Source organism: Clostridium sp. JNZ X4-2, assembly GCF_054889485.1.
On the sequence record NZ_CM142685.1, the window covers coordinates 1,555,769 to 1,671,111 of the forward strand.

At 34.7% G+C, this 115,343-nt stretch carries 111 protein-coding genes, 8 pseudogenes and 7 riboswitches (2 of these 126 running past the window's edge); of the genes and pseudogenes, 94 read left to right on the top strand and 25 right to left on the bottom strand.

The window, feature by feature from the left end:
• Positions 1-35, top strand: the 3' portion of a protein-coding gene (locus ACYUJ6_RS07495) for a uroporphyrinogen decarboxylase family protein (RefSeq protein WP_461845198.1). 838 nt of this gene lie to the left of the window's left edge; the window shows 35 of its 873 coding nt (coding positions 839-873); its start codon lies beyond the left edge, outside the window; its stop codon occupies positions 33-35.
• 106 nt (positions 36-141) lie between these two features.
• Here the strand turns inward: ACYUJ6_RS07495 and ACYUJ6_RS07500 are convergent, their stop codons facing one another.
• Positions 142-843, bottom strand: coding sequence for a YczE/YyaS/YitT family protein (locus tag ACYUJ6_RS07500; protein WP_461845199.1), 702 nt, complete (start codon positions 841-843; stop codon positions 142-144).
• A 254-nt stretch (positions 844-1,097) separates the two neighbouring features.
• Here ACYUJ6_RS07500 and ACYUJ6_RS07505 point away from each other — a divergent pair, with 254 nt between their 5' ends.
• The 8 genes and pseudogenes from ACYUJ6_RS07505 to ACYUJ6_RS07540 form a co-directional block, all read left to right on the top strand.
• Positions 1,098-1,634, top strand: a complete 537-nt coding sequence (locus ACYUJ6_RS07505; RefSeq protein WP_461845200.1) for a nitroreductase family protein — start codon at positions 1,098-1,100, stop codon at positions 1,632-1,634.
• Positions 1,630-1,803: pseudogene (locus ACYUJ6_RS07510) on the top strand (RNA polymerase sigma factor); the annotation flags it as partial. The gene ACYUJ6_RS07505 and the pseudogene ACYUJ6_RS07510, both read left to right, overlap by 5 nt.
• Positions 1,804-1,847: 44 nt before the next feature.
• Positions 1,848-2,204 carry a VOC family protein gene (locus ACYUJ6_RS07515; protein ID WP_461845201.1) on the top strand — a complete coding sequence of 119 codons (357 nt, stop codon included), beginning with the start codon at positions 1,848-1,850 and terminating at the stop codon, positions 2,202-2,204.
• Positions 2,205-2,481: 277 nt separating this feature from the next.
• Positions 2,482-3,672, top strand: a complete 1,191-nt coding sequence (locus ACYUJ6_RS07520) for an MFS transporter (RefSeq protein ID WP_461845202.1) — start codon at positions 2,482-2,484, stop codon at positions 3,670-3,672.
• A gap of 268 nt (positions 3,673-3,940) precedes the next feature.
• Entirely contained in the window at positions 3,941-4,072 is a 132-nt protein-coding gene (locus tag ACYUJ6_RS07525) for a hypothetical protein (protein WP_461845203.1), read from the top strand.
• Positions 4,073-4,100: 28 nt separating this feature from the next.
• A complete protein-coding gene (locus ACYUJ6_RS07530; protein ID WP_461845204.1) occupies positions 4,101-4,745 on the top strand; it encodes a lactate utilization protein in 645 nt (214 codons plus the stop codon).
• 87 nt (positions 4,746-4,832) lie between these two features.
• Positions 4,833-4,946, top strand: coding sequence for an NAD(P)H-dependent oxidoreductase (locus tag ACYUJ6_RS07535; RefSeq protein ID WP_461845205.1), 114 nt, complete (start codon positions 4,833-4,835; stop codon positions 4,944-4,946).
• A gap of 54 nt (positions 4,947-5,000) precedes the next feature.
• Positions 5,001-5,378: pseudogene (locus ACYUJ6_RS07540) on the top strand (pentapeptide repeat-containing protein); the annotation flags it as partial.
• A gap of 57 nt (positions 5,379-5,435) precedes the next feature.
• On the opposite strand, the gene ACYUJ6_RS07545 reads toward ACYUJ6_RS07540, so the two are convergent.
• Positions 5,436-5,999: a TetR/AcrR family transcriptional regulator gene (locus ACYUJ6_RS07545; protein WP_461845206.1), complete on the bottom strand. Its 564-nt coding sequence runs from the start codon at positions 5,997-5,999 to the stop codon at positions 5,436-5,438.
• A gap of 240 nt (positions 6,000-6,239) precedes the next feature.
• Here ACYUJ6_RS07545 and ACYUJ6_RS07550 point away from each other — a divergent pair, with 240 nt between their 5' ends.
• Complete coding sequence (locus ACYUJ6_RS07550; protein ID WP_461845207.1) at positions 6,240-6,608, top strand: TSUP family transporter; 369 nt, start codon at positions 6,240-6,242, stop codon at positions 6,606-6,608.
• A 432-nt stretch (positions 6,609-7,040) separates the two neighbouring features.
• Here the strand turns inward: ACYUJ6_RS07550 and tnpB are convergent, their stop codons facing one another.
• Complete coding sequence (gene tnpB / locus ACYUJ6_RS07555) at positions 7,041-8,147, bottom strand: IS200/IS605 family element RNA-guided endonuclease TnpB (RefSeq protein ID WP_461842427.1); 1,107 nt, start codon at positions 8,145-8,147, stop codon at positions 7,041-7,043.
• A gap of 95 nt (positions 8,148-8,242) precedes the next feature.
• Between tnpB and ACYUJ6_RS07560 the strand changes: the two genes are divergently transcribed.
• The 3 genes from ACYUJ6_RS07560 (at position 8,243) to ACYUJ6_RS07570 (ending at position 9,578) form a co-directional block, all read left to right on the top strand.
• Complete coding sequence (locus ACYUJ6_RS07560) at positions 8,243-8,416, top strand: hypothetical protein (protein WP_461843753.1); 174 nt, start codon at positions 8,243-8,245, stop codon at positions 8,414-8,416.
• Entirely contained in the window at positions 8,382-8,723 is a 342-nt protein-coding gene (gene tnpA, locus ACYUJ6_RS07565; protein WP_242977743.1) for an IS200/IS605 family transposase, read from the top strand. The genes ACYUJ6_RS07560 and tnpA overlap by 35 nt, the downstream gene beginning before the upstream one ends.
• Before the next feature lie 414 nt (positions 8,724-9,137).
• On the top strand, positions 9,138-9,578 hold the full coding sequence (locus tag ACYUJ6_RS07570) for a hypothetical protein (RefSeq protein WP_461845208.1): 441 nt from the start codon (positions 9,138-9,140) through the stop codon (positions 9,576-9,578).
• 448 nt (positions 9,579-10,026) lie between these two features.
• Here the strand turns inward: ACYUJ6_RS07570 and ACYUJ6_RS07575 are convergent, their stop codons facing one another.
• Positions 10,027-10,587 carry a DNA-3-methyladenine glycosylase I gene (locus tag ACYUJ6_RS07575; RefSeq protein WP_461845209.1) on the bottom strand — a complete coding sequence of 187 codons (561 nt, stop codon included), beginning with the start codon at positions 10,585-10,587 and terminating at the stop codon, positions 10,027-10,029.
• A gap of 266 nt (positions 10,588-10,853) precedes the next feature.
• The gene (locus ACYUJ6_RS07580; RefSeq protein ID WP_461845210.1) at positions 10,854-11,018 is read right to left on the bottom strand and encodes a hypothetical protein; all 165 of its coding nucleotides are present in this window, start codon (positions 11,016-11,018) and stop codon (positions 10,854-10,856) included.
• 231 nt (positions 11,019-11,249) lie between these two features.
• On the opposite strand from ACYUJ6_RS07580, the gene ACYUJ6_RS07585 reads away from it, so the two are divergent.
• The 9 genes from ACYUJ6_RS07585 (at position 11,250) to ACYUJ6_RS07625 (ending at position 18,677) form a co-directional block, all read left to right on the top strand.
• Positions 11,250-12,185: a helix-turn-helix transcriptional regulator gene (locus ACYUJ6_RS07585; protein WP_461845211.1), complete on the top strand. Its 936-nt coding sequence runs from the start codon at positions 11,250-11,252 to the stop codon at positions 12,183-12,185.
• 74 nt (positions 12,186-12,259) lie between these two features.
• Positions 12,260-12,517 carry a zinc ribbon domain-containing protein gene (locus tag ACYUJ6_RS07590; protein ID WP_461845212.1) on the top strand — a complete coding sequence of 86 codons (258 nt, stop codon included), beginning with the start codon at positions 12,260-12,262 and terminating at the stop codon, positions 12,515-12,517.
• Positions 12,517-12,981 carry a GyrI-like domain-containing protein gene (locus tag ACYUJ6_RS07595; protein WP_461845213.1) on the top strand — a complete coding sequence of 155 codons (465 nt, stop codon included), beginning with the start codon at positions 12,517-12,519 and terminating at the stop codon, positions 12,979-12,981. Before ACYUJ6_RS07590 ends, ACYUJ6_RS07595 begins: the two co-directional genes overlap by 1 nt.
• A 243-nt stretch (positions 12,982-13,224) precedes the next feature.
• On the top strand, positions 13,225-14,004 hold the full coding sequence (locus ACYUJ6_RS07600) for a PhzF family phenazine biosynthesis protein (protein ID WP_461845214.1): 780 nt from the start codon (positions 13,225-13,227) through the stop codon (positions 14,002-14,004).
• Between the two features lie 112 nt (positions 14,005-14,116).
• Positions 14,117-14,836 carry a LytR/AlgR family response regulator transcription factor gene (locus ACYUJ6_RS07605; protein WP_461845215.1) on the top strand — a complete coding sequence of 240 codons (720 nt, stop codon included), beginning with the start codon at positions 14,117-14,119 and terminating at the stop codon, positions 14,834-14,836.
• Positions 14,833-16,146 (top strand): sensor histidine kinase, encoded by a 1,314-nt coding sequence (locus tag ACYUJ6_RS07610; protein WP_461845216.1) that lies wholly within the window; start codon positions 14,833-14,835, stop codon positions 16,144-16,146. Before ACYUJ6_RS07605 ends, ACYUJ6_RS07610 begins: the two co-directional genes overlap by 4 nt.
• Positions 16,147-16,322: 176 nt before the next feature.
• Complete coding sequence (locus ACYUJ6_RS07615) at positions 16,323-17,210, top strand: ABC transporter ATP-binding protein (protein ID WP_461845217.1); 888 nt, start codon at positions 16,323-16,325, stop codon at positions 17,208-17,210.
• Complete coding sequence (locus ACYUJ6_RS07620; protein WP_461845218.1) at positions 17,197-17,883, top strand: ABC transporter permease subunit; 687 nt, start codon at positions 17,197-17,199, stop codon at positions 17,881-17,883. Before ACYUJ6_RS07615 ends, ACYUJ6_RS07620 begins: the two co-directional genes overlap by 14 nt.
• A complete protein-coding gene (locus ACYUJ6_RS07625) occupies positions 17,877-18,677 on the top strand; it encodes a hypothetical protein (protein WP_461845219.1) in 801 nt (266 codons plus the stop codon). The genes ACYUJ6_RS07620 and ACYUJ6_RS07625 overlap by 7 nt, the downstream gene beginning before the upstream one ends.
• A gap of 156 nt (positions 18,678-18,833) precedes the next feature.
• Here ACYUJ6_RS07625 and ACYUJ6_RS07630 read toward each other — a convergent pair whose 3' ends face one another.
• Positions 18,834-19,694: a DMT family transporter gene (locus ACYUJ6_RS07630; protein ID WP_461845220.1), complete on the bottom strand. Its 861-nt coding sequence runs from the start codon at positions 19,692-19,694 to the stop codon at positions 18,834-18,836.
• 345 nt (positions 19,695-20,039) lie between these two features.
• Here ACYUJ6_RS07630 and ACYUJ6_RS07635 point away from each other — a divergent pair, with 345 nt between their 5' ends.
• The 5 genes from ACYUJ6_RS07635 to ACYUJ6_RS07655 all read left to right on the top strand — a co-directional run bounded on the left by ACYUJ6_RS07635 (position 20,040) and on the right by ACYUJ6_RS07655 (position 27,011).
• On the top strand, positions 20,040-20,558 hold the full coding sequence (locus tag ACYUJ6_RS07635; protein ID WP_461845221.1) for a hypothetical protein: 519 nt from the start codon (positions 20,040-20,042) through the stop codon (positions 20,556-20,558).
• A 360-nt stretch (positions 20,559-20,918) separates the two neighbouring features.
• A riboswitch (cyclic di-GMP riboswitch) is annotated at positions 20,919-21,003 on the top strand.
• A gap of 47 nt (positions 21,004-21,050) precedes the next feature.
• Positions 21,051-21,800, top strand: coding sequence for a prepilin peptidase (locus ACYUJ6_RS07640; protein WP_461845222.1), 750 nt, complete (start codon positions 21,051-21,053; stop codon positions 21,798-21,800).
• A 109-nt stretch (positions 21,801-21,909) separates the two neighbouring features.
• Positions 21,910-22,007, top strand: a riboswitch (purine riboswitch).
• A gap of 68 nt (positions 22,008-22,075) precedes the next feature.
• Positions 22,076-23,782, top strand: a complete 1,707-nt coding sequence (ade, locus tag ACYUJ6_RS07645; RefSeq protein WP_461845223.1) for an adenine deaminase — start codon at positions 22,076-22,078, stop codon at positions 23,780-23,782.
• 243 nt (positions 23,783-24,025) lie between these two features.
• On the top strand, positions 24,026-25,633 hold the full coding sequence (ggt, locus tag ACYUJ6_RS07650) for a gamma-glutamyltransferase (protein ID WP_461845224.1): 1,608 nt from the start codon (positions 24,026-24,028) through the stop codon (positions 25,631-25,633).
• Between the two features lie 451 nt (positions 25,634-26,084).
• Positions 26,085-27,011: a bifunctional helix-turn-helix transcriptional regulator/GNAT family N-acetyltransferase gene (locus ACYUJ6_RS07655; RefSeq protein WP_461845225.1), complete on the top strand. Its 927-nt coding sequence runs from the start codon at positions 26,085-26,087 to the stop codon at positions 27,009-27,011.
• On the opposite strand, the gene ACYUJ6_RS07660 is transcribed toward ACYUJ6_RS07655, so the two are convergent.
• A complete protein-coding gene (locus ACYUJ6_RS07660; protein ID WP_461845226.1) occupies positions 27,012-27,326 on the bottom strand; it encodes an EamA family transporter in 315 nt (104 codons plus the stop codon). It abuts the gene before it with no gap.
• Positions 27,327-27,379: 53 nt separating this feature from the next.
• On the opposite strand from ACYUJ6_RS07660, the gene ACYUJ6_RS07665 reads away from it, so the two are divergent.
• A complete protein-coding gene (locus ACYUJ6_RS07665; protein WP_461845227.1) occupies positions 27,380-27,826 on the top strand; it encodes an RNA polymerase sigma factor in 447 nt (148 codons plus the stop codon).
• 233 nt (positions 27,827-28,059) lie between these two features.
• Here ACYUJ6_RS07665 and ACYUJ6_RS07670 read toward each other — a convergent pair whose 3' ends face one another.
• The 3 genes from ACYUJ6_RS07670 to ACYUJ6_RS07680 all read right to left on the bottom strand — a co-directional run bounded on the left by ACYUJ6_RS07670 (position 28,060) and on the right by ACYUJ6_RS07680 (position 29,314).
• Positions 28,060-28,293 carry a hypothetical protein gene (locus tag ACYUJ6_RS07670; RefSeq protein ID WP_461845228.1) on the bottom strand — a complete coding sequence of 78 codons (234 nt, stop codon included), beginning with the start codon at positions 28,291-28,293 and terminating at the stop codon, positions 28,060-28,062.
• 494 nt (positions 28,294-28,787) lie between these two features.
• Positions 28,788-28,958, bottom strand: a complete 171-nt coding sequence (locus ACYUJ6_RS07675; RefSeq protein WP_461845229.1) for a hypothetical protein — start codon at positions 28,956-28,958, stop codon at positions 28,788-28,790.
• Between the two features lie 17 nt (positions 28,959-28,975).
• Complete coding sequence (locus tag ACYUJ6_RS07680; RefSeq protein WP_461845230.1) at positions 28,976-29,314, bottom strand: hypothetical protein; 339 nt, start codon at positions 29,312-29,314, stop codon at positions 28,976-28,978.
• Positions 29,315-29,607: 293 nt separating this feature from the next.
• Here ACYUJ6_RS07680 and ACYUJ6_RS07685 point away from each other — a divergent pair, with 293 nt between their 5' ends.
• On the top strand, positions 29,608-31,071 hold the full coding sequence (locus tag ACYUJ6_RS07685) for an MDR family MFS transporter (protein ID WP_461845231.1): 1,464 nt from the start codon (positions 29,608-29,610) through the stop codon (positions 31,069-31,071).
• A 20-nt stretch (positions 31,072-31,091) separates the two neighbouring features.
• Here ACYUJ6_RS07685 and ACYUJ6_RS07690 read toward each other — a convergent pair.
• A pseudogene (locus tag ACYUJ6_RS07690) lies at positions 31,092-31,448 on the bottom strand (MFS transporter); the annotation flags it as partial.
• Here ACYUJ6_RS07690 and ACYUJ6_RS07695 point away from each other — a divergent pair.
• Positions 31,354-31,638 (top strand): TetR-like C-terminal domain-containing protein, encoded by a 285-nt coding sequence (locus ACYUJ6_RS07695; protein ID WP_461845232.1) that lies wholly within the window; start codon positions 31,354-31,356, stop codon positions 31,636-31,638. The pseudogene ACYUJ6_RS07690 and the gene ACYUJ6_RS07695 sit on opposite strands and share 95 nt — an antisense overlap.
• Positions 31,639-31,935: 297 nt before the next feature.
• Here the strand turns inward: ACYUJ6_RS07695 and ACYUJ6_RS07700 are convergent, their stop codons facing one another.
• Positions 31,936-32,349: a thiamine phosphate synthase gene (locus ACYUJ6_RS07700; RefSeq protein ID WP_461845470.1), complete on the bottom strand. Its 414-nt coding sequence runs from the start codon at positions 32,347-32,349 to the stop codon at positions 31,936-31,938.
• Between the two features lie 58 nt (positions 32,350-32,407).
• Positions 32,408-33,721: a phosphomethylpyrimidine synthase ThiC gene (thiC, locus tag ACYUJ6_RS07705; protein ID WP_461845233.1), complete on the bottom strand. Its 1,314-nt coding sequence runs from the start codon at positions 33,719-33,721 to the stop codon at positions 32,408-32,410.
• A gap of 79 nt (positions 33,722-33,800) precedes the next feature.
• Positions 33,801-33,910: riboswitch (TPP riboswitch) on the bottom strand.
• A gap of 51 nt (positions 33,911-33,961) precedes the next feature.
• Positions 33,962-34,061: riboswitch (TPP riboswitch) on the bottom strand.
• Positions 34,062-34,701: 640 nt separating this feature from the next.
• Here thiC and panB point away from each other — a divergent pair.
• The 15 genes and pseudogenes from panB (at position 34,702) to ACYUJ6_RS07780 (ending at position 48,240) form a co-directional block, all read left to right on the top strand.
• Positions 34,702-35,523 (top strand): 3-methyl-2-oxobutanoate hydroxymethyltransferase, encoded by an 822-nt coding sequence (gene panB / locus ACYUJ6_RS07710; protein WP_461845234.1) that lies wholly within the window; start codon positions 34,702-34,704, stop codon positions 35,521-35,523.
• A 65-nt stretch (positions 35,524-35,588) separates the two neighbouring features.
• Positions 35,589-37,064, top strand: a complete 1,476-nt coding sequence (locus ACYUJ6_RS07715) for a sodium:solute symporter family protein (protein ID WP_461845235.1) — start codon at positions 35,589-35,591, stop codon at positions 37,062-37,064.
• Between the two features lie 16 nt (positions 37,065-37,080).
• Positions 37,081-38,724 (top strand): amidohydrolase, encoded by a 1,644-nt coding sequence (locus ACYUJ6_RS07720; RefSeq protein WP_461845236.1) that lies wholly within the window; start codon positions 37,081-37,083, stop codon positions 38,722-38,724.
• Positions 38,725-39,163: 439 nt separating this feature from the next.
• Entirely contained in the window at positions 39,164-39,955 is a 792-nt protein-coding gene (locus ACYUJ6_RS07725; protein ID WP_461845237.1) for an HAD family hydrolase, read from the top strand.
• 97 nt (positions 39,956-40,052) lie between these two features.
• Complete coding sequence (locus tag ACYUJ6_RS07730) at positions 40,053-40,418, top strand: VOC family protein (RefSeq protein WP_461845238.1); 366 nt, start codon at positions 40,053-40,055, stop codon at positions 40,416-40,418.
• A gap of 691 nt (positions 40,419-41,109) precedes the next feature.
• Positions 41,110-41,964 (top strand): pantoate--beta-alanine ligase, encoded by an 855-nt coding sequence (gene panC / locus ACYUJ6_RS07735; protein WP_461845239.1) that lies wholly within the window; start codon positions 41,110-41,112, stop codon positions 41,962-41,964.
• A gap of 1 nt (position 41,965) precedes the next feature.
• Positions 41,966-42,139: pseudogene (locus ACYUJ6_RS07740) on the top strand (aspartate 1-decarboxylase); the annotation flags it as partial.
• Positions 42,140-42,150: 11 nt separating this feature from the next.
• Positions 42,151-42,357 (top strand): annotated as a pseudogene (locus ACYUJ6_RS07745) (PhzF family phenazine biosynthesis protein); the annotation flags it as partial.
• Positions 42,338-43,855, top strand: a pseudogene (locus tag ACYUJ6_RS07750) (IS1182 family transposase); the annotation flags it as partial. The pseudogenes ACYUJ6_RS07745 and ACYUJ6_RS07750, both read left to right, overlap by 20 nt.
• Before the next feature lie 254 nt (positions 43,856-44,109).
• Positions 44,110-44,235 (top strand): hypothetical protein, encoded by a 126-nt coding sequence (locus ACYUJ6_RS07755; protein WP_461845240.1) that lies wholly within the window; start codon positions 44,110-44,112, stop codon positions 44,233-44,235.
• 351 nt (positions 44,236-44,586) lie between these two features.
• On the top strand, positions 44,587-45,819 hold the full coding sequence (locus tag ACYUJ6_RS07760; RefSeq protein ID WP_461845241.1) for an ArnT family glycosyltransferase: 1,233 nt from the start codon (positions 44,587-44,589) through the stop codon (positions 45,817-45,819).
• 58 nt (positions 45,820-45,877) lie between these two features.
• The gene (locus ACYUJ6_RS07765; RefSeq protein ID WP_461845242.1) at positions 45,878-46,573 is read left to right on the top strand and encodes a response regulator transcription factor; all 696 of its coding nucleotides are present in this window, start codon (positions 45,878-45,880) and stop codon (positions 46,571-46,573) included.
• Complete coding sequence (locus ACYUJ6_RS07770; RefSeq protein ID WP_461845243.1) at positions 46,563-47,576, top strand: HAMP domain-containing sensor histidine kinase; 1,014 nt, start codon at positions 46,563-46,565, stop codon at positions 47,574-47,576. Before ACYUJ6_RS07765 ends, ACYUJ6_RS07770 begins: the two co-directional genes overlap by 11 nt.
• Before the next feature lie 26 nt (positions 47,577-47,602).
• The gene (locus ACYUJ6_RS07775) at positions 47,603-47,863 is read left to right on the top strand and encodes a DedA family protein (protein ID WP_461845244.1); all 261 of its coding nucleotides are present in this window, start codon (positions 47,603-47,605) and stop codon (positions 47,861-47,863) included.
• Positions 47,864-47,907: 44 nt separating this feature from the next.
• The gene (locus ACYUJ6_RS07780) at positions 47,908-48,240 is read left to right on the top strand and encodes a DedA family protein (RefSeq protein ID WP_461845245.1); all 333 of its coding nucleotides are present in this window, start codon (positions 47,908-47,910) and stop codon (positions 48,238-48,240) included.
• 258 nt (positions 48,241-48,498) lie between these two features.
• Here ACYUJ6_RS07780 and ACYUJ6_RS07785 read toward each other — a convergent pair whose 3' ends face one another.
• Positions 48,499-49,365, bottom strand: coding sequence for a beta/alpha barrel domain-containing protein (locus tag ACYUJ6_RS07785; protein ID WP_461845246.1), 867 nt, complete (start codon positions 49,363-49,365; stop codon positions 48,499-48,501).
• Between the two features lie 208 nt (positions 49,366-49,573).
• On the opposite strand from ACYUJ6_RS07785, the gene ACYUJ6_RS07790 reads away from it, so the two are divergent.
• The 4 genes from ACYUJ6_RS07790 (at position 49,574) to ACYUJ6_RS07805 (ending at position 51,656) form a co-directional block, all read left to right on the top strand.
• On the top strand, positions 49,574-49,948 hold the full coding sequence (locus ACYUJ6_RS07790; RefSeq protein ID WP_461845247.1) for a MerR family transcriptional regulator: 375 nt from the start codon (positions 49,574-49,576) through the stop codon (positions 49,946-49,948).
• Between the two features lie 130 nt (positions 49,949-50,078).
• The gene (locus ACYUJ6_RS07795) at positions 50,079-50,513 is read left to right on the top strand and encodes a hypothetical protein (RefSeq protein WP_461845248.1); all 435 of its coding nucleotides are present in this window, start codon (positions 50,079-50,081) and stop codon (positions 50,511-50,513) included.
• A gap of 23 nt (positions 50,514-50,536) precedes the next feature.
• The gene (locus tag ACYUJ6_RS07800) at positions 50,537-51,343 is read left to right on the top strand and encodes an MBL fold metallo-hydrolase (protein WP_461845249.1); all 807 of its coding nucleotides are present in this window, start codon (positions 50,537-50,539) and stop codon (positions 51,341-51,343) included.
• 76 nt (positions 51,344-51,419) lie between these two features.
• Positions 51,420-51,656 (top strand): DUF4179 domain-containing protein, encoded by a 237-nt coding sequence (locus ACYUJ6_RS07805; RefSeq protein ID WP_461845250.1) that lies wholly within the window; start codon positions 51,420-51,422, stop codon positions 51,654-51,656.
• Between the two features lie 192 nt (positions 51,657-51,848).
• Here the strand turns inward: ACYUJ6_RS07805 and ACYUJ6_RS07810 are convergent, their stop codons facing one another.
• The 3 genes from ACYUJ6_RS07810 to ACYUJ6_RS07820 form a co-directional block, all read right to left on the bottom strand.
• Positions 51,849-52,271 (bottom strand): hemerythrin domain-containing protein, encoded by a 423-nt coding sequence (locus ACYUJ6_RS07810; protein ID WP_461845251.1) that lies wholly within the window; start codon positions 52,269-52,271, stop codon positions 51,849-51,851.
• 312 nt (positions 52,272-52,583) lie between these two features.
• Positions 52,584-53,783: a M20 family metallopeptidase gene (locus ACYUJ6_RS07815; RefSeq protein ID WP_461845252.1), complete on the bottom strand. Its 1,200-nt coding sequence runs from the start codon at positions 53,781-53,783 to the stop codon at positions 52,584-52,586.
• 69 nt (positions 53,784-53,852) lie between these two features.
• Positions 53,853-53,957, bottom strand: a riboswitch (SAM riboswitch).
• 252 nt (positions 53,958-54,209) lie between these two features.
• Positions 54,210-55,583 carry an ISNCY family transposase gene (locus ACYUJ6_RS07820; RefSeq protein ID WP_461843530.1) on the bottom strand — a complete coding sequence of 458 codons (1,374 nt, stop codon included), beginning with the start codon at positions 55,581-55,583 and terminating at the stop codon, positions 54,210-54,212.
• 223 nt (positions 55,584-55,806) lie between these two features.
• Positions 55,807-55,908, top strand: a riboswitch (SAM riboswitch).
• A gap of 147 nt (positions 55,909-56,055) precedes the next feature.
• Here ACYUJ6_RS07820 and ACYUJ6_RS07825 point away from each other — a divergent pair.
• From ACYUJ6_RS07825 to ACYUJ6_RS07870, 10 genes are all read left to right on the top strand, one after another.
• A complete protein-coding gene (locus ACYUJ6_RS07825; protein ID WP_461845253.1) occupies positions 56,056-57,132 on the top strand; it encodes a methionine ABC transporter ATP-binding protein in 1,077 nt (358 codons plus the stop codon).
• A 43-nt stretch (positions 57,133-57,175) separates the two neighbouring features.
• Entirely contained in the window at positions 57,176-57,856 is a 681-nt protein-coding gene (locus tag ACYUJ6_RS07830; RefSeq protein WP_461845254.1) for a methionine ABC transporter permease, read from the top strand.
• A 25-nt stretch (positions 57,857-57,881) separates the two neighbouring features.
• Positions 57,882-58,712 (top strand): MetQ/NlpA family ABC transporter substrate-binding protein, encoded by an 831-nt coding sequence (locus tag ACYUJ6_RS07835; RefSeq protein ID WP_461845255.1) that lies wholly within the window; start codon positions 57,882-57,884, stop codon positions 58,710-58,712.
• Positions 58,713-58,883: 171 nt separating this feature from the next.
• Positions 58,884-60,062, top strand: coding sequence for a trans-sulfuration enzyme family protein (locus tag ACYUJ6_RS07840; protein ID WP_461845256.1), 1,179 nt, complete (start codon positions 58,884-58,886; stop codon positions 60,060-60,062).
• A gap of 182 nt (positions 60,063-60,244) precedes the next feature.
• Positions 60,245-60,330, top strand: a riboswitch (cyclic di-GMP riboswitch).
• A 175-nt stretch (positions 60,331-60,505) separates the two neighbouring features.
• Positions 60,506-62,263: a cell wall-binding repeat-containing protein gene (locus tag ACYUJ6_RS07845; protein ID WP_461845257.1), complete on the top strand. Its 1,758-nt coding sequence runs from the start codon at positions 60,506-60,508 to the stop codon at positions 62,261-62,263.
• Positions 62,264-62,503: 240 nt separating this feature from the next.
• Entirely contained in the window at positions 62,504-64,579 is a 2,076-nt protein-coding gene (locus tag ACYUJ6_RS07850; RefSeq protein ID WP_461845258.1) for a cell division protein FtsA, read from the top strand.
• 31 nt (positions 64,580-64,610) lie between these two features.
• The gene (locus tag ACYUJ6_RS07855) at positions 64,611-65,783 is read left to right on the top strand and encodes a M20 metallopeptidase family protein (RefSeq protein ID WP_461845259.1); all 1,173 of its coding nucleotides are present in this window, start codon (positions 64,611-64,613) and stop codon (positions 65,781-65,783) included.
• A gap of 225 nt (positions 65,784-66,008) precedes the next feature.
• A complete protein-coding gene (locus tag ACYUJ6_RS07860; protein ID WP_461845260.1) occupies positions 66,009-66,956 on the top strand; it encodes a 3'-5' exoribonuclease YhaM family protein in 948 nt (315 codons plus the stop codon).
• 170 nt (positions 66,957-67,126) lie between these two features.
• Positions 67,127-68,086 (top strand): RluA family pseudouridine synthase, encoded by a 960-nt coding sequence (locus ACYUJ6_RS07865; protein ID WP_461845261.1) that lies wholly within the window; start codon positions 67,127-67,129, stop codon positions 68,084-68,086.
• 71 nt (positions 68,087-68,157) lie between these two features.
• Positions 68,158-69,765, top strand: coding sequence for a putative polysaccharide biosynthesis protein (locus ACYUJ6_RS07870; RefSeq protein ID WP_461845262.1), 1,608 nt, complete (start codon positions 68,158-68,160; stop codon positions 69,763-69,765).
• Between the two features lie 8 nt (positions 69,766-69,773).
• Here ACYUJ6_RS07870 and spoVB read toward each other — a convergent pair whose 3' ends face one another.
• On the bottom strand, positions 69,774-71,105 hold the full coding sequence (gene spoVB / locus ACYUJ6_RS07875) for a stage V sporulation protein B (protein ID WP_461845263.1): 1,332 nt from the start codon (positions 71,103-71,105) through the stop codon (positions 69,774-69,776).
• Between the two features lie 333 nt (positions 71,106-71,438).
• On the opposite strand from spoVB, the gene ACYUJ6_RS07880 reads away from it, so the two are divergent.
• The 13 genes from ACYUJ6_RS07880 (at position 71,439) to ACYUJ6_RS07940 (ending at position 86,435) form a co-directional block, all read left to right on the top strand.
• Entirely contained in the window at positions 71,439-71,735 is a 297-nt protein-coding gene (locus tag ACYUJ6_RS07880; RefSeq protein WP_461845264.1) for a DUF6506 family protein, read from the top strand.
• A 62-nt stretch (positions 71,736-71,797) separates the two neighbouring features.
• Positions 71,798-72,664 carry a lipoyl synthase gene (gene lipA, locus ACYUJ6_RS07885; RefSeq protein WP_461845265.1) on the top strand — a complete coding sequence of 289 codons (867 nt, stop codon included), beginning with the start codon at positions 71,798-71,800 and terminating at the stop codon, positions 72,662-72,664.
• 354 nt (positions 72,665-73,018) lie between these two features.
• Complete coding sequence (locus ACYUJ6_RS07890) at positions 73,019-74,971, top strand: sigma-54-dependent Fis family transcriptional regulator (protein WP_461845266.1); 1,953 nt, start codon at positions 73,019-73,021, stop codon at positions 74,969-74,971.
• 426 nt (positions 74,972-75,397) lie between these two features.
• The gene (locus tag ACYUJ6_RS07895; protein ID WP_461845471.1) at positions 75,398-76,336 is read left to right on the top strand and encodes a thiamine pyrophosphate-dependent dehydrogenase E1 component subunit alpha; all 939 of its coding nucleotides are present in this window, start codon (positions 75,398-75,400) and stop codon (positions 76,334-76,336) included.
• Positions 76,337-76,338: 2 nt separating this feature from the next.
• Positions 76,339-77,310, top strand: coding sequence for an alpha-ketoacid dehydrogenase subunit beta (locus tag ACYUJ6_RS07900; protein ID WP_461845267.1), 972 nt, complete (start codon positions 76,339-76,341; stop codon positions 77,308-77,310).
• 82 nt (positions 77,311-77,392) lie between these two features.
• Complete coding sequence (locus tag ACYUJ6_RS07905) at positions 77,393-78,760, top strand: 2-oxo acid dehydrogenase subunit E2 (protein WP_461845268.1); 1,368 nt, start codon at positions 77,393-77,395, stop codon at positions 78,758-78,760.
• Between the two features lie 56 nt (positions 78,761-78,816).
• Positions 78,817-80,550, top strand: coding sequence for a dihydrolipoyl dehydrogenase (gene lpdA / locus ACYUJ6_RS07910; protein ID WP_461845269.1), 1,734 nt, complete (start codon positions 78,817-78,819; stop codon positions 80,548-80,550).
• Positions 80,551-80,641: 91 nt separating this feature from the next.
• A complete protein-coding gene (locus tag ACYUJ6_RS07915; protein WP_461845270.1) occupies positions 80,642-81,523 on the top strand; it encodes a nucleoside hydrolase in 882 nt (293 codons plus the stop codon).
• A 137-nt stretch (positions 81,524-81,660) separates the two neighbouring features.
• The gene (locus ACYUJ6_RS07920; protein WP_461845271.1) at positions 81,661-82,968 is read left to right on the top strand and encodes a hypothetical protein; all 1,308 of its coding nucleotides are present in this window, start codon (positions 81,661-81,663) and stop codon (positions 82,966-82,968) included.
• A gap of 38 nt (positions 82,969-83,006) precedes the next feature.
• Positions 83,007-83,723, top strand: coding sequence for a zinc dependent phospholipase C family protein (locus ACYUJ6_RS07925; protein WP_461845272.1), 717 nt, complete (start codon positions 83,007-83,009; stop codon positions 83,721-83,723).
• Positions 83,724-83,798: 75 nt separating this feature from the next.
• Positions 83,799-84,317 (top strand): class I SAM-dependent methyltransferase, encoded by a 519-nt coding sequence (locus ACYUJ6_RS07930; RefSeq protein WP_461845273.1) that lies wholly within the window; start codon positions 83,799-83,801, stop codon positions 84,315-84,317.
• A 78-nt stretch (positions 84,318-84,395) separates the two neighbouring features.
• Positions 84,396-86,096 carry a B12-binding domain-containing radical SAM protein gene (locus ACYUJ6_RS07935; RefSeq protein WP_461845274.1) on the top strand — a complete coding sequence of 567 codons (1,701 nt, stop codon included), beginning with the start codon at positions 84,396-84,398 and terminating at the stop codon, positions 86,094-86,096.
• Between the two features lie 33 nt (positions 86,097-86,129).
• Positions 86,130-86,435, top strand: a complete 306-nt coding sequence (locus ACYUJ6_RS07940) for a hypothetical protein (protein ID WP_461845275.1) — start codon at positions 86,130-86,132, stop codon at positions 86,433-86,435.
• Between the two features lie 146 nt (positions 86,436-86,581).
• Here the strand turns inward: ACYUJ6_RS07940 and def are convergent, their stop codons facing one another.
• On the bottom strand, positions 86,582-87,100 hold the full coding sequence (gene def, locus ACYUJ6_RS07945) for a peptide deformylase (RefSeq protein WP_461845276.1): 519 nt from the start codon (positions 87,098-87,100) through the stop codon (positions 86,582-86,584).
• A 419-nt stretch (positions 87,101-87,519) separates the two neighbouring features.
• Between def and ACYUJ6_RS07950 the strand changes: the two genes are divergently transcribed.
• From ACYUJ6_RS07950 to hypD, 6 genes are read left to right on the top strand one after another with little or no spacing between them, the layout of a single operon-like run.
• Positions 87,520-88,281, top strand: a complete 762-nt coding sequence (locus tag ACYUJ6_RS07950) for a nucleotide-binding protein (RefSeq protein ID WP_461845277.1) — start codon at positions 87,520-87,522, stop codon at positions 88,279-88,281.
• Positions 88,278-89,582 (top strand): nitrogenase component 1, encoded by a 1,305-nt coding sequence (locus tag ACYUJ6_RS07955; protein ID WP_461845278.1) that lies wholly within the window; start codon positions 88,278-88,280, stop codon positions 89,580-89,582. Before ACYUJ6_RS07950 ends, ACYUJ6_RS07955 begins: the two co-directional genes overlap by 4 nt.
• Positions 89,583-90,635, top strand: coding sequence for a nitrogenase component 1 (locus tag ACYUJ6_RS07960; protein ID WP_461845279.1), 1,053 nt, complete (start codon positions 89,583-89,585; stop codon positions 90,633-90,635).
• Positions 90,636-90,641: 6 nt separating this feature from the next.
• Positions 90,642-92,990 carry a carbamoyltransferase HypF gene (hypF, locus tag ACYUJ6_RS07965; RefSeq protein WP_461845280.1) on the top strand — a complete coding sequence of 783 codons (2,349 nt, stop codon included), beginning with the start codon at positions 90,642-90,644 and terminating at the stop codon, positions 92,988-92,990.
• Positions 92,991-93,004: 14 nt separating this feature from the next.
• Positions 93,005-93,211, top strand: coding sequence for a HypC/HybG/HupF family hydrogenase formation chaperone (locus ACYUJ6_RS07970; RefSeq protein WP_461845281.1), 207 nt, complete (start codon positions 93,005-93,007; stop codon positions 93,209-93,211).
• On the top strand, positions 93,211-94,272 hold the full coding sequence (hypD, locus tag ACYUJ6_RS07975; RefSeq protein ID WP_461845282.1) for a hydrogenase formation protein HypD: 1,062 nt from the start codon (positions 93,211-93,213) through the stop codon (positions 94,270-94,272). Before ACYUJ6_RS07970 ends, hypD begins: the two co-directional genes overlap by 1 nt.
• A gap of 88 nt (positions 94,273-94,360) precedes the next feature.
• Here the strand turns inward: hypD and ACYUJ6_RS07980 are convergent, their stop codons facing one another.
• Complete coding sequence (locus ACYUJ6_RS07980; RefSeq protein WP_461844432.1) at positions 94,361-95,605, bottom strand: IS110 family RNA-guided transposase; 1,245 nt, start codon at positions 95,603-95,605, stop codon at positions 94,361-94,363.
• A gap of 316 nt (positions 95,606-95,921) precedes the next feature.
• Between ACYUJ6_RS07980 and hypE the strand changes: the two genes are divergently transcribed.
• The 6 genes and pseudogenes from hypE to prdB all read left to right on the top strand — a co-directional run bounded on the left by hypE (position 95,922) and on the right by prdB (position 101,207).
• Positions 95,922-96,926 (top strand): hydrogenase expression/formation protein HypE, encoded by a 1,005-nt coding sequence (hypE, locus tag ACYUJ6_RS07985; RefSeq protein ID WP_461845283.1) that lies wholly within the window; start codon positions 95,922-95,924, stop codon positions 96,924-96,926.
• Between the two features lie 57 nt (positions 96,927-96,983).
• A complete protein-coding gene (locus tag ACYUJ6_RS07990; RefSeq protein WP_461845284.1) occupies positions 96,984-97,763 on the top strand; it encodes a nucleotide-binding protein in 780 nt (259 codons plus the stop codon).
• The gene (locus ACYUJ6_RS07995; protein WP_461845285.1) at positions 97,754-99,082 is read left to right on the top strand and encodes a nitrogenase component 1; all 1,329 of its coding nucleotides are present in this window, start codon (positions 97,754-97,756) and stop codon (positions 99,080-99,082) included. Before ACYUJ6_RS07990 ends, ACYUJ6_RS07995 begins: the two co-directional genes overlap by 10 nt.
• A complete protein-coding gene (locus ACYUJ6_RS08000; protein ID WP_461845286.1) occupies positions 99,079-100,209 on the top strand; it encodes a nitrogenase component 1 in 1,131 nt (376 codons plus the stop codon). The genes ACYUJ6_RS07995 and ACYUJ6_RS08000 overlap by 4 nt, the downstream gene beginning before the upstream one ends.
• Before the next feature lie 23 nt (positions 100,210-100,232).
• On the top strand, positions 100,233-100,469 hold the full coding sequence (locus ACYUJ6_RS08005) for a hypothetical protein (RefSeq protein WP_461845287.1): 237 nt from the start codon (positions 100,233-100,235) through the stop codon (positions 100,467-100,469).
• A 12-nt stretch (positions 100,470-100,481) separates the two neighbouring features.
• A pseudogene (prdB, locus tag ACYUJ6_RS08010) lies at positions 100,482-101,207 on the top strand (D-proline reductase (dithiol) protein PrdB).
• Positions 101,208-101,744: 537 nt separating this feature from the next.
• Here the strand turns inward: prdB and ACYUJ6_RS08015 are convergent.
• From ACYUJ6_RS08015 to ACYUJ6_RS08030, 4 genes and pseudogenes are all read right to left on the bottom strand, one after another.
• A pseudogene (locus ACYUJ6_RS08015) lies at positions 101,745-102,029 on the bottom strand (B12-binding domain-containing radical SAM protein); the annotation flags it as partial.
• 34 nt (positions 102,030-102,063) lie between these two features.
• Positions 102,064-102,273 (bottom strand): helix-turn-helix domain-containing protein, encoded by a 210-nt coding sequence (locus ACYUJ6_RS08020; RefSeq protein WP_461845288.1) that lies wholly within the window; start codon positions 102,271-102,273, stop codon positions 102,064-102,066.
• A 10-nt stretch (positions 102,274-102,283) separates the two neighbouring features.
• Positions 102,284-102,760, bottom strand: a complete 477-nt coding sequence (locus tag ACYUJ6_RS08025) for a DUF2975 domain-containing protein (RefSeq protein WP_461845289.1) — start codon at positions 102,758-102,760, stop codon at positions 102,284-102,286.
• 101 nt (positions 102,761-102,861) lie between these two features.
• Complete coding sequence (locus tag ACYUJ6_RS08030) at positions 102,862-103,203, bottom strand: YjdF family protein (protein ID WP_461845290.1); 342 nt, start codon at positions 103,201-103,203, stop codon at positions 102,862-102,864.
• A 94-nt stretch (positions 103,204-103,297) separates the two neighbouring features.
• Here ACYUJ6_RS08030 and ACYUJ6_RS08035 point away from each other — a divergent pair, with 94 nt between their 5' ends.
• Positions 103,298-103,564, top strand: coding sequence for a MarR family winged helix-turn-helix transcriptional regulator (locus tag ACYUJ6_RS08035; RefSeq protein WP_461845472.1), 267 nt, complete (start codon positions 103,298-103,300; stop codon positions 103,562-103,564).
• Positions 103,565-103,842: 278 nt separating this feature from the next.
• Positions 103,843-105,567, top strand: coding sequence for a dihydroxy-acid dehydratase (gene ilvD / locus ACYUJ6_RS08040; protein ID WP_461845291.1), 1,725 nt, complete (start codon positions 103,843-103,845; stop codon positions 105,565-105,567).
• 338 nt (positions 105,568-105,905) lie between these two features.
• On the opposite strand, the gene ACYUJ6_RS08045 is transcribed toward ilvD, so the two are convergent.
• Entirely contained in the window at positions 105,906-106,817 is a 912-nt protein-coding gene (locus ACYUJ6_RS08045; protein WP_461845292.1) for a LysR family transcriptional regulator, read from the bottom strand.
• A 426-nt stretch (positions 106,818-107,243) separates the two neighbouring features.
• On the opposite strand from ACYUJ6_RS08045, the gene ACYUJ6_RS08050 reads away from it, so the two are divergent.
• The 8 genes from ACYUJ6_RS08050 to helD form a co-directional block, all read left to right on the top strand.
• A complete protein-coding gene (locus ACYUJ6_RS08050) occupies positions 107,244-107,966 on the top strand; it encodes an N-acyl homoserine lactonase family protein (protein ID WP_461845293.1) in 723 nt (240 codons plus the stop codon).
• 86 nt (positions 107,967-108,052) lie between these two features.
• The gene (locus tag ACYUJ6_RS08055; protein ID WP_461845294.1) at positions 108,053-109,336 is read left to right on the top strand and encodes a nickel pincer cofactor-dependent isomerase, group 22; all 1,284 of its coding nucleotides are present in this window, start codon (positions 108,053-108,055) and stop codon (positions 109,334-109,336) included.
• Between the two features lie 153 nt (positions 109,337-109,489).
• Complete coding sequence (locus ACYUJ6_RS08060) at positions 109,490-110,743, top strand: NRAMP family divalent metal transporter (RefSeq protein ID WP_461845295.1); 1,254 nt, start codon at positions 109,490-109,492, stop codon at positions 110,741-110,743.
• Between the two features lie 43 nt (positions 110,744-110,786).
• Positions 110,787-111,665 (top strand): DUF6282 family protein, encoded by an 879-nt coding sequence (locus ACYUJ6_RS08065; protein WP_461845296.1) that lies wholly within the window; start codon positions 110,787-110,789, stop codon positions 111,663-111,665.
• A 362-nt stretch (positions 111,666-112,027) separates the two neighbouring features.
• A complete protein-coding gene (locus ACYUJ6_RS08070; protein ID WP_461845297.1) occupies positions 112,028-112,777 on the top strand; it encodes a hypothetical protein in 750 nt (249 codons plus the stop codon).
• Positions 112,770-113,279 (top strand): QueT transporter family protein, encoded by a 510-nt coding sequence (locus tag ACYUJ6_RS08075; RefSeq protein WP_461845298.1) that lies wholly within the window; start codon positions 112,770-112,772, stop codon positions 113,277-113,279. The genes ACYUJ6_RS08070 and ACYUJ6_RS08075 overlap by 8 nt, the downstream gene beginning before the upstream one ends.
• Before the next feature lie 72 nt (positions 113,280-113,351).
• Complete coding sequence (locus ACYUJ6_RS08080) at positions 113,352-113,840, top strand: ECF transporter S component (protein WP_461845299.1); 489 nt, start codon at positions 113,352-113,354, stop codon at positions 113,838-113,840.
• 254 nt (positions 113,841-114,094) lie between these two features.
• Positions 114,095-115,343: the 5' portion of an RNA polymerase recycling motor HelD gene (gene helD, locus ACYUJ6_RS08085; RefSeq protein ID WP_461845300.1), read on the top strand. The gene runs 1,055 nt beyond the window's last position; 1,249 of the gene's 2,304 nt are visible here — the first part of the coding sequence; it begins with the start codon at positions 114,095-114,097; its stop codon lies off the right edge, out of view.

Sequence of the window (115,343 nt, forward strand, 5' to 3'; positions counted from 1 at the left end):
AAAATTCAATTGTTTGGAAGCTTGATTTAATATGATACATCAGCTGCATACCTATCAGATGAATCTGGAGAATCACTGATATCAATATAGTATGGCAGAAAAGGGCTGCAGGAGAATGAAAAAGTGTTGTAAAACAATAAACTAAACAGATTTCCTGGATTCAATAATATCTACACTGTCTGCACCCTTGATGTTTTTATACAGGTCTATGAAATCCATGTGATGAGCTTTTTTAGAATCATATTTTCCTATTCTAAATGCAAGTTCTACTGAAGGTCCAATTCCAATTGCCGATACCAGAGTTCCAAATCCAACGGGACCTCCTAAAAAGAATCCTATTATCAGGACTGTAATTTCCATGGACCCTCTTATAATCCATACTGGCTTGTTTAACCTTTTTACAAGTCCTTCCATAAGCCCATCTCTGGGGCCGGCACCCAGTTCAACTCGTAAATAGAAATATGTAGATATACCCATAAGTATGATAGATGATATGAGCATTAGTATTTTTCCCATCATATTTTCCGGTGTTTTAAATATTCCGGTATTGTTGATTAAATCTACAAAAATTCCAATGAAAAACATATTAAATATACTTCCAATTCCGGGAATTACCCCTAGAAAAATTGACAGCAGTATAACGCAAAGACCTACTATTTGTGTGGCCTGTCCCAAGGAAAAAATGGAATGATTAACTATGCCCATATGAAAAACATCCCAGGAACTCATTCCAAGTTTTGAATAAAGTGCCAGAATTATTGCTATAGAACATAAAAAAAAGCCAAAAAATAAAGAGGGCATTTTAAATAATAATTCTATCCATATGCTTTTATAATATTTCATAATTTATCCCACCGTTTCTTTCCATTATGTAACTTATATTAGAAGTTTAATTAAGAATTGTCAATATGCTAATACTGCAAATTTTATCTTATTACAAAAACTGTTCTATAAAGAAGTCCAGAAATTATGAGTGATGCGGCATATATAACAAATTTTTTATTATGAGGAAAGAAGATGGAAGGAGATAAAATGAGATTAAAAGTTTTAGTGTATAATAATACATAATAAAGCTTATTATTGGAAGGAGAGCGGATATGAATAATTATTTTGATTTAATAAATAAGCGTGAAAGCTGCAGAAATTATCTGGATAAACAGGTTGAAAAAGAAAAGCTGACTGCCTGCATAGAAGCATGCAGAATAGCACCTTCAGCCTGTAATGAACAGCCCTGGAAATTTATAGTTGTAAATAACAGAGAACTGTCATCCAAGGTGGCAAAGTGTCTTCAGGATCTTGTCATGAATAAATTTACGGATAAGTGCCCGGCGTTTATAATTGTGATGGAAGACAAAGGGGATATCAAAGCCAGGGTTGGAGGAGCAATCAAAAATCAGGACTATTCTTCCATTGACATTGGCATTGCAACTGCCCAGCTGTGTCTTGCGGCTGTGGAACAGGGACTGTCTACCTGCATTATGGGCTGGTTCAATGAAAAGAAGCTTAAGAAATTACTGAAAATAGAAAGTTCTAACAGAATCAGGCTTGTACTATCCATTGGTTATTCTGCGGATAAAAAACCCCGAAGAAAAGTGCGAAAGAGTCTGGAAGAGATTTCACACTTTATAGATTAATGCAATAGTATGGATTTATTCTTTAGAATCCATACTACGAATAGCTTTTTCATTTGTTGATATGTTTGGGTTGTCGCTGGAGGAAGTATCGAGAATATTAGACATATCCAAGGGAGCAATAAAAGGACTTCTCTATCGGGCACATATGAATCTTGACTCTTTCTTTTATTGCATCTATATATGTGAAGATAAAATATATAGGAGGAATTTGTTATGAAAAATTACGATAATTTTTTTATGGGAGTAAACAATTTAGAAGAGGCTAAGGAATATTATGGAAGTATCCTGGGGCTGAAGTTGAAATTTGATTTTTCTATAAAAGGAATGGTGGCTTTTAATATTGGAAATGAAGAACCGGCAATTATTTTAAAAGATGAGAGTATTTTTAAAAATATGAAGCCCACCATTTGGTTTGAAGTTGAAAATGTTGAAATTGAATATGATAAATTAAAGAAAAAAGGTGTCCAATTTTTGTCTGAACCTTTTGAAATCATGACAGGCATGGCTGTTGAATTTGAAGATCCTTTTGGAAACAGACTGGGCATTACAGATTATACAAAGAAAATTTGAGATGTATATTTAATTAACTAGTGATATAATTGAATTATTATTAAATTTGCAGGAGTAAACTAGGTTAAGGAGTTGAAAAGAGGGAAAGTTCATGGGTGCTCCATCTAACCCCATATATTTTATTATATTGGTATTTTACTTATTATAGGTGGAATATTGTCTGCGAAATGGGCAGGGATATTTTATGAAAAAATAAAATAGAAACAAATATATAAGATATCACGATACGTAAATATGTGTTGTGATATCTGCATTTTATTATAAGAGGAGAATGGCAATGGAGCAATTAAATATAAAAGTACAAAAAAGAATTTTACTCGTAATAGTGGTAATGTTTTGGTTTTCACAATATGTGTACATGCCATATCAAACTCCATATTTACTTTCCGTAGGTGTGGCTGCCAATTTTATTGGAGTAGTTGTAGGTGCTTATGGACTTTCCCAGATGATACTTCGTATGCCTATAGGAGTAATGGCAGATATAAGGGGCAGACATAAGTTTTTCATTATAATAGGTAGCAGTTCTAGTGGATTAGCTTCACTTTTTAGAATATTTATGCCTAATGGTATTGGATTTCTTCTTGGAAGTTTGTTTTCAGGATTGGCATCAGCTATGTGGATTTCATTTATGGTTTTATATTCAAATTATTTCAAAAAAGATGAAATGCAAAAATCAATGGGAACAATTATTGCAGCAAACAATATGGGTGTTCTTGTAGGTTTTGCAGCAGGATCCCTGTTTTATGACAGATTTGGAATGAACATTTTATGCATACTGAGTGTTGCAGCGGCACTGCCTTCAACTATACTGGCATTTTTTATAAAGGAACCGGATATAAATTTCACACCTGTTCCAGTGAAAAAACTTATAACTGTGTATTTTGATAAAAGATTAATAGGATTTTCTCTGCTGACTCTGATTCAACAAGGTATTCTCATGTCTACTGTAATGTCTTTTACAAATCAGATTGTAAAGCAACTTGGAGCCTCCGGTTTTCAAATTGGAATGAACTCAATAATATACATAGTGGCGGCAGTGATTAGTTCTTATTTTTCCGCATCAAAACTGGCATTAAAACGAGGCCCTGAATTTTGGATTCCTCTTGTTCTTGTATGCATTTGCATTTATTGTTTAGTAGTTCCCAATTCATCTTCTATAACCTATATATATTTTGCACAGATTTTAATGGCAATGTCTACGGGAATTTTGTTTTCATTTTGTACAAGTGAGGCAATGAAAAATGTTGATCAAAATAAGAAATCTACTGCCATGGGGTATTTTCAGGCAATTTATGCAGTTGGTATGACGATAATTCCGGCTTTAACAGGAATAATTTCTCATAATTATAATATGATTACGGCATATTATTTTATGGGAGCTGTATCCATAATTGGATTTTTAGGAGCATTTTATTTTTATAAATTCAGAAATAATAAAGATGCTGTTTTAAAACCCAGTGATTCTTAATTGCCCTTTCTGAATTTTAAGGGAGATATTTTTTTGTATTCTCATTTTTTATGCACTATGTATTTGATAACTGGATAAAAATAAACTTCCATATCCAGTGCCTGATGTAAATATGCGGATGATGGACTTGTTCATTGCAAAACAAGTATATTTCTGAGTCATGCATTATAATTTATATACTGGCTGAATTAAAGCACTTTATAAGTATTCCTAATTGATATAAAATAACACTTTATTAAAAATATAATTTAATAGAGGAAGAACTTTTATGAAATTATACTTAAGTGAAAATATTGCAGAATCCGCCTACAAAAGATTAGCTGCAAAGGCAGAAATTGTTACGAACTTTGATTATCCTGAAGAATTGGATACAATAATGGTAAATAGTATGTTTTTATAACAAGATATTATAGAAAGAGGTGTACAATATGACAAATAAAAAAGAATACTATAAGAAGCTTGCAAATACAATTATCAAAAATCTTTCATATAAAGGGATGGAAGGTTTTTGGACCAATACAAAAGAAGAAGCTTTAGAAAAAGCTATGTCATTTTTATCTCATAAAGATAAAATAGCCTGGGGAGATTCTCAGACTTTAAAAGAAATTGGTTTTTTTGATGCAGTAAAATCAGGTAACTATTCTTATACTGATGTAGAAGATTTATTTGATGAAAAACTATCAGATAAACGAGATGAAATCTACAGTAAAATAGTAACAAGTGACTACTATTTTTTAAGTTCCAATGCTATTACAATAAATGGTGAACTTGTAAATATTGATGGTAGCGGCAACCGTTTAGCGGCAATGATGTACGGCCCCAAACATGTTGTTGTAGTTGTAGGAATGAATAAAGTATGTTACGATGTGGAAAGTGCTTATAAGAGAATTAAATTAATAGCATGTCCTCAAAATACTATTAGGCATAATTACAAAACTCCATGTTCTACTACCGGGAAGTGCGGCAATTGTGTAGGAATTAACTCTATATGTACTTATACGGTTATTACACGTATTGGGAGATTTCCAGGGAGAATAAAGGTAATCCTAGTTGGAGAAGAGTTGGGATATTAAAATCAAAATAAAATTTTGATTAATTGCTGAAAAAGCGGAGAAAGTATACTAGAAGTATTTGAAGTTAATTAAATGGAGGGGCAATTCATGAAAATATTAGCTACTAGCGGAAGCCTCAGGAAAAATAAAAACACAGCTATTCTTCTTAACAAAGTACTTGAAGGAGCAAAATTACATGGTGCTGATACAGAACTTATATGAGATAAATAATATGATACATATGTATGAAGATAGACGTAATAAAGAACTGAATCAGCTCATAGGATAAAGGTTAATATTTTGCTTAAAGATACCAGTGAAATTATACGCAGTAAAGCGCATAAAAGAAAAAATACTCTTTCGAAAAATCAGAATACTAATTCTCATAGATTAGATTATTTTGGTGCAGACTTGAGAAAAACCAATCTTATAGGTGCAGACTTGAGGGGAGCATGTCTTATTGCAGCAAAACTGAGAGGTGTGGATTTGAGCGGAGCTGATTTGATAGGAGCTGACTTGAGGGATACCGACCTTAGTGGGGCCAATCTCACAAATAGTATTTTTGTTACACAGGCTCAGCTCAATACAGCTAAGGGCGATTCTAATACAAAACTACCAAGAATATTGGTTCAACCAGCCTATTGGTTAAAGTGATTAATGGTTTTAATGATAAAAATTATAATTTGACAATAGGTGGCATCTTAGTATTGGCTATGGAAGTGGGGATAGATTTATATCCAGCATTGTTTTGAAGCTGTCATCTTTGTTGGCCATTTTATTTTCAAAGTATCCTGAGAGTTCCAGTAAAATAAATCCTAAAACTGCACTGCGGATGCTTCTTGAGAGCATAAGCAATTCTGGTTTTGGTTTGCCGGTAAAACTGAGAAGCTGTTCAAACATCCTGATGATTTTTAATGAAGATTGATAAATAATAGATTGATGTTCATATTGTGGAACTATTAAAATAACCATTGCCAGCTTAGGATGATTCAGGCTGTAATCACGAATTGTTGAACAAAATACTTTAATGGCATCCTTTCCGGATAATCCAAGTAAATTTTCATATAGGACAGCTTCCAGGCTATTAAAAAAAATACTGCCGATTGTTATTTTTAATTCATCCAGGTTTCTGAAGTAGTTGTATAAAGATGGCGGTTTAATATTCAGGGATTGTGATAATTTTTGGAAAGTTAATAAATTCAAACCTTCATTTTCAGCAATATTCATAGCTTTGTTCAGGACTTTTTCTTTTGAAAGTTCTCTTTTTTTTGTCATTTTTGTACACCTGCCAGTTCAATGATTTAAATTAAGAATATCATGTTTCTATTTAGTTTATAAATTAACTATAAAAGTATACAATCTAATTATATTAGTTTATGGAGAGAAGGCCAAATAATGAAAATTGAATTTAAAGGCCAGATTTTATTATCCTGATTTGTTGAGAGAAATTGAAAAACATTTTCTATGTAAAAGTTATGTGAAATTAAAGTATGAAAAAAAGGAAGTAGTTGAATAATGCTTATTTTATTATCGCTGGCAGGTTTGATTGTCGGAATTTTTGTTGTATCTATGGGAGGCGGCGGTGGTCCAATTGTATCAGGACTGCTTATTTTAGGACTTCCCATGATTAAAGCTGTAGGAACTTCTATTTATGTTTTGACAGGTACATCCGCTATTGGCCTGCTTATGCATTTAAGTATGGGCATTATTGACTGGAAGTATGTCATAATGCTTTTAATTGGTACATTGCTGGGTTCATACTTGGGGCCTAAAATTCTTGCAAAATTTAAGCAGGATGTTCTTAATAAATATTTGAAATTAACTATGGCTGTATTCTTAATTGCAATGGGCGGAAGACTGTTAATGACACAATTTATGGGCTAGTTTTATGTCCTCACTAGATTATAAATCTCTCAGCATTATTTAAGCTTTTAAATCCAAATTTTTCATAGAACCCACATTATGTATATTTTATCGATTATCACATCACGCAAATATGTAAAAATAAATTAATGTAAACTAAAAAAGCACTTTTTATAGGTGCTTTTTAATAGTATGTCATATAGTGTATTTAACCTAACATCATCTACTTAATATACCCTTTTAATAATTTTTAATTTATTATTTATTATTTTCAGCATAAAACTTTAGGGCTTTTCCAATAAATTTAGATGCACTATTTCCATATCTTTTATCTGTTGCTTTGGTGAACTTACCCCACCCACAAGGGGATGGGGCTTCCTGCTTCTTCGACCTCGCAACCTACTATCTCCACAGGCTTAATTCCGATAGTTCCTACCGTATTTATCTACAGGCTTATGCCACTGATATTTTTAGTTCTTTCAATCCTTGCTTTAGAATATTTTTACTTGCATTGGTATCCCTATCGTGTTTGCTATCGCATTTAGGACATATCCATTCCCTTATGTTTAAGTCCTTTACTTCTGCATTTTGATAGCCACATACCGAACATAATTGACTTGAAGGGTAGAAAGTATCTATTTTATGTACAGTTCTACCATACCATTCAGCCTTATATTCAAGTAGTCTTGTGAACTCCGACCAACTGCAATCACCTATTCTTTGTGCTAACTTTTCATTCTTCATCATGTTTTTTACATTCAAATCTTCAAGAATTATAATTTGATTTTCTTTTATAAGTTTCAAAGATTCCTTATGCAAAAAATCTGCTCTTTGATTGGCAATTTTCTCATGGATTTTTGCAAGTTTAACCCTTGCTTTATGATAATTCTTACTTCCTTTAGTTTTACTGCTTAATCTTCTTTGAACCTTAATCAAATTCTCATAAGACTTTTGAAGATATTTAGGATTTTCTATAGTTTCCTCATTGGACATAGCACAAAATGACTTTATACCTACATCAATGCCTATTGCATTAGAATTTTGAGGTAGTTTTTCACTTTCAATATTGGTGCAACAAATGGAAACAAAGCACTTATTCGAAGGGGTTCTACTTACCGTAACATTAAGTATTTTACCTTGAATTTCTCTATGTTTTTTAAACTCTATCCAACCAATTTTAGGTAGTTTAATTTTATTGCCTTCAATTTTGATGTTATCATTAACCATTTGAGTTCTATAACTTTGATTATGATTATGTTTACTCTTGAATTTAGGGAAGCCACTACCCTTAAAGAAATTCTTATATGCTTTATCCAAATCTCTCAAACTCTGTTGAAGTGATATTGCGTCTATTTCTTTAAGCCATTCATGTTGACTTTTAAGGCTTTTCATATCGTTGGCACACTCAACATAAGACATGGATTTCCCTTCACTTTTGTATAAGTCTATCTTCTTTTCAAGATAGTGATTATATACAAATCTACAAGAGCCAAAAGTCTTACTTAATATTATTTCTTGTTCTTTAGTTGGTACTAATCTAAACTTGAAAGCCTTTTCCACAATATCACTTCGTTTCTCATATAGTTCATGTAGTTATTATACAACATCATTGAAGCAGCGTCAACTATATGGTATAGTTTATATGAGGTGATAGCATGGCAAGAAAAAGCATTAATACAACTTTAGATGTTAATTTATATTCTAAAATTCAAATCCTTGCTCTTAAAGTAAGTGCTGAAAAACAAACTAAAATCAATGCTAATGACTTAATTGAGGAAGGAATGAAACTTATAATTGACAAGTACGAAGGTACTGAAAACAAAGCATAGCATTTACAATATTAATTACCACATTGTCTTTTGTCCTAAATATCGTCATAGCATTTTTAAGAATACTTTAGAGCAAGAACTCAAAAAAGTTTTTCAAATGATTTGCTTCAACTATGGTTATGAGTTATTAGAAATGGGAATAATGCCTGACCATTGTCATTTATTTATTTCTACACCTCCAACCATTGCACCAGTAGACATTGTTAAGACTTTGAAAAGTGTATCTGCACTGTATATTTTTAGAACCTTTCCAAATCTGAAACGACAAAGGTTTTGGGGTAGTGGATTATGGAGCAAAGGTTATTAGGTTGGTACAGCAGGTTCGGTATCGACTGAAACAATTCAAAGGTACATTCAAAATCAGAAGTTAGTGTAATGTTAAGTTAAGGGAGTATTGAACTCCCCTAACTTAAAGCCCTTACATCCTCGACCACAAGGTACGAGGTTTTACAGGCTAATTTATAAAAAAGGAAAAGAGAAATTGAATGAAGCCACTTTATTGTGGAAAAAAGCACAGTTTCAAATTGAGGGAAAAATAGGCATTGATAAATTTGAAGAACTCCTGAAAACACTGGCATTTATAAATGATCAATTTTAGAATTGACAAGTTTATATCCAAAGAAGATTAAATTTTTTCATTGTTAAATATATTGTGAAAATTTATATTGAATGATAAAATAAGATTAATGGGAATTTAATCCTGTAAGAGGGAGGAATTTGTTTGAAAAGATATAAGGCCTATTTATTATATTTAATTGGTATTTTACTCATTGTATATGCTATCGTGAGCATGGAGAATGCTATTATATCCTACAGGAACGCAAATTTTAAATACAATAATTTGTATATTATTATTTCTGTCATCCTGGCGGCAATGATAGGTGTGATTTTAGGATTGGAGAGGTTTGCGGAAGAAATTAAAAAGCCTGGCATTTGGAAAATAAATTGGGGTAAAGTAATTATAATATGCTTGCCTATGACAGCATTTTCTATATATCTGATATTGTATTTTGAAAATTTACTGCCTTATTTTATTGTACAGAATTTAGTGCTTATTTTAAGCACTAACAGTGTATTTACCTATTTGATATTCGGCATAATACTTGGACATGGGATAATTGGCAGCTTTTATAAAAGTGATGAATCAAAAAACCTGACATGACGTTGTCAGGTTTTTAAGGTTATATGGGCGATAGTACATTTGCGAAAAAGAACAGGCTCATATTAAATAAACCCGTCAAGCCTCTTAACAATGCTGGCGGGGTAAATAAGCCGTAAATATAATAATTTAGAAATAGTTAATGAATATGAAATTAAAACGTAATAAGTATGATTTATAATTGTAAGTGTTTTAGGGAAATAAAAAGTATTAATTACATTAGTGTTTGTGGTTGCAGAGCACTGTAAATTTAAATGCAACTACCATAAGGTTTTTTTATAAGATTTAACTTCTTACTATATTATAGTGTAAAATAGGCACCCGTTATTTGGGGTGCTTATTTTGCATGGAAAAAAGGCACTAATAATAGTGTATTTGAATATAATAATTGAGTAAATAATAAAATGAAAGATGATTAATATGAGATGTCCTTTCTATAAAATTCTATAGATTATTTATTTGCAGAATGGTGAGGGCATGTTATTATGTGGTCATTGACCATGCCAATTGCTTGCATAAATGAATAGATAATTATTGGTCCCGCAAATTTAAAGTTCCGTTTTTTTAAATCTTTACTGATTTGCTCTGATAAACTAGTCTTAGTAGGGATATCACTATCGCATTTCCAGTTGTTTATCAATGGTTTAAAATCGACGTAATTCCATAAGAAATTAGAAAAGCTTCCAAATTCTAATTGTATTTTAATGATTGCCAATGCATTGTTTTTTACAGATTTAAGTTTTGATAAATTTTTGATAACGTTGAACTGTTCTCTGATACTTTCTATTTTTTCATCACTTAACTTTGAACAATAGGCAATTTCAAAATTGTGAAAAGCTTTTTTATAGTCTTCTCTTTTTGAAAGTACTATATTCCATGATAATCCAGATTGAGCGCCTTCTAATGTAAGCATTTCAAATATGTATGAATCATCATGGCTTGGTACACACCATTCGTTGTCATGATACTGTAGCATCATTAGATTATTTCCAGGCCATAAACAAGCACTCATGAAAGTACCTCCTAATCATTTTTGATAAATAGATAAGAATTAATAATGTTCAGATGCTCAAATACTTAACATGGCATTAGTGTTGAGATGATCTCATCTACGTTTTTTATTATACCTATTATAACATGACAACAGTATGTCATGTTATAGTATCTTTTTTAAAAGAATTATTAAAGCTTTTGTCCAGTTTAAAATCAAGGGAGATACAAAAATATCTCCCGATATACATAAAATATTCATTTTTTTCTTATGATTAAAAACGAAAATCACTCTTCAACATGGGTATCTCTTCCGCAAATTTGATAGCCCTTTTCACTGCTGTAAGCTTTCCAATGTGTTTTTGATTCAAAATCACTACTGTTTATAGGCTGATTGTTTTTTGATTTTTTTTGCTTCTTATCTTTTATTTTATCTGGTATTGTTTTTGACATAAAAACACCTCCTTTTTATAGTTTTACTCAGATGTATTTTTTTTATTATTTATATTTAAGGATTCATTTCCATAAATTATGCCACATTGTACTGGGAACCATAACTTACATCTCAGAAGATTTGCATGGCCTGTTGTATATAAATTTTTACAATGGTATATTTCAGATAGAGGCTGTTTTTTTAAATATTAAAACAAAAAATCAACTTACCGGGAAGGAGGTTAAGAGCTTATGAAGATAAACAGATTATTGGAAATTGTGGTAATGCTTTTAAACAGGAAGAAAATATCTGCAGTGGAACTTGCTGAAAAATTCGAGGTATCTGTAAGAACAATTTACAGGGATGTTGAAGCAATCAATATGGCAGGAATTCCAATAGCTTCAAAACAGGGAAACAATGGTGGATTTTATATTTTAGACAATTATAAGATAAGTCATCAGTTCCTCACACTGGAAGATATGATGTCCATAGTGGGGACTTTGAAAAATATAAATGGAGTTCTTGATGACAAAAATGTGGAAATGGCTATGGAAAAAATTAAAAGCATTATACCCTGTAATAAAAAGGATACAGTTGACTTATACTTCAAACGAATATTTATAGACACACTGCCCTGGGGATTTAAAAGATCTGAAAATGAAAACATAAAATACAAGATTATATATGATGCACTGCAGTACAATAGATATATAAGTTTTAATTACAGAAATGCAAAAGGGGAATATATTTTCAGAAAAGTGGAACCTGTGACACTTGTATTTAAGGGATTTTCCTGGTATCTTTTTTCATTTTGCACATTGAGGAAAGATTATAGAATATTTAAGTTGTCCAGAATAGATGGGCTGAAGGTTTTAGATGAAGAAATTTGTAAATCCCGGATTTCTTATGGAGAGTATATAAAGGCTAATGATTCTAAAAAGGTTTCCACAAAGATTTCACTTAAATTTTCAGAGAAAGCAAAGTATAGAATACAGGATTATTTTGATGAAGATGAAATGACATTTCTTGAAGACGGCAGTATCATAGTAAATACAGAAGTTATAGAGGATAACTGGGTTTATTCCATGATATTGAGCTATGGTGAATATGTGGAAGTGCTTAAACCAGGGCGTATAAGGGAAATCATAAAGGAAAAGTGCAAAAAAGTAAGCAATATGTATAAATAAATTCAAACATGACATAATGATGTCAAAAGCCTCCTGTATAATGGGTCTATAAACATATGAAAGGAGAATGTATTATGGAACAGAAATATTGCCAGAGTTGTGGAATGCCTTTAAGTGAGGAGTTTTACGGCACAGAATCAAATGAAATGAAAAGTGATGAATACTGTATATATTGTTATGAAAATGGAGCCTTCAAGCAGCCGGACTTAACCATTGAAGAGATGATTGAAACTTGTATTCCCTTTATGAAAGAAAAAGGGATGGGGGAAGATGAAGCAAGATCACTTATGGAAAATTGTCTTCCTAATTTGAAGAGGTGGAAAAGGCACTGATGGATTTAAAAATAGTGGAAAAAGATAGGATAATGCTAGTTGGAAAAGAGATGAGAACCAGTAATGAAGATAAGAATTGCAGTATTGAAATTGAAAAACTGTGGAAGGGGTCTCTGGAACAAAAACTTGGAGATTCAATACAGAATAAAATCAACAGTGGTGAAATACTGGGATTGTATACAGACTATGAAAACAAGGAGTTTGGGACTTATTCCTTTATAGTTGGATATGAAGTTTCAGATGCAGCTGCAGTACCCGAAGGCATGGTATCAAAGGTGATACCGCCTTCAAAATATTATGTGATAACTGCAAAAGGCAAAATGCCCGAGAGCATTGGAAAAGCGTGGAAATATATATGGAACGCTGATATTCAAAGAACTTATACAGGAGATTTTGAACTTTATGACAAAAGATATGATGGCAGTGAAAATTCTGAGGTGGATATATATGTGGCTGTGAAATGATAACCTTAAAAAGTTGAGAAATGATAATTCTCAACTTTTTTTTCAGTGTGCCCCAGCATGGGTCCGTACTCATGGGTAAAAGTCCGAAAAAAAACGCCGCGGGATGGAGAAAAAATTGGCCCTAATTCAGATAGTATTTATCCAATTTTATGAACAGGTAAGGAAGATGTATCTTATTATGTTATAATTTAAATAATAATTTTTAAGATAAAGAAAAATTATATATTAGGGAGATGATTTTAAATGGAATATTATGTTGTTGATGCTTTTGCTGATGAAATATTTAAAGGAAACCCCGCTGGTGTATGCGTATTAGATAAATGGATAAATGATGATACAATGCAGAAAATTGCAGGGGAAAACAACCTGTCGGAAACAGCCTTTGTAGTTAAAAATGGAAATAACTATGATTTAAGATGGTTTACTCCGAAAGCAGAAATAGATTTATGTGGACATGCTACTTTGGGAACGGCTTATGTTATTTCTAATTACGTTGATGTTGGAATTGAAGAAATGTTGTTTAATACTGCCAGTGGAATACTTAAGGTTAAGCGCAGAGGTGATTTATATGAGATGGATCTTCCTCTGAGAGAACCAGAAAGGATAGAACTGTCAAAAGGTGTGATTTCGGAAATTATTGGTGTAGAACCAGTTGAATTGTATTTGTCAAGAGATTTGTTTGTTGTACTTAAAACAGAAGAACAAGTACAAAAATTGGCTCCGAATTTTTCTAGGATGAAAAAATTAGACAAAGGTTTGGGAGTTATTGTTACAGCCAGGGGCATTGATGTAGATTTTGTATCAAGATGTTTTTATCCAAAGCTGGGAGTAAATGAGGATCCTGTAACCGGGTCGGCGCACAGCAATTTAGTACCATTTTGGTGGAAAAGGTTGAATAAAAGTGTAATGATAGCTAAACAATTATCAGAAAGAGGCGGCACACTGTACTGTGAAATAGCTGGCAGGAGGGTTAAGGTAAGCGGAAAAGCCGTACCATATATGAAAGGAAGCATTATAATATAATTTTTTTGCAAATGTTATGAGGATGCTCAGTTTATTGCTCTAATTTCCTCTATGAGCATGTGATAGAATAAAAGTGTATTATATTATTTTTTATAACAGGACGTGAAAAGATATGCTGGAAATAATTATTTGTGATGACAATTCAGCTTACAGAGATAAAATAAAGCAAATTGTTGAAAATACTATTATAAGAGAAAGTATGGATCTTAAGATATCCTTGTGTACAAAAAATCCAGAAAAAATAATTGAATACATTAAAAAGTATCATATTACAGGGATTTACTTTTTAGATGTGGATTTGAAAAGCAGTATGAATGGTATAAAATTAGGCGAAAAAATAAGAAATTTAGATCCCAGGGGTTTTATAATATTTACCACTATTCATATGGAAATGAGTTACATGGTATTTAAATATAAAGTGGAAGCTATGGATTATGTAGCAAAAGACGAAAGTGATTTTAAACAAAGAGTAAATAGTTGTCTTATAAAGGCGTACAATACTTATTACAGTGATAATTTCAAAGAGAATTACATTTCAATAAATGAAGATTCCAGGATAATAAATGTAAGATTATGTGACATTCTGTTTATTGAAACCAGTGGTACGGCACATAAAATAAGGATACATGAGGAAAACAGGCAGATAGAATTTTACGGAAATCTAAAGAATATACAAAAAAAGCTTAACTTGAATTTCTACAGATGTCATAAATCCTATATTGTAAACAAAGACAAAATTAAAGAAATAGATATGAAAAACAATAGAATAATTATGATAAATGGAGAAGAATGTTATGTTTCCTTCAGATATAAAAAGGGACTTGTATCATGATAATAAAAAAATTTCCCATGAGCAGGCTTTTTACAGATCTTATTTTGCCACCGCTGCCTACAAGTATACTGTGCTGCATTTCAATATACATATTATTTAAAGATAAAGTTGATATAAAAGATATAACAAAATATTTTTTTATATCTTTTATAATTGGAGTAGTACTCCAAACCGGTTCATACTCCATTGTACTGCCTATTTTTATTATTATTGTTATTGTTGAGTTGAAAAACAGTAAAAATACAAACTGCACAATAGAAGCTCTTATTGTTATTTTTACCATATATTTTATAAGTGTTATGGTAAAAGGTTTTACCGGAGCAAAAGATAATCTGCTTTTAAAAGATTACATTATTGCATATGCATTGGTATTGGTTATGTCATTTTTTATATCAAAACTTAAACTTAAGCTGAAGTTCTCATCACTGAAAACAAGTGGTAAAATAATTTTAATTATGAGTACACCTATAGCTTTAAGTATTCTGCTCATATATCCATATGTAAATTCAGCGGATTACAGAATATTTCCTTTTGTAATAGACTGGTATATTCCAAGTGTTATTCCTCTCTTTTCTACTGTATTTATACTTGTGGTAATTTATAATTATGAAAAAAGTTTAAAAGTCCAGATAGGTTTAAAAAGAGAAATTCAGGAGAAATATGAAATAGAGGAATATGCAAGTATGGTGGAGGAAATGTATAGTCAGACCAGAATGTTCAAGCATGACTATATAAATATGCTTACACCTCTTAAAGAATATATAGATAATGGAGATGTTAAGGGACTTAAGGAATTTTTTTATGAGAATGTCATCCATATGGATCAAAATATAAAGTGGGACAACAGTAATATAGATAAACTGAAATATATTAAAATTTCCGGATTGAAGGCCCTGCTGTCAACAAAACTTATAAAGGCATTATCTATGAATGTGGAAATAAAAGTGGAAATAGTGGAGAATATTTTTAATATATCTATGAATACAATGGAACTGTGCAGAATAATTGGAATACTCATGGATAATGCTGTTGAATCAGCTGTAAAATGTGATGATCCAAAACTTTATTTCTGTATTTTAAGTAAAGGAGAGTATATTATTGCTGCAGTAAACAATAATTTTTGTGGTGAAAAACCTGAAGTTCATAAAATATATGAAAAAGGGTTTTCTACAAAAGGTGAAGGCAGAGGGTTGGGACTGTATACGTTAAAGAAAATTATTGATGAAAAGTATGACAATGTGTTTATAAATACATCTGTTGAAGGCAATATGTTCATACAGGAGCTTTGGATTAAAAATTTATTTTCATAAACGTGGACTTTTTCATCATAATAGTAAAGCAGAATGGTATTTATGAATGTATAAAAGTTGTTTAGGAAATGTGAAGATAAAATAGATGATAAGACTGGTAATATTTAATCAGAAACCTTTAAATTTAGGTTTCTGGTTTTTTATTTTATATAAAAATTTTAAAAGGGGAGAAAAAATTGAAGTCTATATTGGAAGTAAAGAATTTAAGTAAATATTATAAACATAAAATGGTTCTGAAAAACATTAATATGAAAGTATTCAAAGGGGACATATATGGATTTATAGGCCCCAATGGAGCAGGAAAGACCACTACAATAAAGATTATATTGGGACTTATTAAGCCATGGAAAGGTGAAATCCATATTGAGGGGAATAATACTTCCAACATAGGTGCCATGATAGATTATCCAAGCTTTTACAACAATTTATCCGGATACAGAAATCTGAAATTATATACAAATGTATTAAACCTTCCTGATGAAAGGATTATGGAAGTTTTGAAAATGGTGGATTTGACAGAATATAGGAATAAAAAGGCAGGTAATTATTCAATGGGAATGAAACAGAGACTTGCAGTAGCAAGGGCGTTTTTGACCAAGCCTCAAATTGCAATACTGGATGAACCAACCAATGGACTTGATCCGGAAGGAGTAAAGACAATGAGAGATTTAGTAAAAAAATTGGCCAGGGAAAATAATACAACATTCATATATTGCTCCCATATCTTAAATGAAGTTCAAAATTTGTGCAACAGAGTGGCTCTCATAAATAAAGGATGTATAGTAGCTGAAGATTCCATGGAAAGTTTATTGGACAACAGCAGGGAAAAGTACACTATAATTACAGTGGAAAAAGATAAGTTGAAGCATATCTTATGTCACGTGTCCTTAAAAATAAGGGATATTGAAAATGGAATTTGCGTGGAAATCAATAAAGGGGATTTTAAATTTATAAATAAGCTCATAGCTGATAATAATATTGAAGTTCAGGATATTTATAAAAAGAGCAGTTCCCTGGAGGATTATTTTATGAAAGAGGTAGTAGATCAATATGATAAAAAATGAATTTATAAAATTTTTTACTCCTTTTAAAATGTGTTTGTACGGAGGGGTTATAATTACATTTATCTTAATGGATGATGTTATATTTGCAGGTAGTTCCTTTATTGGTACAACTTATTATGATTTCTTGAAAAGCAATATGGAAATGCTGGTGTTTGTTATGCCAATAATATTGGCGCCTGTAGTTTCCGATATCTTTACTGGTGATTATGAAAGCGGATGCATGAAATTTTTTATTATCTTTAAAAATAGGAAAAGTGTATTTTTCAGCAAGATAATTGCATTGATTTTTATAACTGCTGCAATGATGGTTTTTACTTTTTCTCTTTTGTGCTTGATTTATATAATCGAAGACGGTGGACAAATAGATGTAGTACAGGTTTTGAAAATGGTTTCCATGTTTTTAGCAGCATTAATGCCTGTTTTACTTATATATGTAATGATTTCAATACTATGTAAAAACAGCAGTATTATATCACTGTTGGTTTTTCTAATCGTAATAATGTCGGATTTCATACCGAAAGTAGCGGGAGATGTAACTCCAAGAAGGTTCTTATGGCAATGTGTCATCAAAGGACAAATTGATGGGAATTCAATTATTTTGTTTTTGATTTATATATCAGTTTTTTTGTTTGTGGATTTAAAGCTTTTCGAAGGAAAGGAGATACTATGCTGACATTGAAGTTCTTGAAAAATGAAATCATAAAGATGATACACTCAAAAAAAGTTTATATACTGCTGCTGTTTGTAACCTTTATGGTGGCGGCTATATGTTATATGATTTATGTGGAAAAAATCAATATAATGAATGATGTCCCAAAGACAAGGCAATACAGCAGGCAGATTAGGATGGACATATTAAATATGAACAGTGTAATATTTTTAAAACAGTTCAGTACGGAATTTATATTCAGGACAGTTGTACCTTATTTTGTATTTTTTGTGGTGGTGTTTTCCGTAGGCATTTTTGGCGAAGATTTTTTTAGCGGAAACATGAAATACTTTGCAAGGCTGGATGAAAGCCATAATAATATTTTTAGAGCCAAAATACTTTGCCTGGTTGTGTACTCGGTTTTTATTGTATTTGTAAATATCTTTATAGGATTCATAATAAGTTCTATTATATTTAAGATAAGCTTTCAGGGCATTTGCAGAATACTTCTGATTTACTTAAGTGCTGTTATTCCTGTGACGTCTTTCGGACTTATAATAGGAATATTATCCATGTTTATAAAAAATAAAAATATCAGTATTACCATAGGTATTGCGGCTGCAATATTTTTAACTGTTTCCGACAGATTGACAGTTACAAGTAGTTTTTCTCCTATAGGAGTGCTGGGACTTATGGAAAAGGTGAGAGCTGATAATATATGTTTAAGCTCTTTGCTCAGGTCAAATGCTACATCAATTATTTATTTAGCAGCAGGCTATTTTATAGGAAAGAGAGTTTTTGAAAAAAGAGAATTTTAAATGCAATAACCGATTTCACCCGGGGATTTAATACTATTAAATTTAACTTGCAGTAGTTAACTATGAATCCATTGATATTTCAACTGCAGCCGTATCAAAATGGGAAAGTGGAAATTCATATCCCCATATAACACTTCTTCCATGAAATAATCCCATTTATTCTCCTATTTTTTCACTTAAAAATGTTGATCCCAAAATAAGAATACCTCCAATTATTTGAATTGGTATCATGGTTTCTCCCAGGAATATTGAGGAAATAAATAGGGCTGAAACAGGATCGATATAGCTTAAAATTGCTATGGATTGTCCACTTAGTTCTTTCACTGAAGAAAAATACAGTAAATAGGCAATACCTGTATGTACAATGCCTACTATAAGTATAAAAAGCCAAGCCTTGTGACTTATGGCAGCTGTATTGAGATTATTTTTATAAATTGTGCTTAATAAAAGTACCATAGCTGCCATTATAAGCTGAATTAATGTAGTTTCAAAACCGGATAAATTTTTAATGAACTTATTCATTAAAATTACGCTGGCATATAATACTGCTCCCAGAAGCCCATATATTATTCCTTTTAGATGATTATATGATCCTGCGGTATTGGAGCCTGTATTCAGTATTAAGAATAATCCTGCCATTGCTATAATAACACAGCTGATTTTGGTTGCTGTAAGCTTTTCTTTAAGAAATATGGGTGATAATAGTATTACAAATATGGGAGCAAAATAATAACTGAGTGTTGCATTGGGTATAGTAGTGTATTTATATGCCTGAAATAAGAAAATCCAGTTCAATCCCAAGGCCATACCAGACATTATAAGCAATAGAAGATTTGCTTTTATTGACCTAAAAGATATTTTTTCACTTTTAATAAAGAAGACACAAATTAAAAATAAACTTCCAATAGAAGCTCTGAAAAAAGCCAGTTCAGCAGATGGTAAATTTATATTTTTTACAAATACACCAATACTTCCAAATATGAGCATGGATATGATAATATTAAGTTTAGCATTCATATTGAAACCTCCCTAAAATTGCACCTGATGCCTAATGATGAATATATTACCTGGGCTGCCCATTGAATTTATTTCAATATAATCCCCCTTCTGTTGACATGGAGACAGCTGCAGCATATAAGATGATAATATCAAATATAAGTAGATAATTCAATTATGGGAAATCCATATGAAACAGAAATGAATAGGAATAAAAGAAGTTGATGAGGGGGAGAGGTTCTTAAAGATATTGCCCTGGATTATATTTATAGTATTATAGTGATATAATAGTAAGTGAATTAAATTAGCAAATGGATGATTGTTTGCAATTTAATATTAAAATATATATAAACGAGGAGAGATGATATGGGTATCACAGTTAAAAATACCATAAAGAAATTTAAGCCAGAAATATCTGATTATGTAACTAAGAAATTATCAAAGCTGGATTCTAAATGTTATCTGCAGAGAAAACAATCTGATTATAAATTCAATATACATCAGAAAGAAAACAAGAAGCTGAATTTGCCCACAGCTGAAGGAAAACCTTGTATGAGAGCCTATGTATATGGAAATCTTATGTTTACCGAGGACAATGTTTATTTGTCGGACAGATGTATAAGCAATTCAGAGGCATTGGAACATGAAAGCTATAGGGCTATTTATGAAACTCAATATAATAAATTTATAAAACAACTGGAAAGCATGGACAATGAGGAAGACAAACAAAGGTTTAAAGAGGAAAATATGATTGTAAATGATGAAGATGATATGAAAGGAATAAAAATTACAGATGAAAATGTTGATGAAATAGTGAATAGTATACTTGATAATTTACTGCCATTTTCTCCTGAATATATTAAAATGTTTTTGGAATACAAATAGTTCTGGCAGAATATAAGCAGGTGTTAATAAAATTAGTCATTCTAACAGGATGCCTTTTTTTATTGCAAAACTTTAATGCATTATAATAATATAAAATCATGATATTATTGTGGATAACATATATAATTATAATCTAAATTAAAATTAGAAAGAAGGGTAAAATTCGACGAAAATTATACAAGTTTTTCAGAAGAATTAACCCATATATTTAATAAGCATTACAATAATGTCAGGCTGTTATTTGCACAAGAAATTTGCACTTATATCGGAGAAATATTTAATTTTAAAAAATGATTGCAAATCTTAAAACAAGTACTTACATATTAGTAAAAATTATGTTATTATTAAAATAATCTGATATTACTATAGGGAAAACAATGAAATGCACATTTTATTTGGGCATCAGGTGTGTATAGAGTTAGTGATGCAACCGGCTCTATGCTTATATTCATAAGTGTAGGGTTTTGTTTTACCTAAAAATGGAGAGTGTATATGGATATTTATTATGCTGTTATTATCTTTGTTTTTGGAGCTGTTATAGGGAGTTTCCTGAATGTGTGCATATACAGGATACCCAGGGGAGAGTCCACCGCATATCCTTCTTCCCACTGTACAAACTGTGGGAAGAAAATAAAGTGGCATGATCTGATACCTATAATAAGCTATTTTGTTTTAAAGGGAAAATGCAGATATTGTGGTGAAAAAATATCTATAAGATATCCTCTTATAGAATTTGCAACAGCTCTTTTATATTTAATGCTTTATATTAAAATTGGAATAGGTATTGATTTTATAAAATATGCCATGTTTATGAGCATTTTAATTGTTGTGGGAATGATAGATTTTGATACTACAGATGTTTATTTTAAGACAACAGCAGCTGGTTTTGCTGCTGCCCTTATATTTATGGCAGTGTATTGGAATATGGGTTTTGAAATAAGAAGCTTCATATTTGGAGGAGTATTCAGCGGGATATTTTTTGCAATTATCATACTTATAACAAAAGGCGGAATGGGATGGGGAGACATGGAAATCTGCGTTTTTTGCGGATTGTTCCTGGGGTTTAAACTGACTTTGGTGATGATGTTTTTATCCTTTGTTTTAGGTGCAGCTGTGGGAATAATTCTTATCCTGTCAGGCAAAAAATCAAGGAAGGATTACATACCCTTTGGACCTTTTATTTCACTGGCTTCAATTATAACCGTATTTTTAGGTGAAACCATATTAAATCTTTACCTGTAAAAATTTATAGTTTTATTTTGATTTAGTAAAATACGGTATTTTATATGACTGTTATTCCAAATAAACCGACTATTCTAAATTGACAAAAAAATTTAACATAGTATAATTAGATAAAAGTTAATAGATCACTTGTATAAGCTCATAATGAGGTTGAGCGTTTCTACCAGCTACCGTAAATAGTTGATTATAAGTATATTTAGAAATAGGTATAATATAATTATTTTTCGGCAGCTGGCTTTTTTGTACCTTTTTCTAAATGGTAAAGGAGAGTATTAATGAAAGATAAGAGAAAAAAACAAAGGGCTGCAATTGGAAAGGAAAAAGCAGATATTGTATTAAAAGGAGGCAATATAGTTAATGTATTTACCGAAGAGATAATAGAGAATGATGTGGCTATTGTAGAAGATACCATTGTGGGAATTGGAAAGTATGAGGGAAAAAGAGAGATTGATTGTACAGGCAAATATATTGTCCCAGGGTTTATTGATGCTCACATGCATATGGAATCCACCATGGTTATGCCTCAGGAGCTGTCAAAGGTGATCCTCAAATGGGGAACTACTACATTGATTGCAGATCCTCATGAATTGGTTAATGTAAAAGGTGAAAAGGCATTGGATTTTTTAATGGATGCAACAGAGCATGTACCATTGAATATATATATAATGATACCCTCATCTGTACCGGCTACAAAATTTGATACCAATGGAGCAGGCAAATTTCTTGCGGAAAATATGAAAAAGTATAAAGATAACCCAAGAGTTCTTGGACTGGGGGAAGTTATGTGTTTTCATGATGTAATAGAGAATAAAAAGGAAATAATGGATAAGATCGCTTTATTTGAAGACAAGATTATAGATGGACACGCACCGGGAATAACAGGAAAAGAAGTACAATCCTATCGCCTGGCAGGTATTGACAACGATCATGAATGTGTTGCCTTTAATGAGGTAGTGGAGAAAATGAGAGCTGGGTTTTACATTTTGATTAGAGAAGGCAGCGGAGCTAAAAACTTAGAGGCTATTGTAAAGGGAATTCTTCGTGAAAAACTTCCTTTTGAACAATGTATGTTTTGTACTGATGACAAACATTTGGATGACATTGAAAGAGAAGGGCACATCAGTTACAATGTAAAAAAAGCTATTGAACTGGGAGTACCTCCTGTTAAAGCAGTTAAAATGGCCACTTATTATCCTGCCAGATTTTACAGGCTTAAAAATCATGGAGCTGTTGCTGCGGGTTATAGGGCGGATATTGTAGTTCTAAAGGATCTAAAACAGATAAAAATAGACTTTGTTCTAAAATCTGGACATATTATAGATGACAATTACCTATCTTTATTTCAATATGAAGTTAAAGAGACAGAGATGTTGAATACAGTTATTTTTAAACCTATAACTGAAGAAAAATTAGTATTAAAAAGGGGAAAGAAAAATCATGTAATGGAAATTGTAAAAGAACAATTGACAACGGAACATCTTTTTGAAGAAATTCCTGGCAAGGGAGATGTCTTTATACCAAATAGGGAATATACCAAACTCTGTGTGGTGGAGCGCCATGGAAAAACTGACCATGTAGCTGTAGCTCCATTAAAGGGATTTGGAATAGAAAATGGAGCAATTGCAACTACAGTATCCCATGATTCTCATAATATTATAGCTGCAGGTGATAATGATAGAGATATTATGATGGCAGTGAATTATTTAAGAAAATTGCAGGGAGGATATGTCATTGCCTCCAATGGAAAAGTAATTGAAAGCCTTCCTCTTCCTATTGGAGGGTTAATTAGCAATTTATCAAGCAGTGAAGTGCAAAAAAACACAAAAAAGATGATTGACATTGCCAGAAAAATGGGAGTAAATTCTGGAATCGATCCTTTTATCACATTGTCTTTTATGGCACTTCCCGTTATTCCCAAAATTCGTCTTACAGATAAAGGGCTGCTTGATGTGGAGAAAATTCAACTGATAAAGCAGGATTAGCAGTTAGATTTGTATTTCAAAGCTTTACATTTTTAATTTTCAGAAGTATTTTTTATTATACATCATAAATATTATGTAAATTAAAAACAAATGTAAACAAAAAACCCTGAACAATAATCCAAGGTTTCTAAAAGCGGAATAATACTTTATAATAGAGATATTAAATTTTATTTTTTATACATTGTATGCAGTTATAAAATTAAAGTTGCAAATTAAATATAAAAATGTTTTGGAGGAGATATTATGACATTCAATACCTTATATAATCCATATAAAACAACAAGACAGGCCTCTTATGGGAAAAATGGAATGGTAGCCACATCTCAGTCTTTTGCAGCAGAAGCCGGATTTGACATTTTAAAAAATGGAGGAAATGCAGTAGACGCTGCCATTGCTGCAGCAGCTGCCTTAACAGTATGTGAGCCAACTTCCAATGGGATTGGAGGAGATGCTTTTGCAATAGTGTACCATAATGGAAAACTTTATGGATTAAATTCCAGCGGACCATCGCCAAAAGGTATATCCATAGATATTTTAAAAAATAAGGGGTATAAGGAGATGCCGAGGTTTGGCTGGGCTCCTGTAAATGTTCCGGGGATTCCTGCTGCCTGGTCGGAACTTTGGAAAAAATTTGGAAGACTTCCCTTTGAAAAGCTTTTAGAACCTGCTGTAAGATATGCAGAAAGCGGGTATCCCGTCACACCTACTGTGGGATGTCTTTGGGAAAAATCATACAGGGAATTTAAACAAAATTTAAAGGACAATAAATTTAAATATTGGTTTCAAACTTTTGCACCTAGGGGAAGAGCGCCTAAAACAGGAGAAATAGTAACCTTAAAGGACCATGCAGAAACATTGAAAATTATAGCTGAAACTGTAGGGGAAGCCTTTTACAGGGGAGAGCTGGCCGAAAAGATAGACAAGTTTTCAAGGGATACCGGCGGATACATAAGAAAAGAAGATTTGGAAAAATACAGGCCTCAGTGGGTAAAGCCCATAAGCATTAATTACAGGGGATACGATGTATATGAAATACCTCCCAATGGTCAGGGTATAACTGCTTTAATGGCATTGAACATATTAAAGGGATTTGAATTTAGGGAAAGGGATTCTGCAGACAGATACCATAAGCAGATGGAAGCAGTAAAATTGGCTTTTGAAGATTCCTTAAAATATGTTACTGATGCAGAAAAGATGAAAATCAATTTAGAGGATTTATTATCGGAATCTTATGCAGAAGAAAGACGAAAGAAAATAGGAGAAACTGCTTTTATGCCTCAAGTGGATAAAAGTATGAAGGGAGGTACCGTTTACCTTGCCACTGCAGATGGTGAGGGAAACATGGTATCTTATATACAGAGCAACTACATGGGATTTGGTTCAGGATTAGTTGTGCCAGGGACAGGCATTGCCCTGCACAACAGGGGAAATAGTTTTTCATTTAATTCTGAACATATAAACGCCCTGGAGCCTGAAAAGAAACCTTATCATACCATAATTCCCGGATTTCTAATGAAAAATAATAACCCAGTGGGTCCCTTTGGAGTTATGGGAGCATTTATGCAGCCTCAGGGACATGTTCAGGTTTTGATGAATTCTATTGATTTTGGACTAAATCCCCAGGCGGCATTGGATGCACCCAGGTGGCTCTGGACTTATGGAAGGGATATAAGCCTTGAACAGCAGTTTCCTTCTTATTTGGCAGCAGAGCTGTATGCAAGGGGTCATAATGTAAATTATGACATTGATACCGGTGTATTTGGAAGAGGACAGATAATATGGAAAAATGAAAATGGAGTTTTGGTTGGTGGAACAGACTGGAGAAGTGATGGCACTGTATATTCCTGGTAGGGATAATATAGACAGTGGAAAACTCTCATCCTATTTGTAATTATTATTGAACATATTAATAAAGCATTTACGAAATTGAAGGTTATAAGTTAACTCAGGATGGACATATACATAGAGCTGATACTATCCATTATCTATGATAAAGACCTCATCTGAAAAAGGTGAGGCCTTTTAACTCTATTCAAATTATCTATAATATGAATCAAGTTAACGAGAAAATAGTGTTGCTTTTTAATTGTTCTCCATTGCTTTTTCGATACCTGAACTATTGAAAATGGTATAAATGCTGGCAATTCTGGTAACTTGCTTTATATTTTCAAATGTTGATATTAAAAGATTCTTAAAGCTAAAAAAATATAAATAGATATAAGGCTAAAACTATTTGACTAAGTCAACCAGTTTGCTTATAATTATTTTTATGAGAATAAATAAACTAGTTTGGAGTGATTTTATGAAAAGCAGAAACTTAAACACAATATCAGAGGTAAGAATTTTTAGTCGATTTTATACAAATATATTGGGACTTTTAAATCAAGGTATACTAGATAGTTCATATTCATTAACAGAAGCTCGTATACTTTTTGAGATTAATAAAACTAAAGAGTGTACTGCCAATATTTTAATTGATAAATTAAATATTGACAAGGGATATTTAAGCAGGATATTAAATCGCTTTAAATCGGATGAATTGATTACTAAGGAAAAATGCTCTGGGGATGGGCGCTTGAATTTCCTTGAATTGACAGAAAACGGTAGGAATGTCCTATCAAATCTTTCAAAAAGATCTGATAAACAAATTTCTAACCTAATAGATCACTTAGATGAAAGTGAAAAGAAAAGTTTAATTAATTCAATGGAATGTATTATGAAATTACTGTCTTATGGTAAAAGAGCTTTCAATATTAGATCATACAGGGAAACTGATATAAAATATATTATTGAAAAACATAGAGAGTTATATGAAGAGGAATTTGGATTTGGTAACATATTTGGAGATTATGTTGAAAAATATTTAATTGAATTTCATAAAAATCATAATCCAGATTTAGAAAATATATGGATTGCAGAAAAAAATAATGAATTTGTAGGTGTAATAGCTATAGCTGCAGATAAAACAGATCCTTATTTGGCACAGCTTAGATGGTTCCTAATTGCCACAAATGAAAGAAATAATGGATTAGGTCATATGCTCCTGGATACGGCAATTAATTTTTGTAAAGAGAAGAATTATAAGCATATTTTTTTATGGACTGCTGATGTACTCAAAACAGCCCGTTATCTTTATGGAAATTATGGATTTAAGCTAACTGAATCAGCTGATAATACTACGTGGACTGACCATTTAATTAAAGAAGAACGTTGGGACCTATATATATAATCATTTGCCTTTTATATTAAATAAGATGATGCTAAAAATAATAATGGTTCTACCAATGAAAGTGCCTATATTTGGAATCTCTTTCAGCATTATAAATCCTAATACTGTGGAAAGCAGCGATGTAACCAACATGAAATTGGTTACTTCGCTTGCCTTTTCTGCCAGAAGCATAGCCTTTCCCCAGAGAAAATAGGCCATTGCACTGGGCATTGCGCCAAGATATAGAACTGATAGAATTTGACCCGGTCCGGCAGTCATCATCTGAACTGCTCCTTGAAATGAGAAAACTGCCAGCAGGATGGTACTGCAGACCATACTGTATGTAACAATTTCTAAAGCCGTATAACCATCCCAGTACGGCAGAGGACTTGTGTCAGGAAACTTTTACGAAGGCATGGCAAAAAATTGATACATTAAAAAATCCCAATGCAATTAAGGCCTGGTTGAGAAAAATATGTTTTAATAATTTCCTGGTGAATGAAAGGAAAAAAGGTAACAGTGTACAAAGGCCCTTTAATGATGAAATTCAAGAACTTGAAAAAGAAGGGGAGTTTTATATAAATTCATGTCCAAGACCTGAAGATCAAGTAATTGTAAGGGAATCAGTCATTAAAATGCAAAATGGATGTTTTCTGGCAATGGTTAGATATCTGACGTTGAATAAGAGAATAACTTTTTCTCTTATTGATATGTTTGGATTATCTCTCCAAGAGGTATCACAAATATTGAATATATCAAAGAGTGCCGTGAAGGGACTTCTCTATCGTGTTCATATGAATCTTGATTTTTTTTTCAGGATCATTGCAGTATTTTAGATGTAGAGAATCCATGCAGATGTGAAGCATGGATTGAATTTTACAGCAGGAGGCAGACGCTGCAAGATAAGGTACAAACAGTTAAGACATTGAATTACAAAAAATCAGGTTATGTTTTTAATAAATATACATTCAATAAAATAAATGTGGAATGAAAGGCGAGTTAGGCTTGCTGAATTAATATAATCAGTAAAAAATACACAGACAGAATTACTATCCATATACTATAATTGCTATTTTAAGTCTTTGATTTGTTTTTTAAGATCTTTAATTTGGTCCTGTTTTTCCCTTAAAGATTCAAGGCTTTCTTGTTGTGCTGCAATGACAAGTATGTCAGCTGCAACGGCAGTTAAAAAATTACCCAATACATTATTGTCATCAGCTGATTTTCCTTCCGTAAGTTGAAATGCCACCAAATTTGCTAAGAGGGATAATTCTTCAGGTGTTATTGAGCCAAAAGTTGACATTATAATTCACCTCAAAATTAGTATATTAAAGCATTTAAATATAGGTACATTTAATTTAAAGAAAAGACCAGGGATAAACTTCCCTGGAAAAGTAATATAGAAACTAATAATGGATACTTATTTCATGATGTTTACAAATAGTGTATTAATATATCAGCAGCATTTAAACAGGTAATGCAGCATTTTATATTTTTACATTTACTTCTGACTTAAAATACCACTTTGAAAATGTTATCAATATTGGAATTGAGATATTGCTGAATAGAGTAATTAGTGTATAATAGGAACTCATTGATATATTTTTTAGAAGTATAATTCCAACAACGGCTTGGATCATATTACTGTAAGAAGTCTCCATATAAATTTATGCTTTTTATCATTTTTGGTTTGCCTAGGGCTATTTTTCAAATAACTTTCTTCCACTATAACCTGTATCAAGGATATTTTAGAAAACAGGGAAAGAAAAAATATAAGAGATACAAGTAAGCTAGTGACTATGGGGTATAAAAAATAAAAAATAATGTATCATTGTGTTTGTAGGCAGTAAGTCCGCCGCATTTATCACATAAAATGGAAGCATCAATTTTTCCACCGCACATAACTTTAAAAGTTTCAAAAAGTCCTGAAAAATTGTACTTTCCAGGGAAACCACAATTTGAAATCAATTTATTTTCCTCCATAATTATAAATTTTTAAAGGTTTCCAAAGTTTCTTCACACCATTTTATTTTTGCTTCTTCAATATATTTTCCCAAGGTAACAGTTGATTTCCAAAGAGCTAGATTTTTCTTATTTGATTTTAATTCAACGGCTTCAAAGGCATCTTTAATTCTAGAATATTGTTTTAGAGCGTTTTCACAGTTTTCTTTCATTGCTTCTATTTTTCCCAATATATTGTTTAAAGGTATATTTCCTGAAAGAAATATTTTTAGAAGAAATTCTGAACGATTAGGTGAATCTTCAACTGGAAGCATAAGCCAGTTTTCAAGTTCGGTTTTGTCTCTATCAGTAATTGAATACACATTTCGGCTTGAATTTCCACGTGCTTATTCAACCTTTTTTGTTACAAGACCTCCCTCCTCATATATCACTATGATATATTATGTTACAGTGATATATAAGATCAACTAGATTTAATTAAAAAAGGTGGCTATTCATATGCTCATTTTCTATGATATACTCTATATGTAGTAGATAATGCCATCTCATTAAATATGTGGGAAGTCAATAGAATGGCTGAGGATTTCGAAAAAAATAATTGGTTCGTGTAATGATTTGACAAATCTAAAATTTATGAGAGAGGACACTAACATATATGAATTTTAAAAGAACAAATCTAATTATATCGCTTATGTTGGCCATGTTTTTAGCGGCGGTTGAGGGAACGATTGTCACCATGGCTACACCTACTATTGCAAAGGATTTGCATGGGTTTGAAATTATCAGCATGGTTTTTTCAGTATATTTATTAACTTCTGCAATATCTACACCTATCTATGGCAAACTTGCAGATTTGTACGGCAGAAAAAATATCCTTTCAATGGGGATCATCATATTTTTGCTTGGAAGTTTTTTGTGTGGATTGTCACAGAGTATGGCCATGTTAATTACATTTCGTGCTGTTCAGGGGCTGGGTGCTGGTTCGATATTCACCGTCTCATATACCATCATTGGAGACGCTTTTAATATTGAGGAAAGATCCAAGATTCAAGGTGGGCTGAATACAGTATGGGGAATTGCAAGTCTTGCGGGTCCGTTTTTAGGAGGATTTTTAATTGATACGTTGTCCTGGCACTGGATATTTTTTATTAATATTCCCTTTGGACTGCTGTCGATCATTCTGCTGCAGGGATCTTTAAAGGAAACTTATGAGAAGAAAAAACACTGCATCGATTATATTGGAACTATTACTTTATCGCTGGCTATGATTGTATTTTTAAGTATTTTTTTATTCAATCAGAACTCAGTTTCCAATCCTCATATATTTACAGTAATTGCAGTATTAATAACAGGCATATTGCTGGTGATATTCTATAAGGTGGAAAAAAAGGCAAAGGAGCCAATAATGCCTTTCGATATATTTACAAAGACAAGTATCATTGTAAACCTGATATCCTTTCTGGTTTATGCCATACTAATGGGCGTAGACGTTTACCTGCCCATATTCCTGCAAAACATTCAGGGATATCGTCCAATTGCGGCAGGCTTGGCGATGATGCCGATGTCGGTTTCCTGGCTTATTACTTCACTTATCCTGGGGAAACTCCTGAGCAAATATGGAGAAAAGGATGTAACAGTGGCGTCCAATGTCCTTTTATTGATCAGCACATTATTGCTGTCTACTTTAAGTATAGATTCCCACATACTGCTGGTGATACTATATGGTTTCATCATTGGTATAGGATTTAGCGGAGCTAGCACAACCTTGACCATTGTCATCCAGGATTCCGTGAACTATAACAAAAGGGGAGTTGCTGTTGCAGCCAATACATTGCTCAGGACACTGGGACAAACCATTGGCATCAGTGTCTTTGGGAATATCTTCAACCTATATATAACAAAATATTTTGTTGGGCAAGGAATAAAAGGCATAAATCCAAGCAACCTATATCAATCTTCTGAATATCATACTGCTCTCTCTGCAGAGCAAATAAAACTTTCATTAAACAGTTCCATGCATATTCTGTTTATTGCTTTTATTTTCATCTCCTGTTTGTCTTTGGTTTTATCAATTGTAATGCCTAAAATAAGAGGAGAGAATAAGGTCAAAGAAGGTTAAGCTAAGCCGGGATAGTTCACATTAAGTCCTCCCATTGCCAGCCCTAATAAAAATCGAAGACCCATCAGCTGCCAGGGGTTTTTTACAAAGGCCTGCGGTATAAAGATTATTCCTGCCACTACAAGTGCAACTAATATAATTTTCTGTGCTACGATCTTATCAGAAAGTTTTCCCAGTCTTGGAGCCGCAATTATATTTGCTAATCCTGATGCTGAGAATGTTATTCCAGCTAACAGAGCAACATGGCTTGTATTATGAGATAACTGAGCAATGTACACTGTTATGATTGGTTCTACAGAATATAATGCTAGAGTTACTATAAAAGAGATCACAAACATTATTATAGTTAAACTTTTATTTGGAACAATACTCCATAGGCGCAATTTGACTCATTCCTATACTGGTTACAAACATTCCAAACCAACTAAAAGCAGGGTTTTAAGGAGTTTGCTGCATGGTTTTATCTCCTTGAATTTTCTCGGATATTTCCAAAATCCAGTAAGTTCAGAAGACAGTTTTCAACTGATGATAGATGATTTTATTTTGTCAGTTTCAAGAAATTATTAGATAGTGGTTTTTATTTAATTTTTGCAAGACGTATCAACTGTTGATGGGCCTTTTTTATCTTTTTTTGAAAGAATATAATATTTTCCAGGAAATACTTGTTGAATGTTAAAAATAATCATATAATAATTACTAAACTATCAATTCAACTTTGCCCAGTAATGAAAATAAAGGAAAGGGTTTGGAGCTAAAACCATTTACAGCTCCACCTTCCGGATGTAATGGGTGTTGGAAATATAATGTATAAACAGTATTGTATATAGAAACAGCTTATCAGTTCAATACGCCAAGCTGTTTCCATTATATCCATTCCATGTGCTTTTTCAAATTCTGTGTTGTAAGATATGGATCATCCGAGCACATTACAGGAGACATTACTGCAGCACCACAGACGTCAGTACTGAGTAGTTTGTCTATATTGCCTTCATTTATGCCGCCGATGGCTATAACAGGTATTGAAACATTACTCAGTACATCTTTTAAAAATGAAATTCCTCTGGGTTTTAAGCCTTTTTTACAATCCGTTTTGAAAACATGTCCTGCCAGAAGATAATCTGCCCCTTTTTTTTCTGCATTTATCGCTTCTAAAGTACTGTGAACAGACACTCCCAAAATGCCATTGAAATTGAGATATCCTTTCATATAATCCGTATAACTTGTGTGAAATCTTCCCGAATTTACCTTTAAAGCAGTTTCCATACTGCCGTTTATTATACTACATCATAAAAAGTCATTTTTACACCTCCTTTTAAAAGTAATTTAAATTGATATTTTAGTCTTCATCCCTCAAAATGTTTATATTTTTGCCCTCTATGACCTTGTTCATGTTTCTTACGGCGCACATCTTCCCACACATGGTACATGTCTTTTTATCTTCAGGCATTGAGCTTTCCCTGTATTTTCTGGCTTTTTCAGGGTCTATTGCTATGTGAAACATCTTTTCCCAGTCAAGCTCTCTTCTAGCTTCAGCCATTTTGTTATCCCAATCTCTTGTATTTTTTATTCCTTTTGCAATATCTGCAGCATGGGCAGCTATTTTGGCAGCTATAATTCCATCTTTCATGTCCTGCAGGTCAGGAAGCCTGAGGTGTTCAGCAGGAGTTACATAGCAGAGAAAATTCGCTCCATAAGTTGCTGCAATGGCGCCGCCTATGGCACTTGTTATATGGTCATATCCAGGTGCCACATCTGTTACTATGGGACCCAGTACATAAAAAGGAGCATCATGGCACAATTTTTTTTCAAGCTTCATGTTGGTTTCTATTTCATTAAGTGCCATATGACCGGGGCCCTCTATCATAACCTGTACATTTCTTTTCCAGGCTCTTTTTGCCAGTTCCCCCAGGGTCATAAGTTCTTTTATCTGACTTGGATCCGTAGAATCATCTATACATCCGGGTCTGCATGCATCTCCCAGGCTTATGGTTACGTCATATTTTTCGCATATGTCAAGAATTTTATCAAAATATTCATAGAAGGGATTTTCCCTGTTGTTCAGATTCATCCAGGCATACAGCAGACTGCCTCCTCTTGAGACAAAATTCATAAGCCTTGGATTTCTCTTGAATATCTGTGCGGTTTCCATGTTTATACCGGCATGGATGGTCATAAAGTCAACTCCGTCCTTAGCGTGGGTTTCTATAACTCCAAGGAGTTCTTCAGCAGTTATATCTTTTAATTCCTTATCATAAAAACCAACTGCATCGTACATTGGAACGGTACCTATCATGACAGGGGACATAGCTATTAACTTGTTTCTAAATTCCTGGGTTTTTCCAAAGCAGCTGAGATCCATAATGGCTTCGGCTTTCATGTCTATTGCTTTTTTTACCTTGTCAAGCTCCAGGGTAACATTGCAGCAGTCCTCTGAAATGCCCAGGTTGACATTTACCTTTGTCTTCAGTCCTTTTCCCACCCCCTCTGCACTTAACTTTTTATGATTTTTATTGGCGGGAATGACAGTTTTGCCTTTGGATACAAGATGCATCAGATCTTTTATGTCCATATTTTCTTTTTTGGCTACTGTCCGCATCTCCTCCGTGACTATTTCTTTCCTGGCGGCATCCATCTGGGTTGAATAATTCATTTTATCGCTCTCCTTTTGATTTTTATATTAAAAAACGGGAAGCAAAATGCTTCCCGCAGAGTAAAAACTATAGATGTTTTTAATATAGCGCAAAATTTCCCTACGTTGGCATTATCCAAATCAGGTTATATGGGTAAAAGATATTATCTTACTCTCAGCCCATTGACATGGGCTCCCCTGTAACATTATATTTATTTTTTAAATAAAAAAGAGTGTTTATGAAAACACTCCTTGAATACATACTTTAAATGATTTGCTTCCCTACGGTAGTGTTAACTACGTCAAGTTCAAAGGGTCAGGTTTTACCTTCTCAACCAAATCGGTCCCCCCACAAACAATACTATTTACTTTTATATATATAATAACACTTATTCATATATATGTAAATGCTTTCAAAAAGTGTTTTACTTGTTTTGCACTTTTTAATCAATTCATCAGCTGACTTTGAACACAAGGAGGTCAAATCCTCTATATGAACTTTTTTTGAAGCAGAAGAGTGAGAAAAGATACTTGCCTGAGCTTCAAATTCTTCATCCTGAATCCTTCATCTCAATTCCAAGTAATTTTGTTACAGTGTATTTTTTGCATATTTTTTTGACTGCTTTTTCAATTGCTTTATCAAGAGTTTTAACCTCTTTTTATAAAGCCTTTATGCAGTTAAATGATGCAGCAATTGCAGTATTAAATGGGCTATATAGAGATTTATCAAGTCCATAAGAGTCCCATGCCGCCATTTCTAGAATTTTGGTGGCAGTTATATGAATATTTTTAAAAGAAAGTATTGAAATATTTAAAAAATTTTTATTTTTCAAGAAGGAATAATGAGTTCTTTATAGAATATATTAATATAAGATAAAATAGAATCTAGTTCTATAATGTGGAACTAGGATATCTCTCATATATAATTAAATTATTGTCGGTAAATTTATTTATATTATGAGGACAGGCCTAAATTATTATAAGATGAGGAGAGATAAAAAATGAAAAAGAAAATGACTGTATTGGATTTTCAAAAGTATAAGGATGAGGGAAAAAAGTTTACTTATGTCACGGCATATGATTACACTACAGCATCTATTGTAAACGATAGCGAGTCCGAAGTTATTCTTGTAGGGGATTCTCTTGGTATGGTTATGCTTGGTTATTCGGAAACTACAGGTGTTACAATGGATGATATGGTTCATCATATAAAACCAGTTGTAAAAGGTGCCCCGAATACTTTTGTTGTAGGTGACATGCCTTTTGGATCATATAATGTAAGCTGTGAACAGGCTATTATGAGTGCAAACAGGCTTATGAAAGAAACAGGCTGTGACTGTGTAAAGCTTGAAGGCGGAGTGGAAATGGCGGATAAAATTGAAGCTATTGTAAAAGCGGGAATACCTGTTATGGGGCATATAGGTCTGACTCCCCAGACTTCCAGTCAGCTTGGTGGTTTCAGGGTTCAGGGAGGAACTCCTGAGAGTGCCGTACAGCTGATTGAAGATGCAAAGGTAATAGAAAAAGCCGGTGCATTTTCTATGGTGGTTGAATGTGTTCCAAGTTGTGTTACAAAAGTTTTAAGTGAATCAATAAAAGTTCCAGTACTTGGAATAGGGGCTGGCCCTTACGTTGACTGCCAGGTGCTGGTTACCCAGGATCTTTTGGGGATGTATGGAGATTTTAAACCAAAATTCGTTAAACAATTTGCGCATATCAGGAAGAGTATGGTAGAGGGCTTGAATCAGTTTCATAAGGAAACCCTGGACGGAACTTTTCCTTCACCTGAATACAGCTTTAATGCCAAGGTAGAAGGCTATTAGATCTAAAAACTAATATTCAATTCATATTTATTCTGGATTATGAATTGAAAGGAGGAAATTAGTTAATGAATATTTATATTTTAGCCATCATATTGTATATTGCAGCGCTTATTTTAATAAGTTACGTTGCTTCCAAAAAGGTTAAGGGTGGAAGCGATTTTATGGTAGCCGGAAGAAAGCTTGGTCCCGGGTTGCTGTTTGCAACGCTTATCGGAGGGAATATTGGTGCCGGTTCTACAGTTGGTATCACCGGCCTTGCTTATACATCAGGTATTTCTGCTGTATGGTGGATGATAACTTCTGCCATTGGCAGTGTGGTTCTGGCTTATTTTGTAGGACCTAAGATCTGGGAGCTGTCCACCAAATATAATTTAATGACTTGCGGTGACTTCCTGGATAAAAGATATTCAAAGTATTTCAAAGGCGTATTTTCTACTATGATGTTTGTAGGCACTCTGGCTTTGTTTGCGGCACAATTAATGGGCGTTTCGTGGATATTAAATGTAACCGTCGGCATTCCTAAAACAACCGGAATTATCGTAGGAGCCATAGTTGTAACCGTATACTTTGCATTTGGAGGGCTTGTATCTTCAGCTTACGTTGGAGTGTTGAAATTAGTAGTAGTATTATCCGGATTTATCATTGCTGTGCCTTTTGCGTTGTCTCATGTGGGGGGCCTTGGCGGACTTCAGACTTTGGTTGCAGCCAATTTAAATAATGCGGCCAGTACCACAAAATATTTCAGTTTCTTCGGATTAGGGGCAACAGTGATAATAGGATACTTCTTCATGCTGACACCATCGTTCTTTGTATCTCCGGGTTTGATAGGCATAGTTTATGGTGCAAAAGACAAATCAACTATAAGAAAAGGGACGATGTACAATGCAATAGTACAGTTTTTATTCGCATTCATACCGGCAATAATCGGTATGTGTTCATTTGCAATGTTTCCCCATCTGGCTTCACAGGACTCAGCATTGCCTACTGCTATGATGAAACTGCTGCCTACAGGAATATCAGCTATAGCTCTTGCAGCAGTATTTGCTGCAGAAATCAGTACTGCAGATACAGTACTTTATATGCTCAACGGCTCATTTACAAATGATATCTATAAGACTTTCGTAAATCCAGATCTGTCGGATGAAGGAGTACTTAAGATGAGCAGATGCGTTACATTTGCAGGTGGAGTTATCGGAGTAATACTTGCACTATTTCTTCCTAATATAATAACGGCACTTACAATATTTTATACATTGATGTCGGTGTCACTGACGGCACCATTGCTTTTCGGTATTTTTTCAACAAGGCCAACCGCAGCTACGGCTTCGGTATCGGCGGTATCAGGTGTTGCCCTTACACTTATAATCACGTATATATTCCCTAAATTTAAATTGTTCAAAATATTGAATGCACAGACAACAGGGATCATTCTTTCACTGGTAATAATGGTCATCATGATGTATGTATTTCCGTCTAAAGCATTTAAAAAGGGCAAAAAACAGATAGAACTGGACAACATAGAAATTACTAAAGCAAATTAAAATTGGAGGGATCTAAATGAAATTTGATTATTCCTATGCTGACTACGCTTTCAAAAACGGAAAGGTAATTACAGTTAATGAAAGAGATGAAATGGTTGAGGCTGTGGCAGTGAAAGGTAATAAGATAGTTTATGCAGGAACTGATGAGGGATTGGAGAAAATAATAGACCAGGGCACAAAGGTCATAGATCTGAAGGGCCGTACCTTGATGCCTGGAATTATTGATTCTCATTACCATCCTATCCTTAATGGTTTGCTGGAAGCAAAAACAGATGCGGCAATGATCGATACTCGTAATTGCAGATCAGTTTCAGAAATACTGGATATAATTCGTCAGGCTGTGAAACTGAAAAAGCCGGGACAGTGGATATCTATGATGGGATATGAACCGCTGCTTTTGGAAGAGAAGCGTCCTCCGTCTTTAGAGGAATTGGATTCAGCGGCTCCGGACAACCCTCTTCACTGCATGCATGTGGGCGGACATATTTGCATGTATAATAGTAAGGCATTGGCTTATCTAAACGTATACAAACCGGATGATGCAAAAAAGTATCCTGATGGTGAAGTAGAAGTTGCAGATGGAAAATTAACCGGGCTGGTTCGTGGACATACACATTTTTGGCTGTGGGGTCAAGTAGATTATACTGAAGAAGCGCAAATCAGGGCAGCAATGATTTCCCACCAGCAGCTTTTGGAAGCCGGTATCACTTCAATTCATGATTGCGGGGAATGCGGACCCTCATCTTATCACACCATGCAGAAGCTCTGCCGAGATAAAATCTTTAGAGTACGTTCATACATGATGCTTCACAGTATTTTCGGAAAACCCTATTCTCTTGAGCAAAATGCACACTGGATGGATCTGGGGCTTATGTCAGGTTTAGGAGATGAACATTTTAAAATCGGTACCTGCAAATTCATGATTGACGGAGGCAGCGGAGCACCGTCATGTGCTACCAGAGAACCATACAGCCATGATCCTGAATTAAAAGGTGAAAGAGGCTGGGAGAGAGAAGAAGTTGCAGAGTATATCAAAAAAATAAATAATGCCGAATGTCAAGCTTCTGCTCATGCCATCGGAGATATGGCCGTAGAATTTATGGTGGAAGGGTATGAAAAAGCATTTGAAACTAATCCACGCCCTGACTTAAGGCATAGAATAGAACACTGCACATTAACTGATCAAGATTTGATTGATCGTATGGCAAAAATGAACATTTGTCCCAGTGTAAATGCCGGGTTAGTGGCAGCATTTGGTGCAAATTATGAAAAATTCTATGGAAAAAAAAGAATGAAATATTTCGGAGCTCTTAGGAGTATGCTGGATGCGGGGGTTATGTGCTCTTTACACAGTGATGCACCTTCAGGTCCTTATGGACTGAAGGCAATTGACGGTGCGGTAAACCGTTATGACAGAAATAAAAATATTCAGTGTGACAAAACACAGGCCGTCAGCGTTCTGGAGGCCATCAGATGCTCTACTTATAATGCAGCTTATGCTTCTTTCGAGGAGAAAATTAAGGGCAGCATTGAAGTAGGTAAATTAGCAGATATGATTATTTTATCTAGGGACATCCTATCCATTGATCCAATGGATATTTACAACCTGGATGTTGATATGACCATGATTGACGGCAAGATTGAGTATGTCAGAAGTTAATACTGAAACAGCTGTCAAGCTGAAGGGAATATAAAATTTTAGGCAGGAAAGGCTCCTATGAGTAATAGTGAATTTCCTGTCTTTTTAATTATGTCAAATTTGTTCAAAAGCAGGTCAATTTGATTAATATATATTGTCTGAATAATATATGTGATAATAACTACAAATGCAAAAATTAATCATATCATAAAAATAAAATTTAGTTCTGTTGATGAACTGCAAGGGAGATATGGAAAGGCAGTGGCAGAATTACTATGTTGATTTCCTGCAGGAACAGACAGAAAAAAGGATAAAAGACATAGAAAAAATGATTACATATATCTCTTGCCGATAAGCAGTGAAAAATAGACAAGATACAGGACATTGGATATAATATAAAAGATGATATAATTATTTTGTGGTTGAAAAAAGTATGTATGGGTAGATTGGAGCAATTAATATGAATAAAAAGATGATATTTTTTGATATTGACGGAACTATAATTGATGAAAGAACCCATCAGTGCACTAAGAGTACTATAGATGCAATTAAAAAGGCCCGTGAAAATGGCTGCCTCACTTTTATAAACACCGGCAGAACATTTTTTAATGTGGGCAGTGAAATACGAAATATTGGATTTAATGGTTATATTTGCGGCTGCGGAACTTATATAAATTATGAGGACAAACCTCTTTTTTATAAATCAATACCCCATGAAACTTGTGTTGAAATTGTACAAAAACTTCGTGAATGTAAGATAGATGCACTTCTTGAAGGCCTGAATTCCTTTTTCTTTGAAACAAATAGAGCTTCTACTGGCAAACTGGCTGAATTTAAAGAACTTTTTATTTCACAGGGAGTTGATGTTTCAAGAACCTGGGATGATCCGGAATTGGAATTTGATAAATTTGTAGTATGGATAAATGAAGACAGTGATTATAATGCTTTTTACTCTTATATAACCAGAGAATTTGATTACATCCACAGGGGAAATAACCTGGGGGAAATTGTACCGAAAGGTTATTCTAAAGCAACAGCCATTGAATTTCTCCGTCAGTATTTTGATATACCTCTGCAAAACTGCTATGCTATCGGTGACAGCACCAATGATCTGCCGATGCTTCAGTATGTCCCTAATAGTATTGCCATGGGAAACGGCACACCTGCTCTGTTTGATCAGGTGTCATTTGTTACAAAAGATATAGAAGACGAAGGGATAAAGTATGCATTGGAGCACTATGGAATTATATGAGTTAAAAATATATTTACTGGAAAAAGCTGAAGATGTCTTATATCCTGGGAAATTAAACCTATGTCTAAGCGTGCATAGATATTAAAGGAGTGATAATATGAACTTTTGCTGGATAACATTAAATGTGAAAAATATGCAGGAATCTTTAAAATTTTATAATGAACTGCTGGGAATTAAAATTTTTAGCAAGTTTAGTCCACATCCAGGGGTAGATATTGCTATGCTTGGAGAAAAGGATACGCCTAAAATTGAATTGATATGCAGTAAAGATAGTAATTCTCAAATTCAAAGCAGGGGAATTTCTATTGGATTTGAAGTGAAGTCACTGGATGAAGCTGTGAAATACATGAAAAGTAAAGGTATTGCTATCAAGAGAGGGCCTATTTCACCATCGCCGGGAATTAAATTCTTTTTTATAGATGATCCAAACGGGGTGGAGATCCAGATTGTTGAAAACAGATGATTTATCTCATAAAAAATTAAGTTCAAGAGAAAACATATGTTGACCGAAGGCTAATCATGTAATAAAATGTAAAAGTGGGCGGTATTTATTAAAAGCTGTACCAATATTATTTATATACATATATCTGCTTATATCATTTGAATAAGACAGTCAATAAAGGTCTCCCTGGTTTTGAATTAAACTTAGGAGTTTTGTATCACTTCTTAAATTTACAGGAAGAAAGGAGTGATTGGTTGATAATAGATTTATTGGAGTAGAAAAATCAGGCTTTTTTTAAGTGAATATTTTGTCCCAAGCAGCGTGAGTATTAAAGGCTATGATAGCAGAAACTACAAGTATGCATTAGAAGCTGAAGATACTAATGTGAAATTAGAGGGACTAATATTAAAAAATAGTGATACAACATTTATTAAAATTCTTGATGACATAATCTCAAGTATTTGGCAGAATATACAAAGATTTAATTCGAAAGATAAGGTTATATGTCACGTCAATAGCTTTTATCTTCAAAAATCTTTTCTAAATATAAACAATTTTGGTGTTTTCAGATATCAATTCATTCCATATTCTAATTTTCTAATAAATATTTCACCTATAAAAAATTTGAAAAATTAAATAATACGTATTTTTTATTGAAAGCTTCTTTAAATAAGTGAAGTTATATTAAAATTATGCTTTTTGGAGGAAAATAATGAAAACAGTAAAAACAATAAAAGAAGTCAGACAACAAGTCAGAGAATGGAAGAAAGAAGGATTATCTATAGGGCTTGTTCCTACAATGGGATGCCTTCATGAAGGACATAAAAGTCTCATAGACACAGCCATGAGAGAAAATGATAGAGTGATAGTCAGTGTTTTTGTCAATCCTATACAATTTGGACCTAACGAGGATTTTAAAACTTATCCAAGGGATATAGAACATGACAAAAAACTCTGTGAAAGTTCAGGAGCAAGCATGATATTTAATCCTGAGCCCTCAGAGATGTATTTTGGAGATAGATCTACCAATGTAGAAGTAGAGGGGTTAACGGAAGGATTATGTGGAGCTAAGCGCCCAGGACATTTCAGAGGAGTGTGTACTGTAGTTTCCAAATTATTTAATATAGTAATACCAGACAGAGCTTACTTCGGAGAAAAAGACGCCCAGCAGCTAGCTGTAGTTGAGAGAATGGTAAGGGACTTAAATTTTGATGTCCAGGTTGTAGGCTGTCCAATAATAAGAGAAGAGGATGGGTTGGCAAAAAGTTCAAGAAACACTTATCTTTCAAAGAAAGAAAGACAGGCGGCCTTAGTGTTGAATAAAAGTCTGAAAAAAGCCAAAAAACTATTGGAAGATGGTGAAAAAGATGCATTGTTGGTTAAACGTGTAATTGAGCAGGAAATAAACAAGCAGCCTTTAGCCAGGGTAGATTATATTGAAATTGCAGATAGTGAATCATTGAGACCGGTTAAAAAAGCAAATAAATCTTTATTGATAGCTATAGCAGTATTCATAGGAAAAACCAGGTTGATAGATAATTTTACATTTAGAACGGGAGAAAAATAAAATGATATTAAACATGTTAAAAAGTAAGATTCACAGAGCAGTAGTAACACAAGCTGAGTTAAATTATGTGGGAAGTATAACTATAGATAAATCTTTAATGCAGGCAGCTAATATTTTGGAAAATGAGAAAGTTCAAATTGTACAGAACTGTTCTAATCAAGGAGCTAAAATAAAGGAAGAAAATAAATGAAAATAAAAGTTTATACACTGAATGCGTTTGCAAAAACAAATGCAGGTGGTAATCCTGCGGGAGTTGTTTTAAATGCAGATTCTCTGCTGCCGGAACATATGCAGCGGATTGCAAAAAAGGTTGGTTTTTCAGAAACTGCATTTGTAAAGAAGTCCAATAATGCTGATTTTAAAGTTGAATTTTTTACACCTAACAAGTTTGTATTCGACTTACTCCCGTTTAAGGGAGAATCAGGCAACACCACGTCAGATGCTGAAGATTGTACTTTACTCTTACATGAATCACAATTACTCATCAAGAGCAATGGAGTTATCCTGCAGACGAGATGTGAACTTCATGTATCTTTTAGAAGGCTCACCAGCACCAGATCATTCTACCTTTGCAAGGTTTCGCAGTCTTCACCTTGCTCAATGCGCAGAAACAACTATGGCAGAAATGACAAATTTTCTTTATGAAATTGGAGAAATATCAGGAGACACTATATTTATTGACGGTACAAAGATAGAAGCATGTGCCAACAAGTATACTTTTGTTTGGAAAAAAGCAGTTTCAAAAAATTTGGAGAGATTACTCTCTAAATTAGCTGATTTTACAGCTGAATGCGAAGAAATGTATGGACTAAAGCTTGTATATCAAAACAAGGTAAAAATAAAGCATATAAAGAAACTGCGCAAAAAACTTTACGCCTTGAAGCAAAAAGAAAATATAGAATTTGTACATGGATGCGGTAAAAGGAAAACTCCAATTCAACATTCTATTGAAAAACTGGAGGAATACCTTAATAAGCTAAAAGAATACACACAGAAAATCCATACCTGTGGCAAGCGCAATAGTTATTCCAAGACAGATAAAGATGCAACTTTTATGAGAATGAAAGAAGACGCCATGAAAAATGGTCAGTTAAAGCCTGCTTACAATGTACAGCATGGAATTGATTCTGAATATATAGTGTGGCTTACTGTAGACCATCGGCCTACGGACACAACAACATTGATTCCATTTATAAAAAGCATGGAGAATTTTTTGTATTTTAAGTATTTTAAAATTGTTGCGGATGCAGGTTATGAGAGTGAAGAAAATTGTGTCTATATTAGAGAAAATATGCAGTTGTCATTTATTAAGCCAGCAAATTACGAGATATCCAAAACAAGAAAATATAAAAATGATGTAAGCCGAATAGATAATATGGCCTATGACGAATTTGGTGACTATTATACATGTAAGAATAATAAGAAACTAACAATAAATAAAATAGTAAAAAGAAAAAGCAAGACTGGTTATATAAGTGAGAAAACCATATATACATGTGAGGATTGCAGTAACTGTGAGCATAAGAGCAAATGCATAAAAGGGCATAACTGTAAAACACCATTAGAGGAGAGAACTAAAAATCTTGAGACTTCAAAGCTGTTCAACATGCTTCGCAAAGAAAACCTTGAGAGAATTGTAAGTGAAGAAGGCTGTGAGTTAAGAATGAATCGAAGTATTCAAGCCGAAGGCTCTTTTGGAGAGATAAAACAGGATATGGGTTTTCGCAGATTTTTGAGTAAAGGTAAGAATAATGTTTTGTCTGAAAGTATTCTATTAGCAATGGCACATAATATAAATAAACTGCATAATAAAATTCAGTCAGGTAGAACGGGAACTTATCTTTTTTCACTTAAAAAAGTGCTTAATTTTAAAATTTTTAAAATCCTTTGAATCAAAAAAAGCCGTAATAGCAAAGGCTTATTAAAGTACACCATTTTTTAATTATCAAGTTGATTGTGATTTAAAATATCATCAATTTTTCTATAAAGCACTAAAAAAACGCTGCCGCGTTAGCTTATTTCTTTGTGCTAATGCGACAGCCCCTTTGTTATGCTGTGTGCCCAGCACGGGCGCAATCTAAAGGGTGAAAGTACCCAGCACGGGCGGATAATATCAAATGAATAGTTTAAGACAAGGGGGTATCCGTGGCGACGCGGAATCTGAAGGAAGTCGGCGGCAAAACTATGGTAGACGGACAGAAACTACATATAAGGCATATGCCTGTGGATAAGGCTGCAACACAAATCAAAGCCTTAAATTATCCGAAATAGGTAATGTAAATGTAGCAAGATAGGCAGAGTGAAAGATTGCGTTCTTGCCTGAGGCGATCTGACGGGTACGTTATATAGATATGAAATTAGAAATAATAACCTATACAGTGATGTGTAGCTGAACTATCAGAAGCCAGCAGAGGTCGTAGTACCACACCAGTATGCATCTAAAGGAAGAAACAACGTCAATGAATACGGTAGTGATTTACTGGAGCAAATAAATACTATAATACGAAAACATCTGAAAAATGTCAGTGCAATCTTCAGAAAATCTTCATAGATTTTATAACTGATTCTTTAAAAGTTTTTTTTAAAATGGAATCTGATATGAAAATCAAAAGGAGGATTGTTATGGAGAAATATTATAGGAAAGCTGCTCTGTTCGGAATTTTAATGAGTATACTGTGGGTGCTTTTGGTAAATACACAGCCCTTTTCCGATTTTGCCTATTATGATGGACTAGCCAGACAGATAGCGGCTGGAGGACCTTGGGGTGACACCTACACTTCTGTGGGGTATCCCGTTGTGCTGGGGCTTGTATATAGAATTTTTGGCAGTAGCTTGGCAGCAGCGAAAATTTTCAATTTAGCACTTACATTCATAAACTATATACTTTTTTATAAAATATTAAAAAAAGCAGATTTGAGTGAAAAGAGGCGTAAATTTGCATATGGTCTATTTGTTGTTTTCCCCAGCAATATATTTTACAACAGTATTTTAGCAGGAGAAATACTGTTTACTGCCATATTGCTTTTAATAACATTTTTATATTTCTATGATGTCAAATATAAATACATGCTGATTGGTGTGCTGACAGCTGCGGGCGCCATGGTAAAACCATTTTTCCTGGGGGTTTTCTTCCTGATTTTTATAGTAGAACTGTGCTTCAAAATGAAGTTTGGGGTGGTATTAAAGCATTCACTTATCGTATTTACAATAAGTGCTGTAGTTATATCTCCATGGTTGTATAGAAATACCAGGCTCATGGGACAGTCTACTTTTATATCCAACAATGGGGGAATAGTGCTTTATATAAACAATAATTCTCAGAACAGATATGGCATGTGGATGGATGCAAGAGATGTGGACAATTCTATTGTAAAAAAGACTGAATATATAAATGCCAATGCTACGGATAAAAACAAAATGCTCTCCAGGGCAGCACGGAAATGGATAAAAGCACATCCAGCAGAATTTGTTCAGCTTGGGTTCAAACGGCTGTTTATTACCTATATCGGCTTCAGTGAAATAGACTATAGTTTCAATGGTGCAAATGTAAACCCAATTTTTAAATTCATATTTTCATTTTACGCCTACGCTGCAAGGTATATGGTATTTATTCCGGCTGTAGTTATGGTGCTTGTATATACTGTAAGGACAATCAGAGGATTTTCAGGTAAAAAATCTGTAGATGATTATTCAATATACAATCTTATCTGTTTTTATATGTTTGCCCTTGTATATTTTATTTCTGAAGGTCAGCCCCGTTATTCATTTCCCTGTACATTCATAATGATTTACTTTTTCTCATGTTTTGTGGAAAAATTTAATTTTATCAAATCTGCAAAAAGCGTAGAATTATAGAACATGTTATAATAAAATTATTGTTTTAATTGTAAATTGCAGTAAGGGGGACATTTGCATGAAGGGATACAGTGTATTGGTAGTAGATGATGACGAGGATATTCTGGATATAATAAAGATTTATCTCCAAAATGACAAATTTGAGGTGATCACTGCTTGTGATGGAGGGTCAGCAATAGAAAAGTTGAAAAAGCAAGCTGTGGATTTGATAATATTGGATATAATGATGCCGGGGCTGGATGGACTGCATACTTGTCTTGAAATTAGAAAGGAGAAAAAAATACCTATTATAATGCTTTCTGCAAAAGATGATCCCAGCAGTAAAATATTGGGCCTTGATATAGGTGCCGATGACTATGTGACAAAACCTTTTAATCCACTGGAACTGGTGGCCAGGGTAAGATCCCAAATCAGAAGATATTCAGAATTCAATGGGGAGAAACCTCATAACAAGGATAAGATTGTTATAGATGATCTTACAATAGATACTGAATCCCATGAGGTATTTGTTGGGGAGAATTTAGTAGAACTTACTCCCATTGAATTTTCTATTTTAAAGGTACTTGCGGAAAACAGGGGAAGGGTGCTCAGTACGGAAACTATATATGAAAATGTATGGAATGAAGCTTTTTACAATTCCAAGAATACGGTGGCAGTGCATATAAGGAATATAAGAGAAAAGATAGAGATAAACCCAGGAGAGCCCAAATATATAAAAGTGGTTTGGGGAGTAGGTTATAAAATTGATAAGTAAAATGAAAGAATTTTTCTTAAAAAGTATATCCAGAGAGCTTTTTATAATAATTATATTCAGCTTTACAGTATATGAAATATTCAAGCATATGCATATAATAGCATTTCCAATTGTGATCTCACTGGGGATTATTTATTTTTGGTCTTATAAAAAGGTTGAGTATATAAAATATATATGCAAGAGCATAGTAAAAATTTCCCAGAAAAATTTGAACTGTAAACTTGAAAAAATAGGCAGTGACGAACTGGGAATTTTGGCAGAGGAAATAAATAGGATGTCACTCAATCTGAAAAATATGATGGAGCGTGAAAAATCTCTTCAAAGGTTTAAAAATGAATTGATGACAAATCTGTCCCATGATTTGAGAACTCCTCTTACCTCTTTGATTGGCTATCTATATCTATTAAACGATAAAAACACTTCCGTAAAAAATAGGGAAATCTACAGTAAAAAGTCTCTGGAAAGGGCGGAAAAGCTCAAGCTGTTAATAGACAATCTGTTTCAGTATTCAAAGCTGGAAAGCGGTGAAGTAAAACCTAAATTGTGTAATGTGAACATAGTTGAAATTATGGAACAGATTATAGGGGAGATGTCCATTTTGGCGGAGAAATCGGGGATTGAATTTGTAAAAAAATATGATATGGAAGATCTGAAATTGAATGTGGACCCCTACTTCATAAGCAGAGCTTTTCAGAATATACTGTCCAATGCCATAAAATACAGTGTGAAAAACAGCAGTGTATATGTGAATATTACTTCAGATAAAAAAAATATAGTAGTAAGCTTTGAAAATGAACCTGTCCGGGAGTTGTCGGATGAACAAATAGGTAATATATTTCAAAGATTTTACATGGGGGATAAACCAAGAAATTCCCATGAAAATAATTCAGGATTGGGACTTGCCATAGTGAAGAATATTGTGGAGCTGCATAAAGGGAAAGTATGGGCGGAAAATAGGGACAATACCTTTATAATATATGTTAAATTGAGAAAGGATCTGTAAATATTTTTGCAGAGGAAGGTGTTATTATGCAGGATATGATTATTGAAATTATGAATCAGGCCGGATATATAGGTATATGTTTATTAATTACTCTGGAAAATATTTTTCCACCTATTCCATCAGAAATCATACTGTCTTTTGGCGGGTTTATGACAACATATACAAACATGAACATCATTGGTGTTATTGTGTTTGCAACAATTGGCTCTGTTTTGGGAGCAGTTGCTTTATATGCCATTGGATGCTTACTGACCCCTGAAAGACTTGAAAAATTGAAAAATTGTTGAACAGAAAATTATTTAAGATTTTGGGTTTTAAAAAAGGTGATATAATGAAAACAGTAAAATGGTTTGAAAAACACGGTAAAAAAGCAATATTGTTCGGACGGTGCATACCTATAATACGAAGTCTTATTTCCATTCCTGCGGGAATGGCTAAAATCAGTTTTTTTCTATTTTTACTTTATACTGTAATAGGAAGTACAGTGTGGAATATATTATTGGTTTCACTAGGTGCTTTTATGGGAAATTCCTGGCAAAAGGTACTCTATTGCTTTGAGGTGTATTCATCAATAATGGTGTTTATTTTAGGGGGAATATGCATAGTCTTCTGTATGGTATTCTTGAAAAAAAGAGTATTTAAAAAGGAAAAATTAGATATATAAATAAAGAATACTTAAAGAGGAAGGGAGGATTATAAATGTGAAACATAATGTAGATTTGGTTCTTTCCGAAAATAGTTGATATTAAAATATATTTGCTATTATTTTGTGCAATAGACTTGATTTATTTATGGGAAAATTTAAATTTTCAACTAATAGTGGAAAGAACCGTAGATTTAATAAAAAAGCCAGTTATTGGGAAAATAGTATTTAACATATGAACTTTATTTGTTTCACTGCAGATGTAAAACCAGACTGAGATTACTTGAATCCTTTGAGAATTTTAGGAAACCGGCCTGAAAATCCTGCAGCAATATCTTCTCCTTTTAATTCTTGAGGATCAGTCATAATTGGTCTTATATTTTCTTTTGCGATTTTATTTAGTATATTAAAATCAATTCCGGTTTTGATACCTAGTTTTTCACAAACCGCAATAAGTGCCTGTAGGTTTCCGTTTCCACCGCCTCCTCCCAATCCCTCTATTGTTCCATCCATAAATTCACATCCGGTTTTAATTCCGGCAATTGCATTGGATACTCCCAATCCCAGATTATTATGAGTATGGATCCCCATGGGAATTGCAGCAGCATTCTTTACTGCATTTATTTTGCTATAAATGTCTTGAGATGTCATGGCTCCAATTGAATCTCCAATGTAGACAAAATCAGCTTCAGCATTTTCAACCACCTTGGATTGTTCAGCTAATTCCTTTGCTGTACCCAAACTTGAAGCCATTAAAAATACTCCTGTTTCAAGTTTTAATTTTTTTGCCAGTTCTATAAAAGGAACTGCTTTTGCTCCCTGTGAATAGAGGACTGCAATTCTGATAACATCTAATCCTATAGCTGCTGCTTCTCTTAAATCTTCTAAAGTGCCTTTGCCTGGAGCAATAAGTGACATAAGTTTTGACTTCTTTACCTTGTCCCGTGCTGTTTTGATTAAAGCAAGTGTTACAGAATCACCTATTCCTGTACCAAGACCTACATCTAAAGCGTATAATCCAGTTTTGTCAAGCTCAGCGCATATATTTTCAATTTCTTTGACTGCAGGCTGTCTGCTAAGTGCATGACAACCATCTCTCAGCGTAGAGTCTATAAATTTTAATGTATCGTTAAATTGAGTTTTCATTGATTCATCTTCACCTTTCGTGCAAAACCGGTTTTCCTATTTTTTAATTTCCATATACGGTATGCTATTATTCTAATACTTCAAGTTAGCTTGAAGTCAAGAGCAAATATTGCAGTTTAAAATATATTTTCATTGCAATATAATAATATTAATTCTTTATCACTTTGGATTTTTATAAAGTGATAATATAATTCCGGGGTGATTTGAAGTGGAGTATTCAATTACTGAAGCGTCAAGAATGACATATATGACTTCTTCTGCTATAAGATATTATGAACAGCTGGGCATTTTGCCTGAGATTAAAAGGACTGAGGGAGGGCATCGATGTTTTATTGACAGCGATATAAAGAGATTAAATATAATAAACTGTCTTAAAAAAACAGGAATGTCCCTTAAAGATATTCAAAATTGTCTGTGCAAATGTGACAATAAGGTAAGTTCCATAGATGAGAGGCTAAAAATTTTTACTTTACACAAACAGCATATTTTAAATGAGATAAAAGAACTTAAAGCTTATTTGATTGAAGTTGATGAAAAAATTACAATATTACAAGAGAAAAAATCAAAAGCTGTTGATAATTAAAAATATATATTGAAAATGAGTATCAATTAAAATATAATTGAGTCATGATAGGACTGAGAGGATAAAGAAGAAAACTTTAAACAAAGGACGCAAAATACTTCAGGGACAGCTTTGGAAGGATATATTTTATGTGAGTCTTATTTTAATGTGTCTTGCAAAATCCTACTGTGAAGACAAGAATGATCTTAAATTAGTGGAAAGATATCTCAATACGGCAATTGATATTAAAAGGGCATTTTCACCTGAAGCCGAGGCTGTACTTGGACTTCATATAGAATATATGAATTTTGCAAATGTGTATTTAAAAATGGGAGAAAAGGAAAAGGCTTTCGGCATGCTTGAAAAATGGATAGAGTATATTGAGGTAAACAACCTAAACAAAAAAGAGAAAATTTCTTCTGCATGGTGTTTTGATGAGCTTTCGGGAAACAAGCCAGGGTTTACACTGGATATGTATGAAAATATGAGCAAGCTTCTTGAGGATGATATATTTGATCCAGTAAGGGAAGACGACAGATTCGTACAGATTTCAGATAGAGTGAATAAAATGAAAAAATATAGATGATTTCAAGAAGGGGAGATGCAGAAGTGAAATTAAAAGTTTTAGTGGATAATAATACATATATTGACCAATATTATTATGGTGAACCTGCTGTTTCATATTATATCGAAGACGAGGATACTATACTGTTATTTGATGTAGGTTATTCTGATATATTTCTCAGAAATTCCGCTTCACTAGGCATAGATTTGGAAAAAGTAAATACCATAGTTATTTCACATGGCCATAATGACCACACTGGAGGGTTAAAATATTATTTTGAGCAGCAGTATAAAAACAATATAAACATTATCGCACATTCAGATGCTTTTAGAGAAAAATTTGAAGGAAATTTGAAAATCTGTTCGCCCATTTTACAAGGAGAATTAGAAAAAAAGTGCAATTTAATACTTTCAAGAGAACCTAAGAAAGTCAGTGAGCATATAATTTTTTTAGGAGAAATACCTCAAACAAATGATTTTGAAAGAAGAAGACCTATTGGAAAACAAAAGATTGATGGAGTTTTGGCTAATGATTATCTGATGGATGATACAGCACTTGCATATAAAAGTAAAAATGGCCTTTATATTATTACCGGATGTTCTCATAGTGGAATATGCAATATAATAGAATATGCAAAAAAAATATGTAAAGATAATAGAGTATTGGGAGTTATAGGTGGATTTCACTTATTTGAAATAGATGATCAGGTTAATAAGACTGTTAATTATTTAAGACGAAACAATATAAAAGAGTTATATCCCTGCCACTGTACATCCTTTGCCGTTAAATCGGAGATAAATAAATTTTTACCTGTGAGAGAAGTTGGAGTAGGTCTGGGAATAAACTGGTAAAGAACTATGAAAAAGATCTATATAGAGTATCCATTGCCATACTGAAAAATGATGATGATGCTTTAGATGGAATTCAGTGAATAAACTTGCAGGGGTTAACTCTTTGTTTAATAAAGTAAAGTATAATGAATTTAAAAACTTATCTAAGTTGAGTAATGTGTTGGTCCAGATAAATAAAGGAGTTCATGATAAAGGGGTTACTATAGCAATAAAAGAAATAGCTTATGATGAAGCAGCTTTTTATGTAATTTCTGAAGTTAGTTTAGATAAGGATTTAACAAATAAAGATTATATGAAGGATTGGATGGATTAAAAGGAAGCTGGAACTTCAGAATTCCACTAGTAAAACAGAAAATACAGGATAAGATTCATATTTTCTGAAATTTGATACCAATTTTTCCCATGTGTATTTGAGGAAATTAAAAAACCTTTGCCCTATTTATAATAGGACGAAGGGAAAATCTGTGCTGCCATCTAGTTTTGTACTATTATAATAATATGGGTATCATAATATTTTTGTATCATTTAATAAAGGATACAGTTCTTTTTCTTCTCTTTCTATTCTATTTGATAAAATTTTAAAAATTTGTTCTGTATTTTCACAAAACTTATCAATGCTATTTTTAATTTTATTGGGGGTATTATATTTTGATTTATAATTATTATATAGTTCAGTAACTTCTTTCATTTCCTCGCTGTATTTTTCACCAAATATATTCAGTGATTTATTTGGACTGCTTGAAAGAGGGGGATACAAATATTTGTCTTCATTGAATAGATGTATTCTGAGTTTACCGCTTATAGTGTTTATGCTCCTGACAATTTCATTTAAATTTTCATCTACAGCATGATTTTTAATGTTCTGCAATACATAATCAATTAAATTCATTATTTCATTGTGCTGTCTTTCTAAATTTCCAGTATTCATAAATAGGACCTCCTTGAAATAACTTGTATTATTGTTTTTTATCTTTTCATATGTTTACATGTTAACATGTGGAATGTTTAACTTCTGTAACTTACGTTACAAAATTTATAGTGACAATGAAAAATAGAAATTTATTATTGCCACGGTGCCGGGAAGAAAAGGAGAAGAAATGAACAATAATGTTTATTGATTGCTTTCGGTTGTGCTGCATTCTTCAGATTATGACAAAGTTTACAGAGAAGGTATTCTAAACTAAAAATAGAAATTACTACAGGATATAATCCCATAGTAATTTCCAACCTGTGTACATTCTTAAGAATGTTGCCTATTGAATTCTTCCTTAATTGCAGTAAGCTTGTTTTTATCTGTCAGCAGAGTGAGCCCTGTGAGAGCTAGTGCTTTAATTCCAATTAAAAGGGCTTCATCACCCTGTTTTGATATTGCCGCCTCACGAAATTCAGGAGTATGTCCTACTAATTTGTCATCACCAATTTTTATATGTGGGTGGATAGTGGGAACCACATGACTTACATTACCTGCATCCGTGGAACCAAGACCTTCAGGTATTTTATTATCCAGATTAATTCCAAGTAATTTAAGATTCTCTGCAAATACTTCATCGAATTTACTGTTTAGTAGAAAATTATCTATTTTGTTTTGGAAGAAGCTTATGTTGACTTTAGCCCCGGTGATTAAAGCTGCCCCTTTGGCAATATTTATAACCTTTTCTGTGACCTCATCACAAGTGCTTCTTTCAGCAGCACGTATAAAGAATTTGGCCTTGGCATAATCGGGAACTATATTTGGTGCATACCCCCCGTCAGTTATAATGCCATGTATTCTCACATCACTTGTGACATGCTGTCTCAAGGCATTTATTCCATTGAATAATTGAATCACTCCATCCAGTGCATTTATACCTTTTTCGGGACAAGCTGCTGCGTGAGCTGCTTGTCCTATAAACTCAAATTGGATAGGATCGTTGGCCAGAGACTTGACTGTTTTATAATTATTATTTCCAGGATGGATCATCATACATGCATCTACGCCATGAAATAAATTATGCTTTACAAAGCTTGCTTTTGCACTGCCGTTTTCTCCGCCCTCTTCGGCAGGGGTGCCAAATACTAAAATTTCTCCGCCAATTTTATCTATGAGCTTTGACAGGGAAATAGCTGCTGCTGTACTTGCCGTACCTATGATGTTGTGACCGCAGGCATGGCCTAAATTAGGAAGAGCATCATATTCGGCTAAATAGCCTATAACGGCACCAGAATTTTTATTTGACTTTTTCCTGGCTATAAAGGAAGTCGGGTGTCCTGCCACAGCTTTTTCTATGGAAAAACCTTCTTTCTCCAAGGTGTTTATAAGCAATTTGGAAGAAAAAAATTCCTGGTTTCCTATTTCGGGATGATTGTGTATCAGGTGACTTATATTTATATAAGTGTCTTTCCTGTTTTCAATTTCATTGATTATTTCATGTTGAAAATTTTTAATAATGTCTATACTCATAATATTGACCTCCTCTTTAAATAAAAAAATCTTCTTTGAAATAAAGAAGAGATAATTTGTAGATTTCCCCTCTTATCTTTCAAGAATAAACTTGTTGGAATTGGCACAGTATCCTAAATAGGATCTGCTGCCGAGGTTTCAAAGGGCCATTCCCTCCACCTCTCTGGATAAGAATTTTATATATTTGATTGACTAATAAACATAATAGAACTTATAATTATTTTTGTCAATAATAAAAAATTAACATTACATATGTCAACCATTTTCGAAAATGTCCCAAAATAAGTGAAACATTAGCACCAATAATCAATTGGTGCTCTACTTATTTTAAGTCCTAATTTTAGGTACACTAAACATACCTACTGCTTGATATTTTTTTAAAAAAATGCAGAGGTCGTTTTTGAATCTATTTATTTTAAATTAACATTAGCAAGTCTTACTTGCCCTATGCGCTTGCTTTTCTAGATATGCTTGGAATGATGCTTGCTTCCAAGGGTGACTCATTGGTGGCAGGTAGCGCTTATGTTTTTTAGGGTTATCTTCTACAAAATCAAAATTCTTTGACTTAGTTTCATGAACCTGTAATTCTTCTAAACCATATATTTTATTGCCTACACTGACGTATAAACCATCATTAAAGGCTTTTATAACTAAGGCATCAGTACCTTTTCTAAAGTAAATAGGATGGTTGTTGGCATCAACAAGTTTATAATACTTATTATTGAATTTTACACAATGTCCACAATCAATCTTACGATCTGCTAAAACAGCAAGTGTTAAATTAATTTTATCAATAGATGGTTGTTTTTCAAACACAGATTTGGTATGATTGATTTCAAGAGCAAATTTGGTATTGAATTCTTTTATGTAGTGATTCAAGAATTCATTTGCCTGTTCCAGGCTTGTTACACCTGCTAGCTCAAGTTCTAAGGGTAATCGTGATTGTAATGTTTGGAATAGGCGTTCTACACGACCCTTTGCTTGAGGGACACTACTAGTTTTAATTTCAATACCTAATTGTTTGCAGGCATATCCAAATTGTGTAAAGGTATCCTCCTCTGTAGTTGGAGCTTTCTTTTGTTTGTATTCAAATACAGTTCTTCGATCAGTGAATAACATATATGGGATACCGTATTGTACAAGAATCTGATTCAATACATTGTAATATCCTTTCAGGGTTTCCTGTTCATCAAAGTACCCGCCAACAATAGCACCAGTTGAATCATCAATGGCTATGTGGAGCTGGGATTTAGTGTTTCCAAACCAAAGATGTAAAGATGCATCCATCTGGATCATTTCACCAAAGTAAGCACAACGTGGTCGGCGCGGATGAGCGTCTTCAATAGCAATAATGGATCTATCAATTTCTAACTTATCGTCTGTGGATAAATTGGAACTTTTTTGTTTCTCTAGTAATTCCATTTTCACCCTCATTTTCGTAACACGACAGGCTTTGGGAGATATGATATGTTCAGCCATAAGGATTGTGTTAATAGTGCTAGGAGCAATAGAAATGCCTTCATAAGCAGCTAAAAGCTCAGAGTAGTGTGTAAAGTTTGCTCCATGATATTTAGTTTGATATAAATCAATAATTTTACGTCTAGTCTCTTCTGAAAAGCAATTGATAGGCTTGCGGCCTTTATTCCCGTGGACAAAGAAATCCTTGCCCTTAGCACAATATCCATTTACCATTCTATTCACATGTCTAACAGAACAATCAAGACGAATAGCAGCAGCTTTCTTATTACCATTGGTTTCTACTAATTTTTTAATAATCTTATATTTAAAATCTTCTTTCATACTTAATTCTACCTTTCTAATTATGTCCACCTCATTTCTTATTGTCATGAGGTATATTCTAACATTATTTTTTATTTATTTGGGACATAATCGCAAATGGTATACTAAGACATTATCACAAATCAATCATAGTCAATAATAAAAAATTAACATTACATATTGACATAATAAAAATAAGTTGTATAATCTAATTTATAAAATAAATTCGTAAAAATCAAATATATCCTTATCAAGAGAAACTGAGGGACTGGCCCTTTGAAGTTTCAGCAACCACATATATGTGATGGTGCTAAATCCAGCAGAACATTGTTCTGAAAGATGAGGAAAGGCATAAAAACCCTTTCACGGGTTTTTTTTATGCCTCTCAACCTCTTCTTTGTATGAAGAGGTTTTTTATTTTATATATGAAATTACTGTAAAACTGCAATATATGGTTAAAAAAATTGACTGAAATTTTAAAGGAGGAAAAAGGATGATATGGCTAAAAAATATCAACAAGATTTATACGAGTAAAACTAATACAGTTGAAGCTTTAAAAAACATTAATCTTCACATTAAAGCTGGTGAAATTTTTGGAATTATAGGATATAGTGGAGCTGGAAAGAGTACTTTAATTCGTTGTATAAATTTATTGGAACAGCCAACTTCCGGAGAAGTAATTGTAAATGGAAAGAATTTAACCCGTTTATCTTCAAAAGAACTGAGAAAAAGTAGAGAAAAAATTGGAATGATATTTCAAAATTTTAACCTTATGAAAAACAGAACGGTATTTGAAAATGTGGCTTATCCTTTAAAGAGAAAGGGTTTGAGTAAAAAAGGCATAGAAAAAAAGGTGCTGGATCTTTTAAAACTGGTGGAACTAAGTGACAAAATAAATGTATACCCTTCACAGTTAAGCGGTGGACAAAAACAAAGAGTTGGAATTGCCAGGTCACTGGCAAATGACCCTGAAGTGCTTTTATGCGATGAAGCAACATCCGCTTTGGATCCACAAACAACTCGGGCAATTTTAAAACTTTTAAAAAACATCAATGAAAAATTAAAATTGACAATAGTAGTTATAACCCACCAAATGGAAGTTGTGAAGGATATATGCCAAAGGGTTGCAGTAATAGATTCCGGTAAAATAGTGGAGGAAGGAAATATTATAGATATATTTACAAATCCAAAAGTTAATATAACAAAGAAATTTATATCCTCATTATTTCACTATGAAAAAATCTACGATTTCCTTAAAGAGGGAAACTCTGTAGGTGAAATAGAAGAAATAACTGAAGAGGAGAGTATTGTTAAAATATCTTTTACCGGGCAAAAAACAGGTCAGGCTTTTATTTCAAAGATTTCCAGAAGGTTTAAAATAGATGCCAGTATATTGTTTGGAAATATAGAGATAATCCAAAATGTACCTATAGGAAACTTAATAGTAAAATTAAGAGGCAGCAACGAAGGAGTAGATAGTTCAATAAGGTATTTAGAGGAAAATAATATACATGTGGAGTATGTGAATATTAAAAAAGATGATTCAAAACTAAAAGTTGGAAATAATTAAATTTCAAACATGAAAATTAAAAAAATTATGAAGGTGATAAATAATGATTGAATTTTTAGGAAAGATAGCACCAAATTTGGTGAATCTATATCCTGAGATGATAAAAGCAATATTTGAAACTTTTTATATGGTAGCCATTTCAGGAATCATATCAACAGTAGTTGGAACAGTAATGGGAGTTACCCTGGTTGTTACAAAAGAAGAAGGCATACTGGAGAATAAGATTATTAACAGTATACTTGGTAAAATAATAAATATTTTCAGATCCATACCGTTTATTATTCTCCTGGCAGCTATAATTCCTCTTACAAGACTTTTAGTAGGTACTACCATAGGTACGAAAGGAGCACTGGTGCCGCTTATATTCGGGTGCACTCCTTTTATTGCCAGGCAAATAGAATCAGCACTGCTTGAGATAGATAAGGGGGTGATTGAAGCTGCACAATCAATGGGTTCAAGTCCTTTTGAAATAATTTTTAGAGTAATGCTTCTTGAAGGGCTGCCTGGTATTATCCATGCTCTTACAATAACAATTATAAGCCTTATTGGATTATCTGCCATGGCGGGTACTGTAGGGGGAGGCGGACTAGGAGATTTTGCCATACGCTATGGATATCAATATTTTCAGACAGATGTTATGGTGGCCACAATAATTGTACTTTTAGTTATTGTAAATCTTATTCAACTTGTAGGAGATATTTTATCAAAATTGACAGCACATTAATTTATAGACTAGGGAGGTCTTGAAAATGAAAAAAATTATAGGATTATTTTTAACAGTTATATTGTCTCTTGGAGTTTTGGCAGGCTGCGGTTCCAGCAATAGTGCTGGACAAACTACCAGCAATAAGAAACAGGTGGTGAAGATAGGCATAACGGGTGATGATCACAAGATTTGGGACAAAGTCAAACAAAACCTGGCAAAAGAAAATATTGATCTGCAGATTGTAAGCTTTGCAGATTATGTACGTCCTAATCTGGCACTTTCCGATGGAGAAATTGATTTGAATTCATTTCAGCATTATGCTTATCTGAATAAATTCAAAACAGAACACAAACTGAAGATCAGTGCTATAGGTGAAACTGTACTTGCACCCCTTGGAGTGTATTCAAATAAAATAAAATCCATTAAGGATGTTGCAGAAGGTGCAAAAATAGCTATTCCAAATGATCCAACAAATGAGGGCAGAGGATTGAACCTGCTTCAAAGTGCTGGCCTAATAAAATTAAAAGAAGGAATTGGCCTTTTGCCAAAACTTCAGGATGTAACTGAAAATCCAAAGAATATTCAATTTGTAGAACTTGTTGCTACCCAGATTCCAAGATCACTTCCAGATGTGGATGCAGCAATAATAAATAGTGGAGTAGCTATAGATGCCAAACTCAACCCGGTTAAGGATTCAATTTATCTGGAAGATGTATCTAATAAAAATGCAAAACCATATATAAATGTAATTGTGGCCAGAGACAAGGACAAAAACAATGCTGTTTACAAAAAAGTAGTTAAGGCTTATCAAACTGATGAAATAAAGAAACTTATAAAAGAAACTTATAAAGGATCAGAAATTCCTGTTTTTTAAGCTTGGTTAAAAATTGGAGATTTAAGATATGTTTGAAATTTAAAAATATTATTTTATGGAGAAATATTGTTTCATTAAGGCATTTACTTGTGAAGAGGATTTAGATAAAATAGATGTTATATAAATTACAATAGGTAAAAATAATATTAGCAGTATTTGGAGGAGTTTATTATGAATAAAAGTTTTGCTACAAAGCTAATTCACCTTGGAGAACAAAATCCGGAATCCATTTCTAAATCTAAGACTTTACCTATCTCTATGACTTCCGTATTTGCTTTTGATGATGTAGAAACATTGGATGAAGTTTATGAGGGAAAAGCCAAGGGATATGTGTATTCTAGAAACGGGAACCCGGTTCATGATGCATTAAAGGAAATAATGTGCAGTGTTGACGAGGGAGAAGATGCCCAGGTCTTTTCATCTGGAATGGCAGCTGTTTCCATGTCAATTTTATCTCTGGTAAAGTCAGGAGATCATATAATAGCAGACAATGTATTATACGGTGGAACTTATCAATTCCTTAAGAATGAATTGAGTAAATTCAATATAGACGTTACTTTTGTAGATACCATAAATGAGCCCATGGAAAAATATTTTAGGCCCAATACAAAATTGGTGTATGTGGAAACTATATCAAATCCACTGATGAAGGTAGCTGATTTAAGGGCAATATCTAATATGACTCACTCTCACAATGCAAAATTAATTGTGGACAATACTTTTGCCACTCCTATAGTATGCCAGCCTATAAAGTTGGGCGCTGATATAGTGGTATACAGTGCAACAAAGTATTTGTGCGGTCACAGTGATGTAACTGGCGGAATTGCAGTTTCAAATAAAGAACTTACCCAGAACATAAGAAATATAGGGGCGCTTTATGGTCCCATGATGAGTCCTTTTGATGCATGGCTTGTTATAAGAAGCCTTAGAACTTTGGAGATTAGAATGATACAGCACTCTCAAAATGCTATAAAATTGGCAGATTTTTTGGAGAGACATGGTAAAGTGAAAAAAGTTTATTATCCTGGACTAAAATCTTCACCTTCAAGGGAGATAGCCAGCAAAAATTTTATCAATGGCTTGTATGGAGGAATGCTCAGCATAGATGTAGTTAATGGAGAAAAGGGAGCTTATGAACTCATAAGGGCACTTGACACTATAAAATTTGTACCTAGTCTGGCAGGAGTTGCCACATCTGTTTCATATCCTGTAAAGACTTCTCATAGGGCGCTAAGTGATGAAGAACTGCACAAAGCGAATATATCTAAAAGCCTTGTGCGTATTTCTACAGGGCTGGAAAATGTAGATGATTTAATCTCTGAATTTGATAAGGCACTGAGTAAAATATAGATACTTGAAGTAATTTAATAGAATAATTTTTAACCGTCAGTATGAAATATGCTGACGGTTATTAAAATTATCAAGTTATTTTTAATAAAATCAATGCATTTGGTATTTTTTTACTTGTTCTTTAAAAAACATTATTATATAATAATTACATATTATAATAATATAAATTATATTAAAAATTTCATTATAAATAGCAAACTCTATGAAAGTAGAGGACGCAAAGCTGCGGATCTAAAGCTGTTTTAGCCATGATAGCCGGGTTGCTGATGTTTATGATTTTATAACTTATTATTTGAGCTATAGCACTGAAACATTGGTGTTATAGCTCTTTTTAATTTATATAATATTATTTTTTATAATGCAAAATACAGAAATTAATGTCAAAAACTAAAAATAATGAAGATATCTTAAATATGATACAAATGATGTTGGGAGGAATATATATGAAGATTTCAAAAAGTATACCCCTTATTGCTGCAGCAATCATGCTCATATTGTCAATGCCAATTATAAAAGCCAGTGCATCTGAGGTAACTCCTGAGGTAACTCGTTTAAGTGGACAAGACAGATATGAGACCTCTGCAAATATTTCAAAGAATAATTGGAAGGCTTCTGAAAATGTAGTTCTTTCCAGTGGTCAGGGAGATGATAAGTTTGCAGATGCATTAGCTGGAACAGCACTTGCCTATGAAATAAATTCTCCCATGCTTTTGACAAATACAGATTATATACCTGAAGTGATATCAAATGAAATAAAAAGACTTAATGCGAAAAATATTTATTTGCTTGGTGGAACTGGTGTAATAGACAGTAGCGTTGAAAGTGATTTAAAAAATCAAGGGTATAATGTTATTAGATTAAGTGGACAAAGCCGATATGAAACGGCAGCTAAAATTGGTGAGGAAGCTGGAAAATATAAATCAATTACAGGGGCATTTTTAACTACCGGATATAAGTTCCAGTATGCTATGGCTGCCTCTCCTTATGTAGGAAAAGAAAATGCTATCATATTATTTACGGATGGAAATTCATTAAATCCCATTACCAAAGACATTATAAATAAGCTTAATATAAATAAGGTAACTATAATGGGAGGAGATGATGTGGTTTCACCCAGTATAGACAACCAACTCAAAAATATGGGTGTTATTGTTGAAAGAATAGGCGGAAACATGCCGGAAGATTTTGCTGCTAATGTGCTGAGTTCCCTTGGCAAAGATATAACTGGACTGGCAGTGGCAAATGACAGGACTTTTGCAGACAGCCTTTCGGGCTCTGTAGTAGCAGCTGAAAATAATCTTGGGATGGCTTTGATTGATAATGAGTTCAATTATAATATAAGTAAAGATAAAGTAACTAAAATTTTAATTTACGGCGGATATATATCTGTGTCACAACAAATGGAAAACTATTTAAAAAATATTATGGGTATGGAAAACAGCAGTAATTCAGTCACAAATCATGATGTCACTCCTAATTTGTCCGGAAAAGCAAATAAACCTATTTTAAGTGATGAAAAAGATTGGTATGAAGCTGTTAAAGCTTCAATTTCAAATTGTCAGGATCAACTCACCTATGATAATATTCATTCTTCCACCATGCCGGAGGATATTGTAAAGATTGTACTGGAGCAAAACCCGGATATGGACTACGTCGAAAGCTATAATATTTCAAATAATGGAAGTATCCGTTTTAACTATAGATTTTCAAAAGATGAATTGACAGGTATAAAAAACAAGACCAATGAAAAGGCAGAGGCGGTTCTTTCTAATATAATTAAGCCAGATATGACACAGACAGATAAAGCAAAAGCAATACATGATTATATTGCAGTTAATGCAAAATATGATTATGACGGCTATATAAAAAATACGGAACCAGTTGAGGATTATACGGCATATGGAATTCTGGTCAATGGCACAGGTGTATGCCAGGGATATGCGGCAGCATTTAATTTGATGGCAAGGATGTCAGGTATAAAGTCCATAGCTGTACAGGGAACTGCCAATGGAGGAACCCATGTATGGAATATGGTTATGCTTGATGGCAAAATTGGATATATAGATACTACCTGGGACGATCCGATTCCAGATAGGGAAGGTCAAATTATATATGATTATTTTGATATAAGTGAAGATAAAATGGAAAAAGATCATTTATGGGATGAAGAAAATTTTACTGAAAATTATCTGGATTATTAATAACATTTCATTTACCTGTTATAAACTTCAAATATCAAAAGATAGTTGAAAACAAGATCTGCTTATAAAGGGCAGATTTTGTTTTATATAAGAAAGCTGCTTGTATACAGCAATTTTATAAGAAACCCCTATTATCATATTTTAGTAAAAATATGATATAATTATTTATAATATTTTTAGATGTAGAAGTATATTCTTACCAATAACACACCTTAAACTATAGAAAAAGAGGTAAATATTATGGATTTAAATGGATTAAACCCGCAGGATGTAATATTTGCATTAGATATAGGTACAAGATCGGTAATAGGTACTGCAGGAATAGTACAAGATAAAAAATTCAATGTAATATCAGAGCATTGCATGGAACATAAGGAAAGAGCCATGATAGATGGTCAGATACATGATGTGGGTCTTGTAGCAAATTCAGTAAACATGATAAAAAAGCAGATAGAAAAAGACTTGAATATGAAAATAGAAAATGTATCTATAGCAGCTGCAGGAAGATTTTTGAGAACTGTAACAGTGAAAGAGGAAATGAAAGTTGATTATGATAGGGAAATAAACAGAGATACTATAAGAAGTTTAGAGCTGACGGCGGTAAAATCTGCAGAAAAAAAAGTAAGCCAGGATACAAAAGGAAGGCTGTATTGTGTTGGATACAGTGTAAAAGGTTATTATCTAAATAATTATCTTATAAGCAATTTAATGTACCATAGGGGAGAAAAAATATCAGTAGAAATTATAGCTACATTTCTGCCCCGCTCTGTAGTGGACAGCTTATATTCTGTTATGGAGAAGGCGGGGCTTCAGGCAGTAAATCTGACTTTGGAGCCTATAGCAGCCATGGAAGCAGCTATTCCCCAGAATTTAAGGCTTTTGAATCTGGCTTTAGTTGATATTGGAGCGGGAACTTCAGATATAGCTATAAGCGATAAAGATACTATAAGTGCATATGACATGGTATCTCAGGCTGGAGATGAAGTTACCGAAATAATATCACAAAAATGCATGGTGGATTTTAATAAGGGGGAGGAAATAAAAAAGAAGTGCAGTGAAGTCAAAGAGATAATTTATACAGACGTTTTAGGGGTGGAAAACAAAATTTCATCTGAAGAAATACTAAAGCTCATAAGCCCTGCTGTAAAAAAAATAGCAGATGAAATTGGCAGCAGGATAATAGAACTGAATGGCGGAAAATCCACCAATGCAGTTTTCTTGGTGGGAGGAGGAGCACATACTCCCAGAATAAAGGAGTTTTTAGCTGAAAGATTGAATATACCTCTTAATAGAATTGCAATAAAGGATAGACAATCGGTTCAGGAGTGTATTTGTAAGGATAATTCTCTTGGAAGCGCAGGGGTAACGGTTTTGGGAATAGCCCTGATTTCCATAAGGAGATTAGGACATGGGTTTATAGATGTAATGTTAAATGGAAATGTAATAAGCTTATTTAATTCCCACAGTCACACGGTGATGGATGTAATGCTGCAGGCTGGTATAAACCCCAATAGCCTTATAGGTAAAAATGGTAAAAATATAAGGTTTATTGTAAATGGAATAAAAAGAGTAGCTTTTGGAACCCTGGCTTCCAATGCGGAAGTAACTATAAATAGTTTAAAAAAGAGTATGGATGATAAAGTCAAAGAGGGGGACAATATAGAAATAAAATATGCAGCTAATGGAAAAACAGCTTCTCCTAAAATTATAGATTATGTACAAAAAGTATATTCCACAAGCTTCTTTATAAATGATATAATAGAAAATTTAGAGCCCTTGGCATATATAAATGGAAATAGAATGAACATTGACAATTATATAAATGAAGGAGATAATGTGAACATAATATTTCCCAAAACTCTTGAGGATTATAAAAAATATTTTTCAGGTAAAAATGAGGAATTTATATACTATTTAAATGGAAAAAAGCTAGATGAAAATTATGTAATAAATGAAGGAGATAGAATTTACAGAGTGTCCAAAAATTCTGTGGAATCAAAAAAAGATGAGAAAATAGTAAAAAAAGGTTTGAGTTCAAAAGAAGCAGCTTTAGACGAAGAAGATAAAAAAATTGAACCTGGAGAAATGGAAAACAATAGCAGGAAACCTGATGCTGATGAAATAACCGTAGTGGCAAATGGAAAAAATATAGTACTTAAGGGAAAAAAAGATTATATATTTGTGGACATATTCAATCACATAGAGTTTGATTTAACTAAAGTAAAGGGAAAACTGTATTTGCACTTGAATGGCAGCAATGCAAGTTATTATGATGCCTTGTCAGAAGGGGATGTAATAGAGGTAGGCTGGGAATAAGTTTTCTATTTAATCGATTGGAGGGAAACATATGAGCAAGGATTTTTTAAAAGCTGCAGAATCCATGAAAAAGGAACTGGTTGATATAAGAAGGGATTTTCACATGCACCCTGAACTTGGGTATGAGGAGAAGAGAACTTCTGGTAAAGTAAAAGAGTTTCTGAAATCATTGGGTGTAGAATATAAGGAAACCGCAGGTACAGGAGTATGCGGAATAATAAGGGGAAAGGGAAACAGGACCATAGGAATAAGGGCAGATATGGATGCCCTGCCATTGCAGGATAAAAAAAATTCCAGTTATTCTTCACAAGTAAAAGGAAAGATGCATGCTTGTGGACATGATGCACATACTGCCATTTTACTTGGGGCGGCTAAGATTTTAAATGGCATGAAAGATGAACTCAGGGGAAATGTAAAATTATTTTTTGAACCGGCGGAAGAGACTACAGGGGGAGCAAAGGTGATGATAAAGGAAGGTGTGCTTAAAAACCCCGATGTAGATAGAATTATAGGGCTTCATGTAGAGGAAAACATAGAAGTTGGAAATATAGGCTTGAAATTCGGAGTGGTTAATGCAGCTTCTAATCCTTTTACAATAAAGATAAGGGGAATAGGGGCACATGGAGCAAGACCTAATATGGGAATTGATCCTGTAGTTATAACAAGCCATGTGATACTGGCACTTCAGGAGATTATAAGCAGAGAGCTTCCTCCTGTGGATCCAGCTGTGATTACCGTAGGTTCTATTCATGGTGGAACTGCCCAGAATATAATTCCAGGTGAAGTTGTAATATCCGGAATTATAAGAACTATGAAAACTGAACACAGGGCATATGTAAAGAAGAGACTTGCAGAAGTGACAAAGGGCATTGTAGGTTCCATGAGGGGACAATGTGAAATAGATATAGAGGAAAGTTATCCCTGTCTTTATAATGAAGATAATATAGCTCAGGATGTTTTAAAGGCAGCACAGCAGATAATAGGCAATGAACATGTAAAAATACTTCAAAGCCCAAGTATGGGTGTGGAGAGTTTTGCTTATTTTTCAATGGAAAAACCTTCTGCGTTTTATTATCTGGGATGCAGAAATGAGTCAAAAAATATAGTGCATCCAGCTCATGGAAATCTATTTGATATAGATGAAGACTGTTTGCCTATTGGAGTGGCAATACAGTGTAATGCAGCTTATAATTTTTTAAAATAATTTAATTATTCAGCAGCAGAAATATTTCTGATAACCCATACTTATAGATTTAAAATGCCTCTGGGGCCATCAAGTCAAGATGTTTAAAGGCTTGGTGGTTTTTTTATAAAGCTCAGGATATAAGTATTTTATTTGTTATCTGTTTAAATTATGGTAATATATTTGTTAGAGTTATGAAAAGGCAGTTTATCAAGTGATTCTTAATTATAGGGAGGAAAACATAAAATGAAAATAAAAGATCTGGAAGTTAATACTTCCTTAGATATTTTTTTACTTGTAAAAGAAATGGAAGAGGATATGACTAGAAATAATGATTCATATGTTAAGTTTTTATTAAGTGATGGTGAGAATGATATACATGGAATAATGTGGTCTACATCCGTAAAAAAGCTGGGTGAAGGGGTAGAGACTGGAAAAGTAATTAAAATAAGAGCTGCAGTTAGAAGTTATAAAGACAATTTACAGTTAAACATCACCAATTGCCGTCCCGCAACAGATAAAGACAATGTGAATATAAATACTTTTATCAAGGATGCACCCTTAAATTCAGAAGATATGTTTAATAGTTTTTTGCAGGAAGTTGAAAAATTCAGCAATAATGATTTGAAAAATATAGTTAAAAAACTTCTCATGGACAATAAAACAAAACTTATATATTATCCCGCAGCCAAAAAAGTGCATCATGCAGTTAGAGGAGGACTGTTGTATCATATGTACAGGATGTTTAAAAATGCACAGAGTATGGCTTGTGTATACAGCCAATATGTAAATAGGGAATTATTATTTTCCGGTGTTATACTGCATGATATAGGGAAAGTTAAAGAACTTAATTCCAACCAATTAGGCATAGTAGAAGATTATTCCAAAGAGGGCAAATTATTGGGCCATATTGTAGAAGGTGCAATAATGATTCATGATGCCGCAGATAAATTGGGAACTCCTTTGGAAATAGAACTGCTTTTAAAACATATGATAGTTTCCCATCATGGCCTGGAGGAAAACGGATCACCTAAAAGGCCCATGACTCTGGAGGCACAGATACTGCACTATTTAGATGAAATAGATGCAAGTGTATATCAATTTGAGGAAGCCTTGGGGAATACTTCTAAAGGAGAGTTTAGTGACAAACAATTTTTCTTGGGAAACATACAGCTGTATAGAAATGAATTATAATAATATAATAATTTATATATTGATCTAATCAATAATAGTAGTATATAATTAGATGTTGTCCGTATTAAATTGTCAATGAAAATAATATTATGAGGATAAATGTAGAATATTTTAGTATTAAGGTTATAAATTTAAGACTTAAATACATTAAAAGTAATGGAGAGATCATAATGAAAGTTGAAATTGGAAATAATGAAGCCGGTCAAAGACTGGATAAATTTTTAAGAAAATGGCTGGAGGATGTACCTTTAAGCGCTATATACAAGGCTATAAGAAAAGGTGATATTAAAGTAAACGGTAAAAAGGCTGCAGAAAAGTATTTTTTGCTTGAAGGCGATAGTATAGAAACTAAATATATAACTTCCTCACAAAAAAAACCAAAATTTAAGGAAGTGCAGAGTAATTTTTTAAAAATAACCTATGAAGATAAAAATATACTTTTAGTTGAAAAATGGCCTGGAGTCCTGGTACATTCAGATAAAAGTTCCAGTGGTTCAACTTTAACTGATTACGTTCTCTCATATTTATATGATAAAGGGGAATATGATCCTCAAGTTGAAATAACATTTACCCCTGCACCCTGCAACAGGCTGGACAGGAATACTTCCGGGATAGTCATATATGGTAAAAATTATGATTCGCTGAAATTGTTAAACGAAATGATAAAAAGCAGAAACATAAAAAAATATTACGAGGCTATGATAAAGGGAAAAATAAAAGAAGGATTATATGAGGGATACATATTAAAAGATATGAAAAATAATATGTCGGTTGTATATGATACCCCTAAAAAATATACTAAAAAAATATCCATGAAAGTAAAAGTGATTCAAACCTGCGGCACATATTCCCTTGTAGAATTGGAACTCATTACAGGAAGAAGTCATCAGCTGAGAGCGCATTTAGCACATCTGGGAAATCCCATAATTGGAGATGCAAAATATGGGACAGCTAAATTGAATAGTTTTTTTTACAATAAATATGGTTTGAAATATCAGTATTTATATGCCTACAAGCTGAATTTTAGAGATTGCCCTGAACATTTAAAATATATGAAAAACAAGACCATATCAGAGGGCCTTCCACCTGTATTTAAGAAGATTAAAAATGATGTATTTGATAAATTTTAACCAAGATACCGGATTACAAGTCATACCGGCACTTTAAAATACAAGTGCTTTGGAATAGGGAGTTTTGAATGATGAAAGAACAGTCAACTACTAGGGGTTTTGCCATACTCTCCGCGGCAGGGATGCTAGTGAAAGTATTATCTATAATATATATCCCGCTTTTGATGATGACAATTGGAGAAGAAGGATATGGACTTTATGGAGCATCCTATCAGGTGTATGCTTTTATTTACGTACTCACTAACTCAGGAATACCAGTAGCCATATCCAAACTTATATCCGAACTGAATGCAGTTGGAAATTACAGGGATGCAGTGAAGGGATTCAAAATAGCCAGATTTATGCTTATGGTCATAGGTATAATAATGGCAGCATTGTTGATGGCTTTTGCAGCTCCGTTAGCCAGGGTAATGGGTTATAACAAGATTTATTTATCCCTTTTAAGCTTGGCCCCAGCCATATTTTTTACTTCTGTGGCCTCAGCTTACAGGGGATATTTTCAAGGCAGCGGGAACATGACACCTACGGCGGTATCTCAAATTATAGAACAAATAGTAAATACCATATTTGGTATTATATTTGCTTCATATTTGATTAAATATGGAGTAGAAGTGGGATGTGTGGGAGGACCTATTGGAACTTCTCTTGGAGCATTAGCCTCTGCCAGCTTTCTTATGTTCTGTTATGAAAGAAACAGAAAACTTAAGTTTCCCAGAAACATGGTACTGCAGGACCAGGAGAGAATTGACACCAAAAAATTGATAAAAAAAATTATAAAATACGGGGTACCAATAACTATATGTGTGGGAATGACTTATGCCGGGAGTCTGGTGGATGTGTGGAACACTAAGAGCAGGCTTATGTCAGGTGGACTAAGTGATGTAAAAGCAACTATACTTTATGGATATTTGTCAAAATATCAGCAGCTTTTAAATGTACCTATAGCAATAATATCATCTCTTTCCATGGCCATACTTCCTGCCATATCCGCAGCAGTTGCTGTTAAAAACGGGCAAAAGGTAAAGGAAAATATAAACTATTCTTTCAGACTTTGCTTTTTAATTGCAATTCCCTGTGCGTTTGGATTGTCTGTTTTAAGCAGTCCCATATTTCAACTGCTTAAATTTGGAAATGGGGCTTATATTATGGCCTGGGGTTCAGTGGTACTTGTACTTATGTCTCTTATGCAGATACAAACTACTATTTTACAGAGCATAGGAAAGCTTTTTACTGCTACCTTGTATTCTGTAATAGGTATAGTTGTAAAGATATGTGTAAATTACATGCTGATTTCCATACCTAAGATCAATATATTAGGTGCCATAGTAGGCAGCACTTTGGGATTTATGATTCCTATAATATTGAACTACAGAATCATCAGAAAATCTTTAAATGTGAGAATAAGCATGTTGAGACATGCAGTTAAGCCTTTCATAGCATCAGCAGCAATGGGAATTACAGTGTGTGTGAATTATTTTGTCATACATTTTATATTGGAATTCATCAAAATTGCATACCTTCCCAATGCAATTTCAACCTTAGCATCTGTTATAGTTGGAATTATTACATATATGTATGTGATGGTTTTAATTGGAGGAATAAGCAGCAGGGATTTGCAATCCATGCCAAATAGGGCAGTCAGGATGATTCCCTCATTTATATTGAGCAAGGTAAAATAGGACAATTTCTATGGACTGCCATAGAAATTGTCCTTTACAAGTTCATGCATGTTTAGAACCAAAGTAGTTAGGGAGGTTACCATTAAACTTATACCGCATCCATATATATTTATTTGGGGTATTCCTGTGAGTATATATACCAATACTACATCCATCACTGAAGAAATTAGAGAATTTCTAAGTATTATTTTTTGTTTTCCTATGCCATTTAAAATACCAAAAGTTGATATGGATACGAATATTATTGGGGCAGATAATGCAGCAAATTTTATGTAAGGGTCCAAATCATATCTCTTATAAAATAATTCTCCTAAGTAATCGGACAATCCAATGCAGACTATCATAGTTAAAACCCCTAGAATCAATGAAATTTTTATAATTTGTGATATTCTTTTTTGTATAGCCCAATAATTTTTTTTGTTCAGTTTTTCCGACAGATCCGGTATAAGAACTATGGACATGGAAGTTATAATTGTAACGGGCAAAAATATTATATTTACGGCCATACCATTAAATTTACCTATCATGCTCAGTGCCATATTGTATTCTATGCCTGAAGCCACAAGTCTTCTTGGAACTATCAGTGTGGAAAGGGCAGAAAGCGATGTGGATAAAAACCCGTTTAAGCAAAGGGGAAATGATATAACAAGGACATTGAATAAAAGCTGTAATTTATCCTCTGTATTTGAAAGGTTAAATCCAAATTTGCCCTTTTTAATTTTATACATTATATAAAGTATGGAAAAACTTATAAACTCCCCTAAAGTCAAAGTTATGTAAGCTGCAGTTACAGTCCCATTTACATCCTTCAGTGAAAGAGAACTTATCAGCAGGGTTATTATGACAATTCGCAGAAATTTTTCTGATATATCTATAAAAGCAGGTATTTTCATTTCAGATATTCCATAAAAATAACCCTTCAGTATGGATGATAATGATATGAAGAAAATAGCAGGGCACATAACTTGAAGAGCATGTGTAGCCCTGGTGTCATATATTATTTTAGTACTGATATAGGGGGCGTTGATAAATATCATGCAAACTACAAAAGTAGCAAGCAGGGAATTAAAAGTCAGAGATATATCTATAGACCGATTTAAATTGTTAAAATCGTCTTTACCGAAATATACTGCAGCTACCTTGGATATGGCAGTTACCATGCCGCCTGAAATAAGACATATGAACAGATCATATACAGGCATTATAAGTCCGTATAGCCCCATTCCTTCCGCCCCAAGCTTTCTGGATAGTATTATGGAAAATATAAATGCAAATATGGAAGTTATCAAGTTGGAACAAATTAAAATAAGGGTACTTTTTAAAAATCTTTCTCTTTTCATAAAAACTCCTGACCTAGAAATTATATTATTAACATTAAATCATCAATATTAATAATTATGACAGGGTCTTAAAGTATATTCTTCTTATTTTTAAGGTTCTTACTGTCTATGGATTCCGTGATATATTATATTTGGATTTTATAACCTGTTTAATACAGGTACAAAAATGATTGGAAATTATTTGATATAGCTTGTTAAGCACAATTCCCGTTTTGAAATAATTTTCCCATAATTGGATTCAAATTTCTTGTATGATGAAGTGATTTCAATAATTTAAGTATTGGCTCGATTTATGCTTGAATTATATGCTAAAGAGTATAGGAGGTAGTTATTATGAAAGCTGCATTTATTTTTTTGGCACCGGGAGCCAATCCTGAAATTCATAAATCTGTTGTAAAAACAAATGAAATAGAACTCATAAGTGTAGGAGTTACAAATTACGATGAGGCATGTAAGGCAGCTGTAAATTTATTAAAAAAGGGAATCTCTGTAATAGAATTATGTGGGGGCTTTGGTGTGGAGGGTACTGCTAAAATCAAACAGGCTGTAAAGGGTAAGATACCTATAGGCGCAGTGAGATTTGACATCCATCCAGGACTTGGGAACAAAAGTGGAGATGAAATTTTTTAATGGATAAACACAGTATATTCCTGAGTATCTAGGGAATGGATGACAAAGGGGGATTGATTTTATTGGATTCAAGACCAGATTGGTTGAAAATGAAAGCACCTGATGCAGTGGTATTAAATGAAATGGAGGATATGTTAAAGGATCTTTCACTTCATACGGTTTGTGAAAGCGCCAATTGCCCGAATATAGGGAAGTGCTTTAAGCATAAAACAGCTACTTTTATGGTAATGGGCAATACTTGTACAAGAAATTGCAGATTTTGTGCTGTGAACAAGGGATGCCCATCTGAACTGGATCCGGAAGAACCGAGAAATGTAGCTATTGCGAGTAAAAAATTGGGACTTAAACATACAGTTGTAACATCCGTCACAAGAGATGATCTAAAAGATGGAGGAGCCGTGCATTTTGTGAAAATTATAAAAGAAATGAGAAAGGAAAATCCAGAATCAACTGTTGAGCTTTTGATACCAGATTTAAAGGGCAATTGGAATGCCTTAAAGAATATAATTGATGCAAAACCGGATATACTGAATCACAATATTGAAACAGTAGAAGCTTTATATAAAAAAGTTAGACCCATGGCGGTTTATGATAGATCCATTGAACTGTTGAGACAGGTAAAGGTTTTTGACAAAGCTGTGTATACCAAATGCGGTATAATGCTGGGGCTTGGGGAAACCAAAGAGCAGGTGCTGAAGGTAATGGACGATTTACTGAAAGTCAATTGTGACATATTGACAATAGGCCAATATCTCAGACCATCTAAAAAGCATCTGCCTGTTTTTGAATACATTACTCCGGAAAAATTTACAGATTATAAAAAAATAGCATTAGAAAAGGGATTTAGGTTTGTGGCTTCAGGACCTTATGTAAGAAGCTCCTATAAAGCTTTTGAAGGTATGAGAAGCTTAGAAAGTTTCAATAATTGATATGCCTTTAAAATACTGTTAAATTGCATATTCAGGAATACCCTGCTCTGTTTTTGACCTTAGCTTGCCAGGCTTCTGTCATTATATGAGAGCAGGTCTTTTTTATCATGCCCATTTTAATGTAACTCCAATTATATTAAAGATAATTATAACTGAAATAATAATTTCAATTTTCATAACTCTCCTCTTATCTTTCTTGGCAATGATTATAATTTTCATTTATCAATATATAAAACATAGTATAATAAATTTCAAACCATAAATTATATAATATTAATTATTCAGCAGGTTAATATTGTATAATATATATGAAAGTATTGTTATATTTCATATATAATTTAGGGGGAAGGGATTATGGGTTATATAAATAGAATCAAAGAGAGACGCTATAGATTTATAGAATATAATGAAATACCTAAAGATGTGAGATCTGATATTTTGAATTCATGGATACGATGCAAAAACTATGGTGTTGGAGAAAACAGCAATAGGGCTAACATTCTTTCTAAAAGTGAGTTTGATGCCGTACTTGAAGAAAGAAAAGAATTTATACGAATTTGTTTACCTGTAATGTTAAATTTATATGAAATCTTGAAAGATACAGACTATTCAATTATACTGACAGATGAAAATGCAGTTATATTGAGAATCCTAGGAAATGAAAGAATAATGGCTGCAAATAAAAATTTGGATTTCTTAGAAGGGCGGAGATGGAGAGAAGAAGATGTTGGGACCAATGCTATTGGAACGTGTATTTATTTAGATAAACCAGTCTGGACACTGGGTGCAGAACATTATTGCAAAGAACAACACAAATGGACATGTTCTGCTTCGCCGATACACAACAGCAGGGGAAAAATAATAGGCTGTATTGATTTGTCGGGAAGCCTTGGAACTTTTCATTCCCATACTTTGGGTATAGTAGCCGAAGCCTCCAATACTATACAAGAACAATTTTCCATAAATGAACATAGAAAATGGACAGAAGTGGCGTTTAATTCAATAAAAGAAGGCATGCTGGTTTTAGATAATGAGTTTAAGGTTAAATATTTTAATGAAAAAATATGCAATATACTTGGAACATATAAAAATGAAATATATAAATTGGATATGAAGGTTTTACTAAAAGATATAGTCAAAGATATGTATGAACTAAATGGTAGTGGGAAAATTGCTTATAGAGAAATAAGTTTATATATAAAAAACAAGAGGATAGATTGTAATATAAGTATAACTCCTGTTTCAATGGGTGAAAGCCATATTGGATTTGTAATCGTTGTACAAAAAGCAGACATCATGCATGTAGTGGTAAATAAAATAGCAGGGTTTTCCTCCAGATATGATTTTGACAACATACTTACCAATAATCTTAAAATGATGGATATAATTGAAGATGCTAAGAGAATAGCACAAAATGAATGCGCTGTTTTAATAACAGGTGAAAGTGGAACTGGAAAGGAATTATTTGCACACTCCATTCACAACAGAAGTAAAAGATGCAGTGGACCTTTTGTAGCCATAAATTGTGCAGCACTTCCTAAAGATCTTGTAGAAAGTGAGCTGTTTGGTTATGAAAAAGGAGCTTTTACAGGAGCATCCAAAGAAGGTCATCCCGGTAAATTCGAACTTGCAAATGGAGGTACTATATTTTTAGATGAGATTGGGGAATTGCCCCTTGAAATTCAGTCAAAACTTTTGAGGGTTCTGGATAATCACACCATTAGCAGAATTGGCGGAAAATATGAGAGAAATTTGGATGTAAGAATTGTCACAGCTACAAATAGGGATCTTATAAAAGAAGTCAATGCCAGAAATTTTAGAAGTGATTTATATTTTAGATTAAATGTATTTAACATAAGGCTGATTCCCTTAAGAGAGAGAAAAGAAGATATAGGGATGTTTGTGGAGTTTTTCCTAAATAGATTGAGTAAGAAAAATCAGAGGAAGATTGAGCATATAGATAAAAGTTTTATGGATATTGTCACAAAGTACAACTGGCCTGGAAATGTTAGAGAATTGGAAAATGTAGTTCAAAGGGCATATTATTTATCCAAAGATGAGACTATAACATATTCTCTGATACCTGAATATATAAGAGAAAGTGTTGAAGATATTGAAGTATGCACAATATCTTTAGAAAATAATTCAAAAAACAAGATTAAAACTGTAGATCAAGTTGAGAGGGAACTTATAATTAAAGCACTGGAACAATGTAATGGCAATGTAGTAAATGCAAGTAAATTGATTGAAATGGGAAAATCAACTTTGTACAGGAAGATTAAAAAATATAATTTAGAGTATAATTGAATAATATTCTTTCATGTTATATCTCTATTGAAGTTGCCTATGAACAGCAACTTCAATAGAGATTTTTATTTTATGCAGAATACATTTTGCGGGTCATGCAAATATATCAAAAATTCAGATTTATCTAATAATGGGAAAGAAGTATTTCCCATTATGAAAATATTTCTTTAAAATCATCTTTTAATCCAGGAATTTTGAATGATAAATGGGGTGTATAAGTTATTTTGTATTTGGTATGAACCTTGCTAGATAAGTTTGTAAATAGAATGTTAAATTATTTTATATTTAGTAAGAGAGGTGGACGCTGATGTAACCGTTTATAAGCATAAGTAACCATATTTTTATTTAATATTATTGGGAGGGATTGTTTTGGAGAAATTAAAAGAAAAAATAGAAAATGCTACTCTTATAGATATCTATGACAAAATGTTAAAAATAAGGGCATTTGAGAATATGGCAAAGGATAATTTTGCAGAAGGAAAAATTCCAGGATTTGTACATCTTTATATAGGCGAAGAAGCTATATCTTCTGCAGTTTGTGAAAATTTAACGGATTCCGACTATATAACCAGTACTCACAGAGGCCATGGACATATAATAGCCAAAGGTGGAGAACTTAAATATATGGCTGCCGAGCTTTTTGGAAAAGCTACAGGATACTGCAAGGGAAAAGGCGGATCCATGCATATTGCAGATGCAACCAAAGGCATACTTGGTGCAAATGGCATAGTAGGTGCAGGACAGGATATAGCATTAGGTGCAGGTATGAGTGCACAGTACAGGGGAACAGATCAGGTTTGCGTATGTTTCTTTGGAGATGATTCCACTAACCAGAGTACATTCCACGAATCACTGAATATGGCAAGTGTCTGGAATCTGCCAATTGTGTATGTTTGTGAAAATAACGGATATGGAATATCAACTTCCCAGAGAAGACACCAGAACATCAAGGATATATCTGTAAGGGCAAAGGCATATAATATGCCGGGAGTTACAGTAGATGGAAATGATGCTACAGCAATTTATAATGCTTCCAAAGAGGCTATACAAAGAGCCAGAAATGGAGAAGGACCAACTCTAATAGAATGCAAGACCTATAGACAGAGAGGACATTTCGAGGGGGATTCTGCTCCATATAAACCAAAAGAAGAACAAGAGGCCTGGATTAAAAAAGATCCTATTCCACGTTTTGAAAAATATCTCGTAGAAAACAAAGTTTTAACTGAAGATAAAATAAATGAAATGAAAAAATCTGTTGATGAACAAATTAAAGATGCAGTGGATTTTGCCATGAACAGTCCAGAACCGGAGTTGGATTCAGTATTTGAAGATGTTTACAGCGATATAAAAGAGGGGGTTGAATAGATATGTCAAAGATAACTTTTTCTGAAGCAATAAAAGATGCCATGTCTGCTAAAATGCGACAGGATAAAAATGTATTGTTGTTTGGTGAAGATGTAGGTCCCTTTGGAGGGTGTTTCGGAGTAAGCCAGGGAATGCATGAAGAGTTTGGTGAAATGAGGGTGAGAGATACTCCTATTTCGGAAGGTGCCATTTTAGGATGTGCTATTGGATCCGCGGCTACAGGTTTGAGACCTATTGCAGAGCTTATGTTTATGGATTTCTTGACAGTGGGAATGGATATGCTGGTCAATCAGGCCGCAAAATTAAGGTATATGTTTGGCGGTAAAATAAATTTGCCCATGGTAGTCAGAGTTCCATGTGGAGCTGGATTTCAAGGGGCAGCTCAGCATTCTCAGTGTTTAGAGGCCTGGGTTACACATGTACCGGGGCTTAAGGTGGTTTATCCTACTACGGCAGCAGATGCCTATGGGTTAATGCTCACATCAATAGAGGATGATAATCCTGTGGTATTTATCGAGCATAAAGGACTTTATCCCAAGAAGGGTAATGTAGATAAAAATTCAGCACCAATACCATTTGGAGTTGCAGATATAAAAAAAGAAGGAAAAGATGTTACCATAGTAGCAACAGGCAGAATGGTTGACGAAGCTCTCTCAGCTGCTAAAAAGCTTTCAGAACAGGGCATTGATGCAGAAGTAATAGATCCAAGAACCCTTTTCCCTTTCGACAAAGATACAATATTCAATTCAATAAGAAAAACCAACAGGGCAGTAGTTGTAACGGAAGAAGCTAAAAGAGGAGGTTTTGGAGGAGAGATTTCCGCCGTAATAAGTGAAGAACTGTTTGATTACCTTGATGCTCCTGTAGTCAGAATTGGAAACTATAATGTTCCCATACCATTTTCACCGAAACTTGAAAGTTATATACTGCCTAGTTCAGATAAAATAGTAGCCGCTGTTAAAAAAACATTTTAATATGTAAAAGTGTAATTTGGGGAATATTCCCTGAATTACACTATCTTAATTATATTCAATCTAGATTTTAGGGGGGTTTTTAATGAGTTGTATTGAAGTGATGCCGAAACTTGGATTGACCATGACAGAGGGCACTCTGGTAAACTGGCATAAAAATGAAGGAGATAAAATTGAAAAGGGAGAAATTCTCTTTGAGGTTGAAACAGATAAACTTACAAATGAAATAGAGGCGAAAGAAGGAGGAGTACTCAGGAAGATACTTGTTGAAGAAGGTGAAACCGTTAAATGCCTCGTACCTGTTGCCATAATAGCAGGCGAAGGTGAAGACATCTCAGGGCTTTTAAAACAGACAGGCACTAAAGAGGGTGAAGGGGAAAAGAAAAAGGAGGAAAAGCAGCCAGAAGTACGGGCTGAAGTTGAAGCTGCCGGGCCGGTGAAAATGGAAGGCAGGATAAAAATATCCCCTGTGGCCAGAAAACTTGCCCTGCAGAGCGGTGTAAACTATGAACTCATAAAAGGCACGGGCCCCATGGGCAGGATAGTTAGGAAAGATGTGGAGGGGTATATTGAAAATAACCGGATTAAGGTATCTCCTGCTGCTGCCAGGCTGGCAAAGGAACTCAATGTGGATCTTTTAAGCATAAAAAAGGATGGCAGGATAATGAAAGAGGACGTGCTGGAAGCTTCAGAGGCAGCTAAAAACACAGCAGCAGTATCTGAAGGAAAAGCTGAAGAGAAAGTATTGCCGCAGCAGAAAGCAGTAAAAGAAGAGAGCCGCGGTGAAAAGTCAGTGAAGATGTCGGGCATGAGGAAGGTCATTGCAAAAAGAATGAGCGAAAGCGTCAGTGTGTCACCTACTGTTACCTATAATATGACCATGGATATTTCTGAGCTGAAGAGACTTAAAAACAGTATCAAGGATATTTTCAAGGTAACTTATACGGATCTTATTGTAAAAATAGTTTCACAGGTGCTTAGAGAATTTCCACTTGCAAACTGCTCTGTGAAAGGAGACAGCTTCATATTGAAGGACTACGTGAATATGGGAGTGGCAGTTGCCCTGGAGGACGGACTTCTTGTTCCAGTAATAAAGGACAGTGATATAAAAGGGCTGAAAGAAATCAGCACTGAAGTCAGGGAACTTGCGAAGAAGGCCAAAGCAAATCAGCTGGGTCCTGATGAGCTGACAGGAGGTACATTTACCATAACAAATCTGGGCATGTTCGGCATAGATACTTTTTCTCCTATTATAAACCAGCCGGAGGTAGCTATTCTTGGGGTGAATAAGATTGTTGAAACACCAGTAGTGGAAAATGGCGAAATAGTGATAAGACCACTTATGAGTTTGTCGCTTACAGCAGATCACAGAGCCATAGACGGAGCTTATGCAACCAGATTTTTACAGAAAGTTAAGCAATATGTAGAAAAACCGGGAATGCTTATACTTTGAACTAAGCAGATGTTAATTTAAAAAACATATAGAATCTTGACTTGGGAGGGTATTAAATGAGTTGTTTGGAGATAATGCCGAAACTTGGCCTTACAATGACTGAGGGTATGCTGGCAAAATGGCATAAAAGAGAAGGAGATAAAGTTGAAAAGGGAGAAGTCCTCTTCGAGGTTGAAACAGATAAACTTACAAATGAAGTAGAAGCAAAAGACAGCGGAATTGTAAGAAAGATACTTGTAGAAGAGGGAGAAACGGTAAAATGTCTGGTGCCTGTTGCTGTAATAGCAGCAGAAAATGAAGATATTTCAAACTTGTTAAAAGAAGCAGGTGCAGATGAAGAAAAAACACCGGCTGAAAAATCAGAAAAGCCGGAGGCTCAAGGTGCAGCAGAAGAGGCAGGGATAAAAAATGTGGTGGTTATAGGCGGCGGCCCCGGCGGCTATATAGCTGCCATCCGTGCGGCACAGCTGGGCAATAAGGTAACCCTTGTTGAAAATGGAGAACTTGGCGGAACTTGTTTGAATGTAGGATGCATACCTACAAAAACCCTGCTGCACTCGGCAGATATGTACAGCGAAATAAAAGACAGCAGGAACCTGGGAATTGACGTAGGTGAAGTCAGCATAAACTGGAAAAATGTTCAAAAAAGAAAAAAAAGGATAACAAAACGGCTTGTTGCAGGTGTTAAGGGGCTGCTGTCATACAATAAAGTAGATGTAATCAGGGGATTTGCCAAAATGGAAACTGAAAAATCCATCACAGTTGCAAAAGAGGATGGAGGAACTGAAAAAATTGCTTTTGACAATGCCATAATTTCCACAGGTTCTCTGCCGGTTGTGCCGTTTATACCAGGAATAGGGCTGGAAGGCGTAATTGACAGCACCGGTGCACTGAATTTAAAATCTCTGCCGGAAACAATTGTAATTATAGGTGCAGGGGTAATAGGTATAGAATTTGCCAGTTTGTTCAGTCAGCTTGGAAAGAAAGTGACAATTCTTGAGACACTCCCCTTTATTTTACCCTCTGCAGATAGACAGATTTCAAATTTAATGGCGGATAAATTGTCAAAACAGGGTGCTGAAGTAAATACCGGATGCAGGGTCACTAAAATAGAAAAGACGGAAAATGGGCTTAAGGTGGACTTCCACAAAGAAAATGAGAGCTTTAGCGTGGAAGCTGAAAAGGTACTGGTGACCATAGGAAGAAAGGCCAATACAGAAGGACTTGACCTGGATAAAATAGGAGTAAGAATGGAAAAGGATAATATATGTGTAGATGATCACATGAAAACAAATATAAGCAGTATATATGCCGTGGGAGACTGCACGGGAAAAAATATGCTTGCCCATGTTGCATCCGAACAGGGTGTGGCAGCAGCAGAAAATATATCTGGAAAAGATGTTGAAATGGACTACAAGACGGTACCCTTCTGTGTATATACAAAACCTGAAATAGCTTTTGCAGGACTTACGGAGGAACAGGCAGTGGAAAGGGGAATTGAATATAAAACAGGGATTTTCCCTATGGGGGCCAATGGGAAGGCAATGATATCCAAGGAAACAGATGGAATAATCAAGATTATCTCGGATAAAAAAACAGAGGAAATTCTTGGTGTGCACATCATGGCACCGGGGGCTACGGATCTTATAACAGAAGGAGCACTGGCACTAAGACTTGAAGCTACCGTGGATGAAATAATCACTACTGTACACGGCCACCCTACCATAGGAGAAGCTTTTAAGGAAGCTGCACTGGCTGTTCAAAAAAGGTCCCTTAATTCTGTAAATTAAAAATCAAGTTATTTTAATAATTCTAAGCTTTAATGATTTTATTAAAGCTTAGAATTATTTATGTATAATATATATGGAGAGGTGATTTTGTATGTATAACATAATATATGATTGTGACAATACTATGGGTATATATGGCAGGGATGTGGATGATGGATTGGCTATGTTGTATTTACTGGGAAGAGAAGATGTAAATCTTTTGGGAATATGCACTACCAGCGGCAATGCGGATGTGGAAGAAGTATATGAAAATACAAATAAAATGCTGAAAAGACTTGATATATCTGGGGTTCCCATATTAAAGGGGAAAGATCCTCGTGTATCCAGAAGAAGCCAGGCATCAAGTTTCATGGTAAAAATGGTTAAAAAAAGGCCTGGAGATATAACTATCCTTGCCACAGGAGCCATGACAAATTTGTACGGGGCATACATGGAAGATAAAAATTTCTTTAAAAATGTAAAAGAAATAGTTATAATGGGGGGCATTTTAAAGCCTGTTATAATAAATAACAGGGAAATATGCGAATTGAATTTGTCTAAAGATGCAGAAGCTTCTTTTATCCTGTTGAATTCTGAAGTAAATATGACTATATTAAATGCACATGTTACAGCTAAGGCTATATTTGGAGAAAAAGAAATGGACATTTTAAAAAAACAGAATTCTAATAAGATATTTGATTTTATATATAATAATATAAAGGATTGGTTTGATTTAAATTATAGCAGATTTAAAATTAAAGGCTTTAGCAATTGGGATGCAGCGGCAGCACTTTATATAACAAATCCTGAATTGTTTTCAAATAGAAAGATGTTTTTAAAGTCTACTCTGGAAGATTTAAAAGGAGGATATATGAGAGAAACGCATGAAGCTAATTTAGGAAATAAGGTAAATATGCCCTATGATATAATTGATGTTGAAAAGTTTAATAGTGTACTTTTAGACGGTTTGAAAAAATGCTGCACTAATAATTAATAATATATTTAAAAATTGTACACTCCGGATAATTTTATTATATAAAATTATGAGAATCTCTGTCCATAAATATTCATATGCAGAGATTTTTTATAATATATATATTTTAAGATCTATATTTAAGGAGAGTATTATATATGAAAAAATTGTTAAAAATTTTATTAATGCTTGTAATTATATCTGCATCAGCTTTTATGATTCAGCTTTATTTCAATAAAACACATCCTAAAATTCAGATTGAGCTAAAAGATAATGCTTTGAGCTGTAGTTTAAAATATGGCGGGTTGAAGGATTCAGTGGATTTTACAAGAGATGAAAAAGATAATTATTACATAGCCTACAAGAATAGAATACAGATTATAGAAAGTAATGGTAAAAGTTATGATATACTGAAAGACTCCAATTTAGATATTTACAGCATAGACTATTTCAAAAATAATTTATATTATTCTTCGGGGGATAAAATATATTGTTATAATATAAATCAGGGCAAGAATAGGATTCTTATAAAGGACATACCAAATTATGGGGACTATAAAGACAGCCTGTTAAGGGTAAATGAAGGATATATATATATTTCCGTGGGGTCTGCCACTAATTCAGCTGTGGTAGGAGAGGATAATAAATGGATTAAGAATAATTTTTATGCCCATGATATAACACCGGAGGATATAACGCTGAGAGGAATTAATTTTGGAAAGTATAAGAGGGGAGCATTTCAAAGTTATAACACTAAGAGCTTGAAGGGGCAGATAGTACCCCAGCATTTTCCGGGAAATGCATCTATAATAATATATAATTTAAAAAATGGCAGCAGTGAAACTTTTGCATGGGGAATAAGGAATGTAGAGGGAATGGATTTTACCAGTAAAAGCGGACTTATATGTGATGTAGGAGGTATGGAAAATAGAGGAAGCAGGCCCGTTGCAGGAGATACGGACTATATATATGAAATAAAAAGGGGAATGTGGTATGGATGGCCGGATTACAGCGGCGGTGACCCGGTTACTTCTCCAAAGTTCAAAAGTGTCAAAGGCTCCCCGCTGCAATTTATACTTGACAATCATCCGAGCACAAATCCTCCGGCTCCGTTATACCAGCATAAAACTGTAGGTACTATGGGAACTTTGGCTGTAGATGTAAATGGAGATGTAAAATCAAGAGACTGCATATTTTTTTATGATAAGTCAGATAATATGATCTATAGCTTTCGCGGAGCAGGGCTGCCTTTAGCAGAGGTTAAATTTAAAGATAATTCTAAAATTTCCAGTATGAAAGTTTATAATAAATCATTATTGACACTTGACGGAAGGGATGGTTATTTATATAGTATAAAAAGAGGTAAAATTAATGCAGGTCCAGCAATGGACAAAGACATTTATCTATATTCACTTTTAGCAGCAATACTGGGAATCATATTAATTTTAAAAAATCAGAATTCTTAATATTGTATTATTATATTTGAAGAGGAGATTATTTTTGGATGAAACGTGGAATTGAAAAAACTTATGGCAATGCTGTAAGGGGCATATTCTTTGCAGTAAATCCACTTAAGAAGAAGATTATGAAGACTAATTGTACTGTGCATAAATTCATAATTATACAGGCCATAGAAATATTAAAAATCAATGGGTATATGAAGGAATATAATTTTTTTAAAGAATATGTGAGAACCTTAAATAGAGGAGTTACCTGGGCAGATCAAGATTTTAAGAGCTCAAACCATTTTTATCATATAGCCAAGGGCAGGGGATTATACGGCTTCTCAGATGCACTGACGGAGTGTAAAAAATATTACAATCAGTCATTACAGCTTTTTGAAAATGACGAAATCCAAAGGGCGTTATTTTATTTTGGAGCATCCTGCCATCTTGTCCAAGATGTCACAGTACCACATCATGTAAACAATAAGCTTTTAAACAGTCATAGAAAATTTGAACTCTGGATAATAGGAAGGCTTATGACGGATTATTCTTTTATAACTGAAGAGGAACCTATAGTATATGATGAATTGGATGATTTTATAAAAAATAATGCCATAATGGCAAACAGCACCTATATAAAGAATAGAAATATAGAATCCATGGAAGAAAGATATGGCAAAATAGCCATGACTATTATAAAAGAAGCCGAGAGAACTACGGCAGGATTCATGATCAAATATTTCAAGGAAATAAAAAACTTTAAAATTCTTCCATAGATTGGAGGATTTTTTTTTATTTTACAGAACATATATAACATATTATGTAATTTAACTATATGTTTGTAAAGGACAGTGATTGAATTGAATAGAAATATATTTATAAATATGGAAAATGAAATATTTAAGGGAAATTTACTGGATGTGGGTTTGGATAATCAGGGCATAGTGTATAATATATATAAACAATTTAATGATAATATAAATGTGGAATATGTAAATGGAAAGGATGAGGGAAAAAATATAAAGGAAAACTATTACGACAATTGTATACTGCTGTTTTCCTTTGACAAACTCTGCTTTAATTTTAAAAAGAAAAATTTTATATTGGATATATATAAATATTTGAATAAAAATGGATTTTTACATATATGGGATATAGACAAAGGATATAACAAGATTTTCTGTGCAGATGTAAAAATAGCAGTACCTGGAGGAAAACTTAAAAAAATAAAAATAAGGGATTTTAATATTTTAAAAAACAGTTCTAAGGAAAATACCTTAAAACTGTTAGAGGAGTATTTTAAAGTTTTGGATTTTAGAAATTCAGATGGAATTTATTATATAAAGGCTCAGAAAAAGGATGCTGTGTAGCTTGAAATAAAATTTTAAATTTTAATTTGACTTTGTATTAAAAGACCAGATTGATTTGGAGGAAAAGAAAAAGCTTATATGAAAATATTATTGACCGCATTAAATTCAAAGTTTATTCACAGCAATTTGGCAGTGAGGTATTTAAGGGCGTATACTGAAGAACTTGAATATAATTGTACTATAAGAGAGTTTACAATAAATGATATGAAAGAAAGAGTGCTGGAGGAAATCATAGCGGAAAAAGCTGATATAGTGGCATTTTCCTGTTATATATGGAATATAGAATATATTAAGTCATTAGCTGTACTAATTAAGCTGGTAAATCCAAAAATTCAAATTTTATATGGGGGACCAGAAGTATCCTATGACAGTTATAGTTTTTTAAAGGATGCTGCTGGAGAATATGTAATAGTAGGTGAAGGGGAAGAAACTTATTATGAATTTGTAAAGTTTCAGATAGAGTATTTTAGAAAATCAGGAGGAAAAAATGATGAAAGCAGTTTCTTGAAGCTTAAGGATATAAAAGGACTTTGTTTTAAGTGGAATAATAAAGTAATTTTAAATGAAAATAGAGCATTGATGGATATGAATAAAATAATATTCCCCTATAAAACAAAGGAAAGTTTTAAAAATAAAATTATATATTATGAATCCAGCCGCGGGTGCCCTTTTTCCTGCAAGTATTGTCTGTCTTCCACTATTCAGGGCGTCAGGTTTTTAAATATACAAAGGGTGAAAGAAGAACTTCAATTTTTAATGGCACAGAATATAAGACTTATAAAATTTGTAGATAGAACCTTTAATTGCAATCATAAATTTACCATGGAACTTTGGAAATTTATAATAAATGTGGATACGGATACTACCTTCCATTTCGAAATTTCAGCAGATGTTCTTACAGAAGATGAAATAGAACTGCTTCAGAAATCTCCTGCAGGAAGAATTCAGCTTGAAGTTGGGGTTCAAACCACAAATGACAGGGTGTTAAAGAATATAGACAGGCATGTTGAATTTCAGGAAATAGAGGAAAAAGTCAGAAAGGTCCAAAGATATCACAATGTAAAACAGCATCTGGATTTAATAGCGGGGCTTCCGGGAGAAGATTTCAAGTCCTTTAAAGAATCCTTCAATAATGTGTATTCTATAAAACCAGAAGAAATTCAGCTTGGATTCTTAAAGCTTTTAAAGGGTTCATCCATGAGAGAGGAAGTAAAAAAGTGGGGTATGGTATATTCACCTTATGCTCCTTATGAGATCCTGAAAACAGACCATATGAGCTATGATGAAATTGTCATATTAAAGAGATTGGAGAAGGTTCTGGATAAATACTATAATTCCGGGAAATTCACACATATATTGGATTATTTTATCTCTAAATTTAAAACTGCTTTTGATTTTTATTATGAGATGGGCATGTTCTTTTATAATATGGGATATTTGAATAGGAATATATCCTCAGCGGAGTACTATAAAGTATTTGTTGAATTTGAGGAACAATATTTAAATGAAAAAAATATTGAGTTAAACGAGATAATAAAGTATGATTATCTTAGGTTCAATAAAAAGAAATGGCTTCCGGATTTTTTATTAAGGTATAGGGATAAATATGGAGAAAAAATTATAAAACAAAAAATCCAAAATAAAGATATAAAGGTATCGAAAAATTATCACATGGAGAAATTTTCTATAAACATAAGAAAGCTTTTAAATAACTCCTTAATAGAAAAAAAAGAGGGATATGTAATATTTGATGGAGAAAAGGAACTGTACTTATTCTGAAGTGTTTAATTTACATTGAGAGGGGTTGATATTGTGAATCTGACAATTGATGATAGAGCTCTTAGCTATGCAAGGGAAAAAGGAGGAGATTTTGTAGTTAAAACTATTTCTGCATCCGGAGGATGCTGTTCCATGGAGGTAAGGGAGATAACTATAGAATTTTCAAAAGATTTTAAGGGAAGTAAAAAGATATTTAATAGTTACAACTATAATGGTATAAATGTATATGTGGAAAAAGGACTTGAAATGGAAGAAAAAGTGCTCATATATGAAAAGGCGAAATTGCCTCTTATCGGAAGTTTGTTTGGCTCAAAGGGTATATCTGTAAAGTATCTTTAATACTTTCATCAAGTGATTTTTGGGTGCGGTGGAGTTTGCCCATAGGAAAAGCTTCTCTCCGCTGAATTGAAATGCAGCTGGGAGCTGTCCTAAGATAGAAAGTGACTTCTAAAATGGGACAGCTCTATTTTATATATTCAATTGTATTAATCGGAAACATTCACTTTATATACTTTTTTTGCCCTGTCCGTATATAAAATACCATCCAAATGATCTATTTCATGACAAAATACGTTGGATATCAGTCCATCCAGCTTGTAAGTCACTTCATTACCGGCTGTATCCTGCCCTGTTACTATAGTTTTTTTGGGCCTTATTACGATGCCCTCATAGCCGGGATAACTTAAGCATCCTTCCACACTTTCCTGTCTGCCAATCTTTTTAATAATTTTAGGATTTATTAGAATTATAGGTTCGGAATCTTCTTTTTTTAAGTCTACGATTATTATCTTTTTAAGCACTCCTATCTGGGGGGCAGAAAGGCCTACACCGCCGGGACTATTGCTGAGAGTGTCTTTAAGATCTTCAATAACTTTTAAAGTATCATCATCTATTTTCCTAACTTGTCTGCTAACTCTTTTTAGAAGTTTATTTCCAAATTGTAATATTTCTCTTACTGCCAAATTATTACCTCCCTGTAAATTATCGATACATAAATTATACATTTATTTTATGAAAGGATCAATTTTTTGAATATAAATGCAGGAATTTAGAGAACAAGAATATTTTAAGGCTTTAATCTGCTGATTAGTGGTGATTTGAGCTTATTGTAAAAAAACTATAGATTCCGATTTAAATCTGGTGTAAGTTCTTGACAGTACCAGCTTTAAATGATAAACTGAATATGTAAAATTTTATTTGATATATTAACTAAAAATTAATATCCTTGTCACTCTGAAGCGAAGGTGTCCTGAGATAAAGAGCGGGCAGTAAAAAAGTAATATTTTGCATTAGTGCATTATTTATATATTATGACCGCATTTTTAAGTTCTTCCCAAACTTGGGAGGAACTTTTTTACATGAGAAAAAAATACTAGATGTATTAGGGGATAATTATAAATGAAATTTCATAGGAGGTTAAAAAATGCTGAAAATAGCCATATATGGGAAAGGCGGCATTGGAAAATCTACAATTACCAGTAATTTGTCAGCAGCTTTTGCCCTGTTGGGGAAAAAAGTTATTCAGATAGGATGTGATCCTAAAGCAGATTCCAGCATCAACCTGCTTGGAGGAGAACCATTGATGCCTGTAATGAACTATATGAGGGAATTTGATATGGAACCGGAAAAAATTGAGGATATTTCAAAAATAGGTTTTGGAAATGTTCTTTGTATAGAGACCGGAGGACCTACACCCGGACTGGGCTGTGCAGGCAGAGGAATTATTACTACATTTAATCTATTAGAGGAATTAAGTCTTTTTGAAACATATAAACCTGATGTGGTACTTTATGATGTTTTGGGTGATGTAGTTTGTGGTGGATTTGCAGCGCCTATTCGTGAAGGATATGCTGAAAAAGTACTCATTGTTACTTCTGGTGAAAAAATGGCTCTTTATGCAGCCAATAATATAAACAGCGCAGTCAAAAATTTTGAAGACAGAAGTTATGCAAAGGTGCTTGGTATCGTATTCAATCATAGAAATATTGAAAATGAAGGGAAAAAGGTAAAAGACTTTGCAGAGGGGGCTGGTCTTCCAATTGTAGGTGACATTCCAAGGAATCAGGATATCAACCGTTTTGAAGAAATGGGAAAGACAGTTATTGAAGGAGATCCTAACCTTCCAATAAGTCAGTGTTTCTTTAATTTAGCCAAATTATTGATTAAGGGTGAGGAGATGAAATGAAAAAAGAATCATATTATATTACAGCAGAAAATTTAGCTGCAGCAGGTAAGGATAATATTCCTGCGGAGCTTGTTTCCAGTACTCATTTGATTTACAGTTCACCGGCAACACTTTCTTTTAATTCACCTGGTGCCCAGGGTTTTGGAGTTAAGCGCGCAGCATTGGCAATACCAGGGTCAATTATGCTTTTAGTAGCCCCAGGATGCTGCGGCAGGAATACAACAACATTAAGTGAACCGGGTGAATATAGTGATAGAATTTTCTATTTGATAATGGATGAAACTGATATTGTTACTGGAGGTCATTTAAAGAATATTCCACAGGCAGTAGAAGAAATCTGCCAGTGCATGCAAAGTATGCCGTCAGTGGTTATGATCTGTATTACATGTGTTGATGCACTTTTGGGAACAGATATGGAGCGCGTTTGCAGAAAGGCTATGGACAGGGTGAATATTCCTGTGCTTCCCTGCTATATGTATGCGCTGACGAGAGAAGGCCGCAAACCGCCTATGGTACATGTAAGGCAGTCTATTTATTCTCTGCTTGAGCCAATGGAGAAAAAACCGGATACAGTTAATATACTTGGATATTTTGCTCCCCTTGCAGATGACTGTGAACTATATGATTTGCTGCATCAGATTGGCATGAAGAAAATAAATGAAATCTCCCGCTGCAGAGACTTTGATGAATATATGCACATGGCGGAGGCAAATTTTAATATTGTATTAAATCCAGAAGCAAGATTTGCAGCACAGGATATTATGAAACGACTGGGTATTCCAGCAGCAGAACTTACAAGGCTGTACCAGATAGATAAGATACAGAATCAATACAGGATTTTCACCAAGGCACTTGGTACAAGCTTTGATGATCAAAAGTATTATGGAGAAGCGGAAAAGGCCGTAACTGAATTAAAAGCTGCTTATCCTCATATAATATTTGCGGTAGGGGAGGCCATGAATGCCAATCCTTTTGAGTTGTCTCTGGCGCTTATCAGATATGGATTCAAGGTAGCTGAAATATATGGCAATCTTGCTGTGGAAGACTTTGTCTATATCAGAAAAATTGCAAAACTGAGCCCTGACACCAAGATTTATTCCAACCTGGAACCTACCATGCTTTATTATGACTGCAGCAGGGAAAACATTGATATAACTATTGGCAGGGATGCCCAGTACTACCATCCTAATTGTGTAAATGTGCCATGGAAGCAGGATATTCAGCCATTTGGGTATGCTGGTGTAAAAAAATTGTTTAAAGAACTGAAACATTCATTGGATTGTTCTGATAAGGAGGCATAAATGAAAGGGTTAAGAAAATATATATCACCTTTTGCACCGGACCAGTCTGGTGCGGCAGCTGTTCTTTATAAATTGGGAGGAATTATAGTTATTTGTGATGCAGGAGGATGTACTGGCAATGTATGTGGATTTGACGAACCCAGGTGGACCATGGAAAAAAGTACTATTTTCAGTGCCGGTCTTCGTGATATGGATGCTATACTGGGGCGTGATGACAGGCTTGTGGCAAAACTTGCAGATACAGCTAAAAAAGTGGAAGCAAAATTTGCAGCAGTTATAGGAACTCCGGTACCGGCAGTTATTGCCACTGATTACAATGCAATAAGGAAAATGGCAGAAAAGAAACTTGGAATACCCGTCCTTGCCATAGAAACTACTGGTATGGATTTATATGATGTGGGAGCTGAAAAAGCTTATCTTAAAATATTTAAGAGATTTGCAAAGGATGGAATGGAAGTAGAGAAAGAGAGTGTTGGTGTAATCGGAGTAATTCCACTTGACATGAGCGACTTAAAGGCGGCAGATAAAATAGAATCTTCACTGAAAGCTGAGGCTTTTAAAAATGTTTACTGCTATGGCATGGGGGTAGATTTGTCAAAGGTAGAAGCTGCCGGCAGTGTTGCAAAGAATTTGGTAGTATCTCCCGCCGGGTTAAAGGCTGCACAGTATTTGAAGGAAAGATTCGGAACGCCTTATGAAACTGCTTATCCACTGCTTGGAGATATATTAGAGGATGAAATGAAAGAAAAGTTTAGAAGTTTTTCAGGTAAAAAGGTTTTAGTAGTACATCAGCAGGTCATTGCAAATTCTATCAGGGATGAAATAAATAGAAATGTGAATTCAAATGTAACAGTTGCTTCCTGGTTTATGATGAAGAAGGAGCTTAGCCAGGACGGGGATATTTCTCTTACAGAAGAGGATCAGTTTGTGGAACTCGTCCAGAAGGGAAATTATGATGTAATTGTAGGAGATAATATATTGAAACATGCAATACCTGACTTTAGGGGAAGGTACGTAGACACACCACATTTTGCAGTTTCAGGAAAGATGTGATATGAGATGAAAGAGTATAAAACCTTATTGATAAGAGTCTATGGTATTGTTCAGGGTGTTGGTTTCAGACCAACAGTAAGCCGTCATGCAGATAAAAATCATATAAATGGAAGTGTATGCAACAAAGGGTCTTATGTGGAAATATGGGCCCAGGGCAGTGAAAACAAAATAAAGGGATTTCTCTATGATTTAAAACACAATCCTCCAAGGCGTTCGTCAATATTAAAGATAGATATTCAGGAAGTGGAAAAGGTACAAAAGTTTAATGACTTCAAAATTATTGAAAGTGAACATGAGCAGGGCGAAATTTTTGTATCTCCGGATATTGCCGTTTGTCCGGAATGTAAAAAAGAACTTTTTGATAAAAATGACAGGCGATATCTTCATCCTTTTATAAACTGTACATGCTGTGGGCCAAGGCTTACTATTTTGGATTCTATGCCCTACGACCGTGTACGTACCAGCATGGGCGAATTCCCAATGTGTCCGGAGTGTGAATATGAATACACGCATCCGGAAACGCGAAGGTATGATGCACAGCCGGTATGCTGCAATGAATGCGGCCCGGAGGTTTATCTCATTGGAAGAAATGAGCGGGGAAGCACTGCAATTACTTATACAAGGCAGGTAATCCATGATGGAGGCATTGCAGCTATAAAGGGGATTGGAGGTTTCCACCTCTGCTGTGATGCCACAAACCAGGAAACGGTGCAGCGGCTCAGAACGTTAAAGAGGAGGCCGGCAAAACCCTTAGCAGTTATGATGAGGGATATAAAAACTGCAGAACGTGAATGTAAATTTACGAAAGTTCAAAAAGAAGTATTGGATGGACATCAGAAACCAATCATACTTCTGAAAAAAAGGACCAATGGACTATTATGTGATGCAGTGTCACCTGATAATCCCAAAGTGGGAGTAATGCTTCCCTATGCTCCTGTTCAACTGTTGATATTTACATATGAGGATGATATAGCCATGCCGGATTGTCTAGTCATGACAAGCGGCAATATATCAGGTGCACCAATATGCAGAGATGACAATGATGCAGTGACAGAATTGTCAGGGATGTGTGATGTCATGCTGTCACATAACCGAATGATTCGTATTCGTGCAGATGATTCTGTTATGGATTTTTTTGAGGGAAAACCTTATATGATAAGGCGTTCCAGAGGATACGCACCGCTGCCATTTATGATTTCAGAGGGATTTAAAGGGGAAGTACTGGCAGTGGGCAGTGAACTCAAGAATACTTTTTGTATAGGTAAAAATGATTTGTTTTATCAGTCACCATATATTGGTGATATGAAAGATTTAAGAACAGTAAAAGCTTTGAAGGAGTCTATTACAAGACTGGAGACGCTCTTTGAGGCCACACCTGCCATTGTGGCATGTGACATGCATCCAAAATATAATACTGTTTACGTGGCACAGGAAATTGGAATACCTGTTTTGCCAGTTCAGCATCATTATGCACATATATTGTCCTGTATGGCTGAAAATGATTATTCTGAGCCGGTTATAGGCGTTTCCTTTGATGGAACGGGATATGGAACAGACGGAACTATCTGGGGCGGGGAGTTATTAAAAGTTACTTATGATGGATTTGACAGATTGGGCAGCATAAAACCTTTTCTCCAGGTTGGCGGCGACTTATCAGCTAAAGAGGGCTGGCGGATTGCAGTATCCATGATCCATGGTATATACAAAGACAGGACAAAAGCAGCTGAAATTGTAAAAGAACTTGAATTATGTGATGAAAAGAACTGCAATGTTCAGTTTATGATGGCTGACAGGAAAATAAACAGCATAACATCTACAAGTGCAGGGCGTTTGTTTGATGCCGTAAGTGCTGTCTTGAATATTAGAAAACAATCATCTTTTGAAGGGGAAGCTTCTACTGCTCTTGAATTTGCAGCAGAAGCTTATGAAGAAAAATATGGGGACTATAATAGTGAGGGCAGGATTTCTGATGTGGATAGCATTGGGCTGACAAATCTTGTTTATGAAAATTCAGATGGACAGTTAATTATGGCAACTGATACTTTAGTAAAGGAAATCATAGAGGGGGTTCTAGCTGAAAAAGATGCACAGATGCTTGCTTATTTTTTCCATCAGAAATTATCGGATATGATTTCAGCAGGGTGTGAACATGCCTCGGAAAATACTGGAATCAAAACCATAGCATTAAGCGGAGGAGTATATCAAAATCAGTTATTGTTAAAAATGAGCCTGGACCGTTTGAGAAAACTTGGATTTAAAGTTTTAATCCATAGTTTACTGCCAGCCAATGATGGCGGAATAGCACTGGGGCAGGCAGTAGCAGCAATGAAACACATCAATAAATCTAAGAAATGAAAGGGGAAATAGCTATGTGTGTAGGGTTACCGGCAAGAGTTGTAAATATTAAAAAAGGGATGGCTCTTATTGATGCTTCAGGAGCAAAAAGAGAAGTATCTGCAGAATTAATCGATGAACTGGAACCAGGAGATTATGTTATGGTTCATGCAGGAATTGCCATTTCTAAAATTACAAACGACGACAAGAGTGAAACAGATAAAATCATGGAGGAATTATAATGGCTGATAGCGTAAAAAAAACCGCAGGGGAGATTATTGAATCTTACCATGGATCTAAGATTCGCATTATGGAAGTTTGCGGAACTCATACTCATGAAATATTCAGGCTGGGAATCAGGAACATCCTGCCGGAAAATATTGAACTGATATCAGGACCGGGATGTCCGGTTTGCGTTACCAATGTTGGATTTATTGACGAAGCTATTATGCTGGCGCTTGACCATAATGCTACCATATGTACTTTTGGAGATTTAGTAAGAGTACCTGGTTCAGAAATGAATCTTGCTGGAGCCAGATCAAAAGGCGGAAAAGTTCAAATAGTATATTCACCTATTGATGCTTGTGAGTATGCCATAAATCATCCGGAGGAGCAGGTGGTATTCTTATCAGTGGGGTTTGAAACAACCACACCTGCCAGCTGCCTGTCGGTGAAAAAGGCAAAAGGTGCAGGACTTACGAATTTTTCATTGCTTACGGCAAATAAAACCATGCCGGAGGCATATATGGCTATGAAAGACAGTGCGGATGCATTTTTATATCCCGGTCATGTACATGCCATTACAGGTACGAAGCTGTGTGAAAGTCTGGCTGAGGAAGGCATCAGCGGGGTAATAACAGGTTTTACTGCAAATGAAATCATGACAGCGCTTGCCGTAGTAATAACAGGATTACAAAAAGGGGACAGTTTTTTTAAAAATTGTTATCCGAGAGTTGTGACCCGGGAAGGCAGTAAAGCAGCCCAAAGTATTGTATCTGAAATCATGGAGGCTTGTGATTCCGAATGGAGAGGCCTTGGAGTTATTAAAAATTCAGGCCTTGAATTGAAAGAAGCTTACAGTGAGTTTGATGCCAGAATTAAGTTCCATTTACCGGAAGTAAAAGGAAGAAGCAACCCGGCGTGCCGCTGTGGTGATGTGCTGCAGGGGAAATGCAGGCCGTCGGACTGCAGTGTATTTGGCAAAGCATGTACACCGCTGCATCCTGTGGGGGCCTGTATGGTATCCAATGAAGGTGCATGTTCGGCATATTATCAGTATGGAGGAAATAAGGTTGAAAATTAAAGCATGAATTACTACTAGAATAAAAGTGTATGACAAACAAGCCATCCTCTGATGACTTTTTAAAAACTAAATATTTAGCAAGTTAAGGTTAGGTAGCTGACTTGATTTTATAACCTTGGAACTGTGCCATTAAAATAGCCTGCTCTACTGTGATTTCACGTTCAACAGGGATAATGTCTGACTTTCTATAAAGTTCATTATTATAAGTTTCTTTATTTTTTAACATATTGTATAATGCTGTTAGAAGCATTCTTGCTATTGCAATGATTGACTTCTTATGACCGCGGCGTTTCTTTATGCGGAGATAGCGATTGCGGATTTCAGGATGCTTTTCACTTTTTACCACAGAATTAGCACATTGTACTAAAAGTGGTTTGATATAGCATCCGGCTTTGGAAACCCGGACAGATTTTTTCTTCCCTGCACTTTCATTGTTGGTAGGTGTAAGACCCGCCCATGAACATAAGTGTTTCGCCGAAGGAAAAGCCTCCATATTTACTCCAATCTCTGAAATAACAGTGATTGCAGAGAAAGGATTCTTAAATGATGGAGCGGTTAGAATTAGGTCGAGTTCTTGCTGATAGGGACTGGCGAGCGCAAGAATCAGTTTTTCTAACTCTGCTTTCCGGGATTCCAAATTTTCCAAATGACTTTTGATAATTTTTAATTTACCAGCCTGTTGGGGTGTAATATAACCATCAACGGCGAGCTCTAATTCTGGAATTTTATTTTTCATAGAGCCATGAATTAAAGGTTCAATGTCAAAAGAAGTATTTGAAGGATTTTCAAGGATCTTATCTAAAATTCTTATAGAACTTTTACCAAAAGTGTCTGAAACAACATTTCCTAATTGAATATTAGAAACTGTAAGGCAATTTTGGAGACGGTTCTTTTCACTTGACATAAAGCAGGTTAGTTTGTAACGATAGCGCATAAGGTCACGCAGCTGACGGATATCAGCAGGGGGCATAAAGCTACCGGCAACAAGATCATGCTTAAACAGGTCAGCAATCCATTTCGCATCTTTCTTGTCAGTTTTTTTACCACGAATAGCCTTAACGTATTTAGGATGTGCGAGTACAATAGAACAGCCTTTTTCCAAGACGTTGTACACGGGAATCCAGTATTTACCTGTAGATTCCATACATACATCCTTACAATTATTATCAAGCAGCCATTGTAACAGCTCTTTCAAACCACTCGTGTAGGTAGAAAAGCGATGGCTCCTGTAGGTAGTAATACCTTGCTTGTTAGTGGAAGCAATACATGCAACCACAAAAGTTTTGTGGACATCAATTCCACAACAGATTTTATACACGATTTTTAAAGCCATAGGGACTCCTCTCTGAACTAAGAAGTTCTAAAAAATTATAGGGAAAAGTGCATTGACTGACAGCCTGGCATTTAAACGAGATTGTTTAAACAAAGATAAGGTTACGTACTCAAAGGTACACTTATTTGTGCTTGAAGAGGCCGTCTACACATATATAAATACGGTTATCTGACAAGTCAGACAGCCCACTCACCCCCCCGTGATTTGTAGTATACCAAAATCCCTATGGTTTAATAATAAAACAAAAACTCGCTTGAAGCCAAGTATTTTCATTACGTTTTGTGCCTTGAGCGAAGCGAAAGGAATGAGTATATAAATGGATAAAACAGTTACACTGGCTCATGGAGCCGGAGGAAAACAAACATCAGAATTAATAGATCAGGTTTTTAGGACTCATTTTTCCAATCCTGACCTGACAGCGGATGATGCTGCAGTATTGAATATCAATGGAGAAAAACTGGCATTTACAACAGATGGATTTATTGTTTCTCCATGGGAATTTCCAGGGGGGAATATTGGCAAGTTAAGTATCTGCGGTACGGTAAATGATCTGGCATGTATGGGAGCAAAGCCGCTGTATCTATCCTGTGCCTTTGTAATCGAAGAAGGCTTTCAAATGGACAAGCTAGAGAAAATTGCAGCAGCTATGGAGAAGACTGCAGGGGAAGCAGGGGTTAAAATAGCAGCTGGAGATACAAAGGTGGCTGGAAAAGGACAAGTTGATGGTGTGTTTATAACAACAACAGGTATAGGGCGGATTATGGATGGTGTCAACACTTCCGGATTCAATGCAAGGCCCGGCGATGCAATTATTGTAACCGGTGATATAGGACGCCATGGATGTACTGTCCTGCTGGCACGAAATGAGTTTGGAATTGAAGCAGATGTAAACAGTGATTGTGCACCATTGTGGGGAACAGTAAAAGCTTTACTTGGCACCTCAAAAGATATTCATGTAATAAGAGATGCTACACGTGGAGGTGTAGGAACGGTATTATATGAAATTGCAGAACAGAGCAAAGTTGGAATCAGACTGAATTCAAAGAGTATACCGGTAGCAGATGGTGTAAAAGGCGTATGCGGGATGCTGGGGCTGGAACCATTATATCTTGCCTGTGAGGGAAGGCTTGTGATTTTTGCTCCTGAAGAGGTTGCCCCAAAGCTTGTAGATACGCTGCGTAAAGGCAAATATTCAGGGGGTGCGGCTATTATCGGTCAGGTAACCCAGGATATGCCGGGGCGTGTTATTGTAAAAACAGAAATTGGCGCTGAAACACTGCTGCCGCCTCCGGGAGGAGAACTGCTTCCAAGAATATGCTGATATAATAGAACAAAAAAAGGCGAACACCAGTAAATTGAAATATGGAGGAAATATATCATGATTAAAATTGCAGTGTATGGAAAAGGCGGTATTGGAAAATCCACAACAGTTTCCAACATATCTGCTGCACTTTCTGAAAAAGGTATAAAAGTCATGCAGATTGGATGCGACCCTAAAGCTGATTCCACAGTTTCGCTTCATGGCAAAACAAAAGTGAATACTGTACTCGAACTTGTAAGGGCCAGCAGGGTGAATAAAAAAAATTTCAATCTGGAAGACATGGTTACAGTTGGGTATAATGGCGTAATATGTGTAGAAGCAGGTGGACCAAATCCAGGATTGGGCTGTGCAGGCAGGGGAATTATAGCAGCCCTGGAAAAATTGAAGGAAAAGGGTGCTTATGAAGTATACAAACCGGATGCAGTGATATATGATGTACTGGGTGACGTAGTATGCGGAGGGTTTTCCATGCCCATGCGCAGGGGTTATGCAGACAAGGTATTTATTATAACCTCAGGTGAAAACATGGCTATTCATGCAGCCGCCAATATTGCAATGGCCATAGAAAATTTTAAAAACAGAGGGTATGCTGGTCTTGGAGGTATTATTCTTAACAGAAGAAATGTGAAAAATGAATATGAAAAAGTAGGCGAATTGGCAGAGGATATTCATTCAGAAATAGTTGGTACCTTGGACAGAAGTGAAGTGGTTCAGGAAGCAGAAACCTTGAACAAGACGGTAATAGAAGCATTTCCTGAAAGTGATATGGCAAAACAGTATAGAAAGCTGGCAGAGATTATCATGAGGATTTGTGGAAAGGAGATATCATGCTTATAAATGTGTCTGGGCACGTTGATGAGACAGGCGTGTGTACTGCAATAAAAGATGCTGTATTTCCTGCACCTTTTGTATCTGGACTGGAATATAATGCTCCTGCCAGAGGAACATGGAATATAGTTCATATTGGAATGCTTATTCCAAAGTCACATCAGATATATATATGTGCAGCCAACTGTTTAAGAGGAGTTGTGCTTACAGCAGAAGAAATGGGAACAGCGGACAGATTCTCAACTATAGCTGTACAGGAGAACAATGTGCTGGAAGGTGATATGGAAGAACTTATCATTGAAGGTGTGTCAGATATACTCCATAAGCTTCCGCAAAAACCTCCGGCAGTTCTCATATATCCCGCCTGTATACATCATTTTATGGGATGTGATTTGAAGCTAGTTTATGGAGAATTAAGAAAAAGATATCCTGAGGTGGCTTTTGCAGAATGTTATATGGATCCAATTATGAGAAAAAGCGGTCTGACTCCGGATGAAAAAATGAGGCGTCAGCTTTACAGTATCCTTGAACCACTGAAGATTGACAGAAAAAGCATTAATATCATTGGCAATAATATTTCTACGGATGAAAGCAGTGAACTTATACGTATTATCCATGAAAATGGATATGAACTGAAGGATATTACTCTCTGCAAAACCTATGACGAATATCTTAAAATGGCCGAAAGTTGTGTTAATATATCCTGCCTTCCTGCTGCTATACCAGGTGGAGACTATTTGCAAGATAAATTAGGACAGAAGCATCTGCATTTGCCTTTATGTTATGGATTTGATGAAATAACAAAAAATTTGAATATATTGAACGAGTGTTTAGGATTACCGGAAAAAGAATATGTAAATGAAAAGTCAGCAGCCTTAAATTCCTTGAAAGAAGCAAAAAAAGTAATTGGTGATGCAAAGATTTCCATAGATTATACAGCTGTTCCAAGACCGGCCGGATTGGCACGATTGCTTGTAGAAAATGGATTTAATGTGGACAGGCTGTATGCAGATTCATTTACAAAATGGGACAAGACAGATTTTGACTGGCTTGTAAAAAACAAACCTGAGATTAAAGTGTATGCTACAGTACATGCAAAGATGCGTGTTCTGGATAGAAAATGCAGTGAAAAGATCCTGGCAATAGGACAAAAGGCTGCTTATTTTACAGGAAGTGAATACTTTGTAAATATAGTAGAAGGCGGCGGCATGTACGGTTTTGATGGAATTGTGAGACTTGCTGGACTTATGAAAGAAGCCTTTACATATCCTAAAGATGTACGAAGGCTTATACAAATGAAAGGATGGAGGTGTGATTGCTGCTTATGAAACAGGCATCAGCATTTATTTCAACGTATACTGCAGATGTATCAGGTGTGTGTTCCGCACTATATGAATTAGGCGGGATGACTGTAATGCATGATGCATCAGGGTGCAATTCAACATATACTACTCATGATGAACCACGCTGGTATGATATGGACAGCATGGTATACATTACAGGACTTTCAGAGATGGAAGCCATCATGGGTGATGATGAAAAAATGATACATGATATTGTCAGCGCAGCTAATGATCTGCATCCTAAATTCATAGCTGTTGCGGGTACACCAATTCCAATGATGATAGGCACGGATTTTCATGCCATTGCAGAAGTTATTGAGAAACAAACTGGAATTCCATCATTTGGTATTGAGACAAATGGTATGCATTCTTATATATGTGGAGCCGGACAGGCTTTTGCTGAAATAGCAAAACGATTTACTCCCGCAGGCATACCTAAAAGGAGGAAAAGCGTAAATGTACTCGGAGCCACCCCTTTAGATTATTCTGTAAACGGAAGTATAGACAGCATCAGAACTAGATTAGCCGAAGCCGGATTCCAGGTTTTATCTGTATGGGCGATGGGAAGTACACTGGAGGAAATGAAACAAGCCGGAGCTGCAGAAGTGAATCTGGTGGTTTCCTACAGTGGATTACCAGCTGCAAAAGAACTGCAGAGAAAGTTTGGTACTCCCTATGTTGTAGGTGTCCCAATAGGAGATCGGTTTGCAGCTGTGGTGATGAAAGCACTGGATAGGGCAATTGATACAGAAAAACCGCAAATTGCATATGATAGGCGAACTGCCTGCGGCGGCACAGTTATCATTGGAGAAAGTATCTATTCTGAATCATTGGCTGCAGCCCTTTCACTTGAAAAGAACATGAAAACCAAAGTTTTATGTCCTTTGGAAACAGAATCATGCCTGTTATTATCCGGAGATGCTCAGGCAGAAGATGAGGACAGCCTTATGCTATATTTACAAAATGCTGAAACTGTCATTGCAGATCCTATTTATCGAAGAATTATTCAGCCTGGTACTAAATTTATATCACTTCCCCAAGAAGCTTTTTCAGGCAGAATTTACAGAAAAGACATTCCAGATTTGGTTGATAATATAAATATAATACAGTAAATTAAAATGGAAGATTATAAAACTTGTCAGTTGCAAAGATTGGTAATAAAACTTTCATTAAAGACGGCGTTATTACCATTGATAAAGACATCCTTAAGAGTGCAGTAAAGCAGGATGTGCTGTGTAAGAGCCTTAAGTTAGGAGTGCCGCGACGTTGGGCATTTACACCAGTTATGATGGAAGAAGGACAGAATGTTGAGTTTTATTTCAGCTGTTTGAAAGTGATTGGCAAACGGGATATCCCAGCAAAATCAATTTAAGGAGGAAAAACAATGAGTTTAACAACAAAAAAAGGACTGCAATCCGAAATCTTTGTACCGGTTACACAAAAACCAGTATTTACAGAATTGAAAAAACCATTAAATGAGTGCAAGGTTGCTTTTATTACAGCAGGTGGAATTCATAAAAAGGACCAGAAACCTTATAATACATCCGGTGATTTCTCTTAGCGTGTAATTCCATTTGATACACCATCTGATAAGTTGATGGTAACACATGGCGGATTCGATAACTCCGATATTAATAAAGATGTCAATGCCATGTTTCCCATCGATCGTCTTCATGAACTAGTAGACGGAGGATTTATTGGTTCTCTGCCCAAAGAGACTTATACATTCATGGGCGGCGGCGGAAATGTTGAGAAATTCAGGGATGAAACAGGTCCTGAAATTGCCCGCAAATTAAAAGAGCAGGGTGTAGATGTGGTTCTTTGCACAGGAGGATATGGAACCTGCCATCGTTCAGCAACAATTGTCACCAGATGCTGTGAAGAAGCAGGCATGAGCTGCTGTGTAATTGCTGCACTGCCTCCCATTGCAAGACAGCAGGGAGCACCTAGAATTACAGCTCCTCATGTACCAATAGGATCAAATGCCGGAGAACCAAACAATGTGGAAATGCAGACAGCAATCGTAAAGGAATCTTTGGAATGGGTTCGTGACTGCCCAAGCTTTAATCAAACAAAGGTATTACCTTACGAATACCGTCATAACGTATAAATCTGTTTCAGTAAAAGGCTACAAAAGGGGATTGAGAAGAGCATTATTCAATGGGAACCCAGGATCAAGGATATCAGAGTCGGCATCATTAAGCCGGGAAATTATGATATGTTTGTTAATTCCAATTTGGACTACTCTCCCATTGCCTGCAAGGTGCGGGGAGAACTGGGAGAGGGCGTTACACATCTGCTTTCCGGAGTAACCGTCATGATAACTGGTGTTGAGGATAAAAACGGATTTCAGCCCTCAAACATTGGCTCTTCAGAAGGGCTTTTGAAAGATCAGGTTGTATTGGACCGTGCCGGCACGCCAAAGTCAACTGATTATATTCTTCATGTGGATGTGCTGTTTGAAGAGGGTGAAGGAAGAACGGCGGAGGGTATTATGGCCGGACATCGGGCGGCGGACTGGATTGTACAGGAAATCCGGAAAGTGCTTGTGAATCTGGATAATATGCCTTATACAAGAGAAGAGTTCAACGATGTTATGCGCCCGGGCAAGCGTAAAATTATCCTTGTAAAGATTGTATCCGGTCTGGGAAATATGTATTCCTCCTGCAATTACCGTAACGTTACGATTTTGAAACTCTTTTGATATTTCCACCGCCCTGTTCATAGCATCTACGGTGACAGTTACTGCTACTAAATCTACAGGCTCGTCAAAATCTATCCTTTCAACATTTTCATTTTCAATAATAACTTCATACTTTTTCGGTGTAAGGTTTGTTATTGTAAGTAATGCAAGTGAAGGACTCATTCTTGTTTTTAACTTTGTATCCATAGGTCTTGGCAGCATTGCAGGCTGAATCAATTTAATTTTCACTCTTTACCCCTCCCAAATAAATTTAGACAATCCACTAAGAATCATCTCTATATTCTAAGATATCTCCAGGCTGGCATTCTAAAGCCCTGCAAATTGCGTCTAAAGTTGATAATCGAATTGCTTTTGCCTTTCCATTTTTTAATATAGAAAGATTGGCCATGGTTATTCCAACCCTTTTCGAAAGCTCTGTAACACTCATTTTCCTTTTGGCCAGCATAACATCAATGTTGATTATAATTGCCAATTTATTCACCTCAAATCGTTAAATCATTATCTGATTTTATATCTATGGCTTCTTTTAAAAGCTTTTGGAGAAGGGCTGCAAAGGCCGCAATCACAAAAGAAGCAAAAACAACGATCAATCCCAGCGCTGCAATACCTGGGGCATCGTCTGCGTCTGCTATAGGAACCAAGAATGGCATTAGTACTGCATATATAATACTGATTATGATGGCACAGTATTTTATATTCTTTAAGGCTTTTACAGATAGTTCCGAGAAAGCTTTGTTACCGTCAATATAGCTTAAAAGTTTCAATGCCTGATACAATGCAGCAAAAAATGGTATTGCGGAAACATAGGCACCTGTTAAAACAGGCAGATAAAACAACTTTGGATAATGCTCTGCTGCTCCACCAGCTATTGCAGGCAGCCAGAAAATGCACAATGTAAGTACTATAATTCCAATAAGAAAAACCACTATTTTTAAGAAAACTGTTGATCCTGGTTTCATAAAAAGCACCTCACTTTTAATTTCTATATATAGAATAACAGTTTTTTTATTGCTTATCAATAAAAATTTATTGTATTTGGAATACAAAAAAACACAGAGTACTATCGTCCTCTGTGTTTTTCCTTATGTTTTTTCTGTTTCAATGCAAATTGTCTTTTCTTTTCTGCTTCACGCTGCTTGCGGCAGTAGGATTTCCGTTCAACCCTACACTGCTCCCGTTGAAGCTTTAGTGCCTGATGTGCCTTTGTACCAATGTCTGTTTTCTGCAATTGTTTTTTTAGTGTCCGCTGCATTCGCTTGGGGTTTGTATGCTTTTCATCAAAGTATATTGTTTCAATGGATGGACTGAATTTTAATCTATTCCAGTTTTTAAGTACAAAATCATAGATTTCACAGTCCCTGGGTTCAGCACCAAAAGTGATCTTACAAACTTCATATTTCAAGAATACATGGATTGAGCACTGCTGAAATAGGAGTTCTGAGAATTATCTCCGAAAAGAGGATGTCATTATAAAGGATATAGTTGATATTTTAAAAATACCTAAAAGTACTCTCACAAGTATGATAAACAGACTTGAAAAACGAAAGATGATTAAAAGAACCATAAGCAGCAGGGATAGGCGTTCTTATAGATTGGTGCTTACTGAAGAGGGAATTCAGGCACAGAAGGAACATCTTGGATTGGAGGAAAGAGTTTATGGAAGCATAATGAAATGTCTGGATACCTGTGAGGAGAGAGAGGAGCTGTTGAAACTTATGAGGAAAATAGTGCATAACCTTAAAAGAGAAGACATATTTAAATAAAATCAAATAATTATAGTTAAATTTGCAGTTTTAAGAGCTTCACTGAGAATGGACTCCATCTTAACGTCATAGAAGCCTTTTAGAGATGCTACTAAAAGAGCTGTTTCTACTCTGTAATTTTTTAAGTACAAGTTCTTACTTGTTTAAACTCTGATATTTTCTGTTTTACTTTGTTTTGCCAACTGATTATAGTATAAGTGAAACATAATGAAAAAGCAGGTGGGATGTACAGAACACCTCAATACAGGGGAGAGAAACAGTGAAAGGAATGATATATTATGACAGAAAAAGATCCTATGTTTTATAAATCCTGGCGAAGCGGTATGCTTACCAATGGCATTGAGCGAGCAGCTCACCGAGCACTACTTTATAGTACTGGTCTAGAAGAAGAGGACTTGCACAAGCCCTTGATTGCAATCGTTAACTCCTTTACGGAGATAGTGCCAGGACATATCCATTTGCGCGAGCTGGCTCAGTATGTGGCCCAAGGAATTTGGGAGGCGGGTGGAGTTCCTAGGGAATTCTCAACCATCGCCATCTGTGATGGATTATGTCAGGGACACAAGGGTATGAGTTATCCACTACCTAGCCGTGAACTGATTGCTGATTCTATTGAGTACATGGTAGAAGCTCATCAGTTTGATGCCATGGTGCTGATTCCGGGATGTGACAAAATCGTGCCTGGTATGCTCATGGGGGCCATGCGATGCAATATTCCTGCTATCGTAGTATCTGCTGGCCCTATGCTGCCGGGTAAAAGCAAGAAGTTACCTATACTAACCCTTAGCGATATGCGAGAACTTATTGGCCGTACACAAACTGGAAAAATGACGGTGAAAGAACTAATGGCTGCGGAACAGACGGCTTTGCCTGGATATGGCACTTGTGCCATGCTGGGTACCGCCAACACCATGGGATGTTTGACTGAAGTGCTGGGTATGAGTTTGCCAGGATGTGGTTTGGCACCGGCAGTGAGTGCGAAAAAAAGGCGAATTGCCAAGCAAAGTGGTAGACGTATACTTGAAATGCTGAAAAAAGATCTGACACCTCGCCGTATTATGACTCGTAAAGCTTTGCAAAACGGGATCATGGTCAGTATGGCAATGGGAGCTTCTACCAATAGCACTTTGCATCTGCCAGCCATTGCTCATGAAGCTGACATTGACATATCGCTGACTGATTTTGATGAATTGAGCCGGAAGGTACCTTATATATGTAATATTAAACCTTCGGGTACGCACTCTCTCATTGATTTGGAGGATGTGGGAGGAGTGCCTGCTGTAATGAAAGCTATCGAATCCTTGTTGGATGTAAGCGTACTCACCTGTACTGGCAAAACTTTGGAAGAAAATTTGTCTGGAGTAGATCTAGTAGAGAATGACGTAATTTTTTCTCTGGACAGGCCTAAAAGGCCAGAGGGTGGTTTAGCTGTTCTTCACGGCAATCTGGCTCCAGACGGTGCGGTGGTAAAACAATCTGGTGTGAAGCCAAGTATGCACCATTTTAAAGGCCGAGCACGAGTATTTACTTCTATGGAGGATGCCTGCCAGGCTGTTTCCGGTGATAAGATTAAGCAGGGTGATGTATTGGTTATACGCTATGAAGGACCTCGTGGTGGCCCTGGTATGAGGGAAATGCACATGGTTACTAGTCTTATTGTAGGCCGTGGCATGGATGAAATATGTGCCCTAGTTACAGATGGACGATTTTCTGGTTCTAGTCGAGGTCCTTGTATCGGTCACGTTTCACCAGAGGCTGCAGCGGGAGGGCCTATTGCCATTGTGGAGGATGGAGATCCTATTCTTATTGATATCCCCAGCCGTAAGTTGGAACTCTGCATTTCGCAGGAGGAAATTCACCGCCGTTTGGCAAACTGGATACCTGTGAAAAAGCCTTGTACGCCGGCCTTGGATCGATATTCAGCATTGGTGACCAGTGCCAATCAGGGAGCAGTACTCAAGACTCCCGCGGAGCTTTATGATAAATTCAAAACAAAACAATAAACTGATTCTGAATAAAATCTATTCATACGGATGACAAAGAAATTTTATATCGTTAGATGCAGCAAAGGTTAAAGTATCATCTATAAAAGTGTATTGCAGTGAATCTTATAGATGCATCTCAAAGCGTAACTTACTTTCATATTATGAAAATGTGAGTTACGCTTTGCATTAATTACTCTTTAGGAAATACTATCTAAAATCAAGGAGGTATTTTAAGACGGCTGGCACATTGGTGGAAAATTATTTAAGGCATGAGAAAAATTAAGAACCAGTTAGATATTGTTCAAGACAAAGGGATTAATCCGATGAGTTTATATCAACAAAAACTCGTATATTTGTTACAGTCTGCAAGGAATAGATGGGAGCACCTGACGCACTGTATCGAACATATCTCTGACATATGCAGGATAATTACGCTCTGCACTGTATACAAGGCTCAGCTGCAGTGTGCTTTTCAAACCAGAGACGGACAGAACAATGAGATCATCATCCGTCATTGGACCATTGGGAGCACATGCAATCATACCAGGACAGAAAAAGGACATGCCTTGGGTTTTTGAAAGGGCAAGTTGGACATTGTAGTCACTAATCATTGCTGCCGTATGCAAAAGGATATTGTGATGTGACAAGAAATCGTCGACCAATTGATTTAATGTGCTGCCGGATGCATTACTAACAAAAGATAAATTAGTAAATTGTGATAGATCGATATTGTCTCCTGTGGTGTATTGTGGAACTTTAGAAAGGGGAGTGACCAAATAAATGGGATCCTCTATCAGTGATTCTATGACTATATTCGGAACAAGTGTGGCATTTACACCAATAAAGAAGTCTATCTCGCCCAGAGTCAATCTTTGCTGAAGTTGATAAGTATCACCAAGAACAAAGCAGACTTTTACCTTAGGATGATTAGGATAGAAAGCTTTCAACAACATTGGAACCAATAATTGTGCCCGTGCGGTGCCAAGGCCCAGGGTGACTTGACCTACAATTCCCTGCTCCAACTCCATCAGTTCTCGGCACAAATCACCCTCCAAAGCTTTCTGTCGCAAAAGCATAGCCTGAAGTGCCCTACCTGCATCGGTAAGTTGAACTTTTGGACGGCGGACAAACAGCATGGTTCCATATTTTTTCTCCAAGCGGTGGATATGATCGCTGAGACATTGCTGTGTTAAAAAGCATTGATTTGCGGCACGACTGAAGCTAAGCTCACGTGCCACCGCTAAAAAGGCAACTTCACTGTTGGTCATGTTAAAACATCTCCTTTCTATTTGTTGAAAGAGAAATTTTCCAAGATGTTTTGCTTTTCACAGAAGAAGTATATGTAGTGTGTTCTCTGCAATTGGCAATGTATTAGGATAGACTCTTTAATTCTAGTTAAACAAGTTTTTACTTGTTTAAATTCTGATGTTTTCTGTTTTACTTTGTTTCATTGATTGGTTATATTATAAGTGAAACTTAATAAAAAAGCAACTGGAGCAGTATAGAACTATAGAACCAGAAATTGCCTCAGGTTTTAGGTGGGGCTGTAGGAGCTACAAGGGCTATTGTGGACGTGGGGTGGGCTAAAAAGATGAAAAAATAATAGCAATTAATAGCAATATACTTGCTTTATTTATTAAGTAAATATTATTTAAAAATCAGGAGGTTGGTGCATATGAATTTTTAAGGTAGATGTGCTATGTAAAGCATTTCCGGGTAAGTCCACTATAGGTGCATTGGGCTGGAGCAATGTAGTACTTATACGTATGAAAGGCAGAAATATTTTATTTGATACGGGAGGACAGGGAATTCGTCCAAATCTTTTAAAAGCACTTGAAAAATTATCGGTGAAACCGAATCAAATCGACAGCGTTTTTTTGAGCCATCTGCATTTTGATCATTGCTGCAATGCATCTTTATTTTCAAGTGCAGAATTCATTATAAGCAGAAAGGAATGGGAATATGCTACTACAGAGGAAGATGTTTTTACAACAGAAGAATCTGTGGAGTATTTGAAAGGTAAGAAGAAAAGGTTTATATCCAAAGACGGGGAGGAGATTTATCCTGGGATGAAAGCCATATTTACTCCAGGCCATACTCCCGGAGGAATGTCTATGGTTCTTGAAGCAGATAATGAGACGTGGATTATTGCAGGTGATGCAGTAAAAAACAGGATAGAGTTGCTGAAGGGAGAAGTGGATATGTCTTTAGATAATGAACAAAGCCTGCAGAGCATATTGAGAATAAGGAATATGGCAGATCGTGTTTTACCTGGACATGATTGCTGGATGAAAATCAAAGACAATAAAATTATTCCTGAAGAAAAAGTACAGGTTAATATAGTCTTGCCAGAGGGGATACAGGGTGGAGAAAATGGGGTGTTTAAATTGGATATTGAAAATAGGCCATTATTATAAAATTTAATAGGCAAAAGTAAGATTTTAAAATTGTAAAGAGGCAGATTAGTATAATTCAAATTTATGAAGTTAAGGGGTATGTGAATATGGAGTCTTTGGATTTAAATAAATTTCCTAAAGTAGAATTACCTAGGTTCCTGAAAATAAAGCAGAATTTTAAGAAAGATAGAGTTGAAAATATAGAACTTGAAGTGGCAGATAAAGTAAAACAGGGTATAAAAAATATGAACCTGAGGGACAAGAGAATTGCAGTGGGAGTTGGCAGCTGTGGAATTGCAAATATTGCTGAAATGGCAAAGACAGTTGTAGACTGCCTGAAAGAAGCCGGAGCAAAGCCTTTTATTATACCTGCCATGGGAAGCCATGGCGGGGCCACACCGGAGGGGCAGGCAGCTATTCTGGCCTCCTATGGTATTACGGAGGAAACTATGGGAGTTAAAGTGGACGCATCTGTAGATGTTGAGCCCATTGGAGAATATGAACCTGGATTAACTGTCTATGTTGCCAAAAGTGCACTGGAAGCAGACGGGGTAATTATAATTCCCAGGATAAAACCCCACACCTGTTTTAGGGGAAAGGTTGAAAGCGGTGCTTGTAAAATGCTTGTTATAGGGCTTGGCAAGCAGCGGGGGGCGGATTCAGTTCACAGTAAGGGATTTGAAAGATTCCATGAGCTTATGCCCGGAGTTGGGTGCATGATAGCTAAGAAGATCAAACTGATTTTTGCCGTATCCACAGTTGAAAATGCCTATGATGATACCTATAAGATAACCATACTTACAAAAGATGAAATACTTGGACTCAAGAAGGAAGAAACTCTTCTTGAAGAGAGCAGAAAGAGGATGGCACAGATACTTATACCAAAATTTGATGTACTTGTAATAGGGGAGATAGGCAAGAATATAAGCGGAGATGGACAAGATCCCAACGTGACAGGACTGTATTTTACCAAATGTGTCAGCGGAGGACCTGAATTTAAGAAATGTGCAATATTGGATGTGACAGATGAATCCCATGGAAATACAATTGGAATTGGAGTGGCTGATGTTACAACCAGAAAACTGTTTGACAAAATAGATTTTATCTCAATGTATACAAATAGTTTTACCAGTACGGAAACAGAACCTATCAAGATACCTATGGTTGCCAGGAATGCTGAAGATGCTGTAAGGATAGCAGTAAAATTGTGCAATGGTGTAAGAAGTAAGCAGCATAGGATAGTCTGGATTAAAAATACCATGGAACTGGGGAAAATATGGGTAAGTGAACCTCTGCTGTCCCAAGTTGAAAAAAACCCCAGGCTTGAAATCTTAACCGGTCCTAAAGAAATTGAATTTGAAAAGGGAGAACCTGTAGATATATGGGAATAAAAGTTTATTAGTGTTTAAAGCAGGTATGATATCCACGAAATGATTTAATTTATACACCAGCAGCCGGCGATGATAAATTACAATATGCCAGATATTAAATAATTAGAATTTGTGGATGAAATACCTATTGGCATATAAAAGGAGGATTATAAATTGGCTGACATTAACAATGAAAATAATATTAATGATAGTGTTATGGACAAAAAAACTAAAAAAAGTATATTATGGGGTGCTACATTTTTTACTGCAACCACTTCAACGGTTGGTGCTGGATTCTTGACTCAAACAGCTCAATTTGCACAGGACTACAAATTGTCACTTGTTTTAGTAATTATAGCTGTATTTATAATAAATATTTTCACACAAATCAATGTATGGAGTGTATTATGTGTTTCAAAACTGAAAGCACAGGACATTGCGAATAAAATTGTACCTGGACTTGGGTATGTGATTTCATTTTTGATATTATTAGGATCAATAGCTTTCAATACAGCCAATATAGGCGGTACAGCATTGGGATTTAACATTCTCTTTGGTATTAATTTGAAGGCAGGATGTATTTTAGCTGGCATTTCGGCTATACTCATATTTTTATCCAAAAATATAGGCAGAGCTTTGGATCAATTTTCAAAAATATTAGGTATTATCATGATACTTGTTATTTTTTGTATGACTATAGTGGTCCTTCATGGAAATTCAATAGGCACTGGAGTTAGGCTGAATTATGGTACTCTGTTTCCTCAAAAACCATCAACATTATTATTTCCAACTGTGACTTTAATGGGAGCAACAATTGGAGGTTTCATATTATTCTCAGGGATGCATCGTCTGCTGGATGCAGGAATTTCTGGAGAAGAAAATTTAAAAGAAGTAGAGAGTTCTGCTATCTTCACAGTAGCTATAACAACAGTTATAAGAATTATGCTGTTTCTATTAGCTCTAGGTGTAGTATCCAGAGGGATAAGATTAGATCCTACTAATCCGGCGGCATCAGCTTTTAAATGTGGAGCAGGAAATTTAGGGTATATATTCTTTGGAGTGGCTATTGTGTGTGCAGCAGTTACATGTGTTGTGGGAGCTTCTTATACTACTATTACTTTTTTTAAGACACTGAGTCCCTTTGTAAACAGACATGAGAGAATTCTTACAAGTGGCATAATTGCTATTTCAACACTTATAATGATCATATTGGGTAAACCTGCTAAATTACTCATAGTTGCAGGTTCTCTAAATGGCCTCATTATTCCCATAATGCTTGTTATGATTTTAATAGCATCCAGGAGGAAAGATATTGTGGGAAATTATAAGCATCCAAAATGGCTGTTCATAATAGGTGTTATCATAGTTATAATAACTGCCTATGCTGGAATAGAATCTTTGACCAGCATTAAAGCATTATTTGCATAGTCTTAAAGTATTATAAAAATATTAAGAAGAGGTGTATTAAGTTATGAAATGTAAAAATAGTTCATTGGAAGGAATATGTGATTTAGATATAAAATGCGATGACAATGCACTCAAGGGAATAATTGATATGCATATTCACACATCTCCTGATATTAAAGAAAGGCGTTTTGATGATATAGAACTTGCAAAGGAGGCAAGGAGAGTAGGTGCTGGAGCTGTTGTAATAAAATCCCATGTTGTACCTACTATGGATAGGGCCAGAATTGCAGAAAAAGCAGTACCAGGGGTTCATGTGTTTGGAGGTATAACTCTAAATACCCAAGTGGGTGGATTGAATCCTTCAGCAGTTCAAAATGCAATTTCAATGAATGCAAAAATTATATGGCTGCCCACAGAGTATTCATCAAATGATAGAAAGCAAAAGGAGAAATCAGACGGAATTGAAGTATTGAAAGATGGGAAAGTTGTACCTGAACTTATAGAGATTATGAAAATGATTGCGAAAAACAATGTAATTATGGCTACTGCACATTTGGCTCCTTATGAAACAAGAGTTGTAGTAGATAAGGCCAGGGAGTTGGGTGTCAAAAAAATTGTAATCACACACCCGGAATGGCCCTCAGTGAATATGTCTTTGGAGGATCAAAAGGCACTGGCTAAATACGGTGTATATTTTGAAAGATGCTATGCGAGAGTGGTAAATGGAAAATGGGTAAAAAATTTGGAAATGAACTTAAAAGCCATGGAAGCTGTTGGCTATGAATCCACCATTGTATCCACAGATGCAGGTCAGATTGAGAATCCACTTTGGAGTGAAGAACTTCTTGATTACGTAATGTTTCTTCGTAAATCGGGGGTACCTGAAAAAGTTATTGACAAGATGACAAAAGAAAACCCTGCAGAATTATTGGGGCTTAAATAATAAGCAATGAAATTCTAATCTTTTATTATTTATATCTGTAGTTGGTACGTTGGCAAACTGCGATAGCTGGGTTGCCATAGAAGATCTTGCAAATGACAATATTACTTTTCATGGGTTTGCCCTGCGGTAATCCTCCAAAACCCTTGATTTTATGCACTTTATACTATATAATAAATTATAGAAAACTGTATAAGACAGTTCGGAACCATCCTGTCTATAAACAAAACTAGGGATTGGCTAGTGAAAAATAGCTTATTTTTGTGATTAAGGTGGAGAATTTATCTCTGCCTTTTTATATTTTTATACATATTCAGGACAGTTCCATTTCTTAATTTACATATTTAAAATTTCAGGAGGAAGCAATGAGACATTTACCAAAATTAAAAAGATATGGACAGGTTACAGAAAGACTGCCAAGAGAAGTGGTGCTCTTAAGGGGAAGCGGGTGTTTTTGGGGAAACTGCATATTTTGTGACTATCATCTTGATCAGGACTATAGCGCTTTTAGAAATCATAAATTAAATCATGAAGTGCTTGAAAAAGTTACGGGAAAATACGGGGTGCTTCAGATAATGAATTCTGGAAGCGCCAGTGAATTGGATGCCGTCACAGTATTTGAACTTATAAAATTGTGCAGGGAAAAGAATATTAAGCAGCTTATTATGGAGAGTCATGTAAAATATGAGGATGACATAAAAATTTTCAGGGAACAATTTGCACCTGCAAAACTAAAATTTATAGTTGGGGCTGAGAGTTTCCAAATTGACTATAGAGAAAATATACTGAATAAGGGTATGGGCTGTAGAGAAGCCTGGAATTTTGAAAATTTTGATTGGGTGAATTTACTTTTTGGCATAAGGGGGCAAAATATTCAAGCACTGAAAAGAGATTTGAAACTTGCCTTAAATTATTTTGAAAGAGTCACAGTAAATATATTTTGTGAAAACACCAAAAATGTAAAAAGAGATAATGCCCTTATAGATGAGTTTTATAACAGTTATCTATTTGAAAAACTTCAGACAACCTATTATGACAGGGTTGAGATACTGGATGATATAGATGGCAGGTGTAATGCGGATTTGGATGGAGTGGGAGGTAAGATGGATGAGTAAAACCAATAAACTGGTAAAAATATCTGTAGTGGCTGCAATATATATAGTTGCAACTATTGCACTGGGTCAGCTTTCTTATTGGGGACCAATAGGATTCAGATTGAGCGAGATGTTAAACTTTTTAGCTTTTATAGATCCATTTTACATCATATCTCTCACTGTAGGATGTGCCATATCAAATTTTTACAGCTTTAGCATGGTAGATGTATTTGTGGGGAGTTTTCAAACTCTTTTGTCCACATATGCCATGTGGAAGACAAAAAGCATGGCTCTATCTGTTATATGGCCTGTGCTTGGAAGCGCATTTATAGCAGAAGAGCTGCATATACTCTATAAAGTACCTTTTTTTTATACATTCTTCACACAGGCAGTGGGGGAACTTGCAGTGATGCTTCTGGGATATTTTGTTTTTAAGAAGATGTTTAGGAACACTGCCTTTCTAAATAGAATAAAGATAAAATCCTCCAACCATAAAATGGAGAAGAGTTTTCAGAATAAATAGCTTTACATTTAGCTCCAACTGATATAAACTAGTGTATATATAGGAGTATATACATTGGTTTGGAGGAGAAAAATGAATAATATAAAAAAACTTACTTATTCAGGGCTCTTGACAGCTCTGGCAATTATAGTCCCGACGGCTTTTGGAATTTTAAAAATACAGATTGGACCCTTTAGCGCTACTTTAGCCGCCCATGTACCAATGTTCATATCAATGTTTTTGGGACCTTTTGCAGCAGTAATGGTGGGTATAGGTTCTGTAATAGGATTTTTAGTAACATCACCCCTTGTAATAGCAGCAAGAGCTTCCAGCCATATATTTGTGGGATTAGCTGGTGCACTTATGCTTAGAAGGGGAATATCCTTTAAAAAGGTTATAGTGCTTACAGCACCTATCCATGCTGTACTCGAAGCTATAGCAGTAATACCTTTCGGTTTTACCATGTACAAGGTACTTATAGTAGTGGGTACAGGTACGCTAATTCATCATATGGTAGATGGAGTTATTTCCCTGGCTATCTTGGGAGCACTTGCCAGAAGCTTGAGTTTGAAGAGAATCTAAGGTTAAATAATAAAAGTATTAAGATATAATAAAACAGGGTAAAAAGCAGTATGGATTCATACTGCTTTTTTGTACTCTTGACATATTATACTGTTAAATATAAAATTTATCCATGGTTAACCACTCCAATACTCCCAGTTTTTCTAAAAGTGGAATAGAGAGCGGTTAAATCCCAGGATAACAATTCCGAAGCATTAGGCGGGAAAAATCCGCCTGAACCTAATAATCACTTGATATTTGAGGAAGGAGATAATATGGCTATAGACTGCAGTGAAATGAAAATTGAAAAAGAACATTTGAAAGACATTTTAAATTGGATAAAAACAGAAGTTAAAAATATAGAGTCAGATGATATCAAATTAAAAACAAGTATAGAAGATCTTAGAAAGCAGGCTAAAGGAAGATATAATGAAGAACTGGATACAAAAGAAAGGTTATACAATATAACTCATAAAAATTTGGAAAAGTATGAAGAATGCCGGGAAAAACCCTATTTTGGCAGAATAGATTTCAGGGAATATAAGGGTCATAAAGAAACTTTTTATATAGGCAAATTTGGATTGGGAGATATACAGCATGGAGATGAAAAGGTAATTGATTGGAGGGCTCCCTTAGCTGATTTATATTACAGCGGTGTAGAAGGGAAAACCTTTTATAAATCTCCTATTGGAATAATAAGCGGAGAACTTAGTCTAAAGAGAAAATTTTTAATTGAAAATGAAATTCTAAAAGATGCCTTTGACGAAGGAATAAATGAAATAATGCTGAAATCAACTAATGAAGAGGGTAATTCATTGGCTGATGAATTTTTAAAAATAAATTTAAATCAGAGTGTAAATAACAGGCTTAAAAATGTAGTTGCCACTATTCAAAAAGAACAAAATAACATAATAAGAACTGATAAAAACACTACCCTTATATTTCAAGGATCCGCCGGTTCTGGAAAAACTACAGTGGCTCTTCATAGATTGGCTTATCTGCTTTATAGATATAAAGATAAATTGAAGGGGAAGGATGTAATGGTCATAGCTCCCAATAAACTTTTTTTAAGTTATATATCGGATGTACTTCCGGATTTGGGAATAAATGATGTAAAACAGGTAACTTTTGAGGAGATGTGCAGTGAAATGCTGCATCTTAAAGACAAAATATACACCAGGGACAGGAAACTGGCTGATATACTTGAAAACGGAGAATATCACTATAAAAAAATAGTCAGTGACAATAGCCGTATAAGGGGCAGTATTTTATACAAGGAACTAATTGATGATTATGTAAAATATATTGAAGAGAAAGATTTGAATATAGATGATATAAAGGTAGAAAATTATATTTTATTCCACAGTGAAGAAATATACAGGTTATATTTAAAGGATATGAAGTACCTTCCCGTGAATCAGAGAAAATATGAGATAAAAAGATATTTTAAATTGAAGATAGATGATAAGATAAATAAAATAGTAGATAAAATAGATTTTCTCTATGATTATCAAATTGCCAGGA

What these genes read in the sequence shown, in the direction of transcription:
- ACYUJ6_RS07500 (WP_461845199.1), bottom strand. Translation starts at nt 843, where the DNA reads ATGAAATATTATAAAAGCATATGGATAGAATTATTATTTAAAATGCCC.
- ACYUJ6_RS07505 (WP_461845200.1), top strand. Translation starts at nt 1,098, where the DNA reads ATGAATAATTATTTTGATTTAATAAATAAGCGTGAAAGCTGCAGAAAT.
- ACYUJ6_RS07515 (WP_461845201.1), top strand. Translation starts at nt 1,848, where the DNA reads ATGAAAAATTACGATAATTTTTTTATGGGAGTAAACAATTTAGAAGAG.
- ACYUJ6_RS07520 (WP_461845202.1), top strand. Translation starts at nt 2,482, where the DNA reads ATGGAGCAATTAAATATAAAAGTACAAAAAAGAATTTTACTCGTAATA.
- ACYUJ6_RS07525 (WP_461845203.1), top strand. Translation starts at nt 3,941, where the DNA reads ATGAAATTATACTTAAGTGAAAATATTGCAGAATCCGCCTACAAAAGA.
- ACYUJ6_RS07530 (WP_461845204.1), top strand. Translation starts at nt 4,101, where the DNA reads ATGACAAATAAAAAAGAATACTATAAGAAGCTTGCAAATACAATTATC.
- ACYUJ6_RS07535 (WP_461845205.1), top strand. Translation starts at nt 4,833, where the DNA reads ATGAAAATATTAGCTACTAGCGGAAGCCTCAGGAAAAATAAAAACACA.
- ACYUJ6_RS07545 (WP_461845206.1), bottom strand. Translation starts at nt 5,999, where the DNA reads ATGACAAAAAAAAGAGAACTTTCAAAAGAAAAAGTCCTGAACAAAGCT.
- ACYUJ6_RS07550 (WP_461845207.1), top strand. Translation starts at nt 6,240, where the DNA reads ATGCTTATTTTATTATCGCTGGCAGGTTTGATTGTCGGAATTTTTGTT.
- ACYUJ6_RS07560 (WP_461843753.1), top strand. Translation starts at nt 8,243, where the DNA reads ATGGCAAGAAAAAGCATTAATACAACTTTAGATGTTAATTTATATTCT.
- ACYUJ6_RS07575 (WP_461845209.1), bottom strand. Translation starts at nt 10,587, where the DNA reads ATGAGTGCTTGTTTATGGCCTGGAAATAATCTAATGATGCTACAGTAT.
- ACYUJ6_RS07580 (WP_461845210.1), bottom strand. Translation starts at nt 11,018, where the DNA reads ATGTCAAAAACAATACCAGATAAAATAAAAGATAAGAAGCAAAAAAAA.
- ACYUJ6_RS07585 (WP_461845211.1), top strand. Translation starts at nt 11,250, where the DNA reads ATGAAGATAAACAGATTATTGGAAATTGTGGTAATGCTTTTAAACAGG.
- ACYUJ6_RS07590 (WP_461845212.1), top strand. Translation starts at nt 12,260, where the DNA reads ATGGAACAGAAATATTGCCAGAGTTGTGGAATGCCTTTAAGTGAGGAG.
- ACYUJ6_RS07595 (WP_461845213.1), top strand. Translation starts at nt 12,517, where the DNA reads ATGGATTTAAAAATAGTGGAAAAAGATAGGATAATGCTAGTTGGAAAA.
- ACYUJ6_RS07600 (WP_461845214.1), top strand. Translation starts at nt 13,225, where the DNA reads ATGGAATATTATGTTGTTGATGCTTTTGCTGATGAAATATTTAAAGGA.
- ACYUJ6_RS07605 (WP_461845215.1), top strand. Translation starts at nt 14,117, where the DNA reads ATGCTGGAAATAATTATTTGTGATGACAATTCAGCTTACAGAGATAAA.
- ACYUJ6_RS07610 (WP_461845216.1), top strand. Translation starts at nt 14,833, where the DNA reads ATGATAATAAAAAAATTTCCCATGAGCAGGCTTTTTACAGATCTTATT.
- ACYUJ6_RS07620 (WP_461845218.1), top strand. Translation starts at nt 17,197, where the DNA reads ATGATAAAAAATGAATTTATAAAATTTTTTACTCCTTTTAAAATGTGT.
- ACYUJ6_RS07625 (WP_461845219.1), top strand. Translation starts at nt 17,877, where the DNA reads ATGCTGACATTGAAGTTCTTGAAAAATGAAATCATAAAGATGATACAC.
- ACYUJ6_RS07630 (WP_461845220.1), bottom strand. Translation starts at nt 19,694, where the DNA reads ATGAATGCTAAACTTAATATTATCATATCCATGCTCATATTTGGAAGT.
- ACYUJ6_RS07635 (WP_461845221.1), top strand. Translation starts at nt 20,040, where the DNA reads ATGGGTATCACAGTTAAAAATACCATAAAGAAATTTAAGCCAGAAATA.
- ACYUJ6_RS07640 (WP_461845222.1), top strand. Translation starts at nt 21,051, where the DNA reads ATGGATATTTATTATGCTGTTATTATCTTTGTTTTTGGAGCTGTTATA.
- ade (WP_461845223.1), top strand. Translation starts at nt 22,076, where the DNA reads ATGAAAGATAAGAGAAAAAAACAAAGGGCTGCAATTGGAAAGGAAAAA.
- ggt (WP_461845224.1), top strand. Translation starts at nt 24,026, where the DNA reads ATGACATTCAATACCTTATATAATCCATATAAAACAACAAGACAGGCC.
- ACYUJ6_RS07655 (WP_461845225.1), top strand. Translation starts at nt 26,085, where the DNA reads ATGAAAAGCAGAAACTTAAACACAATATCAGAGGTAAGAATTTTTAGT.
- ACYUJ6_RS07660 (WP_461845226.1), bottom strand. Translation starts at nt 27,326, where the DNA reads ATGGTCTGCAGTACCATCCTGCTGGCAGTTTTCTCATTTCAAGGAGCA.
- ACYUJ6_RS07670 (WP_461845228.1), bottom strand. Translation starts at nt 28,293, where the DNA reads ATGTCAACTTTTGGCTCAATAACACCTGAAGAATTATCCCTCTTAGCA.
- ACYUJ6_RS07685 (WP_461845231.1), top strand. Translation starts at nt 29,608, where the DNA reads ATGAATTTTAAAAGAACAAATCTAATTATATCGCTTATGTTGGCCATG.
- ACYUJ6_RS07695 (WP_461845232.1), top strand. Translation starts at nt 31,354, where the DNA reads ATGATTGGTTCTACAGAATATAATGCTAGAGTTACTATAAAAGAGATC.
- thiC (WP_461845233.1), bottom strand. Translation starts at nt 33,721, where the DNA reads ATGAATTATTCAACCCAGATGGATGCCGCCAGGAAAGAAATAGTCACG.
- panB (WP_461845234.1), top strand. Translation starts at nt 34,702, where the DNA reads ATGAAAAAGAAAATGACTGTATTGGATTTTCAAAAGTATAAGGATGAG.
- ACYUJ6_RS07715 (WP_461845235.1), top strand. Translation starts at nt 35,589, where the DNA reads ATGAATATTTATATTTTAGCCATCATATTGTATATTGCAGCGCTTATT.
- ACYUJ6_RS07720 (WP_461845236.1), top strand. Translation starts at nt 37,081, where the DNA reads ATGAAATTTGATTATTCCTATGCTGACTACGCTTTCAAAAACGGAAAG.
- ACYUJ6_RS07725 (WP_461845237.1), top strand. Translation starts at nt 39,164, where the DNA reads ATGAATAAAAAGATGATATTTTTTGATATTGACGGAACTATAATTGAT.
- ACYUJ6_RS07730 (WP_461845238.1), top strand. Translation starts at nt 40,053, where the DNA reads ATGAACTTTTGCTGGATAACATTAAATGTGAAAAATATGCAGGAATCT.
- panC (WP_461845239.1), top strand. Translation starts at nt 41,110, where the DNA reads ATGAAAACAGTAAAAACAATAAAAGAAGTCAGACAACAAGTCAGAGAA.
- ACYUJ6_RS07760 (WP_461845241.1), top strand. Translation starts at nt 44,587, where the DNA reads ATGGAGAAATATTATAGGAAAGCTGCTCTGTTCGGAATTTTAATGAGT.
- ACYUJ6_RS07765 (WP_461845242.1), top strand. Translation starts at nt 45,878, where the DNA reads ATGAAGGGATACAGTGTATTGGTAGTAGATGATGACGAGGATATTCTG.
- ACYUJ6_RS07775 (WP_461845244.1), top strand. Translation starts at nt 47,603, where the DNA reads ATGCAGGATATGATTATTGAAATTATGAATCAGGCCGGATATATAGGT.
- ACYUJ6_RS07780 (WP_461845245.1), top strand. Translation starts at nt 47,908, where the DNA reads ATGAAAACAGTAAAATGGTTTGAAAAACACGGTAAAAAAGCAATATTG.
- ACYUJ6_RS07785 (WP_461845246.1), bottom strand. Translation starts at nt 49,365, where the DNA reads ATGAAAACTCAATTTAACGATACATTAAAATTTATAGACTCTACGCTG.
- ACYUJ6_RS07810 (WP_461845251.1), bottom strand. Translation starts at nt 52,271, where the DNA reads ATGAATACTGGAAATTTAGAAAGACAGCACAATGAAATAATGAATTTA.
- ACYUJ6_RS07815 (WP_461845252.1), bottom strand. Translation starts at nt 53,783, where the DNA reads ATGAGTATAGACATTATTAAAAATTTTCAACATGAAATAATCAATGAA.
- ACYUJ6_RS07820 (WP_461843530.1), bottom strand. Translation starts at nt 55,583, where the DNA reads ATGAAAGAAGATTTTAAATATAAGATTATTAAAAAATTAGTAGAAACC.
- ACYUJ6_RS07825 (WP_461845253.1), top strand. Translation starts at nt 56,056, where the DNA reads ATGATATGGCTAAAAAATATCAACAAGATTTATACGAGTAAAACTAAT.
- ACYUJ6_RS07830 (WP_461845254.1), top strand. Translation starts at nt 57,176, where the DNA reads ATGATTGAATTTTTAGGAAAGATAGCACCAAATTTGGTGAATCTATAT.
- ACYUJ6_RS07835 (WP_461845255.1), top strand. Translation starts at nt 57,882, where the DNA reads ATGAAAAAAATTATAGGATTATTTTTAACAGTTATATTGTCTCTTGGA.
- ACYUJ6_RS07840 (WP_461845256.1), top strand. Translation starts at nt 58,884, where the DNA reads ATGAATAAAAGTTTTGCTACAAAGCTAATTCACCTTGGAGAACAAAAT.
- ACYUJ6_RS07845 (WP_461845257.1), top strand. Translation starts at nt 60,506, where the DNA reads ATGAAGATTTCAAAAAGTATACCCCTTATTGCTGCAGCAATCATGCTC.
- ACYUJ6_RS07850 (WP_461845258.1), top strand. Translation starts at nt 62,504, where the DNA reads ATGGATTTAAATGGATTAAACCCGCAGGATGTAATATTTGCATTAGAT.
- ACYUJ6_RS07855 (WP_461845259.1), top strand. Translation starts at nt 64,611, where the DNA reads ATGAGCAAGGATTTTTTAAAAGCTGCAGAATCCATGAAAAAGGAACTG.
- ACYUJ6_RS07860 (WP_461845260.1), top strand. Translation starts at nt 66,009, where the DNA reads ATGAAAATAAAAGATCTGGAAGTTAATACTTCCTTAGATATTTTTTTA.
- ACYUJ6_RS07865 (WP_461845261.1), top strand. Translation starts at nt 67,127, where the DNA reads ATGAAAGTTGAAATTGGAAATAATGAAGCCGGTCAAAGACTGGATAAA.
- ACYUJ6_RS07870 (WP_461845262.1), top strand. Translation starts at nt 68,158, where the DNA reads ATGAAAGAACAGTCAACTACTAGGGGTTTTGCCATACTCTCCGCGGCA.
- spoVB (WP_461845263.1), bottom strand. Translation starts at nt 71,105, where the DNA reads ATGAAAAGAGAAAGATTTTTAAAAAGTACCCTTATTTTAATTTGTTCC.
- ACYUJ6_RS07880 (WP_461845264.1), top strand. Translation starts at nt 71,439, where the DNA reads ATGAAAGCTGCATTTATTTTTTTGGCACCGGGAGCCAATCCTGAAATT.
- ACYUJ6_RS07890 (WP_461845266.1), top strand. Translation starts at nt 73,019, where the DNA reads ATGGGTTATATAAATAGAATCAAAGAGAGACGCTATAGATTTATAGAA.
- ACYUJ6_RS07895 (WP_461845471.1), top strand. Translation starts at nt 75,398, where the DNA reads ATGTTAAAAATAAGGGCATTTGAGAATATGGCAAAGGATAATTTTGCA.
- ACYUJ6_RS07900 (WP_461845267.1), top strand. Translation starts at nt 76,339, where the DNA reads ATGTCAAAGATAACTTTTTCTGAAGCAATAAAAGATGCCATGTCTGCT.
- ACYUJ6_RS07905 (WP_461845268.1), top strand. Translation starts at nt 77,393, where the DNA reads ATGAGTTGTATTGAAGTGATGCCGAAACTTGGATTGACCATGACAGAG.
- lpdA (WP_461845269.1), top strand. Translation starts at nt 78,817, where the DNA reads ATGAGTTGTTTGGAGATAATGCCGAAACTTGGCCTTACAATGACTGAG.
- ACYUJ6_RS07915 (WP_461845270.1), top strand. Translation starts at nt 80,642, where the DNA reads ATGTATAACATAATATATGATTGTGACAATACTATGGGTATATATGGC.
- ACYUJ6_RS07920 (WP_461845271.1), top strand. Translation starts at nt 81,661, where the DNA reads ATGAAAAAATTGTTAAAAATTTTATTAATGCTTGTAATTATATCTGCA.
- ACYUJ6_RS07925 (WP_461845272.1), top strand. Translation starts at nt 83,007, where the DNA reads ATGAAACGTGGAATTGAAAAAACTTATGGCAATGCTGTAAGGGGCATA.
- ACYUJ6_RS07935 (WP_461845274.1), top strand. Translation starts at nt 84,396, where the DNA reads ATGAAAATATTATTGACCGCATTAAATTCAAAGTTTATTCACAGCAAT.
- def (WP_461845276.1), bottom strand. Translation starts at nt 87,100, where the DNA reads ATGTATAATTTATGTATCGATAATTTACAGGGAGGTAATAATTTGGCA.
- ACYUJ6_RS07950 (WP_461845277.1), top strand. Translation starts at nt 87,520, where the DNA reads ATGCTGAAAATAGCCATATATGGGAAAGGCGGCATTGGAAAATCTACA.
- ACYUJ6_RS07955 (WP_461845278.1), top strand. Translation starts at nt 88,278, where the DNA reads ATGAAAAAAGAATCATATTATATTACAGCAGAAAATTTAGCTGCAGCA.
- ACYUJ6_RS07960 (WP_461845279.1), top strand. Translation starts at nt 89,583, where the DNA reads ATGAAAGGGTTAAGAAAATATATATCACCTTTTGCACCGGACCAGTCT.
- hypF (WP_461845280.1), top strand. Translation starts at nt 90,642, where the DNA reads ATGAAAGAGTATAAAACCTTATTGATAAGAGTCTATGGTATTGTTCAG.
- ACYUJ6_RS07970 (WP_461845281.1), top strand. Translation starts at nt 93,005, where the DNA reads ATGTGTGTAGGGTTACCGGCAAGAGTTGTAAATATTAAAAAAGGGATG.
- hypD (WP_461845282.1), top strand. Translation starts at nt 93,211, where the DNA reads ATGGCTGATAGCGTAAAAAAAACCGCAGGGGAGATTATTGAATCTTAC.
- ACYUJ6_RS07980 (WP_461844432.1), bottom strand. Translation starts at nt 95,605, where the DNA reads ATGGCTTTAAAAATCGTGTATAAAATCTGTTGTGGAATTGATGTCCAC.
- hypE (WP_461845283.1), top strand. Translation starts at nt 95,922, where the DNA reads ATGGATAAAACAGTTACACTGGCTCATGGAGCCGGAGGAAAACAAACA.
- ACYUJ6_RS07990 (WP_461845284.1), top strand. Translation starts at nt 96,984, where the DNA reads ATGATTAAAATTGCAGTGTATGGAAAAGGCGGTATTGGAAAATCCACA.
- ACYUJ6_RS07995 (WP_461845285.1), top strand. Translation starts at nt 97,754, where the DNA reads ATGCTTATAAATGTGTCTGGGCACGTTGATGAGACAGGCGTGTGTACT.
- ACYUJ6_RS08000 (WP_461845286.1), top strand. Translation starts at nt 99,079, where the DNA reads ATGAAACAGGCATCAGCATTTATTTCAACGTATACTGCAGATGTATCA.
- ACYUJ6_RS08025 (WP_461845289.1), bottom strand. Translation starts at nt 102,760, where the DNA reads ATGAAACCAGGATCAACAGTTTTCTTAAAAATAGTGGTTTTTCTTATT.
- ilvD (WP_461845291.1), top strand. Translation starts at nt 103,843, where the DNA reads ATGACAGAAAAAGATCCTATGTTTTATAAATCCTGGCGAAGCGGTATG.
- ACYUJ6_RS08045 (WP_461845292.1), bottom strand. Translation starts at nt 106,817, where the DNA reads ATGACCAACAGTGAAGTTGCCTTTTTAGCGGTGGCACGTGAGCTTAGC.
- ACYUJ6_RS08055 (WP_461845294.1), top strand. Translation starts at nt 108,053, where the DNA reads ATGGAGTCTTTGGATTTAAATAAATTTCCTAAAGTAGAATTACCTAGG.
- ACYUJ6_RS08065 (WP_461845296.1), top strand. Translation starts at nt 110,787, where the DNA reads ATGAAATGTAAAAATAGTTCATTGGAAGGAATATGTGATTTAGATATA.
- ACYUJ6_RS08070 (WP_461845297.1), top strand. Translation starts at nt 112,028, where the DNA reads ATGAGACATTTACCAAAATTAAAAAGATATGGACAGGTTACAGAAAGA.
- ACYUJ6_RS08075 (WP_461845298.1), top strand. Translation starts at nt 112,770, where the DNA reads ATGAGTAAAACCAATAAACTGGTAAAAATATCTGTAGTGGCTGCAATA.
- ACYUJ6_RS08080 (WP_461845299.1), top strand. Translation starts at nt 113,352, where the DNA reads ATGAATAATATAAAAAAACTTACTTATTCAGGGCTCTTGACAGCTCTG.